This is a genomic window from Escherichia sp. KTE52 (assembly GCF_000408325.1).
GTDB lineage: Bacteria > Pseudomonadota > Gammaproteobacteria > Enterobacterales > Enterobacteriaceae > Escherichia > Escherichia marmotae.
This window is the reverse complement of sequence record NZ_KE138676.1, coordinates 632,962-731,838: the sequence shown is the minus strand read 5'-3', so window position 1 is coordinate 731,838 and position 98,877 is coordinate 632,962. Positions and strand designations below refer to the sequence as shown.

100 protein-coding genes, 2 tRNA genes, 1 other RNA gene, 6 pseudogenes and 1 other annotated feature (1 of these 110 only partly in view) are annotated in these 98,877 nt (G+C 49.9%); of the genes and pseudogenes, 49 read left to right on the top strand and 60 right to left on the bottom strand.

Features of this window, described 5'->3' with window-relative positions:
• From A1SC_RS25740 to gstA, 7 genes and pseudogenes are all read left to right on the top strand, one after another.
• Window positions 1-243 (top strand): annotated as a pseudogene (locus A1SC_RS25740) (electron transport complex subunit RsxC); the annotation flags it as partial.
• Window positions 244-1,302, top strand: a complete 1,059-nt coding sequence (rsxD, locus tag A1SC_RS17560; protein ID WP_001516335.1) for an electron transport complex subunit RsxD — start codon at window positions 244-246, stop codon at window positions 1,300-1,302.
• A gap of 3 nt (window positions 1,303-1,305) precedes the next feature.
• On the top strand, window positions 1,306-1,926 hold the full coding sequence (gene rsxG / locus A1SC_RS17565) for an electron transport complex subunit RsxG (protein ID WP_000920812.1): 621 nt from the start codon (window positions 1,306-1,308) through the stop codon (window positions 1,924-1,926).
• 3 nt (window positions 1,927-1,929) lie between these two features.
• Entirely contained in the window at window positions 1,930-2,625 is a 696-nt protein-coding gene (rsxE, locus tag A1SC_RS17570) for an electron transport complex subunit RsxE (protein ID WP_001289639.1), read from the top strand.
• On the top strand, window positions 2,625-3,260 hold the full coding sequence (gene nth, locus A1SC_RS17575; RefSeq protein WP_001030339.1) for an endonuclease III: 636 nt from the start codon (window positions 2,625-2,627) through the stop codon (window positions 3,258-3,260). Before rsxE ends, nth begins: the two co-directional genes overlap by 1 nt.
• Window positions 3,261-3,869: 609 nt before the next feature.
• Entirely contained in the window at window positions 3,870-5,372 is a 1,503-nt protein-coding gene (dtpA, locus tag A1SC_RS17580) for a dipeptide/tripeptide permease DtpA (RefSeq protein ID WP_000100948.1), read from the top strand.
• A gap of 105 nt (window positions 5,373-5,477) precedes the next feature.
• Window positions 5,478-6,083, top strand: coding sequence for a glutathione transferase GstA (gstA, locus tag A1SC_RS17585; RefSeq protein ID WP_000765734.1), 606 nt, complete (start codon window positions 5,478-5,480; stop codon window positions 6,081-6,083).
• Between the two features lie 43 nt (window positions 6,084-6,126).
• Here gstA and pdxY read toward each other — a convergent pair whose 3' ends face one another.
• The 5 genes from pdxY to anmK form a co-directional block, all read right to left on the bottom strand.
• A complete protein-coding gene (gene pdxY / locus A1SC_RS17590; protein WP_000789755.1) occupies window positions 6,127-6,987 on the bottom strand; it encodes a pyridoxal kinase PdxY in 861 nt (286 codons plus the stop codon).
• Between the two features lie 60 nt (window positions 6,988-7,047).
• Window positions 7,048-8,322 (bottom strand): tyrosine--tRNA ligase, encoded by a 1,275-nt coding sequence (tyrS, locus tag A1SC_RS17595; protein WP_001516333.1) that lies wholly within the window; start codon window positions 8,320-8,322, stop codon window positions 7,048-7,050.
• 128 nt (window positions 8,323-8,450) lie between these two features.
• Window positions 8,451-9,107 carry a pyridoxamine 5'-phosphate oxidase gene (pdxH, locus tag A1SC_RS17600; RefSeq protein ID WP_001282323.1) on the bottom strand — a complete coding sequence of 219 codons (657 nt, stop codon included), beginning with the start codon at window positions 9,105-9,107 and terminating at the stop codon, window positions 8,451-8,453.
• A gap of 58 nt (window positions 9,108-9,165) precedes the next feature.
• The gene (mliC, locus tag A1SC_RS17605) at window positions 9,166-9,495 is read right to left on the bottom strand and encodes a C-type lysozyme inhibitor (protein WP_000480882.1); all 330 of its coding nucleotides are present in this window, start codon (window positions 9,493-9,495) and stop codon (window positions 9,166-9,168) included.
• Between the two features lie 84 nt (window positions 9,496-9,579).
• Window positions 9,580-10,701, bottom strand: coding sequence for an anhydro-N-acetylmuramic acid kinase (gene anmK / locus A1SC_RS17610; RefSeq protein WP_016248675.1), 1,122 nt, complete (start codon window positions 10,699-10,701; stop codon window positions 9,580-9,582).
• 274 nt (window positions 10,702-10,975) lie between these two features.
• Here anmK and slyB point away from each other — a divergent pair, with 274 nt between their 5' ends.
• Window positions 10,976-11,443 carry an outer membrane lipoprotein SlyB gene (gene slyB, locus A1SC_RS17615; protein WP_016261992.1) on the top strand — a complete coding sequence of 156 codons (468 nt, stop codon included), beginning with the start codon at window positions 10,976-10,978 and terminating at the stop codon, window positions 11,441-11,443.
• Between the two features lie 46 nt (window positions 11,444-11,489).
• Here the strand turns inward: slyB and slyA are convergent, their stop codons facing one another.
• Window positions 11,490-11,924: a transcriptional regulator SlyA gene (gene slyA / locus A1SC_RS17620; protein ID WP_001516330.1), complete on the bottom strand. Its 435-nt coding sequence runs from the start codon at window positions 11,922-11,924 to the stop codon at window positions 11,490-11,492.
• Window positions 11,925-12,124: 200 nt separating this feature from the next.
• On the opposite strand from slyA, the gene A1SC_RS17625 reads away from it, so the two are divergent.
• The 3 genes from A1SC_RS17625 to A1SC_RS17635 are packed head-to-tail and all read left to right on the top strand — an operon-like array spanning window position 12,125 to window position 15,233.
• Window positions 12,125-12,361 (top strand): DUF1656 domain-containing protein, encoded by a 237-nt coding sequence (locus tag A1SC_RS17625; protein WP_000670973.1) that lies wholly within the window; start codon window positions 12,125-12,127, stop codon window positions 12,359-12,361.
• Between the two features lie 2 nt (window positions 12,362-12,363).
• Window positions 12,364-13,221 (top strand): efflux RND transporter periplasmic adaptor subunit, encoded by an 858-nt coding sequence (locus A1SC_RS17630; protein WP_000023825.1) that lies wholly within the window; start codon window positions 12,364-12,366, stop codon window positions 13,219-13,221.
• The gene (locus A1SC_RS17635; RefSeq protein WP_001516329.1) at window positions 13,221-15,233 is read left to right on the top strand and encodes an FUSC family protein; all 2,013 of its coding nucleotides are present in this window, start codon (window positions 13,221-13,223) and stop codon (window positions 15,231-15,233) included. Before A1SC_RS17630 ends, A1SC_RS17635 begins: the two co-directional genes overlap by 1 nt.
• On the opposite strand, the gene sodC is transcribed toward A1SC_RS17635, so the two are convergent.
• The 3 genes from sodC to A1SC_RS0121300 all read right to left on the bottom strand — a co-directional run bounded on the left by sodC (window position 15,230) and on the right by A1SC_RS0121300 (window position 17,015).
• A complete protein-coding gene (sodC, locus tag A1SC_RS17640; protein ID WP_000819798.1) occupies window positions 15,230-15,751 on the bottom strand; it encodes a superoxide dismutase [Cu-Zn] SodC in 522 nt (173 codons plus the stop codon). The genes A1SC_RS17635 and sodC overlap by 4 nt on opposite strands.
• A 79-nt stretch (window positions 15,752-15,830) precedes the next feature.
• Window positions 15,831-16,727, bottom strand: coding sequence for an aldo/keto reductase (locus A1SC_RS17645; RefSeq protein ID WP_000250649.1), 897 nt, complete (start codon window positions 16,725-16,727; stop codon window positions 15,831-15,833).
• A 48-nt stretch (window positions 16,728-16,775) separates the two neighbouring features.
• Window positions 16,776-17,015: a DUF1289 domain-containing protein gene (locus A1SC_RS0121300; protein ID WP_024191872.1), complete on the bottom strand. Its 240-nt coding sequence runs from the start codon at window positions 17,013-17,015 to the stop codon at window positions 16,776-16,778.
• Window positions 17,016-17,117: 102 nt separating this feature from the next.
• On the opposite strand from A1SC_RS0121300, the gene nemR reads away from it, so the two are divergent.
• From nemR to A1SC_RS25735, 5 genes and pseudogenes are all read left to right on the top strand, one after another.
• Complete coding sequence (nemR, locus tag A1SC_RS17650; RefSeq protein WP_016261991.1) at window positions 17,118-17,717, top strand: DNA-binding transcriptional regulator NemR; 600 nt, start codon at window positions 17,118-17,120, stop codon at window positions 17,715-17,717.
• Between the two features lie 41 nt (window positions 17,718-17,758).
• Entirely contained in the window at window positions 17,759-18,856 is a 1,098-nt protein-coding gene (gene nemA, locus A1SC_RS17655; RefSeq protein ID WP_000093624.1) for an N-ethylmaleimide reductase, read from the top strand.
• An 80-nt stretch (window positions 18,857-18,936) separates the two neighbouring features.
• Window positions 18,937-19,344 (top strand): lactoylglutathione lyase, encoded by a 408-nt coding sequence (gloA, locus tag A1SC_RS17660; RefSeq protein WP_001237802.1) that lies wholly within the window; start codon window positions 18,937-18,939, stop codon window positions 19,342-19,344.
• Between the two features lie 102 nt (window positions 19,345-19,446).
• Window positions 19,447-20,094, top strand: a complete 648-nt coding sequence (rnt, locus tag A1SC_RS17665; protein ID WP_001282288.1) for a ribonuclease T — start codon at window positions 19,447-19,449, stop codon at window positions 20,092-20,094.
• Window positions 20,095-20,189: 95 nt separating this feature from the next.
• Window positions 20,190-20,561 (top strand): annotated as a pseudogene (locus tag A1SC_RS25735) (hypothetical protein); the annotation flags it as partial.
• 48 nt (window positions 20,562-20,609) lie between these two features.
• On the opposite strand, the gene grxD reads toward A1SC_RS25735, so the two are convergent.
• Window positions 20,610-20,957 carry a monothiol glutaredoxin 4 gene (grxD, locus tag A1SC_RS17670; RefSeq protein WP_000108172.1) on the bottom strand — a complete coding sequence of 116 codons (348 nt, stop codon included), beginning with the start codon at window positions 20,955-20,957 and terminating at the stop codon, window positions 20,610-20,612.
• Between the two features lie 334 nt (window positions 20,958-21,291).
• Between grxD and mepH the strand changes: the two genes are divergently transcribed.
• Both mepH and sodB read left to right on the top strand, forming a co-directional pair.
• Window positions 21,292-22,119, top strand: a complete 828-nt coding sequence (gene mepH, locus A1SC_RS17675) for a peptidoglycan DD-endopeptidase MepH (RefSeq protein ID WP_001516328.1) — start codon at window positions 21,292-21,294, stop codon at window positions 22,117-22,119.
• A gap of 127 nt (window positions 22,120-22,246) precedes the next feature.
• On the top strand, window positions 22,247-22,828 hold the full coding sequence (gene sodB, locus A1SC_RS17680; RefSeq protein WP_000007276.1) for a superoxide dismutase [Fe]: 582 nt from the start codon (window positions 22,247-22,249) through the stop codon (window positions 22,826-22,828).
• Between the two features lie 146 nt (window positions 22,829-22,974).
• On the opposite strand, the gene A1SC_RS17685 is transcribed toward sodB, so the two are convergent.
• Window positions 22,975-24,144: an MFS transporter gene (locus tag A1SC_RS17685; RefSeq protein ID WP_000701022.1), complete on the bottom strand. Its 1,170-nt coding sequence runs from the start codon at window positions 24,142-24,144 to the stop codon at window positions 22,975-22,977.
• A 165-nt stretch (window positions 24,145-24,309) separates the two neighbouring features.
• Complete coding sequence (gene cydH, locus A1SC_RS17690) at window positions 24,310-24,399, bottom strand: cytochrome bd-I accessory subunit CydH (RefSeq protein WP_000102278.1); 90 nt, start codon at window positions 24,397-24,399, stop codon at window positions 24,310-24,312.
• Between the two features lie 298 nt (window positions 24,400-24,697).
• Here cydH and purR point away from each other — a divergent pair, with 298 nt between their 5' ends.
• Window positions 24,698-25,723: an HTH-type transcriptional repressor PurR gene (gene purR / locus A1SC_RS17695; RefSeq protein WP_000190977.1), complete on the top strand. Its 1,026-nt coding sequence runs from the start codon at window positions 24,698-24,700 to the stop codon at window positions 25,721-25,723.
• On the opposite strand, the gene punR is transcribed toward purR, so the two are convergent.
• Window positions 25,720-26,652 (bottom strand): DNA-binding transcriptional activator PunR, encoded by a 933-nt coding sequence (gene punR / locus A1SC_RS17700; protein ID WP_000269487.1) that lies wholly within the window; start codon window positions 26,650-26,652, stop codon window positions 25,720-25,722. The two genes, purR and punR, sit on opposite strands and share 4 nt — an antisense overlap.
• 112 nt (window positions 26,653-26,764) lie before the next feature.
• Between punR and punC the strand changes: the two genes are divergently transcribed.
• Entirely contained in the window at window positions 26,765-27,976 is a 1,212-nt protein-coding gene (gene punC / locus A1SC_RS17705) for a purine nucleoside transporter PunC (protein ID WP_016261990.1), read from the top strand.
• Window positions 27,977-28,266: 290 nt separating this feature from the next.
• Window positions 28,267-29,415, top strand: coding sequence for a cyclopropane fatty acyl phospholipid synthase (gene cfa, locus A1SC_RS17710; protein WP_000098885.1), 1,149 nt, complete (start codon window positions 28,267-28,269; stop codon window positions 29,413-29,415).
• 59 nt (window positions 29,416-29,474) lie between these two features.
• Here the strand turns inward: cfa and A1SC_RS17715 are convergent, their stop codons facing one another.
• Window positions 29,475-30,101, bottom strand: a complete 627-nt coding sequence (locus A1SC_RS17715; protein WP_016261989.1) for a riboflavin synthase — start codon at window positions 30,099-30,101, stop codon at window positions 29,475-29,477.
• Between the two features lie 215 nt (window positions 30,102-30,316).
• Here A1SC_RS17715 and mdtK point away from each other — a divergent pair, with 215 nt between their 5' ends.
• A complete protein-coding gene (mdtK, locus tag A1SC_RS17720) occupies window positions 30,317-31,690 on the top strand; it encodes a multidrug efflux MATE transporter MdtK (protein ID WP_001174974.1) in 1,374 nt (457 codons plus the stop codon).
• 40 nt (window positions 31,691-31,730) lie between these two features.
• Here the strand turns inward: mdtK and A1SC_RS17725 are convergent, their stop codons facing one another.
• Complete coding sequence (locus A1SC_RS17725) at window positions 31,731-32,987, bottom strand: AIDA repeat-containing protein (RefSeq protein WP_016261988.1); 1,257 nt, start codon at window positions 32,985-32,987, stop codon at window positions 31,731-31,733.
• A 307-nt stretch (window positions 32,988-33,294) separates the two neighbouring features.
• Here A1SC_RS17725 and A1SC_RS17730 point away from each other — a divergent pair.
• From A1SC_RS17730 to A1SC_RS17745, 4 genes are all read left to right on the top strand, one after another.
• A tRNA-Val gene (locus A1SC_RS17730) sits at window positions 33,295-33,371 on the top strand.
• 4 nt (window positions 33,372-33,375) lie between these two features.
• Window positions 33,376-33,452: transfer RNA gene (locus tag A1SC_RS17735), tRNA-Val, on the top strand.
• 109 nt (window positions 33,453-33,561) lie between these two features.
• Entirely contained in the window at window positions 33,562-33,867 is a 306-nt protein-coding gene (locus A1SC_RS17740; protein WP_016261987.1) for a monooxygenase, read from the top strand.
• Window positions 33,868-33,992: 125 nt separating this feature from the next.
• The gene (locus A1SC_RS17745) at window positions 33,993-35,597 is read left to right on the top strand and encodes an FAD-NAD(P)-binding protein (RefSeq protein WP_016261986.1); all 1,605 of its coding nucleotides are present in this window, start codon (window positions 33,993-33,995) and stop codon (window positions 35,595-35,597) included.
• Between the two features lie 11 nt (window positions 35,598-35,608).
• On the opposite strand, the pseudogene A1SC_RS25400 reads toward A1SC_RS17745, so the two are convergent.
• From A1SC_RS25400 to fumD, 3 genes and pseudogenes are all read right to left on the bottom strand, one after another.
• Window positions 35,609-35,755, bottom strand: a pseudogene (locus tag A1SC_RS25400) (hypothetical protein); the annotation flags it as partial.
• A gap of 54 nt (window positions 35,756-35,809) precedes the next feature.
• Window positions 35,810-35,878, bottom strand: a pseudogene (locus A1SC_RS25730) (hypothetical protein); the annotation flags it as partial.
• Window positions 35,879-36,000: 122 nt separating this feature from the next.
• Entirely contained in the window at window positions 36,001-36,210 is a 210-nt protein-coding gene (gene fumD, locus A1SC_RS17750; RefSeq protein ID WP_000528337.1) for a fumarate hydratase FumD, read from the bottom strand.
• Between the two features lie 338 nt (window positions 36,211-36,548).
• Here fumD and A1SC_RS25725 point away from each other — a divergent pair, with 338 nt between their 5' ends.
• From A1SC_RS25725 to lpp, 3 genes are all read left to right on the top strand, one after another.
• Window positions 36,549-36,743, top strand: a complete 195-nt coding sequence (locus A1SC_RS25725; protein WP_242664678.1) for a protein YnhH — start codon at window positions 36,549-36,551, stop codon at window positions 36,741-36,743.
• A 7-nt stretch (window positions 36,744-36,750) separates the two neighbouring features.
• Window positions 36,751-38,163, top strand: coding sequence for a pyruvate kinase PykF (gene pykF, locus A1SC_RS17755; RefSeq protein WP_000751442.1), 1,413 nt, complete (start codon window positions 36,751-36,753; stop codon window positions 38,161-38,163).
• A 310-nt stretch (window positions 38,164-38,473) separates the two neighbouring features.
• A complete protein-coding gene (gene lpp / locus A1SC_RS17760; RefSeq protein ID WP_000648420.1) occupies window positions 38,474-38,710 on the top strand; it encodes a murein lipoprotein Lpp in 237 nt (78 codons plus the stop codon).
• 63 nt (window positions 38,711-38,773) lie between these two features.
• Here lpp and ldtE read toward each other — a convergent pair whose 3' ends face one another.
• From ldtE to A1SC_RS17810, 10 genes are all read right to left on the bottom strand, one after another.
• Window positions 38,774-39,778 (bottom strand): L,D-transpeptidase LdtE, encoded by a 1,005-nt coding sequence (gene ldtE, locus A1SC_RS17765; protein WP_000817073.1) that lies wholly within the window; start codon window positions 39,776-39,778, stop codon window positions 38,774-38,776.
• Window positions 39,779-39,926: 148 nt separating this feature from the next.
• Entirely contained in the window at window positions 39,927-40,343 is a 417-nt protein-coding gene (gene sufE, locus A1SC_RS17770; protein ID WP_001516323.1) for a cysteine desulfuration protein SufE, read from the bottom strand.
• A 12-nt stretch (window positions 40,344-40,355) separates the two neighbouring features.
• Entirely contained in the window at window positions 40,356-41,576 is a 1,221-nt protein-coding gene (sufS, locus tag A1SC_RS17775; RefSeq protein WP_000144599.1) for a cysteine desulfurase SufS, read from the bottom strand.
• Window positions 41,573-42,844 carry a Fe-S cluster assembly protein SufD gene (gene sufD / locus A1SC_RS17780; RefSeq protein ID WP_016261985.1) on the bottom strand — a complete coding sequence of 424 codons (1,272 nt, stop codon included), beginning with the start codon at window positions 42,842-42,844 and terminating at the stop codon, window positions 41,573-41,575. Before sufD ends, sufS begins: the two co-directional genes overlap by 4 nt.
• Window positions 42,819-43,565 (bottom strand): Fe-S cluster assembly ATPase SufC, encoded by a 747-nt coding sequence (gene sufC / locus A1SC_RS17785; protein ID WP_000948879.1) that lies wholly within the window; start codon window positions 43,563-43,565, stop codon window positions 42,819-42,821. Before sufC ends, sufD begins: the two co-directional genes overlap by 26 nt.
• 9 nt (window positions 43,566-43,574) lie before the next feature.
• Complete coding sequence (sufB, locus tag A1SC_RS17790; RefSeq protein ID WP_016261984.1) at window positions 43,575-45,062, bottom strand: Fe-S cluster assembly protein SufB; 1,488 nt, start codon at window positions 45,060-45,062, stop codon at window positions 43,575-43,577.
• An 8-nt stretch (window positions 45,063-45,070) separates the two neighbouring features.
• On the bottom strand, window positions 45,071-45,439 hold the full coding sequence (gene sufA, locus A1SC_RS17795) for a Fe-S cluster assembly scaffold SufA (protein ID WP_000367150.1): 369 nt from the start codon (window positions 45,437-45,439) through the stop codon (window positions 45,071-45,073).
• A 550-nt stretch (window positions 45,440-45,989) separates the two neighbouring features.
• A complete protein-coding gene (locus A1SC_RS17800) occupies window positions 45,990-46,178 on the bottom strand; it encodes a YdiH family protein (RefSeq protein WP_001516321.1) in 189 nt (62 codons plus the stop codon).
• Between the two features lie 99 nt (window positions 46,179-46,277).
• Window positions 46,278-46,688 carry a 1,4-dihydroxy-2-naphthoyl-CoA hydrolase gene (gene menI, locus A1SC_RS17805; protein ID WP_000637992.1) on the bottom strand — a complete coding sequence of 137 codons (411 nt, stop codon included), beginning with the start codon at window positions 46,686-46,688 and terminating at the stop codon, window positions 46,278-46,280.
• The gene (locus A1SC_RS17810) at window positions 46,685-49,741 is read right to left on the bottom strand and encodes a D-2-hydroxyglutarate dehydrogenase YdiJ (protein ID WP_016261983.1); all 3,057 of its coding nucleotides are present in this window, start codon (window positions 49,739-49,741) and stop codon (window positions 46,685-46,687) included. The genes menI and A1SC_RS17810 overlap by 4 nt, the downstream gene beginning before the upstream one ends.
• A gap of 213 nt (window positions 49,742-49,954) precedes the next feature.
• Here A1SC_RS17810 and ydiK point away from each other — a divergent pair, with 213 nt between their 5' ends.
• The 7 genes and pseudogenes from ydiK to A1SC_RS17830 all read left to right on the top strand — a co-directional run.
• Complete coding sequence (gene ydiK, locus A1SC_RS17815; protein WP_001516319.1) at window positions 49,955-51,067, top strand: AI-2E family transporter YdiK; 1,113 nt, start codon at window positions 49,955-49,957, stop codon at window positions 51,065-51,067.
• A 184-nt stretch (window positions 51,068-51,251) separates the two neighbouring features.
• Window positions 51,252-51,357, top strand: an RNA gene (gene rprA, locus A1SC_RS22850) — antisense sRNA RprA.
• Between the two features lie 135 nt (window positions 51,358-51,492).
• Entirely contained in the window at window positions 51,493-51,849 is a 357-nt protein-coding gene (locus A1SC_RS17820) for a YdiL family protein (protein WP_000995294.1), read from the top strand.
• A gap of 96 nt (window positions 51,850-51,945) precedes the next feature.
• Window positions 51,946-52,852: pseudogene (locus A1SC_RS25395) on the top strand (MFS transporter); the annotation flags it as partial.
• Window positions 52,832-53,422 (top strand): hypothetical protein, encoded by a 591-nt coding sequence (locus A1SC_RS25390; RefSeq protein ID WP_024214563.1) that lies wholly within the window; start codon window positions 52,832-52,834, stop codon window positions 53,420-53,422. The pseudogene A1SC_RS25395 and the gene A1SC_RS25390, both read left to right, overlap by 21 nt.
• 30 nt (window positions 53,423-53,452) lie before the next feature.
• Window positions 53,453-54,211: a type I 3-dehydroquinate dehydratase gene (gene aroD, locus A1SC_RS17825; RefSeq protein WP_016261980.1), complete on the top strand. Its 759-nt coding sequence runs from the start codon at window positions 53,453-53,455 to the stop codon at window positions 54,209-54,211.
• A 183-nt stretch (window positions 54,212-54,394) separates the two neighbouring features.
• A pseudogene (locus A1SC_RS17830) lies at window positions 54,395-55,207 on the top strand (CoA-transferase); the annotation flags it as partial.
• Window positions 55,208-55,354: 147 nt separating this feature from the next.
• On the opposite strand, the gene ppsA reads toward A1SC_RS17830, so the two are convergent.
• The gene (gene ppsA / locus A1SC_RS17835; protein WP_000069391.1) at window positions 55,355-57,733 is read right to left on the bottom strand and encodes a phosphoenolpyruvate synthase; all 2,379 of its coding nucleotides are present in this window, start codon (window positions 57,731-57,733) and stop codon (window positions 55,355-55,357) included.
• 332 nt (window positions 57,734-58,065) lie between these two features.
• Between ppsA and ppsR the strand changes: the two genes are divergently transcribed.
• The 3 genes from ppsR (at window position 58,066) to hemP (ending at window position 60,425) form a co-directional block, all read left to right on the top strand.
• Window positions 58,066-58,899, top strand: a complete 834-nt coding sequence (gene ppsR / locus A1SC_RS17840; protein WP_000368060.1) for a posphoenolpyruvate synthetase regulatory kinase/phosphorylase PpsR — start codon at window positions 58,066-58,068, stop codon at window positions 58,897-58,899.
• A 156-nt stretch (window positions 58,900-59,055) separates the two neighbouring features.
• Entirely contained in the window at window positions 59,056-60,102 is a 1,047-nt protein-coding gene (gene aroH, locus A1SC_RS17845) for a 3-deoxy-7-phosphoheptulonate synthase AroH (RefSeq protein WP_001516314.1), read from the top strand.
• Between the two features lie 131 nt (window positions 60,103-60,233).
• Window positions 60,234-60,425 carry a hemin uptake protein HemP gene (hemP, locus tag A1SC_RS17850; RefSeq protein WP_001516313.1) on the top strand — a complete coding sequence of 64 codons (192 nt, stop codon included), beginning with the start codon at window positions 60,234-60,236 and terminating at the stop codon, window positions 60,423-60,425.
• A gap of 3 nt (window positions 60,426-60,428) precedes the next feature.
• Here the strand turns inward: hemP and selO are convergent, their stop codons facing one another.
• From selO to thrS, 14 genes are all read right to left on the bottom strand, one after another.
• Window positions 60,429-61,865 carry a protein adenylyltransferase SelO gene (gene selO / locus A1SC_RS17855; protein ID WP_016248661.1) on the bottom strand — a complete coding sequence of 479 codons (1,437 nt, stop codon included), beginning with the start codon at window positions 61,863-61,865 and terminating at the stop codon, window positions 60,429-60,431.
• A gap of 62 nt (window positions 61,866-61,927) precedes the next feature.
• Window positions 61,928-62,641, bottom strand: coding sequence for an EAL domain-containing protein (locus A1SC_RS17860; RefSeq protein WP_000866247.1), 714 nt, complete (start codon window positions 62,639-62,641; stop codon window positions 61,928-61,930).
• Window positions 62,642-62,884: 243 nt separating this feature from the next.
• Window positions 62,885-63,349 (bottom strand): C40 family peptidase, encoded by a 465-nt coding sequence (locus A1SC_RS17865; RefSeq protein WP_001209789.1) that lies wholly within the window; start codon window positions 63,347-63,349, stop codon window positions 62,885-62,887.
• A 77-nt stretch (window positions 63,350-63,426) separates the two neighbouring features.
• The gene (gene btuD, locus A1SC_RS17870; protein WP_016261978.1) at window positions 63,427-64,176 is read right to left on the bottom strand and encodes a vitamin B12 ABC transporter ATP-binding protein BtuD; all 750 of its coding nucleotides are present in this window, start codon (window positions 64,174-64,176) and stop codon (window positions 63,427-63,429) included.
• Window positions 64,176-64,727 carry a bifunctional thioredoxin/glutathione peroxidase gene (gene btuE, locus A1SC_RS17875; protein WP_016248660.1) on the bottom strand — a complete coding sequence of 184 codons (552 nt, stop codon included), beginning with the start codon at window positions 64,725-64,727 and terminating at the stop codon, window positions 64,176-64,178. Before btuE ends, btuD begins: the two co-directional genes overlap by 1 nt.
• 61 nt (window positions 64,728-64,788) lie before the next feature.
• Window positions 64,789-65,769 (bottom strand): vitamin B12 ABC transporter permease BtuC, encoded by a 981-nt coding sequence (gene btuC / locus A1SC_RS17880; RefSeq protein WP_016248659.1) that lies wholly within the window; start codon window positions 65,767-65,769, stop codon window positions 64,789-64,791.
• A gap of 100 nt (window positions 65,770-65,869) precedes the next feature.
• Window positions 65,870-66,169: an integration host factor subunit alpha gene (gene ihfA, locus A1SC_RS17885; RefSeq protein ID WP_001229265.1), complete on the bottom strand. Its 300-nt coding sequence runs from the start codon at window positions 66,167-66,169 to the stop codon at window positions 65,870-65,872.
• Between the two features lie 4 nt (window positions 66,170-66,173).
• Window positions 66,174-68,561 carry a phenylalanine--tRNA ligase subunit beta gene (gene pheT, locus A1SC_RS17890; protein WP_000672317.1) on the bottom strand — a complete coding sequence of 796 codons (2,388 nt, stop codon included), beginning with the start codon at window positions 68,559-68,561 and terminating at the stop codon, window positions 66,174-66,176.
• A 14-nt stretch (window positions 68,562-68,575) separates the two neighbouring features.
• Window positions 68,576-69,559: a phenylalanine--tRNA ligase subunit alpha gene (gene pheS / locus A1SC_RS17895; protein WP_016261977.1), complete on the bottom strand. Its 984-nt coding sequence runs from the start codon at window positions 69,557-69,559 to the stop codon at window positions 68,576-68,578.
• 208 nt (window positions 69,560-69,767) lie between these two features.
• Window positions 69,768-69,892: a sequence feature (Phe leader region), on the bottom strand.
• Complete coding sequence (pheM, locus tag A1SC_RS25385; protein ID WP_001386830.1) at window positions 69,842-69,886, bottom strand: pheST operon leader peptide PheM; 45 nt, start codon at window positions 69,884-69,886, stop codon at window positions 69,842-69,844. (Overlaps the previous feature by 45 nt.)
• A 116-nt stretch (window positions 69,893-70,008) precedes the next feature.
• The gene (gene rplT, locus A1SC_RS17900) at window positions 70,009-70,365 is read right to left on the bottom strand and encodes a 50S ribosomal protein L20 (RefSeq protein ID WP_000124850.1); all 357 of its coding nucleotides are present in this window, start codon (window positions 70,363-70,365) and stop codon (window positions 70,009-70,011) included.
• 51 nt (window positions 70,366-70,416) lie between these two features.
• The gene (gene rpmI / locus A1SC_RS17905; protein ID WP_001124225.1) at window positions 70,417-70,614 is read right to left on the bottom strand and encodes a 50S ribosomal protein L35; all 198 of its coding nucleotides are present in this window, start codon (window positions 70,612-70,614) and stop codon (window positions 70,417-70,419) included.
• A 92-nt stretch (window positions 70,615-70,706) separates the two neighbouring features.
• On the bottom strand, window positions 70,707-71,249 hold the full coding sequence (infC, locus tag A1SC_RS0121275; RefSeq protein ID WP_001700733.1) for a translation initiation factor IF-3: 543 nt from the start codon (window positions 71,247-71,249) through the stop codon (window positions 70,707-70,709).
• A gap of 3 nt (window positions 71,250-71,252) precedes the next feature.
• A complete protein-coding gene (thrS, locus tag A1SC_RS17910) occupies window positions 71,253-73,181 on the bottom strand; it encodes a threonine--tRNA ligase (protein WP_001144185.1) in 1,929 nt (642 codons plus the stop codon).
• Between the two features lie 301 nt (window positions 73,182-73,482).
• On the opposite strand from thrS, the gene yniD reads away from it, so the two are divergent.
• Complete coding sequence (gene yniD, locus A1SC_RS17915) at window positions 73,483-73,590, top strand: small membrane protein YniD (RefSeq protein ID WP_001142445.1); 108 nt, start codon at window positions 73,483-73,485, stop codon at window positions 73,588-73,590.
• A gap of 62 nt (window positions 73,591-73,652) precedes the next feature.
• Here the strand turns inward: yniD and A1SC_RS17920 are convergent, their stop codons facing one another.
• A complete protein-coding gene (locus A1SC_RS17920) occupies window positions 73,653-74,411 on the bottom strand; it encodes a DUF481 domain-containing protein (protein WP_016261976.1) in 759 nt (252 codons plus the stop codon).
• A 286-nt stretch (window positions 74,412-74,697) separates the two neighbouring features.
• On the opposite strand from A1SC_RS17920, the gene pfkB reads away from it, so the two are divergent.
• From pfkB to A1SC_RS17935, 3 genes are all read left to right on the top strand, one after another.
• Window positions 74,698-75,627: a 6-phosphofructokinase II gene (gene pfkB, locus A1SC_RS17925; RefSeq protein ID WP_016261975.1), complete on the top strand. Its 930-nt coding sequence runs from the start codon at window positions 74,698-74,700 to the stop codon at window positions 75,625-75,627.
• Between the two features lie 100 nt (window positions 75,628-75,727).
• Window positions 75,728-76,018 (top strand): type V toxin-antitoxin system endoribonuclease antitoxin GhoS, encoded by a 291-nt coding sequence (ghoS, locus tag A1SC_RS17930; RefSeq protein WP_000896961.1) that lies wholly within the window; start codon window positions 75,728-75,730, stop codon window positions 76,016-76,018.
• Between the two features lie 105 nt (window positions 76,019-76,123).
• Entirely contained in the window at window positions 76,124-76,984 is an 861-nt protein-coding gene (locus A1SC_RS17935) for a fructosamine kinase family protein (RefSeq protein ID WP_001516310.1), read from the top strand.
• 40 nt (window positions 76,985-77,024) lie between these two features.
• On the opposite strand, the gene A1SC_RS17940 is transcribed toward A1SC_RS17935, so the two are convergent.
• Complete coding sequence (locus A1SC_RS17940; RefSeq protein WP_016261974.1) at window positions 77,025-77,561, bottom strand: YniB family protein; 537 nt, start codon at window positions 77,559-77,561, stop codon at window positions 77,025-77,027.
• A gap of 146 nt (window positions 77,562-77,707) precedes the next feature.
• On the opposite strand from A1SC_RS17940, the gene hxpB reads away from it, so the two are divergent.
• The 3 genes from hxpB (at window position 77,708) to tcyP (ending at window position 80,654) form a co-directional block, all read left to right on the top strand.
• A complete protein-coding gene (gene hxpB / locus A1SC_RS17945) occupies window positions 77,708-78,376 on the top strand; it encodes a hexitol phosphatase HxpB (RefSeq protein ID WP_000106844.1) in 669 nt (222 codons plus the stop codon).
• A 163-nt stretch (window positions 78,377-78,539) separates the two neighbouring features.
• Complete coding sequence (locus A1SC_RS17950; RefSeq protein WP_001516308.1) at window positions 78,540-79,130, top strand: metal-dependent hydrolase; 591 nt, start codon at window positions 78,540-78,542, stop codon at window positions 79,128-79,130.
• A gap of 132 nt (window positions 79,131-79,262) precedes the next feature.
• Window positions 79,263-80,654, top strand: coding sequence for a cystine/sulfocysteine:cation symporter (gene tcyP / locus A1SC_RS17955; RefSeq protein WP_016261973.1), 1,392 nt, complete (start codon window positions 79,263-79,265; stop codon window positions 80,652-80,654).
• A gap of 45 nt (window positions 80,655-80,699) precedes the next feature.
• Here the strand turns inward: tcyP and cedA are convergent, their stop codons facing one another.
• On the bottom strand, window positions 80,700-80,963 hold the full coding sequence (gene cedA / locus A1SC_RS17960; protein ID WP_001241549.1) for a cell division activator CedA: 264 nt from the start codon (window positions 80,961-80,963) through the stop codon (window positions 80,700-80,702).
• A 182-nt stretch (window positions 80,964-81,145) separates the two neighbouring features.
• Here cedA and katE point away from each other — a divergent pair, with 182 nt between their 5' ends.
• Window positions 81,146-83,407 carry a catalase HPII gene (katE, locus tag A1SC_RS17965; RefSeq protein ID WP_016261972.1) on the top strand — a complete coding sequence of 754 codons (2,262 nt, stop codon included), beginning with the start codon at window positions 81,146-81,148 and terminating at the stop codon, window positions 83,405-83,407.
• Window positions 83,408-83,548: 141 nt separating this feature from the next.
• Here katE and chbG read toward each other — a convergent pair whose 3' ends face one another.
• The 7 genes from chbG to osmE form a co-directional block, all read right to left on the bottom strand.
• Window positions 83,549-84,307 carry a chitin disaccharide deacetylase gene (chbG, locus tag A1SC_RS17970; RefSeq protein ID WP_016261971.1) on the bottom strand — a complete coding sequence of 253 codons (759 nt, stop codon included), beginning with the start codon at window positions 84,305-84,307 and terminating at the stop codon, window positions 83,549-83,551.
• A 12-nt stretch (window positions 84,308-84,319) separates the two neighbouring features.
• Entirely contained in the window at window positions 84,320-85,672 is a 1,353-nt protein-coding gene (celF, locus tag A1SC_RS17975) for a 6-phospho-beta-glucosidase (RefSeq protein WP_001072165.1), read from the bottom strand.
• Between the two features lie 119 nt (window positions 85,673-85,791).
• Window positions 85,792-86,634: a transcriptional regulator ChbR gene (gene chbR, locus A1SC_RS17980; RefSeq protein ID WP_072274912.1), complete on the bottom strand. Its 843-nt coding sequence runs from the start codon at window positions 86,632-86,634 to the stop codon at window positions 85,792-85,794.
• Window positions 86,635-86,641: 7 nt separating this feature from the next.
• Complete coding sequence (chbA, locus tag A1SC_RS17985; protein ID WP_001516303.1) at window positions 86,642-86,992, bottom strand: PTS N,N'-diacetylchitobiose transporter subunit IIA; 351 nt, start codon at window positions 86,990-86,992, stop codon at window positions 86,642-86,644.
• 51 nt (window positions 86,993-87,043) lie between these two features.
• The gene (gene chbC, locus A1SC_RS17990; RefSeq protein ID WP_016248655.1) at window positions 87,044-88,402 is read right to left on the bottom strand and encodes a PTS N,N'-diacetylchitobiose transporter subunit IIC; all 1,359 of its coding nucleotides are present in this window, start codon (window positions 88,400-88,402) and stop codon (window positions 87,044-87,046) included.
• Window positions 88,403-88,482: 80 nt separating this feature from the next.
• Window positions 88,483-88,803, bottom strand: coding sequence for a PTS N,N'-diacetylchitobiose transporter subunit IIB (gene chbB / locus A1SC_RS17995; protein ID WP_000412169.1), 321 nt, complete (start codon window positions 88,801-88,803; stop codon window positions 88,483-88,485).
• Window positions 88,804-89,103: 300 nt separating this feature from the next.
• Window positions 89,104-89,442, bottom strand: coding sequence for an osmotically-inducible lipoprotein OsmE (gene osmE / locus A1SC_RS18000; RefSeq protein WP_001039038.1), 339 nt, complete (start codon window positions 89,440-89,442; stop codon window positions 89,104-89,106).
• A gap of 200 nt (window positions 89,443-89,642) precedes the next feature.
• Here osmE and nadE point away from each other — a divergent pair, with 200 nt between their 5' ends.
• Window positions 89,643-90,470: an ammonia-dependent NAD(+) synthetase gene (gene nadE / locus A1SC_RS18005; protein WP_016261970.1), complete on the top strand. Its 828-nt coding sequence runs from the start codon at window positions 89,643-89,645 to the stop codon at window positions 90,468-90,470.
• A gap of 59 nt (window positions 90,471-90,529) precedes the next feature.
• Here nadE and ves read toward each other — a convergent pair whose 3' ends face one another.
• From ves to astC, 7 genes are all read right to left on the bottom strand, one after another.
• The gene (gene ves / locus A1SC_RS18010) at window positions 90,530-91,105 is read right to left on the bottom strand and encodes an environmental stress-induced protein Ves (protein ID WP_016261969.1); all 576 of its coding nucleotides are present in this window, start codon (window positions 91,103-91,105) and stop codon (window positions 90,530-90,532) included.
• 202 nt (window positions 91,106-91,307) lie between these two features.
• A complete protein-coding gene (gene spy / locus A1SC_RS18015) occupies window positions 91,308-91,793 on the bottom strand; it encodes an ATP-independent periplasmic protein-refolding chaperone Spy (protein WP_001228965.1) in 486 nt (161 codons plus the stop codon).
• Between the two features lie 328 nt (window positions 91,794-92,121).
• Window positions 92,122-93,090, bottom strand: a complete 969-nt coding sequence (gene astE / locus A1SC_RS18020) for a succinylglutamate desuccinylase (protein WP_001516299.1) — start codon at window positions 93,088-93,090, stop codon at window positions 92,122-92,124.
• Window positions 93,083-94,426, bottom strand: coding sequence for an N-succinylarginine dihydrolase (gene astB, locus A1SC_RS18025; protein WP_016261968.1), 1,344 nt, complete (start codon window positions 94,424-94,426; stop codon window positions 93,083-93,085). Before astB ends, astE begins: the two co-directional genes overlap by 8 nt.
• Window positions 94,423-95,901 (bottom strand): succinylglutamate-semialdehyde dehydrogenase, encoded by a 1,479-nt coding sequence (astD, locus tag A1SC_RS18030; protein ID WP_016261967.1) that lies wholly within the window; start codon window positions 95,899-95,901, stop codon window positions 94,423-94,425. Before astD ends, astB begins: the two co-directional genes overlap by 4 nt.
• Window positions 95,898-96,932: an arginine N-succinyltransferase gene (gene astA, locus A1SC_RS18035; RefSeq protein WP_016261966.1), complete on the bottom strand. Its 1,035-nt coding sequence runs from the start codon at window positions 96,930-96,932 to the stop codon at window positions 95,898-95,900. Before astA ends, astD begins: the two co-directional genes overlap by 4 nt.
• The gene (gene astC, locus A1SC_RS18040; protein WP_016261965.1) at window positions 96,929-98,149 is read right to left on the bottom strand and encodes a succinylornithine/acetylornithine transaminase; all 1,221 of its coding nucleotides are present in this window, start codon (window positions 98,147-98,149) and stop codon (window positions 96,929-96,931) included. Before astC ends, astA begins: the two co-directional genes overlap by 4 nt.
• Before the next feature lie 444 nt (window positions 98,150-98,593).
• Here astC and xthA point away from each other — a divergent pair, with 444 nt between their 5' ends.
• Window positions 98,594-98,877, top strand: the 5' end (the start) of a protein-coding gene (gene xthA / locus A1SC_RS18045) for an exodeoxyribonuclease III (protein WP_000673938.1). Its footprint extends 523 nt past the window's final position; only the first 284 of its 807 coding nucleotides appear in the window; its start codon is at window positions 98,594-98,596; its stop codon lies off the right edge, out of view.

The following is a 98,877-nucleotide window of genomic DNA, read 5'->3' as shown; positions in this document are numbered from 1 at the left end:
CGTGCCAAAGCGCGTAAACTGGAACAGCAGCAGGCTAACGCCGAGCCGGAAGAACAGGTTGATCCGCGCAAAGCTGCCGTCGAGGCCGCTATTGCCCGCGCCAAAGCGCGTAAACTGGAACAACAGCAGGCTAACGCCGAGTCAGAAGAACAGGTTGATCCGCGCAAAGCGGCAGTTGCCGCGGCTATTGCCCGCGTTCAGGCAAAAAAAGCCGCCCAGCAAAAGGTTGTAAACGAGGACTAAATGGTATTCAGAATAGCTAGCTCCCCATATACCCATAACCAGCGCCAGACATCGCGCATTATGCTGCTGGTACTGCTCGCAGCCGTGCCTGGAATCGCGGCACAACTGTGGTTTTTTGGCTGGGGCACTCTCGTTCAGATCCTGCTGGCATCGGTCAGTGCATTGTTAGCCGAAGCGCTTGTGCTTAAGCTGCGCAAGCAGTCAGTAGCCGCAACGTTAAAAGATAACTCAGCATTACTAACAGGCTTATTGTTGGCGGTAAGTATTCCACCTCTCGCGCCGTGGTGGATGGTCGTGCTGGGTACGGTGTTTGCGGTGATCATCGCTAAACAGTTGTATGGCGGTCTGGGGCAAAACCCATTCAACCCGGCAATGATTGGTTATGTAGTATTACTGATCTCCTTCCCGGTACAGATGACCAGTTGGTTGCCGCCGCATGAGATTGCGGTCAACATCCCTGGATTTATCGACGCTGTGCAGGTTATCTTCAGCGGCCATACCGTCAGCGGCGGTGATATGAACACGCTACGCTTAGGCATTGATGGTATCAGCCAGGCGACGCCGCTGGATACGTTCAAAACCTCTGTCCGCGCCGGTCATTCAGTTGAGCAAATTATGCAGTATCCGATCTACAGCGGTATTCTGGCAGGCGCTGGCTGGCAATGGGTAAACCTCGCCTGGCTGGTTGGCGGCGTGTGGTTGCTATGGCAGAAAGCGATTCGCTGGCATATTCCCGTCAGCTTCTTAGTGACGCTGGCGCTATGCGCAACGCTGGGCTGGTTGTTCTCACCTGAGACGCTGGCATCACCGCAAATTCATCTGCTGTCTGGCGCGACCATGCTTGGCGCATTCTTTATTCTGACCGATCCGGTGACCGCTTCTACGACTAATCGTGGTCGTCTGATTTTTGGCGCACTGGCGGGCTTATTAGTCTGGTTGATCCGCAGTTTCGGCGGCTATCCTGACGGCGTGGCTTTTGCTGTCCTGCTGGCGAACATCACGGTTCCTCTGATCGATTACTATACGCGTCCGCGCGTTTACGGCCATCGCAAAGGATAAACCATGCTGAAAACTATCCGAAAACACGGTATTACGCTGGCACTGTTTGCCGCCGGTTCAACAGGTTTAACGGCGGCCATCAACCAGATGACCAAAACGACGATTGCTGAACAGGCCAGCCTGCAACAAAAGACGTTATTTGATCAGGTGTTGCCAGCCGAACGCTATAACAATGAGCTGGCACAAAGTTGCTATTTAGTGAATGCGCCTGAGCTGGGTAAAGGTGAACATCGGGTTTACATCGCTAAACAGGATGGCCAGCCGGTAGCTGCCGTTCTGGAAGCGACTGCGCCGGATGGCTATTCAGGCGCGATTCAGCTACTGGTCGGAGCCGATTTTAACGGCACTGTACTTGGCACACGCGTGACAGAACATCACGAAACGCCAGGGCTTGGCGATAAAATCGAACTACGCCTCTCTGACTGGATCACTCATTTTGCGGGTAAAAAAATCAGCACCGCAAATGACGCTCACTGGGCGGTAAAGAAAGATGGCGGTGATTTCGACCAGTTCACCGGCGCGACCATTACGCCTCGCGCGGTGGTGAATGCGGTAAAACGCGCCGGGTTGTACGCCCAAACGTTACCAGAACAACTTTCTCAACTTCCTGCCTGTGGAGAATAGACCGTGAGCGAAATTAAAGACGTTATTGTTCAGGGGTTATGGAAGAACAACTCCGCACTGGTTCAGTTGCTCGGTCTCTGCCCGCTGCTGGCAGTCACGTCAACTGCCACCAACGCACTGGGTTTAGGGCTTGCGACTACGCTGGTGTTGACTCTCACCAACCTGACTATCTCGACGCTGCGTCACTGGACGCCAGCCGAGATCCGTATCCCTATTTACGTGATGATCATCGCCTCGGTGGTCAGTGCCGTACAAATGCTGATCAACGCCTACGCCTTTGGTCTGTATCAATCGTTAGGAATTTTTATTCCGCTGATTGTCACTAACTGTATCGTTGTTGGTCGCGCTGAAGCCTTCGCTGCAAAAAAAGGTCCGGCGCTTTCGGCGCTGGACGGATTTTCGATTGGCATGGGTGCAACCTGCGCAATGTTCGTGCTGGGTTCACTGCGCGAAATTATCGGCAACGGAACGTTATTTGACGGTGCCGATGCGCTGTTGGGTAACTGGGCAAAAGTATTGCGCGTGGAGATCTTCCACACTGATTCCCCTTTCCTGCTCGCAATGTTACCACCAGGGGCATTTATTGGCCTGGGACTGATGCTGGCAGGAAAATACCTGATTGATGAAAAAATGAAAAAGCGCCGCACTGAAGCAGCCGCTGAACGCGAGTTGCAAAACGGTGAAACAGGGAATGTCTGATGAACAAAGCAAAACGACTGGAGATCCTCACCCGCCTGCGTGAGAACAATCCTCATCCCACAACCGAGCTTAATTTCAGTTCGCCTTTTGAATTGCTGATTGCTGTACTACTTTCTGCCCAGGCCACTGATGTCAGCGTTAATAAAGCAACAGCGAAGCTCTACCCGGTAGCCAATACGCCTGCCGCGATGCTCGAACTGGGTGTTGAAGGCGTGAAAACGTATATCAAAACCATTGGGTTATATAACAGCAAAGCGGAAAATATCATCAAGACCTGCCGTATCTTACTGGAGCAGCATAATGGCGAAGTTCCGGAAGATCGCGCTGCGCTGGAAGCATTGCCCGGCGTTGGACGCAAAACAGCTAACGTGGTGTTGAATACCGCTTTCGGCTGGCCGACCATTGCTGTAGATACCCACATTTTCCGTGTCTGCAACCGCACCCAATTTGCTCCCGGGAAAAACGTCGAACAAGTTGAGGAAAAACTGCTAAAAGTAGTTCCTGCAGAATTTAAAGTCGACTGCCATCACTGGTTAATCCTTCACGGGCGTTATACCTGCATTGCCCGCAAACCGCGCTGTGGCTCCTGCATTATTGAAGATCTTTGTGAATACAAAGAGAAAGTTGACATCTGACACAAACAGGTACTGCCGTTTCTTCATCCATTACCGCTACTCATCCTCTTCAAAAACAACTTTCTAACGTTAATGATGCCGCCTCGCTGCGGCATCATTAGGCAATCCGTTTGTGAATAACCAAAAATGCAGGTTAATTGTTTTTTTAATAGCGAAATTTTCTATTCATTTGTGATCGAAATCACACTGATACACAAATGTAAAAATAATGCACCTCAAAAGTTAAATTTGACAAAGCATTGATTCAATCCGACCTGAAACCTACAAAACATTACACTGGCTATTTTTCAGATAATGGACTATCCCACTACATGAAACACCTTATAGCAGAACATATCGCCAAAGAGGAATTATTACCCGGCTCCAGTAGTGAAAAAATCTGCCGTTACGTTTTTTGAAAAATTTAACGCTGGATAACATTTCCCAAAACCGATGAATTCTCCAGGCCAGTTATATGTAACAGATTATTACAAAGGACTTGTCTGAAAGTGCAAGATAGTGAACATTACCTGCCGTTTCCCCTCCCACTATAACAATTGCGCGTATGTTTTTTAGACATCACGCGAGAATGCACCCCCGTTAATATGGGATGTAAAAAAAGAGGTAAAAGTGTCCACTGCAAACCAAAAACCAACAGAAAGCGTTAGTTTGAACGCTTTCAAACAACCGAAGGCGTTCTATCTCATCTTCTCGATTGAGTTATGGGAACGTTTTGGTTATTACGGCCTACAAGGAATTATGGCTGTCTACCTGGTTAAACAACTGGGTATGTCTGAAGCGGATTCAATCACACTTTTCTCTTCCTTTAGTGCCCTGGTTTATGGTCTGGTCGCTATCGGCGGCTGGTTAGGTGACAAGGTACTGGGTACTAAACGCGTCATTATGCTTGGCGCTATCGTGCTGGCGATTGGCTATGCGCTGGTTGCGTGGTCTGGTCACGACGCAGGTATCGTCTATATGGGTATGGCGGCAATTGCTGTCGGTAACGGCCTGTTTAAAGCCAACCCGTCTTCGCTGCTCTCGACTTGCTATGAGAAAAACGACCCGCGTCTGGACGGTGCATTTACCATGTACTACATGTCCGTCAACATCGGTTCTTTCTTCTCTATGATTGCAACCCCGTGGCTGGCGGTTAAATACGGCTGGAGCGTCGCGTTTGCGCTTAGCGTAGTCGGTCTGTTGATCACCATTGTTAACTTTGCCTTCTGCCAGCGCTGGGTTAAACAGTACGGTTCGAAACCTGACTTTGAACCAGTCAACTACCGTAACCTGCTGCTGACCATTATTGGCGTTGTGGCACTGATCGCGGTTGCAACCTGGCTGCTGCACAACCAGGAAGTTGCGCGTATGGCGCTGGGCGTTGTTGCCTTCGGTATCGTTGTTATCTTCGGTAAAGAAGCGTTCGCCATGAAAGGTGCTGCGCGTCGTAAAATGATCGTTGCCTTCATTCTGATGCTTGAAGCAATCATCTTCTTCGTGCTGTACAGCCAGATGCCGACGTCGCTGAACTTCTTTGCGATTCGTAACGTTGAACACTCCATTCTGGGGATGGCGGTTGAACCTGAACAGTATCAGGCGCTGAACCCATTCTGGATCATCATTGGTAGCCCGATTCTGGCCGCTATCTATAACAAGATGGGCGACACTCTGCCGATGCCGACCAAATTTGCAATCGGTATGGTGATGTGTTCCGGCGCATTCCTGATCCTGCCAGTGGGCGCGAAATTCGCATCTGACGCCGGTATCGTTTCTGTAGGCTGGCTGGTAGCAAGCTATGGCCTGCAGAGTATCGGTGAACTGATGATCTCCGGTCTGGGTCTGGCAATGGTTGCTCAGCTCGTTCCTCAGCGTCTGATGGGCTTCATTATGGGTAGCTGGTTCCTGACCACTGCCGGTGCAAACCTGATTGGTGGTTATGTTGCGGGCATGATGGCTGTTCCGGATAACGTAACCGATCCGCTGATGTCGCTGGATGTGTATGGCCGCGTGTTCTTGCAGATTGGTGTCGCCACTGCCGTTATCGCAGTGCTGATGCTGCTGACCGCACCGAAACTGCATCGCATGACTCAGGACGATGCTGCAGACAAAGCAGCGAAAGCTGCCGTAGCATAAATTTCAGGGAAACTCTTTTACAAGCCGCTAACTTTTCGTTAGCGGCTTTTTTTTTATTCAACAACGCACTACCATTCTTTAAACCACAGCCAAAAGGAGTTACCGATGAAACTGTTCTATAAACCGGGCGCCTGCTCTCTTGCTTCCCATATCACCCTGCGTGAGAGCGGAAAGGATTTTACGCTCGTCAGTGTGGATTTGATGAAAAAACGCCTCGAAAATGGTGATGATTACTTTGCCATTAACCCTAAGGGACAGGTTCCTGCGTTACTGCTCGATGATGCCACGCTACTGACAGAAGGCGTGGCGATTATGCAATACCTTGCCGATAGCGTACCCGACCGTCAATTACTGGCTCCGGTAAATAGTATTTCGCGCTATAAAACCATCGAATGGCTGAACTATATTGCCACCGAACTACATAAAGGCTTTACCCCGCTGTTTCACCCGGCTACACCAGAAGAGTTCAAACCGATTGCGCGCGCACAACTGGAGAAAAAACTGCAGTATGTTAACGACGCGCTGAAAGATGAGCACTGGATCTGTGGGCAACGTTTTACTATTGCTGATGCCTACCTGTTTACGGTTCTGCGCTGGGCATACGCGGTGAAACTGAATCTGGAGGGTTTAGAGCACATTGCGGCATTTATGCAACGTATGGCTGAACGTCCGGCGGTGAAAGCTGCGTTGACGGCGGAAGGATTGCAGTAATAGTCATCGTCCCACAGGAAACTGTGGGCCGAAAAGAGGTATTTCAAAGTTTCGTTGCGCTGAAATAATGTTCCGGTTTGGCTATACGATCTTGTGCTGCAACCACCTGCAGCTCATATTCCTGCATTGCTTTGGTGGTCACCATAATTTCGTATACTGCGGCAGTCACATGTTCCAGCGCCTGTTGCAACGTTGCGCCCTGCAACAGTTTCACCAACAGTAAACCGCTCGTCACATCACCAACACCGACCGGCTGACGCATACCAAAATCTACCAGCGGACGGCTGATATGCCAGGCTTCATCGGCAGTAACCAGCAGCATTTCAAAACGATCGCGGCTGTAACCCGCACGCGCCAGGTGTTTAACCAACACAATTTGTGGCCCTTGCGTAATGAGTTCGCGCGCAGCTTTAACGGCTTCTTCGACGGTATGTACCGGATGCTCACAGAGGATTTCCAGCTCCACCAGATTCGGCGCGATGATATCGCTGGCAGGCAGACCGTGACGCACATGAAACTCCGCCACACCCGGCGCGACGATGCAACCTTTTTCAGGATGCCCCATTACCGGATCGCAAAAATATTTCGCCTGTGGATTCGCCGCTTTCACCTGACGGACAATACCGAGGATATGTTCCCCCTGTTCCGCCGACCCCAGATAACCACTGAGTACAGCATCACAGGTATGTAATTTATCGATGGCGGCAATGCCCTGAACAATTTCGGTTAAATGGCTGGGCGGCATTACGCAGCCAGTCCATTTGCCGTATTGGGTGTGATTAGAAAATTGAACGGTATTCAACGGCCAGACATTCGCGCCCAGGCGGCGCATCGGAAACTCTGCCGCACTGTTACCCGCATGACCATAGACAACGTGAGACTGGATAGCGAGAATATTTTTCATCGTGTTCCCTGTATAAAAACCAGGGGAGTGATTTCTCACTCCCCTTTTCCACTTAGTGCATTATTTCCAGCAAATCAGACAGTAATTCTTTTTGCCACGACGCAGTAAGGTATAACGACCAAACAGACGATCTTCTTCTTTAAAGAAGTATTCAGGATCGGACTGTTTTTCACCGTTAATGGTGATGGCATTGGACGCGATAGTTTTACGCGCCTGACCACGGGACGGTTGAAGCTCAGAATCGACCAGTGCCTGCATCAGATCAGCGCCTTTTTCCATCTCAACCATCGGTACGCCGTCCTGCGCTAGCTGTTCGAAGTCCGCTTCACTAAGCGCACTCAAAGAACCGCTGAACAGGCATTCGGTAATACGTTTCGCGGCTTGCAAACCCTCTTCACCGTGAACCAGACGCGTCACCTGCTCCGCCAGTACATACTGGGCGCGTGGTGCTTTACCACTGTTCTTATCTTCCTCTTCGAGGGCATTGATCTCTTCAATGCTCATGAAGGTGAAGAACTTCAGGAAGCGGTAAACGTCGGCATCAGCGGTATTGATCCAGAACTGGTAGAACTTGTACGGACTGGTTTTCTTCGGATCCAGCCATACGGCTCCGCCTTCAGTTTTACCAAACTTAGTGCCGTCAGCTTTGGTGATCAAAGGAACGGTCAGGCCAAACACCTGATTCTGATGCAGACGGCGAGTCAGATCGATACCAGAGGTGATGTTCCCCCACTGGTCAGAACCGCCAATCTGCAACGTCACACCATACTGTTTATTCAGGCAGGCGAAGTCATAGCCCTGCAACAGGTTATAAGAAAACTCGGTGAACGAAATACCTTGATCTTCACGGTTGAGACGCTGCTTAACCGCTTCTTTGTTGATCATCTGGTTAACGGAGAAGTGCTTACCGATATCGCGCAGGAAGGTCAGCACGTTCATATTGCCGAACCAGTCATAGTTGTTCGCGGCGATAGCAGAATTTTCTCCACAGTCGAAATCGAGGAACGGGGCAACCTGCTTGCGGATTTTGTCCACCCACTCCTGAACAGTTTCTTCGGTGTTCAGCTTACGCTCGGCAGCTTTGAAGCTCGGGTCGCCAATCAGACCCGTCGCGCCGCCTACCAGCGCAACCGGCTTGTGGCCCGCTTGCTGGAAGCGTTTCAGGCATAACAATGGAACAAGATGCCCCAAATGCAAGCTGTCAGCGGTAGGATCGAAGCCGCAATAGAGCGCGATCGGGCCTTGCGCCAGTCGCTCTGCTAACGCTTCTTCGTCCGTCACCTGGGCCACCAGCCCCCGCTCTTGCAATTGTTTAATCAAGTTACTGCTTGCCATCAAAATCTCCATGTATATAACGACTGCACCTTTGCCGGTACACGACTTTTCGCCAGATGCGAAAGAGACATAGAATAAAGTGCCGGAATCAGGAGTGCCAGCGATTAAAGCAAGATTTTTGCATCTTTTCAGGGTGCGAGACGATCGATTTTCCACACCTCATTTTCACGCTGGTACAAAAAGCGGTCATGCAGACGATGCTCACCACCCTGCCAGAACTCAACCTGCTCAAGACTGACGCGGAAACCGCCCCAGAAACTCGGTAAAGGGACTTCGCCCTGCTGAAACTTCTGCTTCAGCTCAAGGAATTTACTCTCAAGGATCCCGCGCGCGGAAATACGGCTGGACTGCTTCGATACCCACGCGCCAATCTGGCTGTCACGGGGACGGCTATGAAAATATTTCATCACTTCGAGAGTCGAAAGACGTTCCGCTTTACCGATAACCATCACCTGGCGCTCAAGAGTATGCCAGGGGAAAAGCAGGCTAACGCGCGGATTTTGTTCGATTTGATGCGCTTTGCGACTGCCAAGGTTAGTGTAAAACACCATACCTTTTTCGTCGTAATGTTTGAGTAAAACGATGCGCTGATAAGGCTGACCATGCTCATCAACGGTCGCGACGACCATCGCTGTAGGATCAGCCAACTTAGCTTCACACGCCTGGGAGAGCCAGCGTTCGAAAAGGGTTAATGGATCGGCGGGAAGATCGCGGCGGCGTAAACCGCCTTTGGTGTATTCACGCCGCAGATGCGCGATTTGCTGCAATTCGTCGTTATCAGACATGGTTTTCTTTACGGATTGTCAGTGGGTGACGCTATTGTGCGCCGCCCCTGGAAAAATCTCAACGCTGTGGATTTTGTAACTGACAGTTATTCAAGACAATGCGGTCACGCTTATAGACCGTCGCCTCATTGCCTTTCGACCAGAAAACGTAGATACCGTCGGTATAACGCGCGCCTGATGCTGAAATGCCCTGTTTAAGGTGCAGTAATTGATTGTCGTAGACAAAACTGACTTCCTGACGTGGATTATTCAGTTTTACCGTCAACGGTTTTTCATCACACTGGTATTCCAGCGTATCGGTTTGCATGCGCTCAACCAGTTGATTGAACGCGCTACAGCCGGTGAGAAGCACCGGTAAACAGATCAGTAACAGTTTTTTCATAAACATATCCCGAAGACTTTCCTGGTCCGGAGAGCAAAACGCTCTCCTCAACATCCAAGTGTAACGGCAGAAGCAGTAGGAAAAATTCAGTTAACTCTGATATCGCGGGTTTGCGGGAAAAATTGCGCCCAATACCGTCGCCTCGCTTGCGCCAGTGACCGAGGGCAGATTGCCAGGCAGCCCCGCCAGCGTCCGCCAGGCAAGCCAGGCGAAGGCCAATGCTTCCATGTCATCACCGCTAATGCCGACAGCATCAGTGGTGGTCACTTCCGTTCCTGGCAGCAAGGCAGCAAGTCGCGTCATCACTAATGGATTACGGCTTCCGCCACCACATACCATCAAACGATCACAACCACCACTCAATAACACCTGTTCAGAAATGGTCACTGCTGTCAGTTCCACCAGCGTCGCCTGGACATCGCGCGCATCAACGCCCGGGAATTGACGCAGGTGACGCTCCAGCCAACCGTAGTTAAAGTATTCACGCCCGGTGCTTTTTGGCGCAGACTGGGAAAAATACGCATCACTAAGCATATTTTGCAGCAGAGGGAGAATGACCTTGCCCGCGCGTGCCCACTCAGCGTCTTTATCGTAAGGTTTACCCGCCTGACGCCAGATCCACGCATCCATCAGCATGTTACCCGGTCCGGTATCGTAGCCACCCACCGGTTGCCCAGGAATGAGCAGTGACAAATTGGCAATACCACCAATGTTGAGCACCATACGCCGCTCAGTAGGATGAGCCAGCAATGCATGATGAAACGCTGGCACCAGCGGTGCGCCCTGTCCACCCAGGGCGATATCGCGACGGCGAAAATCCCCGACGACAGTAATTCCAGTGCGCGCCACAATTTGGTTGTTATCCCCAATCTGTAGAGTATGCGGCGCGACGCCCGTGGGTTCGTGCCATACAGTCTGACCGTGACAACCAATAGCAACGATATCTTTCGGCTGCAAATTTTCTTCTTTGAGCAATGCGTTAACGGCATCGGCAAACAGGCGACCAAGTTGAGTATCCAGTTGACCAAACTGCGAAAGTGTAAGCTGCTGTCCCTGGCAAATATCCAGCACCGCTTGTTTAAGTGATGGAGGGATCGGCCAACTCAAACTTGCCAACTGCGCCACCCTGTGTTCATCGATTGTCGCCAGCACAACATCGACACCATCCAGACTAGTGCCTGACATTACGCCAATAAAGCGGCCTGATTTCATAGTTCATCCTTTTTCAACCTGACGTTTGCGCTCCACTCAAACACAAACCTCTCGCGAATTCCATGCATGAGTGCCGATTTTTACCGTTGGTAGGAAAACATTATATTTATATCAATAACTACTATGAATGTTTTGTTTATACTTGGTTAACCGTATTCTAATTATGATTCCATCATGTTTTAGTGGAACATGTAATCATAGTTATACCAATGCCATTTACTTTGGCCATGAGGGATGCTTGTGAGGCGTTTCATGGTAATCAGGAGATTTTTCAATGATTAAGCGCGTACTGGTTGTATCAATGGTCGGTCTGTCTCTTGTCGGTTGTGTCAACAACGATACCCTTTCTGGTGATGTCTATACCGCCTCTGAAGCGAAGCAAGTGCAGAATGTCAGCTATGGCACAATCGTTAATGTACGACAGGTACAAATTCAGGGTGGTGATGATTCCAACGTTATCGGCGCAATTGGCGGTGCGGTTCTCGGTGGCTTCCTTGGAAATACCGTTGGCGGCGGAACCGGGCGTTCTCTGGCTACCGCGGCAGGTGCTATCGCAGGCGGTGTAGCCGGTCAGGGCGTGCAGAGCGCAATAAACAAAACCCAGGGTGTGGAGTTGGAAATTCGTAAAGATGATGGCAACACCATCATGGTGGTACAGAAACAGGGCAATACCCACTACTCTCCGGGACAACGTGTCATTCTGGCCAGCAACGGCAGCCAGGTGACTGTTTCCCCGCGCTAAACACGTTAACGTGTGGTCAGGTAACTGGCCACACGCCTCCTTCATTTCACCCTTTGGCCTGTAACTCTATGATGTTATGCTCAATTTTTACAATGAGCTTAATCAATTGTTCCAGCTCCTCTGCGGAAATCCCATGCAAAATTTCCGCCCGGGTTTTGTTAATCACAGCTTCCATTTCGCTAATCAGCGGCTCCGCCTTTTCCGTCAGTTTAATGCGTTTGGCCCGACGATCACTGGCACAAGTTTGACGCGAAATTAACCCTTTTTCTTCCAGTTGGTCCAACGTACGAACCAGTGAAGGCTGCTCAATGCCGATCGCTTTTGCCAGTTGAATTTGCGACTGGTCTGGAGGTAACTGATGGATATTGTGCAACGTTACCCAATGGGTTTGCGTTAACTCCAGCGGTTTCAGGCGATGGTCTATCAGAGCACGCCATATGCGCACCAACCGTGCCAGATCAGAACCTAGTGGCGATTCCAATTTCATCTCCTTATAATTAGCTTGCTAAGATATTATACAGCTTTTAGAATAGTGTGCAGCAATTGTATTGCTAAAACAAATGTATTGCTGCATTTGCTTACCATCAGACATGCTTTTCAGAAATAGCGAGTAACTTTCTCGCACATAAAGAATATTTATTAATCTAAAGCAATATATTCAGCCGTAAAGGAATCTATTTTGTGAAGTTTATGCATAGTGCAACAGGATTACCCTTACAAGATCTGGTGTTCGGTGCATCCATCTACTTTCCTCCGTTTTTCAAAGCGTTCGCGCTTGGATTTGTCATCTGGCTCGTTATACACCGCCTGCTTCGCGACAAAATCTACGCCGGAGACATCTGGCATCCCTTGTTAATGGATTTGTCGCTGTTTGCGATTTGCGTTTGCTTTGCCCTGGCAATACTGATTGCGTGGTAACTATGTCAATTAAAACCATTAAATATTTCTCAACAATTATTGTAGCGGTTTTTGCAGTTCTTGCCGGATGGTGGCTATGGAACTACTACATGCAGTCCCCCTGGACACGCGACGGAAAAATACGCGCAGAACAGGTTTCTATCACGCCACAGGTGTCTGGACGTATTGTTGAGCTGAATATAAAAGACAACCAGTTGGTTAACGCGGGTGATATTCTGTTCTCTATCGATAAAACGCCCTTTCAGATTGCTGTGCTTAATGCCCAGGCTCAGTTGGCAAAAGCGCAATCTGACCTCGCCAAAGCCAATAATGAAGCTAACCGTCGCCGCCATCTCTCACAAAACTTTATCTCTGCCGAAGAGCTGGATACCGCTAACCTCAATGTTAAAGCGATGCAGGCAAGTGTCGATGCCGCACAAGCAACGCTGAAACAGGCACAATGGCAACTGGCGCAAACGGAAATTCGCGCCCCGGTGAGTGGATGGGTCACTAATCTCACCACCCGCATCGGTGACTACGCCGACACCGGAAAACCACTGTTTGCTCTGGTGGACAGCCACTCGTTTTACGCCATTGGTTATTTTGAAGAAACCAAATTGCGCCATATCCGGGGCGGTGCGCCAGCACAAATTACACTCTACAGCGACAATAAAACGTTACAGGGTCACGTTTCCAGTATTGGTCGGGCGATTTATGATCAGAGTGTGGAAAATGATTCCAGCCTGATTCCCGACGTTAAACCTAACGTTCCCTGGGTTCGTCTCGCCCAACGTGTTCCTGTTCGTTTTGCTCTCGATAACGTCCCCGGCGATGTCACGCTGGTATCCGGCACCACCTGTAGTATCGCTGTAGGCCCGTAATGAACGTACCGCCATGGTCGCTGCACAATTTCCCCTGGTTCAGAGCCACGCTGGCGCAATGGCGTTATGCGTTACGCAACACCATTGCCATGTGTCTGGCGCTGACGGTTGCCTATTATTTAAATCTTGATGAACCTTACTGGGCAATGACCTCGGCGGCGGTGGTCAGCTTCCCCACCGTTGGCGGTGTCATCAGCAAAAGCATGGGACGTATTGCTGGCAGTTTGCTCGGAGCTATCGCGGCACTGATTCTTGCCGGACATACTCTCAACGAGCCGTGGTTTTTTCTGTTGAGCATGTCTGCGTGGCTTGGCTTTTGTACCTGGGCCTGCGCGCATTTCACGAATAACGTGGCCTATGCATTTCAACTGGCGGGCTATACTGCGGCCATTATCGCCTTTCCGATGGTCAATATTACTGAAGCCAGCCAGCTATGGGATATCGCTCAGGCACGTGTTTGTGAAGTGATTGTCGGTATTCTTTGCGGCGGCATGATGATGATGATCCTGCCGAGCAGTTCTGATGCCACCGCTCTTTTAACCGCACTGAAAAACATGCATGCTCGTTTACTGGAGCATGCCAGTTTGCTTTGGCAGCCCGAAACGACCGATGCCATTCGCACAGCACATGAATCGGTAATTGGGCAAATACTGACCATGAATTTGCTGCGTATTCAGGCGTTCTGGAGCCACTATCGTTTCCGCCAGCAAAATGCACGCCTGAATGCGCTACTCCACCAGCAATTACGTATGACCAGCGTCATCTCCAGCCTGCGACGTATGTTGCTCAACTGGCCCTCACCGCCCGGTGCCACACGGGAAATTATCGAACAGTTACTGACGGTGCTCGCCAACTCGCAAACAAATTTTTACACCGTTGCGCGCATTATTGCCCCGCTACGCCCAACCAACTTAGCCGACTACCGGCACGTCGCCTTCTGGCACCGATTACGTTATTTTTGCCACCTTTATCTGCAAAGTAGTCAGGAATTGCATCGCCTGGAAAGCAGCTCAGATGATCATACCAGGCTCCCTCGCGCATCTGGCCTGGCACGTCATACCGATAATGCCGAAGCTATGTGGAGCGGACTGCGTACATTTTGTACATTGATGATGATTGGCGCATGGAGTATTGCCTCGCAATGGGATGCTGGTGCCAATGCATTAACGCTGGCAGCAATTAGTTGCGTACTTTACTCCGCAGTCGCGGCACCGTTTAAGTCGTTGTCGCTACTGATGCGCACGCTGGTATTACTTTCGCTATTCAGTTTTGTGGTTAAGTTTGGCCTGATGGTTCAGATTAGCGATCTGTGGCAATTTTTGCTGTTTCTCTTCCCGCTACTGGCGACAATGCAGCTTCTCAAGTTGCAGATGCCAAAACTGGCCGCGCTGTGGGGACAACTGATTGTATTTATGGGGTCGTTTATCGCTGTCACTAATCCTCCGGTGTATGATTTTGCTGATTTTCTTAACGATAACCTGGCAAAAATCGTTGGCGTGGCGCTGGCATGGTTAGCATTCGCCATTTTGCGACCGGGGTCCGATGCCCGCAAAAGCCGCCGTCATATTCGCGCACTGCGACGGGATTTTGTCGATCAACTTAGCCGTCACCCAACCCTGAGTGAAAGCGAATTTGAATCGCTCACTTATCATCACGTCAGCCAGTTGAGTAACAGCCAGGACGCGCTGGCTCGCCGTTGGTTATTACGCTGGGGCGTGGTGCTGCTGAACTGTTCACATGTTGTCTGGCAATTGCGCGACTGGGAATCACGTTCCGATCCTTTATCGCAGGTGCGAGATAACTGTATTTCATTGTTGCGAGGAGTGATGAGCGAGCGTGGCGTTCAGCAAAAATCACTGGCGGCCACACTTGAAGAGTTACAGCGAATCTGCGACAGCCTTGCCCGCCATCATCAACCCGCTGCCCGTGAGCTGGCGGCGATTGTCTGGCGACTGTACTGCTCGCTTTCGCAACTTGAGCAGGCACCACCACAGGGTACGCTAGCCTCTTAATTAATAACACCACAGGCATAGCGTTCACCGCCGCCGCCCAGCGGTTTTGGTTGATCGGACATATTATCGCCGCCAACGTGGATCATCAGCGCCTTGTCTTTAACTTCGTCGAGTGATTTCAGACGAGGCGCAATGACGGCATCGGTTGCTTTACCGTCATTGTTGACCACCAGCGCAGGCAGATCGCCTAAATGCCCTGCACCTTCTGGCCCTTCATGTTTACCGGTATTTTTGGGATCAAGATGTCCGCCTGCAGATTGCGCCGCAGTAGCTTTGCCATCTTTCGTTGCTGGCTGGCAGCTTCCTTTGGCATGAACATGGAAGCCATGCTCACCGGGCGGTAATGCTTTCAGATCGGGCGAAAATTCCAGACCTTTATCGGTTTCAGTAATCGTTATGCTGCCAATTGACTGCCCAATCCCCTGTGATGTGACGAGGTTCATCTCGACTTTTTCACTGGCGGCTTGCGCGCCGGTCGCAACAACCAGCGTCAGAATAGCCAGACTAAAACGTTTCATAAGACCTCCGCTCAATGTGCATACCTGAATAAGTGTAAACCAGTGACACATATTTGAACGGAGGCGATTCCGAAAGTGCTTACGGGACGTCGTAACCTAATGCCGCTTTACGGATACGGAACCACTGCTGGCGTGTCATTTTCAGGGATTCCGCTTCAACGGCGGCACGCACACGCTCAATTTTACCGGAGCCAATAATCGGCAGCGGCTGCGATGGCAGACGCAATATCCAGGCATAAACCACCTGCTCGATAGAACCCGCGTTTAATTCTTCCGCCACCACAGCAAGTTCATCACGTAGCGGCCTGAAATAATCATCATTAAATAAACGGCCACCGCCAAGACAAGACCAGGCCATCGGGCGAATACGCAGTTGTTGTAGTTGATCGAGCGTACCATCCAGCAACAACGGCTGATGCACCGGAGAAATTTCCACCTGATTAGTGGCAAGAGTAAATGGCAAACGCGATTGCAGCAGGGCAAATTGCGCAGGCGTGAAGTTCGATACGCCAAAATGGCGCACTTTGCCGCTCTGATGCAAATGTTTAAACGCATCCGCCACTTCATCGGCATCCATTAACGGGTCGGGACGGTGGATTAACAGTAAATCCAGATGATCGGTCGCGAGATTAATTAGCGACTGTTCGGCACTTTTAATAATATGGTCGCGATCGGTGATGTAATGACCAATAACGTTTTCTTCACGCGCAGTCGTCGCGATGCCGCATTTGCTGACAATTTCCATCCGTTCACGCAAATGCGGTGCCAGTTTCAGCGCCTCGCCAAATGCCGCTTCGCACTGATAGCCGCCATAAATATCAGCGTGATCCACGGTGGTCACACCGAGATCCAGATGCTCTTCAATAAAACTAACTAACTGGCGTGCGGACATATTCCAGTCCATCAGTCGCCAGTAGCCCATCACAAAACGGGAAAACTCCGGGCCTTGCGGCGCAATAGTAATACGCTGAACCATAATCGCTTCCTCTTATCAGATATGAGAGGAGTATACGCAAGATTGCTCTCAAAAGAGTGATGGTTGCTCTGGTTCGTCTGATGACGTTGGCCTGTTCGCGCGTAATTTACGCATAAGTCGTTGTCGGCAAAGTCGCAGAACCTCCTGTTTTTCACCATCACTCATTTTATTCCAGTTAAAACGCTCATCCCGGCTACGAAAACAGCCACGGCAAAATCCGCGTTCGTCAGACTGGCAAATTCCCCGGCATGGGCTCTGGACGGGAAAGAACTCTAATTGCTCCGCCACCTCGCCCTCCTTATATAAGATTATTACCACTATTGAAGCTGTTAATGCCCAAAGTAGCAACTTTGCTTGCACTAGACCGACCGGTCTACTACACTCAAGCGCATGAACAAACATCCTGAACACGATACTCGCGAACACCTCCTGGCAACCGGAGAGCAACTCTGCCTGCAGCGTGGGTTTACCGGAATGGGGTTAAGCGAATTACTGAAGACCGCCGAAGTGCCAAAAGGGTCTTTCTACCACTACTTTCGTTCTAAAGAGGCGTTTGGTGTTGCCATGCTTGAACGCCATTACGCGGCATACCACCAACGACTGACGGAGTTGCTGCAATCTGGCGAGGGAAATAACCGCGACCGTATTCTGGCCTATTACCAGCAAACGCTGAACCAGTTCTGCCAGCATGGGACGATCAGCGGCTGTCTGACAGTAAAACTTTCTGCTGAAGTGTGCGACCTGTCAGAAGATATGCGCAGCGCGATGGATAAAGGTGCGCGCCAGGTAATCGCTCTGCTCGCCCAGGCGCTGGAAAATGGCCGCGATAGCCACTGTTTAACCTTTTGCGGAGATCCGCTGCAACAGGCGCAAGTTCTCTATGCGCTGTGGCTGGGGGCCAATCTGCAAGCCAAAATTTCGCGCAGCTCCGGGCCTCTGGAAAACGCGCTAACACATGTCAAAACCATTATTGCGACGCCTGCCGTTTAGCAGGCATTTTTTATTTTATCACCAGACGACCGGGAGTCTTTATGTCATCTGAAAAACTGTATTCCCCACTGAAAGTGGGCGCAATCACGGCGGCAAACCGTATCTTTATGGCTCCTCTGACGCGCCTGCGTAGCATTGAACCGGGTGATATCCCTACTCCGTTGATGGCGGAATATTATCGCCAACGCGCCAGTGCAGGTTTGATCATTAGCGAAGCCACCCAGGTTTCCGCCCAGGCAAAAGGGTATGCGGGCGCGCCAGGCATTCATAGTCCGGAGCAAATCGCCGCGTGGAAAAAAATTACCGCCGGTGTTCATGCTGAAAATGGTCATATCGCCGTGCAACTTTGGCACACGGGGCGCATTTCTCACGCCAGCCTGCAACCTGGTGGCCAGGCACCGGTAGCGCCTTCTGCACTTAGTGCGGGTACACGAACTTCTCTGCGCGATGAAAATGGTCAGGCGATCCGCGTCGAAACCACCATGCCGCGTGCGTTGGAGCTGGAAGAAATCCCGGGTATTGTCAACGATTTCCGCCAGGCTATCGCCAACGCCCGTGAAGCCGGTTTTGATCTGGTGGAACTCCACTCCGCTCACGGTTATTTACTGCATCAGTTCCTCTCTCCATCCTCCAACCATCGTACCGATCAGTACGGCGGCAGCGTGGAAAATCGCGCTCGTCTGGTGCTGGAAGTTGTTGATGCCGGGATTAAAGAATGGGGTGCCGATCGCATTGGTATTCGCGTTTCGCCAATTGGTACTTTCCAGAACACCGATAACGGCCCGAATGAAGAAGCCGATGCGCTGTATCTGATTGAACAACTGGGTAAACGCGGCATTGCTTATCTGCATATGTCCGAACCAGACTGGGCAGGCGGCAAACCATATACCGAGGCGTTCCGCGAAAAAGTACGCGCCCGTTTCCACGGCCCGATTATCGGGGCTGGTGCATATACGGTAGAAAAAGCAGAAACGCTGATCGGCAAAGGGTTAATTGATGCGGTGGCGTTTGGTCGTGACTGGATTGCAAACCCGGATCTGGTCGCTCGATTGCAGCGCAAAGCTGAGCTTAACCCACAGCGTGCCGAAAGTTTTTACGGCGGCGGTGCGGAAGGTTATACCGACTACCCTACGCTGTAATCCAACATTGCGAGCGGCGCAAAACCGCCGCTATACTAAAACAACATTTTGAATCTGTTAGCCATTTTGAGGATATAAAGATGCGTCTTCTTCACACCATGCTGCGCGTTGGCGATCTGCAACGCTCCATCGATTTTTATACCAACGTGCTGGGCATGAAACTGCTGCGTACCAGCGAAAATCCGGAATACAAATACTCGCTGGCGTTTGTTGGCTACGGCCCGGAAACAGAAGAAGCGGTAATTGAACTGACCTATAACTGGGGCGTGGATAAATACGAACTTGGCACCGCTTATGGTCACATCGCCCTTAGCGTCGATAACGCCGCAGAAGCTTGCGAAAAAATCCGTCAGAACGGCGGTAACGTTACCCGTGAAGCGGGTCCGGTAAAAGGCGGTACTACGGTTATCGCTTTTGTGGAAGATCCAGACGGTTACAAAATTGAATTGATTGAAGAGAAAGACGCCGGTCGCGGTCTGGGCAACTAATCTCCTGCCGGGCGTGAACTCATCGCGCCCGCATCTTTACTGCATCAGCGGGTAATATTTGTCATAATGCACGCTGCAATTTTTCCGTATTAAGAGAATCAGATGTCCGATAACGCTCAACTTACCGGTCTGTGCGACCGTTTTCGTGGTTTTTATCCTGTTGTGATCGATGTCGAAACTGCCGGATTTAACGCCAAAACCGATGCACTGCTTGAGATCGCCGCCATCACCCTGAAAATGGATGAACAAGGCTGGCTGATGCCGGACACCACATTACATTTTCACGTCGAGCCGTTTGTCGGCGCTAATTTGCAACCAGAAGCCCTCGCCTTCAATGGTATTGACCCGAACGATCCCGATCGCGGTGCAGTCAGCGAATATGAGGCGTTGCATGAGATTTTCAAAGTTGTCCGTAAAGGCATTAAAGCGAGCGGCTGTAACCGCGCCATTATGGTGGCGCACAATGCCAATTTCGACCACAGTTTTATGATGGCTGCCGCAGAACGCGCCTCACTGAAACGTAACCCGTTCCACCCTTTTGTCACTTTCGACACCGCGGCACTGGCCGGGCTGGCTCTCGGACAAACCGTATTATCAAAAGCCTGCCAGACCGCTGGCATGGATTTTGACAGCACCCAGGCGCATTCCGCGCTGTACGACACTGAACGCACCGCCGTGCTGTTTTGTGAAATCGTCAACCGCTGGAAACGACTGGGCGGCTGGCCGCTCCCTGCCGCTGAAGAGGTGTAATCGAGTCGATGCCTGATGACATGTAATGACTCAGGCATCTATAGTGAGGCTATTCCACGAATCATGCATGATATTCACGGGGAATAGCGTTAATTGTTGTTCCGGGAAGTCGCCACCTGGCTCTCGAACGCTGTCACGATGAAATTGGCGACTGCCGTATTATTTTACACTCCCCTTATGGGCGACGAGTGCATGAACCGTGGGCGGGGGCGCTGATAGTCATTGCTGGCGGAAAATTGTTGCTCTACCTGGCACAAGGCGGCAAGAAGATGCTGGTATGGTAAGAAAAAGATGAACTGCTCCCCCTAGAAGTATTCCACGCACTGGCAACCGCACTACGCCGCGAACCACGGCTACGCTTTACATTGACAGAAGTGAATGATCAACCGGTACGGCAAACGCCGATGTTTACGCTGCTGCGTGAGGCGGGATTTTCCAGTTCGCCACAAGGGCTGGATTGGGGATAAAAAACACTGACGGATGCCCGTTAGCCTCCGTCAGTATTGCGGGACGGATTATTCCGCGTCCGGCTCTTCAGACTTGTATTTAGCGGCGGTTTCTTTGATTAGCTGCTGCAGTTCGCCACGCTGATACATTTCGATCACGATATCACAGCCACCTACCAGCTCGCCGTCCACCCACAACTGTGGGAAAGTCGGCCAGTTAGCGTATTTCGGCAGTTCCGCGCGAATGTCCGGATTCTGCAGGATATCAACGTAGGCAAAACGTTCGCCACATGCGGCAAGCGCCTGAACTGCCTGGGCAGAAAAACCGCAGCTTGGCAGTTTCGGTGAACCTTTCATGTACAGCAGGATCGGATTTTCAGCAATCTGGCGTTGGATTTTTTCGATAGTGGTGCTCATTGTCTTGCTTCCTCAAACTTCTTTACGGCAGTAATCTGACATTGTAGCGGGTCAGTGCGGCAACGGAAAATAACATTTTCATCACGCTTTTGCTATTTTATCCCTTTGCTCTATTTGTTGCATTTCAAATATTCGTTTCTTCGCTGTTGCGCTGCAAACTGGCGTATTTATGACCATTTCCAGCTTTCACTGCTGCATTTTTTTGCGCTCACCGACGAAATATATTTTTTAACAATAAAAGCTATTAACTTTCTCTTCTTCTATGCATTAGAATCATCAAGTTTTGTAAATCAGACGCAGGCATGATAGACCTGCCTTAACAGAGGGACGCTCAGTGGCGCGGATAAACCGTATTTCGATCACGCTCTGTGCTTTACTTTTTACCACCCTGCCTTTAACGCCTATGGCCCATGCTTCAAAGCAAGCCAGGGAGAGTTCTGCTACTACTCACATCACCAAAAAAGCAGATAAAAAGAAAAGCACGGCAACCACCAAAAAGACCAATAAAGCCAGCCAGAAAACAGCGAAAAAAGCCGCCAGTAAAAGTACCACTAAAAGTAAAACTGCTTCTTCCGTAAAAAAATCCTCCATTACCGCTTCTAAAAACGCCAAAAACCGCAGCAAACAAGTTGTGAATAAAACAGCGGCAGCCAGCTTTACGGAAAAGTGCACTAAACGTAAGGGTTATAAAACACATTGCGTGAAAGTTAAAAATGCCGCACCAGGAACCCTCGCTGACGCACATAAAGCCAAAGTACAGAAAGCCACTACCGTGGCAATGAATAAACTGATGCAACAAATTGGCAAGCCATATCGCTGGGGCGGCAGCTCACCGCGTACCGGTTTCGATTGTAGCGGGCTGGTTTATTACGCCTATAAAGATCTGGTGAAGATCCGTATTCCACGTACAGCTAACGAAATGTATCACCTGCGTGACGCCGCACCGATCGATCGCAGTGAATTGAAAAATGGCGACCTGGTCTTCTTCCGCACTCAGGGTCGCGGAACCGCCGATCACGTTGGCGTGTATGTTGGCAACGGCAAATTTATTCAGTCTCCGCGCAGTGGACAGGAAATTAAAATCACTTCTTTAAGCGAAGATTACTGGCAGCGCCACTATGTAGGTGCTCGTCGGGTAATGACCCCAAAAACACTTCGCTAAAACTTTACCCTGTTGTTACAGCAACAGGGTAAGTTCATCTTTTGTCTCACCTTTTATTTTGCTACCCTATCCTCACGCACAATAAGGCTATTGTACGTATGCCAATTAATAATAAAGGAGAGTAGCAATGTCATTTGAATTACCTGCACTACCATATGCTAAAGATGCTCTGGCACCGCACATTTCTGCGGAAACTATCGAGTATCACTACGGCAAACATCATCAAACTTATGTCACTAACCTGAACAACCTGATCAAAGGTACTGCGTTTGAAGGTAAATCACTGGAAGAGATTATTCGTAGCTCTGAAGGTGGCGTATTCAACAACGCTGCTCAGGTCTGGAACCATACTTTCTACTGGAACTGCCTGGCACCGAACGCCGGTGGCGAACCGACTGGTGAACTGGCTGACGCTATCGCCGCTTCTTTTGGTAGCTTTGCCGATTTTAAAGCGCAGTTTACTGATGCTGCGATCAAAAACTTTGGTTCTGGCTGGACCTGGCTGGTGAAAAACAGCGATGGCAAACTGGCTATCGTTTCTACTTCTAATGCCGGTACTCCGCTGACCACCGATGCGACCCCGCTGCTGACCGTTGATGTCTGGGAACACGCTTACTACATCGACTATCGCAATGCGCGTCCTGGCTACCTGGAACACTTCTGGGCGCTGGTGAACTGGGAGTTCGTGGCGAAAAATCTCGCTGCATAATAACTGATGGCAAATGCAACATTGCCTGATGCGTTACGCTTATCAGACCTACGCGGATGAGGCGTTAACACCACATCTGGCAAGATAAATCGCACTTTGCCTGCAAACTGTAACGCAGAAGGTTATCCTTCTGCGTTTTTGTTTTATTAGCTGTTGGCAACGCAAACTGCTTCAGGTTGTTTTCTGGCTGACATAAACACCAACAATAATGCCAGTCCCGCGACAATCGCCCCCATCACCGGCACAAAACTGTACCCCAGACCACCGGAAATCACCGCACCACCAGCAGCCGCTCCCAATGCATTTCCAAGGTTAAAGGCACCAATATTCACCGATGATGACAGACCCGGCGCTTCGCTGGCGACTCGCATCACTCGCATCTGCAAGGGCGGTACGACCGCAAAGGTTGCCGCGCCCCACACTACCATGCTGATTGCCGCACCGAACTCATTACGGGCCAGGAACGGGATTGCCAGCATAATCACCATCAGCAACAACAAAAATCCCTTCAGCGTGCCGTTGACCGAACGATCTGCCAGTTTACCGCCGAGATAGTTACCGATAGAGAATCCGACACCAATCAGCACCAGCATGGCTGTAACAAACACCGGCGTCGCGTGGGTGATACTTTGCAGCACCGGAGAAATATAAGTGTAGAGCGTAAACATTGCGCCAGCCCCCAACACCGTCGTCAGTAAAGCCGATAACACCTGCGGACGCAGCAGCACCGCCAGCTCTTTTTTCACTTCTGGTCGCGCCCCTGCGCCACCTTTCGGTAAAGAGAAGTACAGGCTAATCATCGAAATCACGCCCAACCCCGCCGTTGCCAGGAACGACATTCGCCAGCCAATAGTTTCACCCAGCCAGGTCGCCGCCGGAACACCGCCGATATTCGCCAAAGTTAAGCCCATAAACATGGTCGCAACTGCGCTGGCCTGTTTATGTTTTGGCACAACGCTTGCGGCCACAACTGACCCCAGGCCAAAAAATGCACCGTGATTCAGACTGGTCAAAATACGTGAAAGCAGCAGTGTCATGTAATCCGGGGCAATGGCAGAAAGTACATTACCAAGGGTAAAAATCGCCATCAGGAAAATCAGCGCGCTGCGGCGGGCACGATGAGAAAGTAATAATGTCATCAGCGGCGCGCCAACCATCACACCAACCGCGTAGGCACTGATTAACATTCCGGCAGCAGGGATCGAGACATCCACACCGCGCGCAATGACGGGCAACAGGCCCATTGGCGAGAACTCCGTTGTCCCGATACCAAACGCGCCAATCGCCAGCGCCAGCAACGGATAGTTAATTTTCATGCCTAATCTCCACCTCTTCGCGTCATCACGCGATGTTCATCAAAGTGGCGAAAGCATGACATCAATCACAAAAGAATGAAAATAACAAAAAGAGAAAACACTTTTGCCATTTTGCTAACAAAGAGGAGAGAGATGCGAGGGAGAACGCGCTCCCTCGAGGGGAAATCAGTGCAGCGCGGCAGTCAAACCCACTGCCACGATCAAACCAAGAACGATAATGGTTGTTACCAATGAAAATTTAAGGTCGGTGCTCATCAAGTTTTCTCCTTTTTTATTACCACACAAAAAATGATATTACTCATTTTTACACAGTGTGATGAAAAAATCTCCCGGCATTTATAATGATAAGTGTTTTTACTACTTCCCCTTTTCATCAAGATCGGCCAAAATTCCACGCTTACACTATTTGCGTACTGGCCATTGACCCCTTCCTGACGCTCCGTGTCATTTTTCCGGCGTACCGCAACACTTTCGTTGTGCGTAAGGTGTGTAAAGGCAAACGTTTACCTTGCGATTTTGCAGGAGCTGAAGTTAGGGTCTGGAGTGAAATGGAATGGCAACAATAAAAGATGTAGCGAAACGAGCAAACGTTTCCACTACAACTGTGTCACACGTTATAAACAAAACGCGTTTTGTCGCGGAAGAGACTCGTAACGCTGTGTGGGCAGCGATTAAAGAATTACACTACTCTCCTAGCGCGGTGGCGCGTAGCCTGAAGGTTAACCACACCAAGTCTATCGGTTTGCTGGCGACCAGCAGCGAAGCGGCCTATTTTGCCGAGATCATTGAAGCGGTAGAAAAAAATTGCTTCCAGAAAGGCTACACACTGATTCTGGGCAATGCGTGGAACAATCTTGAGAAACAGCGGGCCTATCTGTCGATGATGGCGCAAAAACGCGTCGATGGCCTGCTGGTCATGTGTTCTGAGTATCCGGAACCATTGCTGGCGATGCTGGAAGAGTATCGCCATATCCCGATGGTGGTGATGGACTGGGGCGAAGCAAAAGCGGACTTTACCGATGCAGTTATCGATAACGCTTTTGAAGGCGGCTACATGGCCGGGCGCTATCTGATTGAACGCGGTCATCGCGAAATTGGCGTTATTCCTGGTCCGCTGGAGCGCAACACCGGCGCTGGCCGTCTGGCGGGTTTTATGAAAGCGATGGAAGAAGCCATGATCAAGGTGCCGGAAAACTGGATTGTGCAGGGTGACTTTGAGCCTGAATCGGGTTATCGCGCCATGCAGCAAATCCTGTCGCAACCGCACCGCCCTACTGCTGTCTTCTGTGGCGGCGATATCATGGCTATGGGCGCACTTTGCGCCGCTGATGAAATGGGTCTGCGCGTACCGCAAGATATTTCGCTGATCGGTTATGATAACGTGCGCAACGCCCGTTATTTTACTCCGGCGCTGACGACTATCCATCAGCCAAAAGATTCGCTGGGCGAAACGGCGTTCAACATGCTGTTGGATCGTATCGTCAACAAACGCGAAGAACCGCAGTCAATTGAAGTTCATCCGCGGCTTATTGAACGCCGCTCCGTGGCTGACGGCCCGTTCCGCGACTATCGTCGTTAATCATCCGTTGCGGGAGTCTCTTCCGGCTCCCGCAGCCATTCCTTATTCAGCGTCTCGCTATCACCGAGATACTCCAGCAGCCAGGTTAACGCAGGCGACATATCATTCTGCTGCCAGGTCAGACAACATGCCGAATCAGGGAATGGATTTTCCAGTTCTAATGCTACCCACTTCCCCTCGTTCAGCCACGGTTTAGCGAAATGGGTCGGCACCATGCCAATGCATAACCCGGCCGAGATACAGGTTGCCGATGATTCCCAGTCCGGGACAACCAGGCGCTTTTGGTTATCGAGCAGCCAGGTAATACGTTTGGGCAGCGTCCGTGACGTGTCTTCGCGCACCAGTGACGGCCAGTTGCGCAACGTATCATCGCTGAACGGCCCATTCATCGACGCAAGCGGATGGTGGCGGGCAACAACACAACTCCAGCTCAACATTCCCATATCACGGAAGGCGTAACGCCCACCTACCGGAATCGCCCGTGTCGCACCAATCGCCAGTTCCACACGTCCGTCGGAAAGCGCATCCCAGACACCGTTAAACACCTCCTGAAAAACCAGAAGTTCGACGTCATCAAAATGGCGATAGAAATCAACAATCATCTGCCGCGTGCGTTCTGGCCTGACAATATTATCTACCGCGATGGCTAACTGACCGCGCCAACCGTTCGCTATCTGCTGACATTGCTGGCGAGTGATCTGCATTTTTTTGACAACAGAGCGCCCTTCTTTGAGAAACCACGCCCCGGCAGCGGTCAGTTCCACGTCACGATGACGCCTTTCAAAAAGCGGCACTGCCAGCCACTCTTCCAACTGACGAACGGTATAGCTGACCGCAGAAGGAACGCGATGCAACTCCTGGGCCGCGGCGCTAAAACTACCATTACGCGCCACCGCATCAACCACTTCGAGAGAATACTCAGACCACATAGTTTGCCTGCAAAATTTTTGAAACCAGTCATCAAATATTACCGTTTCACAACACGAATTTCACTCCCTACACTTTGCGACGGTGTTTAATTGAGAAATTTAGAGAATATACATGCAACCTGGGAAAAGATTTTTAGTCTGGCTGGCGGGTTTGAGCGTACTCGGTTTTCTGGCAACCGATATGTATCTGCCTGCTTTCGCCGCCATTCAGGCCGATCTGCAAACGCCTGCGTCTGCTGTCAGTGCCAGCCTTAGTCTGTTCCTTGCCGGTTTTGCCGCAGCCCAGCTCTTGTGGGGGCCGCTCTCCGACCGATATGGTCGTAAACCGGTGTTATTGATCGGCCTGACAATTTTTGCTCTGGGTAGTCTGGGGATGTTATGGGTGGAAAACGCCGTCACTCTGCTGGTATTGCGGTTCGTGCAAGCTGTGGGGGTCTGCGCCGCGGCAGTTATCTGGCAGGCGTTGGTGACGGACTACTACCCTTCACAAAAAGTGAATCGTATTTTCGCCACTATCATGCCGTTAGTGGGACTGTCTCCGGCGCTTGCTCCTCTTTTAGGTAGCTGGCTGCTGGTCCATTTTTCCTGGCAGGCGATTTTCGCCACCCTGTTTGCCATTACCGTAGTACTGATTCTGCCCATTTTCTGGCTTAAACCCACGACTAAAGCACGTAATGATAGCCAGGATGGTCTGACCTTTACCGATCTGCTGCGTTCAAAAATCTATCGCGGAAACGTACTGATTTATGCTGCCTGTTCAGCCAGTTTCTTTGCCTGGCTGACCGGTTCTCCGTTCATCCTTAGCGAAATGGGTTACAGCCCGGCCGTCATTGGTTTAAGTTATGTCCCGCAAACTATTGCGTTTCTGATTGGTGGTTATGGCTGTCGCGCCGCGTTGCAGAAATGGCAAGGTAAGCAGTTGTTGCCGTGGCTACTGATGCTGTTTGCTGTCAGCGTCGTGGCAACCTGGGCGGCAGGATTCATTAGCCATGTTTCACTGGTCGAAATTCTGGTCCCATTCTGTGTGATGGCGATTGCCAACGGCGCAATCTACCCGATTGTTGTCGCACAGGCGTTGCGGCCCTTCCCACATGCAACCGGACGCGCCGCAGCCTTGCAGAACACTCTGCAACTGGGACTGTGCTTCCTCGCAAGCCTGGTGGTTTCCTGGCTTATCAGCGTTAGCACACCTCTGTTCACCACCACTAGCGTGATGTTATCAACTGTGGTGCTGGCCGCTCTGGGTTACATGATGCAACGTTGTAAAGAACGAGACTGCCAGAATCAAAGCAATGCCGAAGTCGCTCATAGTGAATCGCATTGATATATATCGATATCTTTATACTTAGGCCGCTAACAAAATTTTGTTGTATGATTGAAATTAGCGGCCTATACTAATTTTCAGTTGTTAAGATTACGATAAATATTATGTTTCTACGGGGACAGGAGTGTTCCCGGTTTACTATGGATGGTCATTTCGGCAAGGGTTCCTCCTTTCCCTCTGTTCTACGTCGGATTATAGACTCGCGGTTTTTTCTGCGAGATTTCTCACAAAGCCCAAAAAGCGTCTACGCTGTTTTAAGGTTCTGATCACCGACCAGTGATGGAGAAACTATGAGTTCATCGTGTATAGAAGAAGTCAGTGTACCGGATGACAACTGGTATCGTATCGCCAACGAATTACTTAGCCGTGCTGGCATTGCTATTAATGGCCCTGCTCCGGCAGATATTCGTGTTAAAAACCCCGATTTTTTTAAACGCGTCCTGCAAGAAGGATCGTTAGGGTTAGGCGAAAGTTATATGGATGGTTGGTGGGAATGTGACCGACTGGATATGTTTTTTAGCAAGGTCTTGCGCGCAGGTCTCGAAAACCAACTCCCCCATCATTTCAAAGACACACTGCGCATTGCTGGTGCACGCCTTTTCAATCTACAAAGTAAAAAACGTGCCTGGATAGTTGGCAAAGAGCATTACGATCTCGGTAATGACTTGTTTAGCCGCATGCTTGATCCCTTCATGCAATACTCCTGCGCTTACTGGAAAGATGCCGATAATCTGGAATCAGCCCAGCAAGCGAAGCTCAAAATGATCTGTGAAAAATTGCAGTTAAAACCGGGTATGCGCGTACTGGATATTGGCTGTGGTTGGGGCGGTCTGGCACATTACATGGCGTCTAATTATGACGTAAGTGTGGTGGGTGTCACGATTTCTGCCGAACAGCAAAAAATGGCTCAGGAGCGCTGCGCAGGTCTGGATGTCACCATCTTGCTGCAAGATTACCGGGACCTGAACGACCAGTTTGACCGTATTGTTTCGGTTGGAATGTTCGAACATGTCGGGCCGAAAAATTACGATACCTATTTCGAAGTGGTGGATCGTAATCTGAAACCGGAAGGTATTTTCCTGTTGCATACTATCGGCTCGAAAAAAACCGACCTGAATGTTGACCCGTGGATAAATAAATATATTTTTCCGAACGGTTGTCTGCCCTCTGTTCGGCAAATTGCTCGCTCCAGCGAACCGCATTTCGTGATGGAAGACTGGCATAACTTTGGTGCCGATTACGACACCACGTTAATGGCCTGGTATGAGCGATTCCTCGCCGCATGGCCAGAAATTGCTGATAACTACAGTGAGCGCTTTAAACGGATGTTTACCTATTATCTGAATGCTTGCGCTGGTGCTTTCCGCGCCCGCGATATTCAGCTCTGGCAAGTGGTGTTCTCACGTGGGATCGAAAGCGGTCTTCGGGTTGCACGCTAAATGTCATTCCATCGCCCCCGTTTTGGGGGCGATGTCATTTCAAATCAGGCTTCAGTATCTTATTGACTCAAGGCCTGCTCACGCATTGCCAGCACACGTTCTACCGTATCTACCACTGCCTGAGTTTGTGGATCGATTTCGATATTGACACGCGCGCCGAGTTTTTTCTTACCGAGGGTGGTACGTTCCAGCGTTTCCGGAATTAAATGCACACAGAAACGGGTCGACGTTACTTCGCCTACGGTCAGGCTAATACCGTCGATTCCGATAAATCCTTTATACAGGATATATTTCATCAACTGACTATCCTGCACTTTAAACCAGATCTGGCGATTATTTTCAGAGGTTAATATTTTCGCGACTTCGGCGGTGGTCATAATATGACCCGACATTAAATGCCCACCTATTTCATCACTGAATTTCGCCGCACGTTCTACATTTACCCAATCCCCAACCTGTAAATCGCCAAGATTGGTAATGCGTAACGTCTCTTTCATCAGGTCAAAACTGATATGGTTACCGTTGATTTCCGTCACGGTCAGGCAACAACCGTTGTGTGCTACAGACGCACCGGTCTCCAGACCATCAAGCATGTAGTCAGGTAACTCAACCACATGAGTACGAAAATTTGGTTTCTCGTCAATCGACACCAGTTTTGCAGTGCCCTGCACTATCCCCGTAAACATACTTACAACTCCTGAAATCAGTTAAGGCATTCTGTTCAGCACAATAGCAGGTGGGAAACACCCTTGCCAGTAAAGGGGGCTGAATGGTTATTTTTTCACTGGAGAATTAATAAATCCTCGCTACAATAGACTGAATTTCCCCTGCTTCTTCTTTTTGCTGCCCATTCAGGCGGCTTTTTAGTCTCTCATATAACAACAATATAAAAGGTGTTCACGTGCAGAAGTATATCAGTGAAGCGCGTCTGTTATTAGCATTAGCAATCCCGGTGATTCTCGCGCAAATCGCCCAAACCGCAATGGGTTTTGTCGATACCGTGATGGCGGGCGGCTATAGTGCCACCGACATGGCAGCGGTGGCTATCGGTACGTCAATCTGGCTTCCGGCCATCCTCTTTGGCCACGGACTGCTACTGGCATTAACGCCGGTTATCGCGCAATTAAATGGTTCTGGTCGCCGTGAGCGCATTGCGCACCAGGTGCGACAAGGTTTCTGGCTTGCCGGTTTCGTTTCAGTGCTCATTATGGTGGTACTGTGGAATGCGGGTTATATCATCCGCTCCATGCAAAATATCGATCCGGCGCTCGCTGATAAAGCGGTAGGTTATCTGCGAGCACTGTTGTGGGGCGCACCGGGCTATCTATTCTTCCAGGTCGCACGTAACCAGTGTGAAGGTCTGGCAAAAACCAAACCTGGGATGGTGATGGGTTTTATTGGCCTGTTGGTGAACATTCCAGTGAACTATATCTTTATTTATGGTCATTTTGGGATGCCAGAACTCGGTGGCGTCGGCTGTGGTGTGGCGACTGCGGCTGTGTATTGGGTGATGTTCCTCGCTATGGTTTCTTATATTAAACGTGCCCGCTCCATGCGCGATATCCGCAACGAAAAAGGCACCGCTAAACCGGATCCAGCCGCCATGAAACGCCTGGTGCAACTTGGTCTTCCTATCGCGCTGGCGCTGTTCTTTGAAGTGACGCTGTTTGCTGTGGTGGCGCTGTTGGTATCCCCACTCGGTATTGTCGATGTGGCAGGCCACCAGATTGCACTGAACTTCAGTTCGTTGATGTTCGTTCTTCCAATGTCACTGGCTGCAGCGGTAACCATCCGCGTAGGTTATCGTCTGGGCCAGGGTTCGACGCTGGATGCACAAACAGCCGCACGGACAGGGCTTATGGTTGGCGTTTGTATGGCGACTCTGACCGCAATTTTCACGATTTCACTGCGGGAGCAAATCGCCCTGTTGTATAACGATAACCCAGAGGTTGTGACGCTGGCGGCTCACTTAATGTTACTGGCAGCGGTGTATCAGATTTCTGACTCCATACAGGTGATCGGCAGTGGGATTTTGCGTGGTTATAAAGATACGCGTTCCATTTTCTATATCACCTTTACGGCTTACTGGGTGCTGGGTTTGCCGAGCGGCTACATTCTGGCTCTGACCGATCTGGTGGTTGAACCAATGGGGCCAGCAGGCTTCTGGATCGGTTTTATTATCGGCCTGACTTCTGCTGCCATTATGATGATGCTGCGTATGCGTTTTCTGCAACGTTTACCGTCAGCCATTATTCTGCAACGAGCCGCTCGTTAATAAAGACAAGGCGCAACCTTCGCGGGTTGCGCCTTTGTTTTCATGCAGGCCGGAGCGTTGCGCCAATCCCGTCTTCGTCTGGCTGAAGTTTAAGCGCGCTACAGACAGGTTGCCGACTGGCATCCGTTATCTCAACGTGAATATCACCGCTAACTTCCCCTTTCACACTGATAGAGTCAGGCGAAATCTCTTTCGCACTGGTTTGCAGGCAGATCGTTCCTTCTCCGCGCAGGCTTTTCGCTTTCAGTTGTACATGCGTTGCTGCCGCCGTGATCAGCCACACTTTTCCACCGTCAAACTTTAACTCTCCAATACGAAAAGTGATACCGTCACCTTTCACCGTGCTACCATCGAGGATTAACACGCCCCCCTGCTGTACCGTAACCGTTGACTGCTGTAAATCGGCACCATAACCAATAATCAAAGAGCTACTTTCTTGTACGGCGACGTTACCCATCAGTTCAACTGGCGCACAATCCTCTTCCACTACAAATTTATCGTCCGCGCTGGTGGGAGACATGACAATCATCGTGCCACCTTTCACCACCACATTTTCCACCGTCCCCGCATGAATTTCAGCCCGTCCTCCCGTATTCACCGCCAAATCTTTGGCCTTACCGGAACTGTAGAGCTGTAGACCGTCCGTCCCCAGGCGATAAACGGCGCTATTCTCAACCAGGGTGTGGATGTCTTCTCCACCAAGATTATTCATGGCACCGCCCACAAGTGTCGTATCGCTGGCTTTCCCCGCCAGCATAAAGACACCGCCCTGGTTAATCATACTGTTGGAAGCTTCTCCACCTGGGTAAACCAACAATTCACCGCCTTCATCCACTATTACAGATGAAGTTGTTCCGTTAACCAACAAACCACCAGCCTGATCGAGAATGATTTTTTCTGCCCGATGACCTTCCAGTACGCGCAAGTTACCGCCGTTCTCCAGCAACAAACCGCAGGCATAGCCCTGATCAACGCTAAATTCACCTTCAGGATGGCGGCCATTAACAGTAGCGAACGTTGAAAGGCTAATTGCTCCACCGTCGGACTGAACAATATCTGTGGCAATGGCCCCGTCACTGACTGATAACGTGCCATTGTTGCCGTACTGTGCCCCCCTGGCGATCCCGCCTGCTTCCACTTTCAGCCAGCCCGCACCAGTCACTATGGTGTTTTCTGCCCTTCCGCCAGCCTCAATAATCAACTCACCATCCGTAAGTTGAGTCGCACCGACGACCTCGCCTGTCTTAACAATTTGCACGTTCCCGTCGCTCATCAAATTTTTTTCATCAGATCCCATGATTTATTCCTTTGCTGCATCTGTGTGCCCTTATCACCACCTAAGTGTAAAGGCTACGAAGGATTTATCCACGCCAGAATTGATATGGAGGCAAACGGCACGGTTTACATCCTGATGCGCGAGGCCATTGACTGTGTCAGATGTAAATATGACTCTGAACAAAAACCGCCCTTTAAAATCAACAAAATATAGACAATTTGCTTAAAAGCTCTGCAAACGGTCGAAATGGTGCAGAAAATTACGTTTTACCTCTTGCCACCTTTCCACTCTGCCGCTAATATTCGTCCCCGTTGTCACCTACAACGTTGCGTTCATAGCTCAGTTGGTTAGAGCACCACCTTGACATGGTGGGGGTCGTTGGTTCGAGTCCAATTGAACGCACCATCCTGCGTCCGTAGCTCAGTTGGTTAGAGCACCACCTTGACATGGTGGGGGTCGGTGGTTCGAGTCCACTCGGACGCACCAGATTTTCTTAGTCTGGTCTCCTCATTTTTATTCCCTTATTTATTCTCTGTATCCAATACGTTAAAAGATTTACACTATTTTCGTATGTGTTATCAGAAGGAGAATAACGATGGCGACTTTGTTACAGCTTCACTTTTCATTTAATGGTCCCTTTGGCAATGATATGGCCGAACAGCTTAAACCGCTTGCCGAGTCGATTAATCAGGAACCCGGTTTTCTGTGGAAGGTGTGGACGGAAAGTGAAAAGAACCACGAAGCCGGTGGCATCTATCTCTTTGCTGATGAAAAAAGCGCTCTTGCCTATCTGGACAAACATACAGCTCGCCTGAAAAATCTCGGTGTCGATGAAGTTATTGCCAAAGTTTTCGATGTCAATGAGCCACTGAGTCACATCAATCAGGCAAAACTCGCCTGACAGATCTTAATGAAGGGCGGTTAGCGCCCTTTTCATCCCTGTCTGAAATTTCTCATTTTATATAGATTTCAACCAAACTTATCTGATAACGCTAAATTAGAAAGAATGCACACAGGTAAGTAACAATGAAAAAAATCGCCATTGTGGGTGCCGGACCAACAGGGATTTATACTTTCTTCTCACTTTTACAACAACAAACGCCGCTTTCTATTTCCATCTTCGAGCAGGCCGACGAAGCCGGTGTCGGTATGCCGTACAGCGATGAAGAAAATTCTAAAATTATGCTGGCAAATATTGCCAGTATTGAAATACCACCGATTTATTGTACTTATCTGGAATGGTTACAAAGGCAAGAGGCCAGTCACCTGCAACGTTACGGCGTTAAAAAAGATACCTTGCACGATCGCCAGTTTTTACCGCGTATTCTGCTGGGTGAGTATTTTCGCAATTGCTTTTTACAATTAGTTGAACAAGCCCGACAGTTGAATTTTGAGATAAACGTGTATGAATCATGTCAGGTGACCGATCTGCAGGTCACAGACTCCGGTGTCATTCTTGCCACAAATCAGGAGCTACTCACAGAGACGTTTGATTTAGCGCTGATAGCTACCGGTCACGTCTGGCCTGATGAAGAAGAAGTCACCCGAACGTATTTCCCCAGCCCGTGGTCAGGATTACTGGAAGCGAAAATTGATGCCTGTAACGTCGGAATTATAGGCACATCCTTGAGCGGACTGGATGCAGCAATGGCGGTTGCCATTCAGCACGGTTCGTTTATTGAAGAAGATAATCAACACGTTCGCTTTCAACGCGATAGTAACAGTGAAAATCTGCATATTACGTTGATGTCCCGTACAGGTATTTTGCCGGAAGCCGATTTCTATTGCCCTATCCCCTACAAACCATTACGCATCGTCACAGAACAGGCTTTAAATAGAGAAATAGAAAAAGGTGCAGACGGTCTGTTGGATCGGGTATTCAAATTGATACAACAAGAAATTAGTTCTGCCGATCCTGACTGGAGTCAACGTATAGCGTTAGAGAGCCTCAATGTAGATACCTTTGCTCAAGCCTGGTTTGCCGAGCGTAAACAACATGATCCTTTCGGCTGGGCGGAAGAGAACTTAGCCGAAGTCGAGCAAAATAAACGGGAAAAACATACTGTCCCCTGGCGTTATGCCATTCTGCGTTTGCATGAAGCCGTACAGGAAATTGTGCCGCATCTGAATGAACACGACCATAAACGATTCAGTAAAGGACTTGCCAGAGTCTTTATCGATAATTATGCGGCAATCCCTTCAGAATCTATTCGTCGCCTGCTGGCCTTGCGCGAGGCGGGGATCATTCATATTCTCGCCCTTGGTGAGGACTACGAGATGGAAACCAACGAAACGCACACCGTTCTGAAAACAGCAGACAACAGCTACTCGTTTGATGTTTTTATTGATGCCCGGGGTCAACGTCCACTCAAAGTACAAGATATTCCTTTCCCTGGGCTGCGCGAACAGTTGCAGAAAACAGGCGAGGAAATCCCTGATGTTGGTGAAGATTATTCGTTACAGCAGCCTGAAGAATTACGGGGGCGCGTGGCATTCGGCGCGTTACCCTGGCTGATGCACGACCAGCCTTTCGTTCAGGGGCTTACGGCTTGTGCAGAAATTGGCAAGGCTATGGCACAGGCCATCGCAAAGCCTGCTTCCCGTTCACGCCGGCGTCTTACGTTTGATTAAAGGTAAAGTTATCAGCACTCAACAAACTGATGTTGCTCATTGAGACGATAGCGAACTCCGGCACAAATATTATTTTCGCCTTCAACGGCGACGGCAAAGCGCACTCTTTCGCCGTCATGATATGCCAGCACGGCGCTGCAACCTGGACCGAGAATATTAGCCATGATTTTTCCTTTGCAAGACTCACACAGTAATATCTTTCCACTCGGTTATTTTTTACTTTTGGTATTTACGGTGGCCATCATCCACGGACATGCCGTAGTACAGGCACTACAGCCAATACGCTATAAATTAAAATACATATCGAAATTATGATAATTCCCTTTTATACCTTTCTTAAAACAAATCCTCATAGAGCAATAAAATAATAGAGGATGAAGTATTGCACTCCATCCCCGAACAATTATTTCACCAGTGCGTTAATAACTGTTTCCATCGCTTGCTTTTCTAATTCGCTACGCTGAATACGTTTATTTGCTAATGCTGTACGCAACACACCAGCGATGACTATGTGCTTTGGCTCCTGACCCAAATCGCGCATCTCCAGAACCACCTTCCCTACCACTCTGCACATTTCGCGGTACAGCTCGTCATCTTTTGTCCGGTTGCCCATTATTCATACCCATTTATCATGCCAGTCATCAGCATATATCAATCTCATCAATTAAACAAAAAACAAACAAAATCAAACAAATAACCCGATAAATTATTTTAATTGTATCAGTTGAATGGTATGACTTTACGCCAACAGACCTTCTCTCTCCAGCTATCGTTTTCACGTTGCGCAAACAGTGATGTTTTTGCGTAATCTCTTTCTGAGGACGTTAAATCTTTGATAACAATTTATTGTGAATATGGATGATTGTTTTTTGAAACGCTGTTTTTGTTTTCCTTTTGGATTAAATTCAGCGTATAATGCGCGCCAATTGACTCTTGAATGGTTTCAGCACTTTGGACTGTAGAACTCAACGACTCAAAAACAGGCACTCACGTTGGGCTGAGACACAAGCACACATTCCTCTGCACGCTTTTTCGATGTCACCTATCCTTAGAGCGAGGCATCATCACTTTCGTAATACCGGATTCGCTTTCCGGCAGTGCGCCCAGAAAGCAAGTTTCTCCTATCCTTCTCAACTTAAAGACTAAGACTGTCATGAAAAAGACCAAAATTGTTTGCACCATCGGACCAAAAACCGAATCTGAAGAGATGTTAGCTAAAATGCTGGACGCAGGCATGAACGTCATGCGTCTGAACTTCTCTCATGGTGACTATGCAGAACACGGTCAGCGCATTCAGAATCTGCGCAACGTGATGAGCAAAACCGGCAAAACTGCCGCTATCCTGCTCGATACCAAAGGTCCGGAAATCCGCACCATGAAACTGGAAGGCGGTAATGACGTTTCTCTGAAAGCAGGCCAGACCTTTACTTTCACCACTGACAAATCTGTTATCGGCAACAGCGAAATGGTTGCGGTAACTTATGAAGGTTTCACTACCGACCTGTCCGTCGGCAACACCGTGCTGGTTGACGATGGTCTGATCGGTATGGAAGTTACCGCTATCGAAGGTAACAAAGTTATCTGTAAAGTACTGAACAACGGTGACCTCGGCGAAAACAAAGGTGTGAACCTGCCGGGCGTTTCTATTGCCCTGCCGGCACTGGCTGAAAAAGACAAACAGGATCTGATCTTCGGTTGCGAACAAGGTGTAGACTTTGTTGCAGCTTCCTTTATCCGTAAGCGTTCTGACGTTATCGAAATCCGTGAACATCTGAAAGCGCACGGTGGCGAAAACATCCAAATCATCTCCAAAATCGAAAACCAGGAAGGCCTCAACAACTTCGACGAAATTCTCGAAGCCTCTGACGGCATCATGGTTGCACGTGGTGACCTGGGCGTAGAAATCCCGGTTGAAGAAGTTATCTTCGCCCAGAAGATGATGATCGAAAAATGTATCCGTGCACGTAAAGTCGTTATTACTGCGACCCAGATGCTGGATTCTATGATCAAAAACCCGCGTCCTACCCGTGCAGAAGCCGGTGACGTCGCGAACGCCATCCTTGACGGTACTGACGCAGTCATGCTGTCTGGTGAATCCGCAAAAGGTAAATACCCGCTGGAAGCTGTTTCTATCATGGCAACCATTTGCGAACGTACTGACCGCGTGATGAACAGCCGTCTCGAGTTCAACAACGATAACCGTAAACTACGCATTACCGAAGCAGTTTGCCGTGGCGCGGTTGAAACGGCTGAAAAACTGGATGCTCCGCTGATCGTCGTCGCAACCCAGGGCGGTAAATCTGCTCGTGCAGTGCGTAAATACTTCCCGGATGCAACTATCCTGGCCCTGACCACTAATGAAAAAACTGCACATCAATTAGTGTTGAGCAAAGGCGTTGTACCGCAACTGGTTAAAGAAATCACCTCTACTGATGATTTCTATCGTCTGGGTAAAGAACTGGCTCTGCAGAGCGGTCTGGCGCACAAAGGCGACGTTGTAGTAATGGTTTCTGGCGCACTTGTCCCGAGCGGCACTACCAACACTGCATCTGTTCACGTCCTGTAATATTGCTTTTGTGAATTAATTTGTATATCGAAGCGCCCTGATGGGCGCTTTTTTTATTTAATCGATAATCAGAAACAATAAAAAATCAAATCGGATTTCACTATATAATCTCACTTTATCTAAGATGAATCCGATGGAAGCATCCTGTTTTCTCTCAATTTTTTTATCTAAAACCCAGCGTTCGATGCTTCTTTGAGCGAACGATCAAAAATAAGTGCCTTCCCATCAAAAAAATATTCTCAACATAAAAAAGTTTGTGTAATACTTGTAACGCTACATGGAGATTAACTCAATCTAGAGGGTATTAATAATGAAAGCTACTAAACTGGTACTGGGCGCGGTAATCCTGGGTTCTACTCTGCTGGCAGGTTGCTCCAGCAACGCTAAAATCGATCAGCTGTCTTCTGACGTTCAGACTCTGAACGCTAAAGTTGACCAGCTGAGCAACGACGTGAACGCAATGCGTTCCGACGTTCAGGCTGCTAAAGATGACGCAGCTCGTGCTAACCAGCGTCTGGACAACATGGCTACTAAATACCGCAAGTAATAGTACCTGTGAAGTGAAAAATGGCGCACATTGTGCGCCATTTTTTTTGCCTGCTAATGACTGCTATTGCGTCGCGCGTAACATATTTCCCTGCTCAGGCTCGCCATTCTGCGCTGACTCAACTGCGGACGCATTGCTGGCTGCGGGCGTCGCTCCGTTGCTCACCGCAACCGGATACCCTGCCCGACGATATAATGCTTTATCAACTAGCGTCTGATCTACCGCCTTATTATCTTTGAATTGTGTAAAACCAACGGGCAGTTTATACGGCATCGTCTGAACGTTCTGCTGTTCCTCTGCCGATAGCGGTCGATGCACTTCCACATAACGCATTCCGTTCGGTTCTACGGAGTATTTCACCGGCTCATTGATCACTTTAACCGGCGTTCCCGTTCTCACGCTGGAGAACAACGCTTTAATATCCGGCGCATTCATACGAATACAGCCCGAACTGACGCGCAAACCAACGCTGTCCGGCGCGCTGGTGCCATGAATGAGATACTCGCCATTACCATGCGCCAGGCGCAGTGCGTAGCGTCCTAGTGGGTTATTTGGCCCGGCGGGTACAACTGGCGGTAATTTGATGCCTCGCTCCAGTGAGCGTTGACGAATACCTGCAGTTGGCGTCCAGGTAGGATTCGGGATTTTTTGCCCTACCCGTGTTTCCATCACCGGCGTTTCCAGTCCCTGCAAACCAATTCCTATCGGGTAGACCTGTACGATATTTTCTCCCGGCGGATAATAATAAAGTCGCAGCTCAGCAAGGTTAACAATAATTCCCTGACGCGGCGCATCAGGTAATAACAATTGCGAAGGGATGGTTATCATCGTGCCAGGTTTTGGTACTGGTGCAATGGTGTTATTGGCTTCAAGGATCAACATTGCCGCAGTATCAAAACGTCGTGCGATAGCCTGAAGGTTTTTATCCCCCTCTTGAACCGTATAGGTTTGATTCTGCCCAACCAGTCGGCTTCCGGTTGGTGGAAGCGGATAATCTACCGCCCAGGCCGCGTGGATGGCGCTAAAAGCACCGATAAGAGTCAGTGTAAGCAGAGACGCGCGTTTCATTGTAAACCTCCTGTATTTGCCGGAGACTCACGCTGAGACGTCGGATGGTGCTTTTGCTTACCTGAAGCCAAAACACTCCTGTGCTGGCCAGAGTAAACATCGACCATCCGGCAATGTGAGTCATCCGGATGAAAGCTGTTCTTTTAGTTTAGCTAAGTGCAGCGGCTTTGGCGCGAATTGCACGAATCATCGCTTCCAGACCTTGTGAGCGAGACGGGGTGAGATGTTGGGTGAGCGCCATTTTTTCAAACCACGGACGCACGTCAAAATTAATAATATCCTGCGGCGTCATCTGGTCGTAGAGAATAAAGACGACCGCGATAAGCCCTTTCACAATGGCGGCATCGCTGTCGCCCTGTAATTCAATAATTCCCTGCGCATTCTGACGCATCACAATCCACACCTGACTCTGGCAGCCCTGAATGCTATTTTGCGGGCTTCTGTCTTCGTCACGTAATTCAGGCAGACGCTGGCCCAGCTCAATAATGTAGAGGTATTTTTCTTCCCAGTTGGTGCAACGTAAAAAATTACGCAGCAATTTTTCTTTATCTGGCAACACAGCCATAGAGCCTCCCTGTTATCCCAGCAGACGGTGAATACGTTGTAATCCTGTTACCAGACGATCCACTTCTTCATGGGTGTTATACATAGCCAACGATGCCCGACACATAGCGGGTACGTTGTAATACGCCATTAATGGCATCGCGCAGTGATGACCGGTACGCACAGCAATGCCATAGTTATCAAGAAAACTGCCGACGTCATAGGCATGATGTTTACCGAGATTAAAGGCAATAACGCCAAGTCTGTTCTGTGGGCCATAGAGAGTAAGATCCGGCACTGCTGCCAGTTGTGACAGCGCGTAATGCATCAGATTCTGTTCATACTCAGCAATGTGCTTAAGCCCCAGCGCCGAAACATATTCCAGCGCCGCGCCAAGTCCAATAATGCCGCCGGTATTGGGCGTACCTGCTTCAAACCGCCACGGCGCTTTGGCCCAGGTGGTGCCTTCGCTAAGACTAACGGTGGCGATCATTGATCCGCCCCCTTCCCACGGCGGCATCTCCTGCAACAAGGCTTCTTTAACATAAAGAATGCCAATCCCGGTGGGACCATACAGTTTATGCCCGGAGAAAACGTAGAAATCGCAATCCAGCGCCTGCATATCCACCGGATGATGCATCACTGCCTGAGCGCCATCCACCAGCACTTTTGCGCCATGCTGATGCGCAAGAGCAATCATTTCCGGTAGCGGATTTTCCGTCCCCAGCACATTAGACACGTGAGTAATCGCCAGCAGGCGGGTTTTCTCATCGAACAGATTAGGCAGCGTCTCCAGTTGCAGCGTGCCATCAGGGTTGAGGGGGATCACCCGCAACTCTGCACCAACGCGCGCACAAAGCATTTGCCAGGGAACGATGTTAGCGTGGTGCTCCATCTGACTGATAATGATGTTATCGCCCGCCCGCACGTTGCTGTTGCCCCAGCTATTGGCCACCAGATTGATGCCTTCCGTTGTACCGCGAACGAACACCAGTTCTTCCGCCGAGCGGGCATTGATAAACAGCGACGCCCGCTTGCGCACGTTCTCCATTTTCTCGGTCGCCTGGGCGCTCAACGTATGAATACCGCGATGCACCGCCGCATAGCCGTGACGATAGAACCCGGCTTCAGCGTCAATCACCTGGCTCGGTTTCTGCGCGCTGGCGGCGCTGTCGAGATAAGCCAGCGGCAGACCGTTCACCTCACGCGAAAGCACCGGAAAGTCGGCCCGCACTTTGTCGACGGAAAAAGTCATCTTGCACCTCCCGGCAGCCGTTGACCGATACGGGCCAGCACCTGCTGTTTAAGCCCCTCATCACGCAATGCTTCTGTCAGTTCAGCAGCAAAGGCGTAGATAATCATCTGCAGGGCATCCTGCTGATTGATCCCGCGCGAACGCAGATAGAACATCTGTTCGTCATTGATGCGCCCGACCGTTGCGCCGTGGCTACATTTCACATCATCAGCATAGATTTCCAGTTGCGGTTTGGTATCCACTTCCGCCAGCTTGCCCATCAACAGATTATTGTTGGTCATCTGGCCGTCAGTTTTAATGGCGTGCTGCGCGACGTTAATCAAACCATTAAATACCGCGCGCCCTTTGTCGCTGACGATGGTTTTGTGCAACTGACGGCTGTTACAAAACCCTTTATTATGTTCAAGCCAGGTGCGGGTATCACATACCTCGTTTTTCACCGGCATCGCCAGGCTATTAATACGTAACGTGCTGTTTTCGCCATTGAGTTGCGTACTGGTGTTATGGCGTAAAACAGCGCCACCAAGCAGGAAGCTGTGGCTAAATACGGAGGCATCGCCCGCCAGCAGCAAATCGTTATGTGCAAAGTGGTGGCTTACAGGATTTTCAAACGCGAGCTTGATATGCTGCAAGTGGGCGTTCGCGGCAACGTTGATAGTGAACCGCGCTCCGGTAAAATGACGAGCGTCATTCAGGCTGACAAAATGTTCAATCACCGTGGCTTCGGCACCTTCCGCCAGATCCAGATGATGCCGATAGTGGGCGGTGTTCACTTCTTCACCTGCCACGCCCTGGGTAATATGCATTAACAGCAATGGCTTCGCGGGCCGTTGACCGCGCTTCACGGCAATATGTGTCACGCTTTGTGCCAGGCTTTCCGTCAGATGCAGAAACACTTCCGGCTGTATGGCATCAGGCAGTCCCTGACGTTCGTCGTTAATACTCACCTCATAGCCGCTGCCTTCGGTCGTATCGCTAAGTGATGGCACGTAGCGTCCATCGACAAACACCAGCCGCACGGCGTCTAAAGTGAGTGCTAAAGCATCTCGCTGTTGCGGGGATATCTCACCCGCAATGCTGACAAACTGGCTATTGGTCAGCCCTTCCAGTGGCGTATATTTCCAGTGCTCATGTTTACGTGTCGGCAGTCCGGTACGCAGCAGTTGTTGTAAATGCTGCTGTGCTTGCGGGGAGCGTTTCGCCCCTCCGACCTCAAACAAGTGATGCCACTGTTGCAGCATGTTACTGCTGTTCGCTAAGCCAGCCATAACCCTGCTCCTCCAGTTGTTTGACCAACGTGAAATCACCGGATTTCACAATTCGCCCCTGATACAAAACATGGACATAATCAGGTTTGATGTAATCAAGAATGCGCTGGTAATGCGTAACAATGATGAACGAGCGTTTGCCATCACGCAGCGAGTTCACACCATCAGCAACCACTTTTAATGCGTCAATATCCAGCCCGGAGTCCGACTCATCAAGAATACACAGTTCCGGCTCCAGCACGGCCATTTGCAAAATATCGTTGCGCTTTTTCTCGCCCCCGGAAAACCCAACGTTAACCGAACGGGTTAATAAATCTTCCGGCATTTTCAGCAGGGCGATTTTCTCTTCCATCAAATCCTGAAAATCGAAGCGGTCGAGTGTTTCCTGGCCGCGATAGCTGCGCACCGCATTGAGTGCCGTTTGCAGGAAAAACTGGTTACTGACGCCAGGGATTTCCACCGGATACTGGAAGGCCATAAAGATACCTTCACCTGCACGATCTTCCGGCGACAACTCAAGCAAATCTTTGCCTTTAAACTCAACCGTCCCCCCCGTCACTTCATAATCTTCGCGTCCGGCAAGCGTTGCCGATAAGGTACTTTTCCCCGAACCGTTTGGCCCCATAATGGCGTGAACTTCACCTGGACGAACGTCGAGGCTTAATCCGCGCAGGATAGCTTTATCTTCCACGCTGACGTGTAAATCTTTAATACTTAACATATTTATTCCTTATCCGACGCTATGTTCAAGACTGATGGCGAGGAGTTTTTGTGCTTCAGCGGCAAATTCCAGCGGCAGTTCAGAGAACACATCTTTGCAGAAACCGTTAACAATCATCGAGATGGCGTCCTCTTCACTGATCCCGCGTTGCAGGCAATAAAACAACTGATCTTCGCCAATGCGCGACGTAGTCGCCTCGTGCTCCAGTTGCGCGCTGTTATTGCGACACTCGACATACGGGAAAGTATGCGCCCCGCAGTTAGCGCCAATCAGCATTGAGTCGCACTGAGTGAAATTGCGCGCATTGGTTGCCGTTGGCATGATTTTCACCAGGCCGCGATAACTGTTCTGGCTGTGCCCTGCGGAGATCCCTTTCGAGATAATGGTCGATTTGGTGTTCTTACCGATGTGGATCATCTTGGTGCCGGTATCAGCCTGCTGATGGCCACTGGTCAGCGCCACCGAGTAGAACTCACCGATTGAGTTATCGCCGCGCAGAATGCAGCTTGGGTATTTCCAGGTAATCGCTGAACCGGTTTCCGATTGCGTCCACGACATTTTACTGTTTTCTCCTTCACACAAGGCGCGCTTGGTGACGAAGTTGAGAATACCGCCAGTATTGTTATCGCCTGGGAACCAGTTTTGCACCGTGGAATATTTCACCTCGGCGTTTTTATGGATGATGACTTCCACCACCGCCGCGTGTAGCTGATAGCTATCTCGCACTGGTGCGGAGCAGCCTTCGATGTAGCTGACATAACTGTCTTCGTCGGCTATCAGAATAGTGCGCTCAAACTGCCCGGTTTTTTCTGCGTTAATACGGAAATAGGTCGAAAGTTCCATTGGGCAGCGCACACCTTTAGGTACATAAATAAACGTACCGTCGGAAGCTACTGCCGCATTGAGTGCGGCAAAGAAATTGTCATTACCTGGCACCACAGTGCCGAGATATTTCCTCACCAGTTCCGGGTGTTCATGAATCGCTTCGCCAAAGGAGCAGAAGATGATCCCTTGCTCTGCCAGTTTTTCACGGTAGGTGGTGGCAACCGAAACAGAATCGAAAATGGCATCCACCGCCACCTCTTTGCCTTCACGCACCGGTACGCCCAACTGCTCAAATGCCGCTTCCACCTCTTTACTTAAAAAAGCGTTCGCACCCGTTTGTTGCACGGCACCAGGTTCCGACGCACAAGTATCATCACAGTTACCGCACGATGGTGCCGAGTAATAGCTGTAATCCTGATAATTCAGCTTGTCATAGTGGCCTTTCAGCCAGTGCGGTTCTTCCATCTCCAGCCATGCGCGGTAGGCATTGAGCCGAAATTCCAGCATCCATTCTGGCTCATTACGCTTAGCCGAAATTGCGCGCACCACTTCTTCGTTTATGCCCTTAGCCAGCTCATCAGTGGCTAACTGGGTGAAGAATCCTTCTTTATAATTCAGTGGGCCGCCGGTCCAGGTTTTGACATCGTCAGTTGCTTCAGTATTACGAGACATAGTACCGCCTATACCCCAAAGCTTTCGCCACAGCCACATTCATTCTGGGCTTTCGGGTTGTGAAATTTGAATATCTGATTAAGTCCTTCGTGAACGAAATCGACTTCCGTGCCATCAATAAACGGCATCGCTTGCAGCGGGACGAACAACTTCGCGCCGTCGTGTTCAAACAGCAGATCGTCTTTGTCCGGCTCGCTGACGCTGTCGAGTACATAGCCAAAGCCCGCACAGCCCGTTTGTTTAACACCTAATCGCACGCCGACCATGCCCGACTGCTTCGCCACCAACTCACGGATGTGTGCTGCCGCTGCCGGTGTTAGCGTTAAGCCTTGCCAGGCGAAATCCTCTGGATTAAACGTTCCTGAATGCATGTCCATCGATTTACCTCACTTAAATCGCTTACCGCGGATAACAGCATGTTAGTGATAATGATTATCAGTTCAACCCAGCAAACGCAGGGGCTTTCCCGTAAAACATGCTTTTTGCCTGCATTTAATAAGCATAGACCCTGATTTGTGGGTTAACAGATACGCTAAGAATTAGGTATCTCATTGTTAGATAATGATTATTATAGAAATAGAGTTAAGGCGGTGATGGAAAAGGAAAAGTTGTATCGAAAATGACTATTTAAGGGATAGGTAAAAAAGTAGCGAGTTCAGAAATAAGAAAACCCTTAAGTCTGTTCGACACAGACTTAAGGGTTTCTACCCCATCCGGCGCTTATCTCCGGCACTCACAGTGGCTTAGCTCTTGAAGGGGCGATAAGAATAATCTCATAAGACCAGGCCACCGTTTTAACACAAACTGCGATTTGTATTCTTTTTAAGCGAGATCAAGCGGGTAAAATAAGCAGCATTAAGGAAGCCGTCGAGCCTGGACGGAGGTTAATCCAGGTCGATTTGGCGAGCTTTCGGCATTACACCACAATCAATGCACGCCCAGACGCCAGGCGAAGTAGATTTCTTCTTTTAATTCAGCAGAAGAGAGTGTGAGCAGGTCAGCGAATTCAAGTTCTAATTGTTTCAGTCGTTTGAGATATTGGGCAGGAGAAAGATTGCTCTGGTCACGGCGTAAAAATTCCATAGCCAGTTGGGTGGGATCAAGTTGAGTAGACATAGCATCCTCGTTTGTAGACAAGACCTGCACAGTATACCACCGTTTACTGCGCAGATAATAACCAAAAACAATATGCGTCACATTTTTCTGGTGACAACGTCACAAAATGGCGGTCGTCAATCGTGACGAGCAGCACAAACGCTCTTTCTCATCGAAGATTTCAATCTGCCAGACCTGGTGCCTTGAACCGAGATGCAGCGGTTTGCAAACGCCGCGAACCCGCCCTTCTCGCGCCGACCGGACATGGTTGGCATTGATTTCCAGACCAACGACTTTTTGCTCGCCTTCGGTACATAAATAACCGGCAACGGAACCGATACTCTCAGCCAGAACCACAGACGCCCCGCCATGCAGCAACCCAAAAGGCTGCTTCGTCCGCTGATCTACTGGCATTGTCGCTTCCAGCGTGTCATCACCAATATGTTCAAAGCGAATATCCAGTAACCCCACCATGTTTCCTTCACCCATGACATTCAGCGCCTCAAGGGTGATTTTACGTTTCCATATCATTTAATAATCTCCAGTAATGCCTGCACAGGATGGCGTACCCCCGTGCCTTCAACCCGTTTTACCTGGCTTCGGCAGGAATATCCGGTTGCCAGGCAGCGATTACGCGGCAGTCGCTGCATCGCCTGATGCCAGGATAACTCATAGATCCCGAGCGAATTTTTATGATTTTTCGCTTCATGTCCGTAAGTCCCCGCCATGCCGCAGCACCCCACACTGACATTTTCCAGCTTCGCGCCAAAACGGGCAAATATCGTGGCCCACTGCGCTGGCGCACCCGGCAAGGCGGTGACTTCGGTACAGTGACCAAAGAAATACCACGGCTCGCCACTAACCGCTGCCACCGGCTGTGGCTGAAGTGCGTTTGCCAGCCATTCATTTGCCAGTAAGACCTGAAAATCACCGCGCTCCTCGCCCAGCGTCAGCTTATATTCGTCGCGATAACAAAGCACCAGAGCTGGATCGACGCCCACCATTGGCATTCCCAGCTTCGCCATGCGGTTGAGGAAATCCGCCGTCTTTTTCGCTGTCTTTGCAAAACGATTGAGAAAGCCTTTGATATGCTGCGCTTTACCATTTGGTGAGAACGGCAGTAACACGGGCTGGAAACCTAATTTCTCGACCAGACGGACAAAATCCGCTACCACCTGTGCATCGTAATAACTGGTGAAAGGGTCTTGCACCACCAGCACCGTGCGTGCTTTCTGCTCAGCATTAATCACTTCAAGCTGTTCCAGCGTCATGTTTGCCGAGCGATGCCCCACCATTTGTTGTTGCAACGACGGCACCGAAAGCAGCGGCAAGTCGACCATGCCGATATGTTTTTTCGACAGTTTGCGCACCAGCGGTTGGTTAATGAAGAAGTTAAACGTCTTCGGCGCTCGCGCCATCAGCGGCGCATAACTCTCGACCGTCGCCACCAGATGGTCACGCAGCGGGCGTAAATAACGGGTGTGATAAAGTTGCAGGAAACGAGAGCGGAACTCCGGCACATCAATTTTGATAGGGCACTGGGTTGAACAGGCTTTACAGGCCAGGCAGCCAGACATCGCCTCTTTGACTTCGTGGGAGAAGTCATACTCACCTTTATTGGCATGCCAGCTATTACGAGTGCGGGCAATCAACGTGCGCAAACTGGCTCGCGTTTCAGGCAGTTCTTGTTCCAGTTTTAATGGGTCAACACCACGGTCAGCCAGCAAACGCAACCATTCGCGCACCAGCGTCGCGCGCCCTTTCGGTGAATGGATACGATTCTGGGTTATCTTCATCGACGGGCACATTGGGCTACGAGCATCAAAGTTGAAGCATAAACCGTTGCCGTTACATTCCATTGCCCCGCGCCACTGCTGACGAACTGCGATAGGGATCTGCCGGTCAAACGTACCGCGTTTCACCGCGTCCACTTTCATCATCGGCGCGTCGATACCTTCTGGCGGACAAATTTTCCCCGGATTAAGCCGATTATGCGGATCAAACGCCGCTTTAACTTTGCGCAGTTCAGCGAAAAGTTCCTCACCGAAAAACGCCGGGCTGTATTCGGCACGAAAACCTTTACCGTGCTCCCCCCACAACAAACCACCGTATTTCGCGGTAAGCGCCACCACGTCATCAGAGATTTGTTTCATCAAAATCTCTTGTTGCGGATCGCACATATCCAGCGCCGGACGGACGTGCAAGACCCCCGCATCGACGTGGCCAAACATGCCATAGCTTAAACCGTGACTGTCGAGCAGTGCGCGAAATTCAGCAATATAATCCGCCAGATGTTCCGGCGGTACGCAGGTATCTTCGGCAAATGGGATCGGTTTGGCTGCCCCTTTAGCATTGCCAAGCAGGCCAACAGCTTTTTTACGCATCGCATAAATGCGCTCGACTCCAGCCAGCTCACGACACACCTGCCAGCCGATCACGCCCGCTTGCTGGCTGGCGATCAGCTCATCCAGCCGCGCACAGAGTGCGTCTACCCGCTCGTCGATCAACGCCTCATCGTCCCCGGCAAATTCAACAATGTTCAGCCCGAGCATCTCTTTGTCGGGCACATCGGTAATCAGCTCGCTAACGGAATGCCAGACGATATCTTCCCGCGCCAGATTCAGCACTTTAGAGTCCACCGTCTCTACTGAAAGCGCGCGCGCCTCAACCATAAACGGCGCATTACGCAGCGCGGAGTCAAAAGAGTCATATTTGACATTCACCAGACGGCGCACTTTAGGCAAACGAGTAATATCCAGTCGCGCTTCGGTAATAAAGGCCAGCGTCCCTTCTGAACCCGTCAGAATACGAGTCAGGTCGAACTCGGTCATCTCATCGTTAAAGACATGGCGCAGATCGTAACCGGTAAGAAAACGGTTAAGTTTGGGGAACTTGTCGATAATTAACTGCCGCTGCTGGCGGCAGCGTTGATAAACCGTTTTATAGATACGCCCGATAGCGGTGTTGGTTTTACCCAGCGTTTCAGCCAGTTCTACGGGTAAAGGTTGCGTATCGAGAATATCGCCCCCCAACAACACCGCCCGCACGCCCAGCACGTGATCTGACGTTTTGCCATAGACCAGCGATCCCTGACCGGAAGCATCGGTATTAATCATCCCGCCGAGCGTTGCCCGGTTGCTGGTCGAAAGTTCCGGTGCAAAGAAATATCCGAACGGTTTCAGATACTGGTTAAGTTGATCTTTAATCACCCCAGCTTCAACGCGCACCCAGCCCTCTTCAGGATTAATTTCGATGATGCGGTTCATATGGCGAGACATATCAACAATAATCCCCTGGTTGAGCGCCTGACCGTTAGTGCCGGTGCCACCGCCGCGTGGGGTGAAGATCAGCGATGAATAGCGTTCCTGCGCAGCCAGACGGGCGATTAACGCCACATCTGCGGTTGAACGTGGAAATACCACCGCATCGGGGAGAAGTTGGTAAATGCTGTTGTCGGTCGACATTGTCAGACGATCGGCATAACTTGTCGCCGTATCGCCAGTAAAACCCTGTTGCTCCAGCTCTTGCAAAAAATTAAGCACCAGTTGAACGACGCCGGGTGCCTGGGAAATCTGTGGAATCATTATATTGACCCTTTCCTGCGGTCTGTGATGAGAGATTAATCGTTTGCGTGTTATGTCACTTGTTGTACCACATTTTTTTCTTACACGCCCATCAGAATTAAGGGCAGAATCGGCCTGTTAAAAACCGCTGAAATTGCTCATCATTATGCAGGTGAGTTTCACGTGTTCACGTCGCGTCGACGATTTGACGCACAAAAAAGGTGAAAAGTAGTTATGGTAAATGTTCGTCAGCCCAGGGATGTCGCACAAATTCTGCTTTCGGTGCTGTTTTTAGCCATCATGATTGTGGCATGTCTGTGGATTGTTCAACCCTTTATTCTCGGCTTTGCATGGGCCGGTACGGTGGTTATCGCCACCTGGCCGGTATTGTTACGTTTGCAAAAAATCATGTTTGGCCGCCGCTCTCTCGCCGTTCTGGTAATGACGCTGTTGTTGGTGATGGTGTTTATCATCCCTATTGCCTTACTGGTTAACAGTATTGTCGATGGCAGCGGTCCGGTAATTAAAGCCATTTCCAGCGGTGACATGACGTTACCCGATTTAGCGTGGCTTAATACCATTCCGGTGATTGGCGCGAAGCTGTATGCAGGCTGGCACAATTTGCTGGATATGGGGGGGACGGCGATCATGGCGAAAGTCCGTCCTTATATTGGCACCACCACCACCTGGTTCGTCGGACAAGCGGCACATATTGGTCGCTTTATGGTGCATTGTGCGCTGATGCTGTTATTCAGCGCCCTGTTGTACTGGCGCGGTGAACAGGTAGCGCAAGGTATTCGCCATTTTGCGACTCGTCTGGCAGGCGCTCGCGGTGATGCCGCTGTACTGCTGGCGGCGCAGGCTATCCGCGCAGTAGCGCTGGGCGTTGTGGTGACTGCGTTAGTACAAGCCGTTCTTGGTGGGATCGGTCTGGCCGTTTCCGGCGTTCCTTACGCCACGCTGCTGACGGTATTAATGATCCTCTCCTGCCTTGTCCAGCTTGGTCCGTTGCCGGTGTTGATTCCGGCGATCATCTGGCTTTACTGGACCGGCGATACCACCTGGGGCACGGTATTGTTAGTGTGGAGTGGCGTGGTCGGCACACTGGATAACGTTATTCGCCCGATGTTAATTCGCATGGGAGCAGATTTACCGCTCATCCTCATCCTCTCCGGGGTCATCGGTGGTTTGATTGCCTTCGGTATGATCGGCTTGTTTATTGGTCCGGTACTTCTGGCTGTTTCCTGGCGTCTGTTTGCCGCGTGGGTGGAAGAAGTCCCGCCGCCGACTGACCAGCCGGAGGAAATTATCGAAGAACTGGGCGAAATTGAAAAAACGAATAAGTAAATCTCTCATCAGGCGGCTTTGCCGCCTGATTGTTAATCAGGGCTAATTAATATTTCCTTTTTTTCATTCACCCTCTTGCTTACTGCCATTCAGCAACGCTTACCTGTCGCAAATCCTTTACAGTTTTTAAACTAATGAGACGAATCTGATCGACGCAAAAAGTCCGTATGCCTACTATTAGCTCACGGTTATAAATCAACATATTGATTTATAAGCATGGAATCCCCTGAGTGAAAAACGAATTGCTGTGTGTAGTCTTTGCCCATCTCCCATGATGGGCTTTTTTTTAACACTTTTTCGCCCCAACAACTCGCCTCTCGATATCTCCAGGAATATTGCACAAGATACTGTGATTCTCTTCAAGCCGTTAGCTGGCTGATAGTGTTATTTATATTTTATCCTTTTATTCATGCAGCCATTACACAATGAACGCTTATGAACTCCAGGCACTACGCCATATTTTTGCCATGACTATTGATGAATGCGCGACCTGGATTGCCCTGACGGGTGACAGTGAAAGCTGGAAACAGTGGGAAGACGGCAAACGTGCCATTCCTGATCGCGTTGTTGAACAACTGCTGGCTATGCGTCAGCAAAGAAAAAAACATCTTCACGCTATCATAAAGAAAATAAATAACCGCATCGGCAATAATACCATGCGTTCCTTCCCTGACTTAACTGCGTTTCAACGTGTCTACCCTGATGGCAATTTTATTGACTGGAAGATTTATCAATCGGTAGCCGCTGAATTATATGCGCACGACCTTGAGCGTCTTTGTTGATATTTTAACGGGAATCAATAGCCATTATTACAAGAATAATGACCGGATATTGACGCAACATCGCCACACTTTTTAAAGCAAAATTGCTAAGTGGAACTTATGAAAATGCTGTTTTTATTTGGTATTCCTGCCTGCCCGAATTTAACCCTCGCTTACTGTCTGGCTGTGTGCGTCGGTATCGCCAACTCAGCACTGGATACTGGTGGCTACCCCGCGCTGATGGAATGTTTCCCGAAAGCCTCCGGTTCAGCGGTAATTCTGGTTAAAGCGATGATCTCATTCGGGCAAATGTTCTATCCAATGCTGGTGAGTTATATGCCGCTGAATAACATCTGGTACGGCTATGGGTTAATTATCCCAGGCATATTATTTGTACTTATTACATTGATGCTATTGAAAAGAAAATTCCCCAGCCAACGGGTTGATGCTGGCGTTGCCGGAGAATTATCGCAAATGAACAGCAAACCGTTAGTCTGGCTGGAAGGTGTTTCATCGGTAGTGTTCGGTGTCGCGGCATTCTCGACCTTTTATGTGATAGTGGTGTGGATGCCCAAATATGCGATGGCATTTGCCGGTATGTCGGAGGCCGAGGCTTTAAAAACCGTATGGGTTCGCTGGTCTGTGTCTTTATCTTTGCTGCGCTACTGAAAAAATGGTACGCCCCATCTGGGCTAATGTTTTTAGCTTTGCGCTGGCAACGATCACTGCCGCCATTATCTATCTCTACCCTTCTCCGCTGGTGTGTAATGCCGGAGCCTTTGTTATCGGTTTCTCTGCTGCTGGCGGTATTTTACAGCTCGGTATTTCGGTCATGTCAGAGTTCTTCCCAAAAAGCAAAGCCAAAGTCACCAGTATTTATATGATGATGGGGGGATTGGCTAACTTTGTTATTCCACTGATTACCGGTTATCTGTCGAATATCGGCCTGCAATATATCATCGTTCTCAATTTCACTTTTGCTCTGCTGGCTCTGGTGTTAATTATGGATGTTACGGCTAAATATGAATTAATTGGGCTGATGGCTTATCCTATCCGCCATAGCTTATCGCCTGAAATGCAGAATAAAGCCTTAGAAAAAGCGGGATTGCCATTTACCTATATGGCCTTTGAGGTGGATAACGACAGCTTTGCCGGTGCAATTGAAGGTTTAAAAGAAATTAAACTCTTTAACCGTCGGGATGAGTTTTTCGATAAAGCCCTCGCCTTCGCGCAACAGGTTAATGAAAACACCGATTGTGTCGTAACCGTCACCGATCTTGCCGACCAGCAAGCCTTTGCTGAAGCGCTGGCTTCTGCCGACATTTTAACCAACGGCACAAAAGTAGGAATGAAACCCCTTAAGAATGAGTCTTTAGTTAATGATATCAGTTTGTTACATCCAGGACTTCTGGTCACTGAATGCGTGTATAACCCGCATATGACGAAGTTATTACAGCAGGCGCAACAAGCAGGTTGCAAAACGATTGATGGATACGGCATGTTGTTGTGGCAAGGGGCTGAACAGTTCACGTTATGGACTGGCAAAGATTTCCCTCTGGAATACGTTAAACAGGTCATGGGGTTCGACGCCTGACAGGCTGACCGCGTGCAGAAAGGGTAAAAAATGAAAACCGTAACCGTAAAAGATCTCGTCATTGGCACGGGCGCACCAAAAATCATCGTCTCGCTGATGGCGAAAGATATCGCCAGCGTGAAATCTGAAGCTCTCATCTATCGTGAAGCGGACTTTGATATTCTGGAATGGCGCGTGGATCACTTTTCCGACCTCTCCTGTGTAGAGTCGGTCATGGCAGCGGCAAAAGCTATCCGTGAGATAATGCCGGAAAAACCACTGCTGTTTACCTTCCGCAGCGCCAAAGAAGGCGGTGAGCAGGCACTTTCGACAGAAGCGTATATTGCGCTCAATCGCGCAGCCATCGACAGTGGTCTGGTCGATATGATCGATCTGGAGTTATTTACCGGCGATGATCAGGTTAAAGAAACCATCGCCTACGCTCACGCGCATGATGTGAAGGTTGTCATGTCCAATCATGATTTCCATAAAACGCCAGAGGCCAAAGAAATCATCGCCCGTCTGCGCAAAATGCAGTCCTTCGACGCCGATATTCCCAAAATTGCACTGATGCCACAAAGCACCAGCGATGTGCTGACATTACTTGCCGCGACCCTGGAGATGCAGGAACAGTATGCCGATCGTCCAATCATTACGATGTCGATGGCAAAAACTGGCGTAATTTCTCGTCTGGCCGGTGAAGTATTTGGTTCGGCGGCAACCTTTGGCGCAGTAAAAAAAGCCTCTGCGCCGGGGCAAATATCGGTGAATGATTTACGCACAGTATTAACTATTTTGCATCAGGCATAATAAATAACGCTCCGGCGGGAACTTCCTTACCCGCCGAAATAAAAGTAAGTATTTTAAGAGTGTTTAATAAAAATATTCCGTGAATATCTGCGCGCTATTTTTCTGGCTGACGCAGGGAAATTCACACCTGAATCAGGAAAAAAAATAATGAAACCTGTAAAACCATCTCGTATTAATGGATGAGTGCCGATCCTGTCGGCACAGGAAGCAGTAAATTATATCCCCGACGAAGCAAGGCTTTGTATATTAGGCGCTAGCGGCGATATTCTGGAGGCCACCACATTAATTACCATTCTTGCTGATAAATATAAGCAGACCCAGACACCGCGTAATTTATCAATTATTAGCCCTACAGGGCTTGGCGATCGCGGTATTAGTCCGCTGGCGCAAGAAGGTCTTGTGAAATGGGCATTATGCGGACACTGGGGACAATCGCCGCGTATTCCTGACCTTGCAGAACAAAATAAAATTGTTGCCTATAACTATCCACAAGGTGTGCTCACCCAAACATTGCGCGCCGCCGCTACCCACCAGCCGGGGATTATTAGCGATATTGGTATCGGCACATTTGTCGACCCTCGCCAACAAGGCGGAAAACTTAATGAAGTGACCAACGAAGACCTGATTAAAATGGTCGAGTTTGATAATAAAGAATATCTCTATTACAAAGCGATTGCGCCGAATATCGCCTTTATTCGCGCCACCACCTGCGACAGCGAAGGCTATGCCACCTTTGAAGATGAAGTGATGTATCTCGACGCATTGGTTATTACCCAGGCGGTGCACAATAACGGCGGTATCGTGATGATGCAGGTGCAGAAGATGGTTAAGAAAGCCACGCTGCATCCCAAATCTGTCCGTATTCCGGGCTATCTGGTGGATATCGTTGTTGTCGATCCCGATCAAACTCAGCTTTATGGCGGCGCACCGGTTAATCGCTTTATTTCTGGTGACTTCACGCTTGATGACAGCACCAAACTTAGCCTGCCCCTTAACTAACGTACACCATCCGGTAAATACAAAAGTTTTTGTTAAGGAAAGATATTATTCAGCGATTAACCCAGCGTTATTGCGAAATCATGGGATAAGTTTCGTATGCGGAAATAGCGTAAACCCGGCGACTGAACGCCGCCGGGCTTTTATTTACTTTTTCAGTTCAGCCAGACTTAACCATGTTTGCACCACGGTATCCGGGTTCAGGGACAAGCTATCGATCCCTTCCTCCATCAACCATGCAGCAAAGTCCTCGTGGTCAGACGGGCCCTGACCGCAAATCCCGACATATTTGCCCTGTTTCTTCGCGGCACGGATCGCCATTGATAACAGTGCTTTCACGGCGTCATTGCGCTCATCGAACAGTTCAGAAACTACGCCGGAGTCACGATCCAGACCGAGCGCCAACTGTGTCATATCGTTTGAGCCGATAGAAAAACCATCGAAATATTCGAGGAACTGTTCAGCGAGCAAGGCGTTGGACGGAATTTCACACATCATGATGATCTTCAGCCCGTTCTCACCACGTTTCAGCCCCTGACGCGCCAGTTCTTCAACCACCGCTTTCGCCTGCTCAACGGTACGCACGAACGGGATCATGATCTCAACGTTGGTTAACCCCATGTCGTTGCGCACACGTTTCACCGCTTCACACTCCAGCGCGAAGCAGTCGCGGAAACTTTCGGAAACGTAGCGCCCCGCGCCACGGAAGCCAAGCATCGGGTTCTCTTCATGCGGCTCGTAACGCTCGCCGCCCACCAGGTTGGCGTATTCGTTAGATTTAAAGTCCGAGAGACGAACAATGACGCGCTTCGGATAAAACGCAGCGCCCAGCGTCGCGATCCCTTCGGTCAGACGACCAACATAAAATTCACGCGGAGAATCAAAACCTTTCATCATCTCGCGGATTTCGTTTTGCAACTGCGGTTCCTGGTCGTCAAACTCGAGCAGTGCGCGCGGGTGAACGCCAATCATGCGGTTGATGATAAATTCCAGACGCGCCAGACCCACGCCTTCGTTTGGCAGGCAGGCGAAGTCAAACGCACGATCCGGGTTACCGACGTTCATCATCACTTTCAGCGGCAGATCCGGCATGGTTTCCACGCTGGAACTTTTCACGCTGAATTCCAGCAGTTCGGCATACACGTAACCGGTGTCACCTTCGGCACAGGAAACGGTAACCTTCTCACCGTCTTTCATCCGTTCGGTTGCATCACCACAGCCGACTACCGCCGGAATACCCAGTTCACGAGCGATGATCGCCGCGTGACAGGTACGCCCACCACGGTTAGTGACGATGGCCGACGCTTTCTTCATGATCGGTTCCCAGTCCGGGTCGGTCATGTCGGTGACCAGCACATCACCTGGTTCGATGCGGTTCATTTCGCTGATGTCATGAATGACTTTCACCGGGCCTGCGCCAATGCGATGGCCGATAGCACGGCCTTCTGCGATAATCTTGCCCTGTGAATGCAGGGTATAACGTTCCGTGACCTGGCCGCGTGAACGCACGGTTTCTGGACGCGCCTGCACAATGAACAATTTGCCGGTGTGACCATCTTTTGCCCACTCAATGTCCATCGGGCGACCGTAGTGTTTCTCAATTTGTACGGCCTGTTTTGCCAGTTCCTGCACTTCTTCGTTGGTCAGCGAGAAGATGTCACGCTGTTCCTGTGGCACATCTTCAATTTTAACCTGTTTGCCATGTTCCTGAGTCGGCGCGTAGACCATGCGGATTTTTTTCGATCCCATCGTGCGGCGCACGATAGCCGGACGATTCGCCGCCAGCGTCGGTTTATGCACGTAAAATTCATCCGGATTAACCGCGCCCTGCACCACCATTTCACCGAGGCCCCATGCGGAAGTGATAAACACCACCTGGTCGAAACCGGATTCGGTATCAATGGAGAACATCACGCCAGAGGATGCGAGGTCGGAACGCACCATCCGCTGAACACCGGCGGAGAGCGCCACGCCACGGTGATCGTACCCCTGGTGAACGCGATAAGAGATAGCGCGATCATTAAACAGGGACGCAAAGACATGTTTCACAGCTACGAGGACGGCGTCAAACCCCTGAACGTTAAGGAAAGTTTCCTGCTGACCGGCAAAGGAGGCATCCGGCATGTCTTCTGCGGTGGCGGAGGAACGCACTGCAAAAGAGGCGTTTTCGTCATCGGCAGAAAGCTGGGCATAGGCTTCGCGGATGGCATTTTCCAGCTCAGGCTGGAAGGGAGTGTCGATAATCCACTGGCGGATTTGCGCGCCCGCTTTCGCAAGCTGGGTAACATCGTCAATATCCGTTTTATCCAGCAGTTCATAAATGCGCTGGTTTACGCCGCTTTGATCCAGAAACTGGTTAAACGCATCGGCGGTTGTGGCAAAACCATTCGGAACGGAAACACCCATTCCGGAAAGGTTAGTAATCATTTCACCCAGGGAGGCATTTTTGCCCCCAACCCTGTCTACATCATTCATGCCGAGTTGGTTATACCAAAGCACCAGCGGTGACGAGCCATTGTTGGACATCGAACAATCCTTTTGTGATAAATGAACGGTTTGAGAAACACATTTCTGCGCATTTATCTTTGCATATTTAACCGGATGAAAAAAACGGTGAATCGTTCAAGCAAATATATTTTTTTGCTTTTTAAGACTGCTCCCAGCGTTGCGCAAATCCACTATCTTCGATAATTCCCACATAAACCATCGGTATAAACGAAACCATAAAAATGAAATGCTATTTTCATAAAAAATAAAATTGAAGGTTCATTTTATAAACCAGTCATAACGTTCTACGCTTCTGTGCATTTTTAATTTATGCTTTCATAGAATTATGTCTGCATCTCGGGAAGAACAAAATGGATAATGCTGTTGATCGCCACGTTTTTTATATTTCTGATGGTACGGCAATTACTGCGGAGGTATTAGGTCACGCAGTCATGTCGCAATTTCCCGTTACTATCAGCAGCATTACGCTGCCGTTTGTCGAAAATGAGAGCCGTGCACGGGCGGTGAAAGATCAGATCGACGCGATTTACCAGCAGACGGGCGTGCGCCCGCTGGTCTTTTACTCCATTGTGTTACCGGAGATTCGCAACATCATTTTGCAAAGCGAAGGGTTTTGTCAGGATATTGTTCAGGCGCTGGTTGCTCCGCTACAACAAGAGATGAAGCTGGACCCGACACCAATTGCTCACCGTACCCACGGCCTGAACCCTAATAATCTTAATAAATATGATGCGCGCATTGCGGCGATTGATTACACCCTCGCCCATGATGACGGCATTTCGTTGCGCAATCTGGATCAGGCGCAAGTGATCCTGCTCGGCGTCTCTCGCTGTGGTAAAACACCTACCAGCCTTTACCTCGCGATGCAGTTTGGCATTCGCGCAGCAAACTACCCCTTTATTGCCGATGATATGGACAACCTGGTCCTGCCTGCGTCGCTCAAACCACTTCAGCATAAGTTGTTCGGCCTGACTATTGACCCGGAGCGGCTGGCAGCCATTCGCGAAGAACGTAGAGAGAACAGCCGCTATGCCTCGTTGCGTCAGTGCCGGATGGAAGTCGCAGAAGTGGAAGCGTTGTACCGTAAAAATCAGATCCCGTGGATCAACAGTACCAATTATTCGGTAGAAGAGATTGCCACCAAAATCCTTGATATCATGGGACTTAGTCGGAGAATGTACTAGAAAACTAGTATAGAAGTTCGTTTTTTTGTTACTATGCCGTCAATTGCGCGAGGTGTTGCCTGCCTCGCACTTGAAATCAGCAGGGATTGGTTTATCGTGATGCGCATCACTTCCTGGCAACCCTGCCGTTGAAGCAACAAATTTCTGAGACTTGTAATGAACAGAACTGACGAACTCCGTACTGCGCGTATCGAGAGTCTGGTAACGCCCGCTGAACTCGCGCTGCGGTATCCCGTAACGCCTGGCGTTGCCAGCCATGTAATTGATTCCCGGCGCAGAATTGAAAAAATATTGAATGGTGAAGACAAGCGACTGTTGGTCGTTATTGGTCCCTGTTCGATCCACGATCTTACCGCTGCAATGGAGTACGCCACCCGTCTGCAGGCGCTGCGTAATCAGTACCAGTCACGGCTGGAAATCGTAATGCGCACTTATTTTGAAAAACCGCGCACCGTTGTCGGCTGGAAAGGATTAATTTCCGACCCGGATTTAAACGGCAGCTATCGCGTAAATCACGGCCTCGAACTGGCGCGCAAGTTACTGTTGCAGGTGAATGAACTGGGTGTGCCCACTGCCACTGAGTTTCTCGATATGGTGACCGGTCAGTTTATTGCCGATCTGATTAGCTGGGGGGCGATTGGCGCACGCACAACCGAAAGCCAGATCCACCGTGAAATGGCTTCAGCTCTCTCCTGCCCGGTAGGTTTTAAAAATGGCACTGATGGCAACACGCGGATTGCCGTAGATGCAATCCGTGCTGCCCGCGCCAGCCATATGTTCCTCTCGCCAGACAAAAACGGCCAGATGACCATTTACCAGACCAGCGGCAACCCGTATGGCCACATTATTATGCGTGGCGGCAAAAAACCGAATTACCATGCCGATGATATCGCCGCCGCCTGCGATACATTGCACGAGTTTGATTTACCAGAACATCTGGTGGTGGATTTCAGCCACGGCAATTGCCAGAAGCAGCATCGTCGCCAGTTAGAAGTCTGTGAAGATATTTGTCAGCAAATCCGCAATGGCTCTACGGCGATTGCCGGCATTATGGCGGAAAGTTTCCTGCGCGAAGGTACGCAAAAAATTGTCGGCGGTCAGCCGCTCACCTATGGCCAATCCATTACCGACCCGTGTTTAGGCTGGGAAGATACCGAACACCTGATCGAAAAACTCGCCTCTGCGGTAGATACCCGCTTCTGAATGCGTGCCCATTCCGTCGGGAATGGGCATTTCTGCTCAACCTGTTGTCTTCTCAACGAATTATTACTTGCCCTGACGCAATATTATATTGATAATAAGAATCATTGTTATATCAATTATTATTAATTTTTATGAGCTATACGGATAGCAGCAGACTCACGCCTAAAACGGATGCAAATCAGAAGGCTCCTTCCCCACAGCCCATTCGGCGGATTGCCAGCCAGACACTGCTAGGTCCGGATGGCAAGCTCATCATTGATCATGACGGACAAGAATATCTGCTACGTAAAACACAGGCAGGCAAACTGTTGCTGACCAAGTAGCGTTTAACTTGAACAACTGACTTCCAGCCGTTTGCCCCAGTCCGGTGGACGGCTGACATAATCATCATCTCTGTCGCTGAAAGGATTTCGCAACGCCTCATGCAGGCGATGTAACTCCGTCATATCGCCTTGTTCTGCCGCCTCGATGGCCCGTTGTGCCAGCCAGTTACGCAACACCAGCGCCGGATTGACGCTCTGCATAAGTTGCTGACGTTCGCTGTCGGTGACTTCATCTTGCTGCAAACGCGCCCGATAACGCGCAAACCAGTTATCAAACGCCGCACGATCAATAAATTCATCACGCAGTGGTGATGCCGCGCTGTGCTGCCCGGTCAGACTCAACATGCGGAATGTGCGGGTATAATCGCTGCGCTCTCGCGCCATCAGGCTGAATAATTCACTCAGCAAAACGTTATCCTCTTTTTGCTCCGTCATGAAGCCCAGTTTTCGGCGCATCCGTTGCCCATATTCGCTCAACAAAACCTGCTGATAGCTGTCCAGTGCCTCATTCAACGCATCCACAGAAATAAATGGCGATAATGTCTGTGCCAGACGCTGTAAATTCCACAACGCGACGGCAGGTTGATTATCAAAACTGTAACGCCCTTGATGATCCGAGTGATTACAGATAAAGCCCGGTTCGTAATCATCAAGAAAACCAAACGGTCCGTAATCGAGCGTCAATCCGAGAATTGACATATTGTCAGTGTTCATCACGCCATGTGCAAAGCCGACTGTCTGCCAGTTAGCAATTAACGACGCGGTACGTGCAACAACATCGGTAAACCAGAGACGGTATTTGTTCTCATCATCCTGAAGGTGCGGCCAGTAATGACGAATGGCAAAATCAGCCAACTGGCGAACTTTTTCCGGCTCGCGGCGATAATAAAAGTGCTCGAAGTGGCCAAATCGTAAGTGACTGCGCGCCACACGCATCAGCATCGCGCCCGATTCCACCGTTTCCCGATAAACCGGCGTATCGCTGGTGACAATACTTAAAGCGCGCGTCGTTGAAATGCCCAGGTAATGCATCGCCTCGCTGGCGAGGCTTTCGCGAATCGTAGAGCGTAATACCGCCCGTCCATCGCCCATTCGCGAATAAGGCGTCAGCCCCGCACCTTTCAAATGCCAGTCCATTGTGGTGCCATCGGCAAGCTGTTGCTCACCAAGTAGAATGCCGCGCCCGTCACCCAACTGGCCCGCCCAGACGCCAAACTGATGACCACTGTAGACCTGCGCCAGTGGTGACATGCCCGGTAGTAATGTTTCTCCTCCCCAGACGCCCGCGCCACTTTCAAACAGCGACGATGGAATACCCAGCGTATTAGCCAGTTCGGCGTTATACCAGATCAGCCGGGCATTATTTAAAGGCGTGGGGGAAAGTGATGTATAAGTTGCAGGTAATTCATCACGCCAGCGAGTAATAAAAGACAGGGTCATAGATCCTCCTGTCTGATAGTGTAGACGGTAACCCTCGTCTTAAACACCAGCAAACAAAGGGGTTATCGCTGAACCAGAGTTGTTACCTTGCTTACGGGAACGGCTGGCCATAAGCTTCCTTGTAGGGCATGGAAACCATACGGCGTTATTTTCGCCAACATTCCTGAGGTATCAATACCCGCCGCAATGATATAGTTGCAACAGGGTGATATTTGCGCATGAATAGCACGAATAAATGGCGCGAAGGATGTATTAGCTATTTGTTGCTGAACAAAGCCTTTATCCAACATAACTCGGGTGAAAAGACCATCAAATATCGCTTTCATGGTACTGTTTCCCGCACCTAAATTTCCCAATACCAATGGAAAAATTTGCGATAAGTGCAAAAGGTTGTAATTATCTTTCCCCTCATTAAGCTGTGGATAATTTTCATTAATCCGCAATTCAACAAAGGGGATTTTTAATAGTTGGGCTGCGTAATTATTATCAATTAATAATAACCTTGCCACTTGCGGTGTCAAATTAACCCATGCAAAGAGTTTGTGTCGAATAAAAAAATGTTGGCATGATTTAAGTAATTCCAACTGCTCGACAAATAACTGCCAATGCTGCTCCTCGGAAAGTTGCGCCATAACCCGCGTCGTCGGGATGCGAACCGTACCGTCTTCACTGGAGAAATGGGTTATTAATTCAATCCCAACAAGATTTTGCTGACTATCTCTTATCGGCAGAAAATAGCAATCAGAATGATAAACATTCTCCAGTAGAACCTTCATGGTAACCACCCTTCTCCAGGAATGTTTTTGCAATTCCGGCTAAAAAAGATGAGACCATAAGGCATAAAAAATACAGATCGGATAACTTTCATTTTTTCCTTGTTAACCACTTTTTCAGGGGTCCCTTTTAAGATTATCCTAATTATAAACGAATATTCCATTTACGGAATTTTTGTCTGAAAAATACTACTTTATTCAGAAGTAAAAGGACGGCGATGTATCATCACCGTCCTTTTTGACATACTAGATCCGTCTTGCTTGCCAGAAATTTTTCTGCCAGTAGACATTATCAAGGGAAGAGCGCATCACCCCTTTGCTGGTAGAAGCATGAATAAATTGGTTGTTGGTATCATAAATACCCACATGTAAACCATTTTGCCCGGAGCCAGTTTTGAAAAAAACCAGATCGCCTGGCAGCAACTCTTCTTTATCAATTTGAGTACCGATAGAGGCCTGCTGCTTTGTTTCACGCGGCAACTGCAAATCGAAACGATCGCGCATCGTTACGACCACAAAGCCTGAGCAGTCCACCCCACGACGACTCATGCCGCCATAACGATAAGGTGTGCCATGCCAGCTTTGTAGTTGATCGTTCAAACCGGCAATGACGGTAATAGAGTCAGAAAGTCTGGCATTTGGCGGCGGCGCTTTGTGATGGCTACACCCAACCAGAAACAGTGCTGTGATTAAAATAAGGCAGAAACGCATTCCGTACGAATCCTCTGTTTTTTATTCTTGCATTAATTTAGCGTCGAAATTACCCGATTTTCAAGATGCTATTGCTATCAGGCAGTCGAAATCAGCATTCTGTGTCCTTCAATGTCCAGACGGCGGAAATTCATCCCGTAAGCCTGGGCCAGGTTCGGCGGCGTCAAAACTTCATCCCGGCGTCCACTGGCTAACAGTTTCCCTTGTTTAAGTAACCAGGCCCGATGCGCGTGACGCAATGTGTGATTGAGATCGTGACTGCTCATCACTATCGCCAGTCCTTGCTGGCACAGCGCGCTCAGAATTTTGTCTAACGCACTTTGCTGGGCAACATCAAGGCTGTTCATGGGTTCATCGAGAAGCAGCAATTGACCATCAGGATTGGCTTGCGGCGTGATTTGCAGTACCACCGCAGCAAGACGCACTCGTTGCCATTCACCGCCGGAAAGTTGATTAGTGTTACGTCCGAGCTTGTCATCAAGGGCCAGCGCCCCGGCAACATCATTTAGCAGGTCAGTACGCGTTTTATCATGCTGATGCATGGTCAGGTAATGCCATACCGGCATAGCAAATGGCGGCGTTTGTTGCTGCGAAAGGTAAGCACGATGCAGCGCGAGCTTCGCCGCGGACCATGCTTCCAGTGGCTGGCCAGCAAACTGAATGTTTCCCATACCGCTGGTCATTCCGGCCATCCGCGCCAGCAACGTACTCTTGCCTGCGCCGTTCGGCCCCACCAGATGCAGGATCTCCCCTGCCCGGACTTCGCCAGAAAGCGGCCCCAGGCGGGTTGATTCCGCAATATCCTGTAACTGCATCACAATAGACATTATTTCGCCAACGCCTGTTTAATGCTTTCCATCACAATAGGATCTTCCGGCGTCATATCCGGGGAAAAACGCTGGATAACCTTACCATCCCTGCCCACTAAGAATTTTTCAAAATTCCATAAAATATCATCAGGATACAGTGGTGCCCGCCCCTTACTGGCCAGGCGCGTATAGAATCCGCTTTCTTCCGGCGCAACGGCGGTCGGCGCTGCGGCAATCAATTTTTGGTACAGCGGATGACGACCTTCGCCATTAACTTCAACCTTACTGAACATCGGGAACGTCACACCCCAGGTCGTTGTACAGTAAGTTTTAATTTCTTCATCGCTGCCCGGCTCTTGCTCAAGAAACTGGTTGCACGGAAATCCCAATACTATAAAACCACGATCGGCCCAAGCTTTCTGAATGTTCTCTAACTGTTCATATTGCGGCGTTAAGCCACACTTTGAGGCGACATTGACAATCAGTAGCACATTACCGGCATATTTCTCCAGCGTGGTCACTTCACCGTCAATCGTCTTCACTACGGTGGTCAGTATGGAATCTTGCATCGTGTCTCCTGGATGAGGTCAGTAAAAATCTTAGCTTTTAATCATAGACCGTCTTTTGCGGCTAACGCCCTGCTTTTAACAATAACCAGATAAACACCGGCGCTCCCAGGGTTGCGGTGACCACACCAATGGGCAACTCGGCGGAAACCAGCGCCAGGCGAGCGACAATATCAGCGAGAAGCAATGCGGTAGCTCCCGCCAACGCACAGCCGGGAAGCAATACACGATGATCGGTTAACCCGCACAGCCGCAGAATATGCGGGATCACCAACCCAATAAATCCGATAGCACCAGCAAGCGCCACACTGACGCCGACCATCCAGCCGGTCGCGGCCACCAGCACATTGCGCCAGAACCACAGAGGCAAACCTAACTGTCGCGCCGGGATCTCACCAAGCGCTAACATATTCATCGGTCTGGACTGGCAGCAGACCCACAGCAGCACGGGAATCAACGCCAGCATCAACCAACTTTGCCGCCACTCAACGCCGCCAAAGCCGCCCATCATCCAATACATCAACTGCCGTAAATCAACAGAAGTGGAAAAGTAGATGGCCCACGTCATTAATGCACTACAGATAATCCCTAATGCAACCCCCGCCAGCAATAATCGGCTGGTCGAAAGATGACGACGAGCAAAACGTAAGAGAATTAAAGTGATAATGAGCGCACCAGCAATAGCACAAAGTCCCAGCGCCCACTCAGGTAATTGCCCTTGCCCCAGCAATACAGCAGCAATAAGCCCCACACCTGCACCGTTAGAGACGCCGAGTAGCCCGGGTTCTGCCAATGGGTTTTCAAATAACGCCTGCATCACTGCACCGGACAATGCCAGCGCCGCTCCAACCAATAGCACAGCCAGCGTGCGCGGAAGACGTATTTGCCAGATAAAAAGCTCGCCTCGGGGGGTAAGCCAGTCATCTGGCGAGATCCATTGTTCACCAGCACAAAGGCTTAAAAGAAGCGCCAGCAGCATTAATGCTGACAAGGTAAATAACCAGCGTACATTTTGTCGCTGTTGTTGGCGGGCAAGTGTCAGCATGATATCCGTTCAGCTTCAGAATAATGCTGTTGATTTTACGGTGACTCAGCGGGAGTGAAAAGAAAAAAGGCCGCAGAGCGGCCTTTTTAGTTAGATCAGATTACTCGTCTTTGGGCGAAGCGTTTTCGACCCGGCTTTTTAACTTCTGCCCTGGTCTGAAGGTCACCACGCGCCGTGCTGTAATGGGAATATCTTCGCCCGTTTTCGGGTTACGTCCCGGACGTTGATTCTTATCACGCAGATCGAAGTTACCAAAGCCAGAGAGTTTTACCTGCTCGCCGTTTTCCAGAGCGCGACGGATCTCTTCGAAAAACAGTTCAACCAGTTCTTTGGCATCCCGCTTGCTAAGCCCAAGCTTATCAAACAGATATTCTGACATTTCAGCTTTTGTAAGCGCCATAGGTTCAATCCCTCAATGATGCCTGGAATCGCTCTTTTAATGCCTCTACACATTTGGCGACGGTAGCGGCAATCTCCTCTTCTTCGAGTGTACGGCTGGTATCTTGCAGGATCAGGCTTATGGCGAGGCTCTTATACCCCTCCGCAACACCCTTACCGCGGTACACGTCAAATAAGTTTACGCCAACTACCTGATTTACGCCAACTTTCTTACATTCGGATAAAATATCCGCAGCGGGAACGTTTTCTGCGACCACAACCGCGATGTCGCGACGGTTCGCCGGGAAGCGAGAAATCTCGCGCGCTTGAGGCACCACGCGGTCTGCGAGCTTGCTCCACTCCAGTTCGAACACCAGAGTGCGACCGTTGAGATCCAGTTTACGTTCCAGTTCAGGATGAACAACCCCAACAAAACCAATGCGTTCACCTTTCAGATAAATCGCTGCGGATTGTCCAGGATGCAGCGCCGGATTCGCTTCTGCACGGAACTCAACCTCATTCAGTTTACCAGTCAGGTCGAGAACGGATTCCAGATCACCTTTCAAATCATAGAAATCAACGGTCTCTTTTGCCAGGTTCCAGTGCTCTTCATAACGGTTACCGCAAATAACACCAGCTAACATCAGATCCTGACGAATGCCCAATGGTGCCTGAGTGTCCGGAACAAAACGCAGACCACTTTCGAAAATACGCACACGGTTTTGCTGACGGTTCTGGTTGTACACTACCGTTGCCAGCAGGCCAGTCCACAAAGAAAGGCGCATTGCTGACATTTCAACCGAGATCGGACTTGGCAGCAGTAACGCTTCTGCACCCGGGTGGATCATCTGCTGAACTTTCGGATCCACGAAGCTGTAGGTGATCACTTCCTGATAGCCTTTGTCGTTGAGAAGCGTTTTCACACGCTTGAGCGACAGGTCAGCTTCGCGGTGAGTGCCCATAATCAGGCTCGCCTGCACCGGCTCGTCCGGAATGTTGTTGTAGCCATAAACACGAGCGACCTCTTCGACCAGATCCTCTTCAATCTCCATGTCGAAACGCCAGCTCGGCGCAACTGCCTGCCACTCGTCCTTACCTTCGGTCACTTTGCAGCCGAGGCGGCGCAGAATGTCGGTAACCTGCTCATCGGCAATATGATGGCCGATCAGGCGATCCAGTTTGCTGCGACGTAAAGTGATAGTCGCACGCTTCGGCAGCGTTGCTTCGTTGGTGATATCGATAACCGGACCTGCTTCACCGCCGCAAATGTCAATCAGCAGACGAGTCGCACGTTCCATTGCTTTATGCTGCAGTGCCGGATCAACACCACGCTCGTAACGGTGAGACGCATCGGTATGCAGGCCATGACGACGAGCACGACCGGTGATAGACAGCGGGCTGAAGAAAGCGCATTCCAGCAAAACGTTTTGCGTTTCTTCATTTACGCCAGAATGTTCGCCGCCGAAGATGCCACCCATTGCCAGTGCCTTGTTGTGGTCAGCAATAACCAGAGTGTCAGCATTCAGCTTCGCTTCAGTGCCATCGAGCAACACCAGCGTTTCACCCTCTTTCGCCATCCGCACCACAATACCGCCTTCAATGCGATCTTTATCGAAAGCGTGCATCGGTTGACCCAGTTCAAGGAGCACGTAGTTGGTCACGTCAACGACCGCATCGATAGAACGAATGCCGCAGCGACGCAGTTTTTCTTTCATCCACAGTGGAGTTGGGGCTTTAACGTTAATGCCTTTTACGACGCGACCAAGATAACGTGGGCAGGCTTCAGGCGCTTCTACTGCAATCGGCAACGTATCGTCAATGGTTGCACCAACCGGAATGATTTCCGGTTCAACCAGCGGCAACTGGTTCAGCACAGCAACGTCGCGCGCAACACCAATGATGCCTAAGCAGTCGGCACGGTTTGGCGTAACGCTGATTTCGATAGTGTTATCATCGAGTTTCAGGTATTCACGAATGTCAGTACCAATCGGCGCATCCGCTGGCAGTTCAATAATGCCGTTATGATCGTCAGAAATGCCCAGCTCGGAGAAAGAGCACAGCATCCCTTCAGACGGTTCGCCACGCAGTTTCGCCGCTTTAATTTTAAAATCACCCGGCAGAACAGCACCAATGGTCGCTACCGCCACACGCAGGCCCTGACGGCAGTTTGGTGCGCCACAGACAATATCCAGCAGGCGATCACCACCAACGTTGACTTTCGTCACTCGCAGTTTGTCAGCGTTTGGATGCTGTGCGCACTCAACTACTTCACCAACAACCACGCCATGGAAGCTACCGGCAACCGGTTCTACACCGTCAACTTCCAGACCCGCCATAGTGATTTGATTCGCCAGCGCATCGCTATCAATCGCTGGGTTCACCCATTCGCGTAACCACAGTTCACTGAATTTCATAATCTATTCCTGCCTTATTTAAACTGTTTGAGGAAACGCAGATCGTTTTCGAAGAATGAACGCAGGTCGGTGACGCCGTAACGCAACATAGTCAGGCGCTCCATCCCCATCCCAAAGGCAAAACCGGAGTAAACTTCCGGGTCGATACCGACGTTACGCAGCACATTTGGATGCACCATGCCGCAACCCAGCACTTCCAACCATTTGCCATTTTTACCCATAACGTCCACTTCTGCAGACGGTTCGGTGAACGGGAAGTAGGAAGGACGGAAGCGGATCTGCAAATCTTCTTCAAAGAAGTTACGCAGGAAGTCGTGCAGTGTGCCTTTCAGGTTGGTAAAGCTGATGTTGGTGTCAACAATCAGGCCTTCCATCTGATGGAACATCGGTGTGTGAGTCTGGTCGTAGTCGTTACGATAAACACGGCCAGGTGCGATGATACGAATCGGTGGCTGCTGGGCTTTCATGGTGCGGATCTGTACGCCAGACGTCTGGGTACGCAGCAGGCGAGTAGCATCAAACCAGAAAGTGTCGTGGTCAGCGCGCGCCGGGTGGTGACCTGGAATGTTCAGAGCATCAAAGTTATGATAATCGTCTTCGATTTCCGGCCCGGTAGCCACGGTAAAGCCAAGCTCACCGAAGAAACTTTCGATACGGTCGATAGTACGGGTCACCGGATGCAGACCGCCGTTTTCAATACGACGCCCCGGCAAGGAGACATCAATAGTTTCTGCTGCCAGACGCGCATTCAACGCCGCGCTTTCCAGCGCGGCTTTACGCGCATTCAGCGCCTGCTGCACCTGCTCTTTTGCTTCGTTGATAACCGCACCGGCTGCCGGACGCTCTTCTGGCGGCAGCTCACGCAGGGTCGTCATCTGAAGGGTCAAGTGCCCTTTTTTACCCAAATATTCGACGCGCACATTGTCTAACGCGGCAACATCTGACGCCTGGCTAATGGCCGCCTTCGCACTGGCAACCAGTTCTGCGAGATGTGACATGGTTTTCCTCATTGTGTCGGTGGTGACACTGGTTCGTTGGACTTAGAGCCTATCCCATCAGGTTATTTTACTTGCCATTTTGTCCCGGGCAGTGCTCGAAATCCTCACGTACTTAAGTACGCTCCGGTTTCTCCGCGCTGGCCGTGTCCAAACTGACTGCGACAATTACGCCTGATGAGACAGGCTTTTTATTTTTCAGAACGCGCATACAAAAAAAGCCTCCACTGGGAGGCTTTCAGGCGCTGTTTTCCGTTTCTCTTCTCACGCGCTAGCCTCCTGGAGTCAGGTGCTAAAGTAAAAAAAGAAGCGGAAAATAGCAGCATTCATTGCTTGCGTTACCTTTTGGAACTTTTCAAAAGACCTTTATTGAAAAGGCTACGACGATAAAAGTCAATGTTCTGATAGTGTTGAAACGAAAAGAGGGAGACAAGCTCCCTCTTTCAACTGGCTTATGCCAGAGCTGCTTTCGCTTTTTCAACCAGAGCGGTGAACGCTACTTTGTCGAATACTGCGATGTCAGCCAGGATCTTACGGTCGATTTCAACAGAGGCTTTTTTCAGGCCATTGATGAATTTGCTGTAAGAAATACCGTTCTGACGTGCTGCTGCGTTGATACGCGCAATCCACAGTTGACGGAACTGACGCTTACGTTGACGACGGTCACGGTAAGCATACTGACCAGCCTTGATAACAGCCTGGAAGGCAACGCGGTATACGCGAGAACGCGCACCGTAGTAGCCTTTAGCTTGTTTCAAAATTTTCTTGTGACGTGCGCGTGCAATAACACCACGTTTTACGCGAGCCATATGTGCTCTCCTGTATCTATTCTAATTAAAAAGTTAAAAAACGTTAACGGCTTATGCGTACGGCAGGCACGCGATTACCAGGCCCAGATCGCCTTTAGAAACCATGGCTTTCGGACGCAGGTGACGTTTACGTTTGGTCGCTTTTTTGGTCAGAATGTGACGCAGGTTAGCGTGCTTGTGCTTAAAACCACCTTTACCGGTTTTTTTGAAGCGCTTAGCAGCACCGCGTACGGTCTTAATTTTTGGCATTTTAATAACTTCCACTTCGCATTGTTGATAAACAGAAACAAAGGCGAATCACCCTGTGAGCCGAGGCCCACAGGAATGATTACTTGATGGCCTTACTGTTTCTTCTTAGGAGCGAGCACCATGATCATCTGGCGGCCTTCGATCTTCGTTGGGAAGGATTCGACCACTGCCAGTTCTTGCAAATCGTCTTTCACGCGATTAAGCACTTCCATACCGATTTGCTGGTGCGCCATCTCACGACCGCGGAAACGCAGTGTGATTTTGGCTTTATCACCCTCTTCCAGAAAGCGAATCAGGCTGCGGAGTTTTACCTGATAGTCGCCTTCATCTGTACCAGGACGGAATTTAATTTCCTTAACCTGGATAACTTTTTGCTTTTTCTTCTGTTCCTTAGAAGACTTGCTCTTTTCATAGAGGAATTTGCCGTAATCCATGATACGACAAACCGGCGGCTCGGCGTTAGGGCTGATCTCGACTAAGTCTACTCCGGCTTCTTCAGCTTTCTCCAGAGCTTCTCTCAGACTCACAATACCAAGCTGCTCGCCTTCCAGACCTGTTAAGCGAACTTCCTGGGCGCGAATTTCGCCATTAATACGGTTAGGGCGCGCCGTTTGAACTCGTTTTCCGCCTTTAATACCTTATTCCTCCAATTGTTTAAGACTGCGGCTGCGAATCTCTTGTTGCAGCTTCTCGATCACTTCATTTACGTCCATGCTTCCCAGGTCTTTACCACGGCGGGTGCGAACGGCAACTTTGCCAGATTCCACCTCTTTATCACCACAGACCAACATATACGGGACGCGACGCAAAGTGTGCTCGCGGATTTTAAAGCCAATCTTCTCATTTCTCAAGTCTGCTTTAACACGAATGCCCGCATTTGATAGTTTTTGCGTCAATTCGTTAACGTATTCAGACTGCGAATCAGTAATGTTCATGATAACAACCTGAACCGGCGCAAGCCAGGTCGGGAAGAAACCAGCGAACTCTTCGGTCAGGATACCGATGAAACGTTCCATAGACCCCAGAATTGCGCGGTGAATCATTACCGGAACCTTACGCTCGTTGTCTTCGCCCACATAGGAGGCGCTCAGACGAGACGGCAAGGAGAAGTCCAGCTGTACCGTACCGCACTGCCATGCACGATCGAGGCAGTCATACAGGGTAAATTCAATTTTCGGACCGTAGAAAGCGCCTTCACCCAGTTGATATTCAAACGGGATGTTGTTTTCTTCCAGCGCAACTGCCAGGTCCGCCTCAGCACGATCCCACATTTCGTCGCTGCCAATACGTTTTTCAGGACGAGTGGAAAGTTTGACCACGATTTTCTCGAAGCCAAAAGTGCTGTACATATCATAGACTAAACGGATACATCCGTTAACTTCATCGCGAATTTGTTCTTCAGTACAGAAGATATGCGCGTCATCCTGGGTGAAACCACGTACACGCATCAGTCCATGCAGAGAACCTGACGGCTCGTTACGGTGGCAGCTACCGAACTCGGCCATACGCAGCGGCAGATCGCGATACGACTTCAGCCCCTGGTTGAAAATTTGTACGTGACCCGGGCAGTTCATCGGCTTAATGCAGTATTCACGGTTCTCTGAAGACGTGGTGAACATCGCATCTTTGTAGTTTTCCCAGTGTCCGGTTTTTTCCCACAGGACGCGGTCCATCATGAACGGACCTTTTACTTCCTGATACTGGTACTCTTTCAGTTTAGAACGTACGAACACTTCCAGTTCACGGAAGATTGTCCAGCCGTCGTTGTGCCAGAACACCATACCCGGCGCTTCTTCCTGCATATGGTACAGGTCAAGCTGCTTACCGATTTTACGGTGGTCGCGTTTAGCGGCTTCTTCCAGGCGCTGCAGGTAAGCGTTGAGGGCTTTTTTGTCTGCCCACGCAGTACCGTAAATACGCTGCAACATTTTGTTGTTGCTATCGCCGCGCCAGTAAGCCCCTGCCGTTTTCATCAGTTTGAAGTGATGGCAGAAACGCATGTTCGGTACGTGCGGACCGCGGCACATATCGACATATTCTTCATGAAAATAGAGACCCGGCAGGTCATCATGGGCAATATTTTCGTCCAGGATGGAGACTTTATAGCTCTCGCCGCGTTTAACAAACGTTTCACGCGCTTCGTGCCAGCTAACTTTCTTCTTAATGACGTCGTAGTTTTTCTCAGCAAGCTCATGCATCCGCTTCTCGAGTGCTTCGACATCTTCCTGGGTTAACGTGCGGTCAAGATCAACGTCATAATAGAAACCGTTGTCAATAACCGGGCCGATTGCCATTTTGGTATGCGGCCAAAGTTGTTTAATTGCGTGCCCTAACAGGTGCGCGCAAGAGTGACGAATGATCTCCAGACCTTCTTCGTCTTTAGCGGTAATGATCGCCAGTTTAGCGTCGTTTTCAATCAAATCGCACGCATCTACCAGTTCGCCATTAACGCGCCCTGCGATACAGGCTTTCGCCAGACCTGGACCAATGTCCAGCGCAACATCCATGGGGCTTACAGCGTGGTCGTAATGGCGTTGGCTGCCATCAGGAAGAGTAATAACAGGCATGTTATATCCTTATTTGCAGTGGTGACCCACACGAAAGATCACATACAAAGATTCATATGAAATTTACCAAAAAGGTTTGGGTTGATTCCCGCTTCACTCTGCGAAATATGTCACAGCATACCGGTTGGTGATGCCAGACCTACACCCACTTTCTGATAATACCGCCTGGCAGTTTACACGGTATTTGTTGTCGGGCAAAGCGACAATCACCATGATCGATATGATATAAATCAACACAGGCAACACCTGCCCATTTTGTTACACTCGATTATCGACTACTCGAAATACGCAGGAAAATCGCATGCCGACAAAACGTTTTGACAAAAAACACTGGAAGATGGTGGTGGTACTACTGGCTATCTGTGGCGCGATGCTGTTACTGCGTTGGGCAGCAATGATTTGGGGCTGAATGGTAAGACTCTATCCGCTAACGTAAAAGCCAGACCGCACGTCGCAGTCCGGCAGTAATAGTTACATTTTATATCCCAGCGATAACGTTGTTCGGCGGTCAGTATGTTCTGGAGCCGATTCAGGCGGTTCAGAGTTCCACGTGACGTTGTAAGCCACTTTAAGACCGAAATGCTCATTGATGGCAACATTCAGCGCACTTTCCGAGTTTAACGTCGTGTCTTCCGCGCCAAAGACGGAAACACCTTGGGTAAATTTAGCGTTGTCGGTCAACTGCCACGCATAAGCCCCGGAAGCATAACCCAGCGGCTGAGTTTCACTGGCATTGTCGGTATATTTGTCGTAACGCACGCCAGGACCGAATTCAAAGCGGAAACTATGTACCGGACCATTCAAAAACTGGCGACCATAACCCGCAGTCAGCACATCGCGTTCGCGATAACCGTTATAACGGTCTGTCAGCCAACTAGCCTGACCAAATAAATAGTCATAGTCAGTTAAATTAAAACGGCTACGCCCGCCCACCGCATATTTTTCCGAAGAACGTTCATCATTAGAAGACGTATTGCTGGCGTTCCCCCACAGCGACCAGGCAGTAGTATACCCATACCAGGTCATAGTGGTATCAGCCGTTAGTGAAGAACTTTTCGTGTTACCTGATTGTGCAAGGTAACCTGCATTCAGATTACCTTCGAAAGGTTTTTTGGCGCTGGCAGGGTCGTCCATGACAGTAAAAACGGAATCATCGGCAGTTGCATTCAGAGACGCAAACATACCCCCCGCCAACATAACGATGGCAGGAACTGTCTTCAAAAGCTTCATTTATTAAAAGTCCGTACAACAAAAAAAGAGACCATCGCGGTCCCGGAAACTTTCTTGAGGATCAAAGAGTAGCGTCCCTGGAAAGGTAACAAATTATAAAAAGGAGTGAAAAACTTAGCAATGACTTCTTATTTCATTTTTTGAATAAGCACATTGCGAAAACAGATATTTATTTATATATCTTTACCCGATTAATTTTATATAAATATCCAATAAATCATATTGTTAATTTCTTCACTTTCCACTGATTCAGTGCCAGACTGAAATCAGCCTATAGGAGGAAATGATGGTACGTATCTATACGTTGACACTTGCGCCTTCTCTCGATAGCGCAACAATTACCCCGCAAATTTATCCCGAAGGAAAACTGCGCTGTACCGCCCCGGTGTTTGAGCCTGGTGGCGGCGGTATTAACGTCGCCCGCGCCATTGCTCACCTTGGGGGTAGCGCCACGGCAATCTTCCCGGCTGGCGGCGCAACCGGCGAACATCTGGTTTCACTGCTGGCTAATGAAAATGTCCCGGTCGCCACTGTCGAAGCAAAAGACTGGACCCGCCAGAATCTGCACGTACATGTAGAATCTACGGGTGAGCAGTACCGATTTGTCATGCCTGGCGCGACGTTAAGTGAAGATGAATTTCGTCAACTTGAAGAACAGGTTCTGGAAATTGAATCTGGGGCTATCCTGGTCATAAGCGGCAGTCTGCCTCCAGGTGTGAAGCTGGAAAAATTAACTCAACTTATCTCCGCTGCACAAAAACAAGGGATTCGTTGCATTGTCGACAGTTCCGGCGATGCACTAAGCGCGGCACTGGCCATTGGCAATATCGAACTGGTGAAACCTAACCAGAAAGAGCTCAGCGCACTGGTCAATCGCGAACTCACCCAGCCAGATGATGTGCGCAAAGCCGCGCAGGAAATCGTAAATAGTGGTAAGGCCAAACGGGTTGTTGTTTCTCTTGGCCCGCAAGGGGCGTTGGGAGTGGACAGCGAAAACTGCATTCAGGTAGTGCCGCCACCGGTGAAAAGCCAGAGTACCGTCGGTGCAGGTGACAGCATGGTCGGCGCGATGACGCTGAAGCTGGCGGAAAATGCCCCTCTTGAAGAAATGGTTCGTTTTGGCGTAGCCGCAGGTAGTGCCGCCACGCTCAATCAAGGAACTCGCCTGTGCTCCCATGACGATACGCAAAAAATTTACGCTTACCTTTCCCACTAATAGAGATATTCCCCCAACATTGGGGGAATCACCACAAACCTGTCGGCAACGCGTTTCTCCGACTATGCTAAAAAATCACGTGATAACAAAGAGGTGAATTATGGCCGGTGGCGACCTTGTCCGTTATGTCATTACCGTCATGTTGCATGAAGACACATTAACTGAAATTAATGAGTTAAATAACTTTCTAACACGCGACGGTTTTTTACTGACCATGACGGATGATGACGGAAATATCCATGAGCTGGGAACGAACACCTTTGGGCTTATCAGTACTCAAAATGAAGATGAAATAAGAGAGCTGGTTGCCGGGCTTACCCAAAGTGCAACCGGCAAATCCCCGGAAATCACAATCACCACCTGGGAGAAATGGTATAGCGACAGAAAATAAATGGTTTTTGGGCAATAATCAGTCTGTGGTGTGCGTTAGCTCGTGTTTTTTCACCGCATTCTTGCGCTAACTTTATGATCTGGCAGACAACATGGGAGAGACATCATGTGGCAGGCAATCAGTCGTCTTTTGAGCGAGCAGTTAGGTGAAGGCGAAATCGAACTGCGTAATGAACTGCCTGGCGGGGAAGTCCATGCCGCATGGCATTTGCGCTATGCTGGACGTGATTTTTTCGTCAAATGTGATGAAAGGGACCTGCTTTCCGGTTTTACCGCCGAAGCCGATCAACTGGAATTATTATCACGCAGTAAAACCGTTACTGTGCCCAGAGTCTGGGCTGTTGGCGCTGACCGGGACTACAGTTTTTTGGTGATGGACTATCTCCCGCCTCGCCCGTTGGATGCACATAACGCATTTATTTTAGGGCAGCAAGTTGCGCGCCTGCATCAATGGAGTGATCAGCCACAATTTGGCCTCGATTTCGATAACGCACTTTCGACTACTCCACAACCCAACACCTGGCAACGTCGCTGGGCAACGTTTTTTGCTGAACAACGTATTGGCTGGCAACTGGAACTGGCGGCAGAAAAAGGGATCGCCTTCGGCAATATCGACGCCATCGTCGAACACATTCAGCAACGTCTGGCCTCACATCAGCCGCAGCCGTCACTGTTACACGGTGATTTATGGTCCGGAAACTGTGCGCTGGGTCCGAATGGCCCGTACATCTTCGATCCCGCTTGTTACTGGGGTGACAGAGAGTGCGATCTGGCGATGTTGCCGCTGCACACTGAACAACCGCCGCAAATCTATGACGGCTATCAGTCAGTTTCACCGCTACCGGCAGATTTCCTCGAACGTCAACCAATTTACCAGCTCTACACGTTACTTAATCGTGCAAGGTTGTTTGGCGGGCAGCATTTGGTTATTGCTCAGCAGTCACTGGATAGATTATTAGCGGCGTGATGTGAGTTGATGATAATGGCCGCTTCGCGCGGCCTTTTGATTAAATAAACCCAAGCAGAGAAAAAAACACATACCCAGCAGCAATACAAATGACCGGCAGGATATAGAGTGAAAAAAACTGCAAGAAAATGGTATGGTGCGGAACAACAATGCGTGACTCAATCTGTTCACGCGTTAACCCCTCGTCTCCTTTAGCCTTCTCCAGAATGAGTTGATCCTCAACACCTTCACGTAAGAAACGCGCCTGGCGGCTCATACGGACACCGGAGTCTTGCAACGCAAGTCCAACAAATATCAGGATGAAAATCACCCAGAACATAATATTCACACCGCCATTAAAATTGGGCGTCGGTGAGTTGTACCAGAACAGATTCAAAAAAGGCGTATTCGCCTGCATCATATCGATCATGACATGGGTAAAGTCGAGCATGACCGCATTAATGCCTTCCTGATTTTCCTGCCGGGTATTCATAAATTTCAGCAAAGAAATCAGCGTAGAGATCAGTGCGGGTATAAAAATCACCCAACCGAAAATCCTTTTCAAAACAGCAATGCGTCCAGCTTGTTGATACGTCATGAGTTCTCCTTGATTAAGACGCGTCGATTCACTTAGTTTACCTGTAGATATCTGTTTTCGCCCATTCTTTAAAGGCGATATGATAGGCGCTTAATCATAAGCACTGCTTAATACCTTACACTTAATGCTCTAAAGGAGAGGTTGTAATGTCAACCCCGCGACAGATTCTTGCTGCAATTTTCGATATGGATGGATTACTTATCGACTCTGAACCTTTATGGGATCGAGCCGAACTGGATGTGATGGCAAGCCTGGGGGTGGACATCTCCCGTCGTAACGAGCTACCGGACACCTTAGGTTTACGCATCGATATGGTGGTTGATCTGTGGTACGCCCGGCAACCGTGGCGTGGGCCGGGTCGTCAGGAAGTGGTAGAACGGGTTATTGCTCGTGCCATTTCACTGGTTGAAGAGACTCGGCCATTACTGCCTGGTGTGCGTGAGGCCGTTGCGCTGTGCAAAGAACACGGTTTATTGGTTGGCCTGGCCTCTGCGTCGCCGTTACATATGCTGGAAAAAGTGCTGACCATGTTTGACTTACGTGACAGTTTCGATGCCCTCGCCTCCGCAGAAAAACTGCCTTACAGCAAACCGCACCCGCAAGTGTATCTCGACTGCGCAGCAAAGCTGGGTATTGATCCGCTGGCCTGCGTGGCGCTGGAAGATTCTGTAAACGGTATGATCGCCTCTAAAGCAGCCCGTATGCGTTCCATCGTCGTTCCTGCGCCAGAAGCGCAAAATGATCCACGTTTTGTGTTGGCAAACGTGAAGCTTTCATCTCTCACCGAACTCACCGCGGAAGACCTCCTCGGCTAATAAAAATCGGGCAGTGTCATCACTGCCCCTGGTTTTTTATCTGAATTTTTATTCAACTGGCGGATTTATCATCATTTTGTGATAAAGAGTTACACCGTCACCACTTCCGCGCACTGTATAAAAATCCTATACTGTACGTATCGACAGTTTAGTGAGTTTTATCATGACGGCGGAAGGTCACCTTCTTTTTTCTATTGCTTGCGCGGTATTTGCCAAAAATGCCGAACTAACGCCCGTGCTGGCACAGGGTGACTGGTGGCATATTGTCCCTTCCGCAATCTTAACGTGTCTGTTACCGGACATCGACCACCCAAAATCGTTTCTTGGGCAGCGATTAAAGTGGATATCAAAACCCATTGCCAGGGCATTTGGACACCGTGGATTTACCCACAGTCTGCTGGCGGTCTTTGCGTTGCTGGCGACCTTTTATCTTAAAGTTCCGGAAAGCTGGTTTATTCCGGCTGATGCTTTGCAAGGTATGGTGCTGGGTTATTTGAGCCATATCCTTGCCGATATGCTGACACCGGCTGGCGTTCCCCTCCTCTGGCCATGTCGCTGGCGCTTCCGCCTGCCAATTCTGGTGCCACAAAAGGGCAATCAACTGGAACGTTTTCTCTGCATGGCATTATTTGTCTGGTCGGTGTGGATGCCCCATTCATTGCCCGAAAACAGTGCCGTGCGTTGGTCATCGGAAATGATCAATACCTTGCAGATCCAGTTTCATCGCCTTATTAAGCATCAGGTTGAATATTAAAGCGGCAAAAACCGTCTTTCTGGAATAAGCAATTCCATTTGAATATAAGAGCCAGCTCACAGTTCTGTTAATCTTGCGACAACACTATGACTGTTACACAGTGATAGAAATAATAAGATCAGGAGAACGGGGATGAACTTTCCATTAATTGCGAACATCGTGGTGTTCGTTGTGCTGCTGTTTGCGTTGGCCCAGACTCGCCACAAACAGTGGAGTCTGGCAAAAAAAGTGCTGGTGGGTCTGGTGATGGGCGTGGTCTTTGGCCTTGCTCTGCACACCATTTATGGCTCTGACAGCCAGGTACTTAAAGATTCTGTACAGTGGTTTAACATTGTCGGTAACGGCTATGTTCAGCTACTGCAAATGATCGTCATGCCATTAGTATTCGCCTCTATTCTGAGCGCGGTTGCTCGCCTGCATAACGCATCTCAGTTAGGCAAAATCAGTTTTCTGACCATCGGTACGCTGCTGTTTACCACGCTGATTGCGGCGCTGGTCGGTGTGCTGGTGACCAACCTGTTTGGTCTGACTGCTGAAGGTCTGGTTCAGGGTGGCGCAGAGACGGCGCGTCTGAACGCTATCGAAAGCAACTATGTTGGTAAAGTTGCAGACTTAAGTGTTCCGCAACTCATTCTGTCCTTTATCCCGAAAAACCCGTTTGCCGATTTGACTGGTGCCAATCCGACGTCAATTATCAGCGTGGTAATTTTTGCCGCCTTCCTTGGTGTCGCCGCGCTAAAACTGCTGAAAGATGATGCGCCGAAAGGTGAACGCGTCTTAACCGCTATCGACACGCTGCAAAGCTGGGTGATGAAACTGGTTCGCCTGGTCATGCAATTGACCCCTTACGGCGTGCTTGCGCTGATGACCAAAGTCGTTGCCGGTTCCAATCTGCAAGACATCATTAAGCTGGGTAGCTTCGTTGTCGCGTCCTACCTGGGTCTTATCATTATGTTTGCGGTACATGGCATTCTGCTGGGTATTAACGGCGTAAGCCCGCTGAAATACTTCCGTAAAGTATGGCCAGTACTGACGTTTGCCTTCACCAGTCGCTCCAGCGCCGCGTCTATTCCGCTGAACGTAGAAGCGCAAACGCGTCGTCTGGGTGTTCCTGAATCCATTGCCAGTTTCGCCGCTTCTTTCGGTGCGACCATTGGTCAGAACGGCTGTGCTGGTTTGTATCCGGCAATGCTGGCGGTGATGGTTGCGCCTACAGTTGGCATTAACCCACTGGATCCAGTGTGGATTGCGACACTCGTCGGTATCGTCACGGTGAGTTCAGCAGGTGTTGCAGGTGTTGGTGGTGGTGCGACATTCGCCGCGTTGATTGTTCTGCCAGCAATGGGCTTACCGGTAACGCTGGTGGCTCTGCTAATCTCCGTTGAACCGCTTATCGATATGGGCCGAACTGCATTGAACGTTAGCGGCTCAATGACCGCAGGTACGCTGACCAGCCAGTGGCTGAAGCAAACCGATAAGTCCATTCTGGACAGCGAAGACGACGCCGAGCTGGCACACCGTTAATCCTGGTTTATAACGCAAAACGCCTGTCATCCGACAGGCGTTTATTTATTCTTCGATCTCATTTTCTTGCCGCACCTGATTTGCCCAACGCTGGGCCGACTCCGGTACGCTAAACGCCGGTGAGCGCAGGAATGATTCCCCCACCAGGACAAACGCCACATACTTGCCGCGCAGTATCCAGACATCACGAAACGAATCCATTTTAACCGCATGTTCTGGCGGCGCGGGTTCTGTGCGCGGAACATAGCTAATAATCGGGCGGTTTTGCTGACGTAGCGGTTTCTTCATTACTGGCTTCACTAAACGCATATTAAAAATCAGAAAAACTGTAGTTTAGCCGATTTAGCCCCCGTCCGTCCTGCTTTGCGTACATTCCCAAAAACCTTCTCTGGCACCACTTCCAGAGCGAGATCCCCCTGGTGGTCTATAGTTAGAAGGTTTTTTGACCAAAACAGCGGCCCTTTCAGCAATGAAATAAGGAGACGAGTTCAATGTCGCAACATAACGAAAAGAACCCACATCAGCACCAGTCCCCCCTGCACGATTCGAGCGAAGCGAAACCCGGGATGGACTCACTGGCACCTGAGGACGGCTCTCATCGTCCAGCGGCTGAACCGACCCCGCCTGGTGCGCAACCTACTGCGCCAGGTAGCCTGAAAGCGCCGGATACGCGTAATGAAAAAATAAATTCCCTGGAAGATGTGCGTAAAGGCAGCGAGAATTATGCACTGACCACCAATCAGGGCGTACGCATAGCCGACGATCAAAACTCCCTGCGTGCCGGTAGCCGTGGGCCTACGCTGCTGGAAGATTTTATTCTGCGTGAGAAAATCACTCACTTTGACCACGAACGCATCCCGGAGCGCATTGTTCACGCACGCGGTTCTGCTGCTCACGGCTATTTCCAGCCGTATAAAAACTTGAGCGACATCACCAAAGCCGATTTTCTGTCTGATCCGAACAAAATCACTCCGGTATTTGTGCGCTTCTCTACCGTTCAGGGAGGCGCTGGCTCGGCAGATACCGTGCGTGATATCCGTGGTTTCGCCACCAAGTTCTATACCGAAGAAGGTATTTTTGATCTCGTTGGCAACAACACGCCGATCTTCTTTATTCAGGATGCACACAAATTCCCCGATTTTGTTCATGCGGTAAAACCGGAGCCGCACTGGGCGATCCCACAGGGAGGCAGCGCCCACGACACTTTCTGGGATTATGTTTCCCTGCAACCTGAAACCCTGCATAACGTAATGTGGGCGATGTCAGACCGTGGGCTCCCCCGCAGTTATCGCACAATGGAAGGCTTCGGCATTCACACCTTCCGCCTGATTAACGCCGAAGGTAAAGCAACCTTTGTGCGTTTCCACTGGAAACCACTGGCAGGTAAAGCCTCGCTGGTATGGGATGAGGCGCAGAAACTGACGGGGCGAGACCCGGACTTCCACCGTCGCGAACTGTGGGAAGCGATTGAAGCGGGCGACTTCCCGGAATATGAACTTGGCTTCCAGTTGATTGCGGAAGAGGATGAATTCAAATTCGACTTCGACCTGCTTGACCCAACAAAACTTATCCCGGAAGAGTTAGTCCCCGTTCAGCGCGTCGGTAAAATGGTGCTCAATCGTAACCCGGATAACTTTTTTGCCGAAAATGAACAAGTGGCTTTCCATCCTGGACACATTGTCCCCGGTCTGGATTTCACCAACGATCCGCTGTTGCAGGGGCGTTTGTTCTCCTACACCGACACACAAATCAGCCGTCTTGGCGGGCCGAATTTCCATGAAATTCCAATTAACCGCCCAACCTGCCCGTACCACAATTACCAGCGTGACGGCATGCATCGGATGGGAATCGACACTAACCCAGCAAACTACGAACCGAATTCGATCAACGATAACTGGCCGCGAGAAACACCGCCGGGGCCGAAACGCGGAGGTTTTGAATCCTATCAGGAGCGCGTAGAAGGCAATAAGGTGCGCGAGCGTAGCCCATCGTTTGGCGAATATTATTCCCATCCGCGCCTGTTCTGGTTAAGCCAGACACCATTCGAACAGCGCCATATTATCGATGCTTTCAGCTTTGAGTTGAGTAAAGTTGTACGCCCATATATTCGTGAGCGCGTTGTTGACCAGCTAGCGCATATCGATCTCAACCTGGCGCAAGCGGTAGCAAAAAATCTCGGTATCGCACTGACAGACGACCAACTGAACATTACGCCACCACCGGATGTGAACGGGCTGAAAAAAGATCCTGCGTTAAGTCTGTATGCCATTCCGGATGGGGATGTGAAAGGCCGTGTGGTCGCGATTTTGCTTAATGATGAGGTGAGATCGGCAGACCTTCTGGAAATGCTCAAGGCACTGAAAGCTAAAGGCGTTCATGCCAAACTGCTTTATTCACGGATGGGAGAAGTGACAGCAGATGACGGTACACTATTGCCAATAGCCGCTACCTTTGCTGGAGCCCCCTCACTGACGGTTGATGCGGTTATTGTCCCATGCGGCAATATCGCGGATATCGCAGACAACGGCGACGCAAACTACTACCTGATGGAAGCCTATAAACACCTTAAACCGATAGCCCTGACGGGAGATGCACGCAAGTTCAAGGCAACAATCAAGGTCGATGACCAGGGTGAAGAAGGGATTGTTGAAGCCGACAGAGCTGACGGCAATTTTATGAATGAGTTACTGACTCTGATAGCGGCGCACCGCGTCTGGTCACGTATCCCTAAGATTGACAAAATCCCTGCCTGAATATAGGCGGCGCAGTTGCGCCGCCTTTGCCTGATGCACTGCGCTTATCAGGTCTAGCGTAATAATTCATAATATATTGAAATTGCGACACTTTGCTGGCCGGATAAGGTATTTACGCTACATCCGGCAAAACAACATTACCTACACATCAAGATAACTACCCAACCGATAACCTCGCTCGGCAATGGCATACTTCAACGATGCTGATGTCAACACTTCCAGCTCCGTTAATCGTGGAAAACAGTAAGCACTCTGGCGAATCGTATTATCAATAAACGCCGGATGGCACATCACTTCCAGCGAGCGCTCATCGCGATGACTGGAATCATCCACCGCTTGCAGGAACAGGGACTCGCAGATCTCTTCACCATAGAATGCGCTACTGAAGCCCTGCGAACTGCGCAATTTAGCCGGTAAATCACTATCGTTAAATACTGGCTGACGATCGATGCGCAACGCAATCCCCTCTTCAGCGGCAAACCTGGCCACAATCGGGAAAATCTGCGGAAACATATGCACATGATGATGACTATCAAGATGGGTAGGTTTGCGCCCAAACAGCTCAATGAAACGCAGATACTGGCTGGCAAGTTCCTGAGCAATTTCCTCCAGTGGTAAAGCATCTTCTTTTGCCAGTTGCCAGATCCATTTCCCCAACACGCCTTCGCGGGTTAAACCGGGCATTGCAGTTAGCGGCTTGCCCAGGGTGAGGACAAAATGCATCCCGACGGCCAGGCTCGGCTCATCACGACTCAACTGCACCGCATGGTCGATGGCTTCACCATTTACCAGCGCCGTCGTCGACGTGACAATCCCGTTGCGACAGGCCTCGATAATGCCGTAGTTCTGACCTTTACTTAAGCCAAAATCATCTGCATTAACAATCAGTAAGCGTTCCATAATCAGCCCCGGTTAATGTGCTTTTTTGAGATCTACAATACAGTCAGCAAAGTTTGGTAGCCACTTCTCGTGCGCCAGAATCATCTCACGTGCCAGCAACTCTGCGTCATGATCGGAATGCACCAACGGGCTAAGGTTTAGCGCCAGTAACACATCGTTAAATTCACCGCTAAGTGCTGCGTTGCTGGCGGCAATTTCAAAGCCTTTAATGGTGTGGATCAGCCCCATGACTTTGTCATCAAAATGGGTAATTCGCGGATGTGGCGTCGCGCCATTGCGACCCAGCGTACAGGTCATTTCTACCGCCCAGTCAGTCGGAATATTATCAATATGCCCATGATGCGGGATATTAATGTAATGTTCCGTTTGCTTGTCGTTGTAGATAGCGTTAATCACCTCGCACGCCGCGTCTGAGTAATAAGCCCCACCGCGCTGCTCCAGCTCTTTCGGTTTAACTTTCAGCTCCGGGTTTTTATACAGCTCAAAGAGTTGTTTCTCGACTTTCTGCACTATCTGCGCACGCGCACCGCCTTTGTAGTATTCACCCATTTCAATCGCCAGCATCTCTTTTTGCTTGAAGTAATAAAGCAGATAAGAACATGGCAACAGATTCAGCGAACGAATTAAGCCTTCGCTAAACGGCAGATCGAAAATGTTTTTTACGCCAGACGCTTTTAACTGCCCGGATGCCACGCCGTCGAGCAATTCGGCAAAGCGCGATTTGCCATTTACCAGCACATCCTTAATAAACACCATATGGTTCAGGCCGAACAGATCGATAGATAAATCATCGCTCTCATTCAACGCTAAAACATCGCTGATAAACATTTTCATACCCACAGGAATATTACACACGCCGATAAAGCGTTTAAATCCAGTGTGACGATAAACCGCTTCAGTGACCATTCCCGCCGGGTTAGTAAAGTTGATAACCCACGCATTCGGACATAGTTCTTCAACATCGTTCACAATATCGAAAATCACCGGAATGGTGCGCAGACCTTTAAACAGGCCTCCCGCACCGTTGGTTTCCTGGCCAAGATAGCCATGACTTAACGGAATGCGTTCATCCAGTTCACGTGCCGGTAATTGACCTACGCGCAGTTGGGTAGTGACAAAATCAGCCCCTTTCAGCGCCTCTCGACGATCAAGCGTTTTATAAAGCTTTATCGGTACGCCAGCGTTATCAATCATGCGCTGGCAGAGTTCAAAAATAATATCCAGTTTCGCTTTACCACCTTCGACATCCACCAGCCATAATTCAGTAACCGGCAATTCGTGATAACGCTTAATAAACCCTTCCAGTAACTCCGGGGTATAACTACTCCCGCCACCAATAGTGACGATTTTTAATTTCTGGTTCATAATTTCTCCCTTCATCAGGAAATACTGATATTCTTCATGCCTGCCTCTGTGTCAGGAATATCCCGGTTTCCCCAGGATAAACAAGGCACGCATGTAAATTTAATGATCAGCGATAACAGCTACTGATTAAATTCAGTCAATTTCTTACGATAGCTATTTGGCGTAAAAGACGTTAGTTTCTTAAACGTTTTAATGAACAGACTTGGGCTACTATAACCAGCTTCAAATGCAATATCCGTCACAGAATAGTTGGTCATTTCCAGTTGTTTTTTGGCAAAGTTAATGCGGATTTCATTAATAATCTGCATCGGCGTTTTGCCATAGTATCGCTGAGTCGCACGCGTCAAATACTCCTGCGATTTAGCCGATAACGTCACCATGTTTTCCAACGCATTTTCACTGAACTGCACTTTATCATGCATCTTTTCAACCGTATTTTTTAGCCACTGTGGCACATCATCAATCACCTGTTCTTCGCGGTAATGGCGTAAACGGTTAATGACATAAAAAGTGACTATCTCAACAAATTCTTCCAGCCCGGTTTCACTGAAATTCAATGAAGAAATTACCGTTTCCACATAAGTGAGAAAAGCATTATTAGTGCGGTAAACCTGTGAAGCAACAAAGCAATAAGGTAACAACGGTAAATAATGCTGTTCAAAAAAATGTTTACTGATCCCAACGTTCAATATGCGCGTGGCACCAAACTCATAAAAACTTTGATGGTGTGATCCTAACGGAATAAAAACAAAATCGCCCCGTTCCAGCAACACACGCTTGCCGTTAATCTCCTGGAAATAACGACCGGTTAAAACCAGGGTAAATTCATAATAGTCATGCTGATGCAACCCAGTAATACTTTCGGTTTTATTGTAGATAAACACATGGAAATTTTTGCCATTAAATAATTGCTGCTCACGGGCAGTGGCAATTTCCGGCGCGTTAATCACTGGCTGCATCATTGACTCCTTATGCTTTCAGTTTTTCATGAAGCTCAATTAATTCACTAATCAGTTCACGCGCGAGCATTGAAGTCATTAAATGATCCTGCGCGTGGACCAGCACCAGGCTAACTTTCATCTTTCCTTCGCCCTGATCGCCTTCAATCAGCTTTGTCTGTACCAGATGCGCTTCATTCAAGGCCATCCGCGATTGATCCATCATCGTTCTGGCGGCTGCAAAATCGCCCTGCTTCGCCTGCTTCAGCGCGGCATACGCCAGACTACGTGCCTGTCCGGAGTTGATGATAAGCCCCATCACCACTTCTTCCAGTTCTTCGGCTTCGGTTTGCGTGTCAGGAATGTTTTCGAGATCCATCATACATCGTTCCTCTCTATTCTTACCGGCACGAGTTGCCCGCGCCGGTGTCGATTAAAATTTCAGAGCGTTAGCAATATCTTCTTCACTCTCTTCTTTATCAATCACGTTCTGCGCTTTGTTCGCCACCACAACAAATGGCAGATAAATCAGCGTTGCGATACCAAGGTTGAAGAGTGCGACCAGCAATGCGGCGACGCTACCGTTAGTATTAAAGAAGGCTCCCAGACCGGTTGGCATGGTCCACGGCGCAATGTTGGTCACCGGCGGGATAATGCCCATGTAGTACGTCGCCAGGGTAATTGCCGCCAGAATTGGTTGCACCAGCACGAACGGGATAAACATTACCGGATTCATGATAATCGGCAGACCAAACAGAATCGGTTCGTTAATCTGGAAGATGCCTGACGGCAGTGCCAGTTTTGCCACCTGACGATAATCAGCACGACGAGAAGCGATAAAAATGGCCAGAATAAGCCCCAGGGTCGCGCCGCTGCCGCCGAGGAAAATAAAGGAGTCCAGCATCGGCTTGGCCCAGATATGGAAAGTCTTACCGGCTGCCAGCGCCGCTTCGACGGAACCATATTGCTGGTAGGTGGCGATGTTTTCCAGCGCCCACGGCGTCATAATGCCGTTGTCCAGGGCGGTCAACGCCAGCGCGCCATGAATACCGAAGAACCAGAGCAGCGGAACAAAGATCACATAGGCCCAGCCAACCACGCTACCCAACGATGCCAGCGGCGTCGAAATGGTATCCATAATAATCTGGTGGAAGTTAGTGCCCCAGGTAGTCAGCGCCCAGGCAATAATCCCCATCACGGAAAGAATAATAAAGCCGGGAATTAATGCAGAGAAAGAACGCGATACCGATGTCGGTACGCTGTCGGGTAATTTAATGACCCAGTTGCGGCGGACAATAAAGGTAAACATTTCTGCTACCACCAGGCCGATAATAATCCCGGAGATAATATTCGCGCCGCCTAACCAGTTTGCGCCGACCGCATAGGCTTCACCGACGCTATAAGGAGTGACGGTCATAAATGCCGCAACGGATAACAATCCTGCCGCCAGTGCATCGACTTTACGCTCTTCTGCCAGCGCCATGCCGATAAAGAACGGTGTCATTAAAGACATAATCCCTAACGTTCCGTTATAAACGTTGCCGCCAATACCCTTCAGCCCATTGAGTGTTTCAATAGTTGAGGCATCAAGGCGAATACCTAACGAGTAAAAAAACGACCCCTCCCCAAAGCTCAGAAAAACGTTATTGATTAATACAAACATGGCCCCTGCGAGGGTTAACGGCATTAAGCGAATAAAGCCGTTTTTGATTGCATTAACGTGTGGCTGCTTTCCTATTTTGACTGCAAAAGGGAGGAGTACCTTTTCAAGCGATGCAATAACATTACTCATAGAAAAATACCCTTAAAAACCGCAATTAAAATATTGCGGTATAGATTTATGAAATAACTCTTTGACGGAAAATTTAAAAATTAATTTGCTGCGGCTTTTTTAATTGCTGCAACTGCAGCCTTAAGCACGCCTAAACCATCGACTTTGCCATATAACAGTGAGTCAATTACTTCAACCGGTTTGTTGGGTAACAAACGCTGGATTTCGGGCAACATATAAGCAATCTGCGGCCCCAATAACACGACATCGGCATTCTGACCTTTTTCACCAGCCAGTGTTTCCGGAAATGCTTCAATAATGACCGGAACTTCATATTTTTCTGCCTGAGCGCGCATTTTTGATACCAGTAAAGAGGTAGACATGCCCGCAGAACAAAACAGATAAATGTGTTTCTTTTCCATAAAACTGCCCTCATCAACGACTATCTGTCAGCCAGACACTCCGCAAGTCTTAACCTGCTTCCATGCTCTGGGTAACTTGCGAAACCAACATGACTTTTTTTGGTGGCTGAAAAGAGTATACGGTATTGACCTGAACGATAGTATTTCCTTGACCTCATAAATTGTCTCTCCTTGACCTGCCGTTATGACCTTCTTCACATTTCAGTTAAATAATTCGCGACAATAAATAAGAACAAGGGTCAAAAAAAAACCGGCGCAATGGCCGGTTTCTGTTGTAACTCAAGCTTTCTGGCGAAGAAATTACTTCGCTGCTTGTGGATCGGTGTCGTATTCGGCACAGGTCTGATAGCCGGAGTTGATGACATGTCCGGTATCATCTAACGCGACAAAATAGGTTTCTGCTTTACCATCACGTTGACCCAGGATATAGGTCTGGCAAGTACCACGAGCATGGATCATGCTCACTTCAGACGAAGGTTTACCCGCAATTTGTGCAACCTGCGCCCGGCTCATGCCTTTTTTGACGTCTTTCACCACAGGCTGTACAAACTGGTCTTTGGTACGATCATACGCCGTACAACCTGCCAGCATGGTTAATACCGCCGCTGCACCCAGAATTCCTGCCATATTCTTGTTCATATTTCGTCCTCTTGTTTATCAGCGTGTTAGATAAGCCTGGAATACATCGGGGGCTTTTTCAAGCCCGTGAACGAAACGGCTCCGCTTTCAGAGGATTCCTGTATGACGTTTTAACCGCCATTCAACTTGCTGTCGCTTGTCGTTTCTGTAGCAACGGGTTAGCTTTAAGGAAGTTTTATTTTTTTGTCTGGAGGGGGTCAATGACATTGCAACAACAAATAATAAAGGCGCTGGGCGCAAAACCGCAGATTAATGCCGAAGAGGAAATTCGCCGCAGTATCGATTTTCTGAAAAGCTATCTGCAAACCTATCCGTTCATTACATCACTGGTACTTGGTATTAGTGGCGGTCAGGACTCCACGCTTGCCGGGAAACTGTGTCAGATGGCGATTAACGAACTTCGTCAGGAAACGGGCAACGAGGCACTGCAATTTATTGCAGTACGCCTGCCCTACGGTGTTCAGGCCGATGAACAGGATTGTCAGGATGCCATTGCCTTTATTCAACCGGATCGCGTATTAACCGTTAATATCAAGGGCGCGGTATTGGCCAGCGAACAGGCACTGCGCGAAGCGGGTATTGAATTAAGTGATTTCGTTCGTGGCAATGAAAAAGCACGTGAGCGGATGAAAGCACAATACAGCATTGCAGGCATGACCCACGGCGTCGTGGTGGGCACCGATCATGCGGCAGAAGCCATTACCGGATTCTTCACTAAATACGGTGACGGAGGCACTGACATTAACCCGCTATACCGTTTGAACAAGCGTCAGGGTAAACAATTACTGGCAGCGTTAGGTTGCCCGGAGCATCTCTATAAGAAAGCACCAACCGCCGATCTGGAAGATGATCGTCCATCACTGCCGGATGAAGTCGCGCTTGGCGTCACTTATGACAACATTGATGACTATCTGGAAGGGAAAACCGTACCGGAACAGGTCGCCAGAACCATTGAGAATTGGTATCTGAAAACCGAGCATAAACGCCGCCCGCCCATTACCGTTTTTGATGATTTCTGGAAAAAATAACGCAGACATGCTGTGTCAGATATCACCAGTGTTATCGGGCGCAGCATTCTAATAATGAATCACTGAACTTGATCCGGTGAATAGCCTGCAAGCCAGCTAATTTCACTGAACAGCAGTTTGCCTTGCGGTTGTAAAAGCCGCAGGGTGTGCCTGCCATCGTACCAGCATGCGCCCTGGTCGGTAGTCAACAGCTTGTCGCCCAGTTGCCACGCTCCGCTAATAACAAACACCACCCCACCACGTGAGCCAAAAGTGGTGAACGTGCGATCGGCAATTCTGACTTTCGCCTTACAGGCATCAAGGCGCGTCATAATGTTGAAATCCATCGACATCTGCCCTTCGGTCAGTTTTGCTTTTACCACCTGGTCCGCCGCGAAGGCAAAAGGCTGTAACGGTTTTAAGGTATGGCTAAAATGGCCTGCGCTTTCAAGGAGCATCTCGCCACCTTCCAACAGCGTCACACTCCTTTCCATGCCCGGAAACAAAGAAAACTCACCATTTACGGCAATGGAAGCAATGCTGGCGCGCCAGTAAAAATCACGTTTTGCCGGGGGAAAGCTACAGATTTCGCGAGTTTCACCGGCAGCGTTTCGCCACAGGTTCACCGACATTTTACGCATATCAAAGTATTCCATACTCGCTCCCGGCATGCTCTTTTCATTGTTATCGTTCAGGCAACCGGGGATTGTTATCGGCAACTCGGGTGATTTACCTTAGTGGTGATTAGGCTTTTTTTGCAAAAGTTGAGCAGCAGAAAAGAAAACCGCCGATCCTGTCCACCGCATTACAGCAAGGTAGTGGACAAGACCGGCGGTCTTAAGTTGTCAGGCTGAAAGATTATTCAGCAGTTGCAGGCATTTTACCCTTTGCCGCAGGGCGTTCTGTCAGACGCTTCTCAAAATTGGCATTAAATTGCTTTTTCTGCTCCGGCGTCAGGATGTTGTAAATCTTGTTCTGGGTTTCCAGGTGCGCCAGCATGTTAGCTTTGCGCTGCTCTTCCATTTTTGCGATCTGCGCTTCAGCTTTTGCTTTGTCGAAGGTATCGCTGGCAATAATGTCATGCATTGCGCGGCGTTCTTCCAGCGGCGGACGTTTCATCTGATCACGCTGACCTTTCATGATTTCGCGGATCTGCTGTTTCTGCGCGTCGGTCAGGTTCAGGTCTTTAAACATCATGTCGTGATGTGGACCAAATTTACCTTTATGGTGCATCATCGGCTTGGCGTCAGCCGGTGCTGCGGTAGTGGTATCAGCGGCATGGGCCAGGTTAGCCGCGCCAAAAGCCAGGGTAGAGGCAACAAACAGTGCAGTTAATTTACGCATATTCAATATCCTTCCTTTCAGTTATTTATTACGGCTTTCTTAAGTAACGTGCCGTGTTGACGAGATTAACTTTACTGACTTTAGCGTCAATTAATCAGAGCAACGGTAAATCAATGAAAGTGTAAAAAACACTTTTGCGCCAATTATGGAGAAAAAAAGAAAATTTGATGGAGAGTGATGAATAAATATTACAACACGCTGATTTTGCAGGAATTATGAAGAACTATACCTGATAGCCGGTGATAATTAAAGCAAATAACCAGGATTAATCCGTATTATTTCATTAAAAACCCAGTAAATACCCGCAGATGATTTCTGCAGGTAAGCATCAGATTATTTGCTCCAGCATTAACCCTGCACGCAATCCCAGCGCCACCAATGGATTAGGGAATAACACATATTCAACATCATGAGTCACCGTAAAGCGTTCTTCGCCATCCTGCGCTAACAACGTCCCCTTCTTAAACGCCGTGAAGTTCAATGTCTCGCTCGCCATATGCAGTTCAAAATCAGTGGAGTGGCGGGTAATTTGCGAAACCACCCGGTAACGTAATGGCGGCTTTTTATCAAAACCGACGCTCATCCCGGATAACAGCGCGGCAATCGCGCTGGACGTTGGCGCAAACTGGCAAAGATCGTTTTGCCCAAACGGCAACGCTTTGCCAAGTTCCAGCGTACACGCCTGGGTGCCAAAATGTTCGGCGCTAAAATGGGTAAACGTGCCGCCAGGCGTCTGGTGAAACACCAGTGCCTCCAGCCCCGCTGCGCCCAGCCACGTCAGAAACTTCTCATCCCAGGGAATATCACGTTGCGGTAAAACACCAAAACGCGGATGGTATGAACCACGAATTGCGGTATGCAAATCAAGGTGCCAACGAACGGACTCTTTACCCTGTTGATAAAAATCTTCCAGACTCTGTTCCAGTTCGCGGGCGCGACAGGTTTCGCCGCTTTCGGCAAATAGCTGCCAGCGTCCGCCAAACATTCGATTCATATCGCTATGACAATAACGCTTACCTTGCTTCAGGGCAGGAGGATTTCCGAGGATCGCCAGCAGCCGCCAGCGCAACTGAATCTCACCGTGATAAATTGCCCCAAGCAACGCCTCCAGCATCTCAACAGGTGCTGTTTCATTACCGTGGATCCCCGCTGATATCACCAGCGCACCTTGCGGTGGGGTGACTGGCGTCAGTTCCAGCAGCCCGTCCCCCAGCCAGCGCCAGTGGACACCGTTGCTTTCTCTCGCTGTTACGGCTGGTTTTTTACCCGTTAACGTCAGGGCAAGAAAATTATCCATTGCCACTCCCCTCCCGTTGGAACGGGTAAACCGAACCGAGATTCAGCAAACGAGTCAGTGCATCCAGAGCTTCCCTTCCTTCGCGCAGCAATTGCGGATCGGCAAGATCGGCAGCGGTAAGACGATCGCGGTAGTGACGATCCACCCAGTCATTGAGCGCATTAAACTGTGTTTCGTTCATCATCACCGCCGGATTCACCGCCTGACGTTCTTCTGCCGTCAGCACCACGCGCAAACGCAGGCACGCAGGGCCGCCACCGTTTGCCATACTTTCGCGTAAATCAAAAACTTTCAGTTCACTGATCGGGTTATCGGCAACAAGTAATTCATTGAGATAACGCCATACCCCGGCATGTTCCCGACACTCCTGCGGCAGCACCAACACCATCGAACCGTCATCACGGCTCAACAACTGGCTGTTAAACAGATAGGTCGAGACAGCATCCGCTACGGAAACCTGTGCCGACGGAACTTCTATTGCCATAAAACCGCTCACCCGCGCACACAGATTTGCCAGTAATTGCGCCTGACGGGCGAATGCCTGCTGATGGCAAAACAGCACCTGGCGGTTGCTCACGGCAATCACATCATTATGAAAAACCCCCTGATCGATAACTTCCGGGTTTTGTTGAGCGAAAATTACCTGTTGTGGATTAACCTGATTCAGCCTTGCTACCGCCTCGCTGGCTTCGCGGGTTTGCCGCGCCGGATAACGGGAAGGTCGCGTGCCAGTGCCCTCTTCCCGGCCATAGACGAAAACCTGTATACCCGGATCACCATAGTTACCACTGAGCCGATTGTGGTTTGCCGCCCCTTCATCACCGAGCAGCGCCACTTGAGGCAGTGCCGAATGCACGGTGAATTTCTCTTCATCAATAAAAATGGCTTTTAACAGCAATTCGGTGGTCGGTGCTTCCAGCGAACGGTGAAATTTGTTGTTCAGATTGGCAACCGTCAGGTGCACTTTGCCATCCAGCGTGTCGGCAGAAGGTGCCACCGTCGCCGCATTCGCGACCCACATTGGCGAAGCGGAACTGACACTGGAAAGCCAGTGCGGCGCCTGACGGGCAACTTTTTCCAGCACTTGCTCATCGCTGCCGCTGAATCCCAGTTGACGCAAAACCGGAATAAACGGGCGCTCGTGAGGCGGGATCACCGCCTGCGGGAATCCCGCATCGGCAAGGGCTTTCATTTTCAGCAAGCCCTGTTTTGCCGCCAGTCGCGGGTTAGATACCTGAAAACGGTGGCGGGTAGAAGCTTCATTACCAAACGACAGGCCAGCGTAATGATGCGTCAGCCCCACCAGCCCGTCGAAATTAACTTCCCGGGCGTTCATGGCACCACCTCATCGGAAAAATCCAGCCCGGGGTTAAGCGTAGTGGGCAGCGTTAACGAGTCCGATTCCAGGCTTGCCATCGGCCAGGCACAATAATCAGCGGCATACCATGCACTGGGGCGATGATTGCCGGAAGCGCCTACGCCACCAAATGGTGCAGTACTGGCCGCACCGGTCAGCGGTTTGTTCCAGTTAACGATCCCCGCTCGTGCCTCCAGTAACAGTTGTTCGAATTTTTCCCGCACTGGTGAAACCAGCCCACAAGAGAGGCCAAAGCGAGTGTTGTTCGCCATCTTAATCGCCTCATCGAAGGTGTCATAACGCCAGACACGCAGTAACGGCCCGAACACTTCTTCATCCGGCACACCAGAAATACCCGTCATGTCAATGATTCCAGGTGAAAGCAGTGAAGTACCTGGTTGCAGTAAGCGTGGCGTAAGCAACGTCCGCCCGCCCATGTTTTCCAGCTCCTGCCAAGCGGTAACAACATGCTGCGCGGCCTGTTCAGAAATCAGCCCGCCGATAAACGGCTGTGGTTCGTCATCCCAGTTGCCCGGTGTTAATCGCTGGCTGACGGCAACCAGGCGAGCAAGAAACGCATCGCCCTGCGCTCCACTTTTCAACAATATACGACGGGCGCAGGTGCAGCGTTGTCCGGCAGTAACAAATGCCGACTGGATAGTCAGATGCACTGCGGCGTCGATATCCGCCACTTCATCAATAATCAGCGGGTTATTGCCGCCCATTTCGAGGGCGAGGATTTTTTCTGGCTGACCGGAAAGCTGACGATGCAACTGGTAGCCAGTGTTGGCGCTACCGGTAAACAGCAAACCATCGAGATCTTCCAGCGCACTCAGCGCCTGACCGGTTTCGCGCCCACCCTGCACCAGATTCAGCACCCCTGGCGGCAATCCAGCCTGCTGCCATAAGCGCATTACCGCTTCGCTGCTCCACGGTGTCAGCTCACTGGGTTTAAAGATAATTGTGTTGCCTGCCAGCAACGCCGGAACAATATGCCCGTTAGGTAAATGCCCAGGAAAATTGTACGGACCAAACACCGCCAGCACGCCGTGTGGGCGATGGCGTAAGCTTGCCGCCCCATCTGGCATTTCACTGCGCTGATCACCCGTGCGCACGTGATATGCCTTGATTGAAATAGCAATTTTATTAATCATCGCCGTCACTTCGGTTGCCGCCTCCCAACGCGGCTTACCCGTTTCTCTGGCAATAATCGTCGTTAATTCAGCTTTATTGCTTTCCAGCAGTCCGGCAAATCGTTCAACTCTTACCTGACGATCGCCAAAGGAGAGCCGCGCCCAACGCGGAAACGCTGCGCGAGCAGCACGACATGCCAGCGCCACCTGAGCAGCATCGGCATCATTGCCTTGCCATAAAACGTCGCCAAATACCGGATTACGCTTCACGCGCAGCGCACCCAGGCCCGTCACCCAGTCGCCGTTGATCCATAAAGTCATACTGTTTTCTCCTCTGCGCACAGGCGTACCAGACGAACGTGATCCCCGGCATGACACTTGAGAGCGTCCAGTTGTGCGGCGGTTAAAATCAAACGCTCGGTAGCCGGATCGCTACGCACCAGCACCACGCGGAAATGATTATAATTTTCATTGGCGACCAGACAGGCCGGAAAATCGCCCTGTGCGGGTTGCCCTTCTGCCACTTCCACCAGCCGGCTTTTGCGAATGGCGCGAACGCGGTCGATGTCACACTCCAGCGTCGGCCCACCGTCGAAAATGTCGATATAGTTGCGGTAGCGAAAGCCCTCTTTTTCCAGCACCGCCCGCGCGGGTGCCGTTTGCGGATGTACCTGACCGATAACGTCTTGCGCTTCCTGGGATAAAAAGTCCGTATAGATCGGATGTTTTGGCATCAACTCAGCAATAAATGCCTTTTGACCAGTACCGCAGAGAAAATCGGCTCGGCTAAAATCCATCGAAAAGAAGCGTTTACCGAGGCTTTGCCAGAACGGCGAATAGCCGTGTTCGTCAATCACCCCACGCATTTCGGCAACCACTTTGTCGTTAAACTTGTCGCGAAAGGCTGCCATAAACATGAAGCGAGATTTCGACAACAAATAGCCGTTGCCCTCTTTGCGCCAGTCCGGATCGAGAAACAGCGTGCACAATTCGCTACTTCCGGTGTGATCATTACTGAGAAAAAGCGTCGGTAGCGCGTTATAAACATTCAGCTCTTTCGAAGCATGAACCAGCGTGCCGACGCGATAGTTGTACCAGGGATCGTTTAGCCCAACAGCCACCTCAATGGCGCAAATGCCCGCCACCGTACCTGTTTCACTCTCTTCCAGCACGAACACATAACCCTGCTCACTTTTGGGTAATTCGCCTTGCCATGTTTTGATGGCTCTATCGATACGCGCCAAAAGTGTGGCTTCATTGGCAGGAAGCGACGTTAAACCGCCGCCCGTTTTACTGGCAAGTTGCATTAACGCCGCGACATCGCTGCGCTCAACGGGACGGATGACCATCATGATGAACCTCGGCTAACAACGCGTTCACAGGCCAGCGCAAAGCGATCCAGCCCGGTAGCCATATCTTCTTCGCTGACATTCAGCGCCGGAGCAAAACGCACCACGCTGCCGCCCGCAATCAGCACCATCACGCCTGCTTTTGCCGCTTCCTGAGAAATCTGTTTCGCTTGTCCGGCATAGTCGGCATTCAGAACACAGCCAATCAGCAGACCCAGGCCACGAATTTCACTGAACAAACCGCAGCGATGATTAATAGCGTTAAGCCGCTCAACAAACCCGTCGTGGCGCTGTTTGACGCCATTACGCATTTCCGGCGTATTGATAAGATCCAGCACTTTGCCCGCCACTGCTGATGCCAGCGGATTACCGCCATAGGTGGTGCCGTGGGTGCCAACGGTCATCACGCTGGCACACTCCTCCGTTGCCAGCAGCGCACCAACGGGGAAACCGCCGCCCAGCGCTTTGGCGGTGGTCAGCAGATCGGGGGTTACGCCGTAGTGCATATAGGCATACAGTTCACCGGTACGCCCGACGCCGGTTTGTACCTCATCAAAAATCAGCAATGCATTGTGGCGGTCACACAATTCTCGCAGCCCCTGTAAAAACGCTTTGCTGGCTGGCACCACGCCGCCTTCACCCTGCACTGGCTCGACAATTACCGCGCAGGTGGCGTCGTCAATCAGCGCACTGGCAGAATTGAGATCGTTATACGCGGCATGACGGATGTCCGGCGGCAGTGGCGCAAAATCCTGAGAATAGGCTGGCTGGCCGCCTGCGCTAACGGTAAACAGCGTGCGCCCGTGGAACGCATTGTTAAACGCCACGATGCCGCTCTTATGGCTGCCGTAGCGGTCATGGGCGAATTTGCGCGCCAGTTTCAACGCTGCTTCGTTGGCCTCCGCACCGGAGTTACAAAAGAACACGCGATCGGCAAACGTCGCGTCGATAAGTTTTTTCGCCAGTCGCAGCACTGGTTCGTTGGTATAGCCGTTACCGGTATGCCAGAACTTACTCGCTTGCTCGTTTAGCGCCTCGCGCAATTCCGGATGCGCATGGCCCAGCGCGTTCACTGCAATGCCACCCGCGAAATCGATATACTCTTTCCCCTGCTGATCCCACAAGTGCGAACCTTCACCGCGTACCGGAATAAACGGTGCCGGAGCGTAAACAGGTATCATCCATTCATCAAAGTTTTCACGCGTAATTGACTGAGACATAGCGACCCCACAGTAAATAAATAGTTGTTTATATGTTAATTATAAGTAATGTTTTCGCTGTAAATGTAGATTGCAGGGTTCGTGCCAGCCAGGGGTAAAATTGCATAAGCGACGGCGGCCAACTGAAAATCAACGAGTTATAACCAACTGATATGCATTTAAAGTGCATATAAAGTGAATACGTTTGCGATACGGATGAATAAAAAGAATAAAAAACGCAATGTTATGCAGAAGTAAAATATAATTCTGGAATTGTGATCATTGACGAAATTTACTGGAAATTACTGCGCCATTCTGACGCAGACCGCACCAAAAGCGGGCATTTTTTGCGCCATCGTTGACATCATTAACAACCATCGATCAAATCACTTAACAACGGGCGGTAAGTACAGCGAATTTCTGCTACCATCCACGCACTCTTAATATGAATAAACGGCAGCGACTATGAAATTTGTCTCTTTTAATATCAACGGTCTGCGCGCCAGACCTCACCAACTTGAAGCCATCGTCGAAAAGCACCAACCGGATGTGATTGGTCTGCAGGAGACAAAAGTTCATGACGATATGTTTCCGCTCGAAGAGGTGGCAAAGCTCGGCTACAACGTGTTTTATCACGGGCAGAAAGGCCATTATGGCGTGGCGCTGCTGACCAAAGAGACGCCGATTGCTGTGCGTCGCGGCTTCCCGGGCGACGGCGAAGAGGCTCAACGGCGGATTATTATGGCAGA

Excerpts from the sequence above, each read along its gene's own strand:
- rsxD (WP_001516335.1), top strand. The coding sequence starts at position 244 with ATGGTATTCAGAATAGCTAGCTCCCCATATACCCATAACCAGCGCCAG.
- rsxG (WP_000920812.1), top strand. The coding sequence starts at position 1,306 with ATGCTGAAAACTATCCGAAAACACGGTATTACGCTGGCACTGTTTGCC.
- nth (WP_001030339.1), top strand. The coding sequence starts at position 2,625 with ATGAACAAAGCAAAACGACTGGAGATCCTCACCCGCCTGCGTGAGAAC.
- gstA (WP_000765734.1), top strand. The coding sequence starts at position 5,478 with ATGAAACTGTTCTATAAACCGGGCGCCTGCTCTCTTGCTTCCCATATC.
- pdxY (WP_000789755.1), bottom strand. The coding sequence starts at position 6,987 with ATGAAAAATATTCTCGCTATCCAGTCTCACGTTGTCTATGGTCATGCG.
- tyrS (WP_001516333.1), bottom strand. The coding sequence starts at position 8,322 with ATGGCAAGCAGTAACTTGATTAAACAATTGCAAGAGCGGGGGCTGGTG.
- pdxH (WP_001282323.1), bottom strand. The coding sequence starts at position 9,107 with ATGTCTGATAACGACGAATTGCAGCAAATCGCGCATCTGCGGCGTGAA.
- mliC (WP_000480882.1), bottom strand. The coding sequence starts at position 9,495 with ATGTTTATGAAAAAACTGTTACTGATCTGTTTACCGGTGCTTCTCACC.
- anmK (WP_016248675.1), bottom strand. The coding sequence starts at position 10,701 with ATGAAATCAGGCCGCTTTATTGGCGTAATGTCAGGCACTAGTCTGGAT.
- slyB (WP_016261992.1), top strand. The coding sequence starts at position 10,976 with ATGATTAAGCGCGTACTGGTTGTATCAATGGTCGGTCTGTCTCTTGTC.
- A1SC_RS17630 (WP_000023825.1), top strand. The coding sequence starts at position 12,364 with ATGTCAATTAAAACCATTAAATATTTCTCAACAATTATTGTAGCGGTT.
- A1SC_RS17635 (WP_001516329.1), top strand. The coding sequence starts at position 13,221 with ATGAACGTACCGCCATGGTCGCTGCACAATTTCCCCTGGTTCAGAGCC.
- sodC (WP_000819798.1), bottom strand. The coding sequence starts at position 15,751 with ATGAAACGTTTTAGTCTGGCTATTCTGACGCTGGTTGTTGCGACCGGC.
- A1SC_RS17645 (WP_000250649.1), bottom strand. The coding sequence starts at position 16,727 with ATGGTTCAGCGTATTACTATTGCGCCGCAAGGCCCGGAGTTTTCCCGT.
- nemR (WP_016261991.1), top strand. The coding sequence starts at position 17,118 with ATGAACAAACATCCTGAACACGATACTCGCGAACACCTCCTGGCAACC.
- nemA (WP_000093624.1), top strand. The coding sequence starts at position 17,759 with ATGTCATCTGAAAAACTGTATTCCCCACTGAAAGTGGGCGCAATCACG.
- gloA (WP_001237802.1), top strand. The coding sequence starts at position 18,937 with ATGCGTCTTCTTCACACCATGCTGCGCGTTGGCGATCTGCAACGCTCC.
- rnt (WP_001282288.1), top strand. The coding sequence starts at position 19,447 with ATGTCCGATAACGCTCAACTTACCGGTCTGTGCGACCGTTTTCGTGGT.
- grxD (WP_000108172.1), bottom strand. The coding sequence starts at position 20,957 with ATGAGCACCACTATCGAAAAAATCCAACGCCAGATTGCTGAAAATCCG.
- sodB (WP_000007276.1), top strand. The coding sequence starts at position 22,247 with ATGTCATTTGAATTACCTGCACTACCATATGCTAAAGATGCTCTGGCA.
- A1SC_RS17685 (WP_000701022.1), bottom strand. The coding sequence starts at position 24,144 with ATGAAAATTAACTATCCGTTGCTGGCGCTGGCGATTGGCGCGTTTGGT.
- cydH (WP_000102278.1), bottom strand. The coding sequence starts at position 24,399 with ATGAGCACCGACCTTAAATTTTCATTGGTAACAACCATTATCGTTCTT.
- purR (WP_000190977.1), top strand. The coding sequence starts at position 24,698 with ATGGCAACAATAAAAGATGTAGCGAAACGAGCAAACGTTTCCACTACA.
- punR (WP_000269487.1), bottom strand. The coding sequence starts at position 26,652 with ATGTGGTCTGAGTATTCTCTCGAAGTGGTTGATGCGGTGGCGCGTAAT.
- punC (WP_016261990.1), top strand. The coding sequence starts at position 26,765 with ATGCAACCTGGGAAAAGATTTTTAGTCTGGCTGGCGGGTTTGAGCGTA.
- cfa (WP_000098885.1), top strand. The coding sequence starts at position 28,267 with ATGAGTTCATCGTGTATAGAAGAAGTCAGTGTACCGGATGACAACTGG.
- A1SC_RS17715 (WP_016261989.1), bottom strand. The coding sequence starts at position 30,101 with ATGTTTACGGGGATAGTGCAGGGCACTGCAAAACTGGTGTCGATTGAC.
- A1SC_RS17725 (WP_016261988.1), bottom strand. The coding sequence starts at position 32,987 with ATGGGATCTGATGAAAAAAATTTGATGAGCGACGGGAACGTGCAAATT.
- A1SC_RS17740 (WP_016261987.1), top strand. The coding sequence starts at position 33,562 with ATGGCGACTTTGTTACAGCTTCACTTTTCATTTAATGGTCCCTTTGGC.
- A1SC_RS17745 (WP_016261986.1), top strand. The coding sequence starts at position 33,993 with ATGAAAAAAATCGCCATTGTGGGTGCCGGACCAACAGGGATTTATACT.
- fumD (WP_000528337.1), bottom strand. The coding sequence starts at position 36,210 with ATGGGCAACCGGACAAAAGATGACGAGCTGTACCGCGAAATGTGCAGA.
- pykF (WP_000751442.1), top strand. The coding sequence starts at position 36,751 with ATGAAAAAGACCAAAATTGTTTGCACCATCGGACCAAAAACCGAATCT.
- lpp (WP_000648420.1), top strand. The coding sequence starts at position 38,474 with ATGAAAGCTACTAAACTGGTACTGGGCGCGGTAATCCTGGGTTCTACT.
- ldtE (WP_000817073.1), bottom strand. The coding sequence starts at position 39,778 with ATGAAACGCGCGTCTCTGCTTACACTGACTCTTATCGGTGCTTTTAGC.
- sufE (WP_001516323.1), bottom strand. The coding sequence starts at position 40,343 with ATGGCTGTGTTGCCAGATAAAGAAAAATTGCTGCGTAATTTTTTACGT.
- sufS (WP_000144599.1), bottom strand. The coding sequence starts at position 41,576 with ATGACTTTTTCCGTCGACAAAGTGCGGGCCGACTTTCCGGTGCTTTCG.
- sufD (WP_016261985.1), bottom strand. The coding sequence starts at position 42,844 with ATGGCTGGCTTAGCGAACAGCAGTAACATGCTGCAACAGTGGCATCAC.
- sufC (WP_000948879.1), bottom strand. The coding sequence starts at position 43,565 with ATGTTAAGTATTAAAGATTTACACGTCAGCGTGGAAGATAAAGCTATC.
- sufB (WP_016261984.1), bottom strand. The coding sequence starts at position 45,062 with ATGTCTCGTAATACTGAAGCAACTGACGATGTCAAAACCTGGACCGGC.
- sufA (WP_000367150.1), bottom strand. The coding sequence starts at position 45,439 with ATGGACATGCATTCAGGAACGTTTAATCCAGAGGATTTCGCCTGGCAA.
- A1SC_RS17800 (WP_001516321.1), bottom strand. The coding sequence starts at position 46,178 with ATGTCTACTCAACTTGATCCCACCCAACTGGCTATGGAATTTTTACGC.
- menI (WP_000637992.1), bottom strand. The coding sequence starts at position 46,688 with ATGATATGGAAACGTAAAATCACCCTTGAGGCGCTGAATGTCATGGGT.
- A1SC_RS17810 (WP_016261983.1), bottom strand. The coding sequence starts at position 49,741 with ATGATTCCACAGATTTCCCAGGCACCCGGCGTCGTTCAACTGGTGCTT.
- ydiK (WP_001516319.1), top strand. The coding sequence starts at position 49,955 with ATGGTAAATGTTCGTCAGCCCAGGGATGTCGCACAAATTCTGCTTTCG.
- A1SC_RS17820 (WP_000995294.1), top strand. The coding sequence starts at position 51,493 with ATGAACGCTTATGAACTCCAGGCACTACGCCATATTTTTGCCATGACT.
- A1SC_RS25390 (WP_024214563.1), top strand. The coding sequence starts at position 52,832 with ATGGATGTTACGGCTAAATATGAATTAATTGGGCTGATGGCTTATCCT.
- aroD (WP_016261980.1), top strand. The coding sequence starts at position 53,453 with ATGAAAACCGTAACCGTAAAAGATCTCGTCATTGGCACGGGCGCACCA.
- ppsA (WP_000069391.1), bottom strand. The coding sequence starts at position 57,733 with ATGTCCAACAATGGCTCGTCACCGCTGGTGCTTTGGTATAACCAACTC.
- ppsR (WP_000368060.1), top strand. The coding sequence starts at position 58,066 with ATGGATAATGCTGTTGATCGCCACGTTTTTTATATTTCTGATGGTACG.
- aroH (WP_001516314.1), top strand. The coding sequence starts at position 59,056 with ATGAACAGAACTGACGAACTCCGTACTGCGCGTATCGAGAGTCTGGTA.
- hemP (WP_001516313.1), top strand. The coding sequence starts at position 60,234 with ATGAGCTATACGGATAGCAGCAGACTCACGCCTAAAACGGATGCAAAT.
- selO (WP_016248661.1), bottom strand. The coding sequence starts at position 61,865 with ATGACCCTGTCTTTTATTACTCGCTGGCGTGATGAATTACCTGCAACT.
- A1SC_RS17860 (WP_000866247.1), bottom strand. The coding sequence starts at position 62,641 with ATGAAGGTTCTACTGGAGAATGTTTATCATTCTGATTGCTATTTTCTG.
- A1SC_RS17865 (WP_001209789.1), bottom strand. The coding sequence starts at position 63,349 with ATGCGTTTCTGCCTTATTTTAATCACAGCACTGTTTCTGGTTGGGTGT.
- btuD (WP_016261978.1), bottom strand. The coding sequence starts at position 64,176 with ATGTCTATTGTGATGCAGTTACAGGATATTGCGGAATCAACCCGCCTG.
- btuE (WP_016248660.1), bottom strand. The coding sequence starts at position 64,727 with ATGCAAGATTCCATACTGACCACCGTAGTGAAGACGATTGACGGTGAA.
- btuC (WP_016248659.1), bottom strand. The coding sequence starts at position 65,769 with ATGCTGACACTTGCCCGCCAACAACAGCGACAAAATGTACGCTGGTTA.
- ihfA (WP_001229265.1), bottom strand. The coding sequence starts at position 66,169 with ATGGCGCTTACAAAAGCTGAAATGTCAGAATATCTGTTTGATAAGCTT.
- pheT (WP_000672317.1), bottom strand. The coding sequence starts at position 68,561 with ATGAAATTCAGTGAACTGTGGTTACGCGAATGGGTGAACCCAGCGATT.
- pheS (WP_016261977.1), bottom strand. The coding sequence starts at position 69,559 with ATGTCACATCTCGCAGAACTGGTTGCCAGTGCGAAGGCGGCCATTAGC.
- rplT (WP_000124850.1), bottom strand. The coding sequence starts at position 70,365 with ATGGCTCGCGTAAAACGTGGTGTTATTGCACGCGCACGTCACAAGAAA.
- rpmI (WP_001124225.1), bottom strand. The coding sequence starts at position 70,614 with ATGCCAAAAATTAAGACCGTACGCGGTGCTGCTAAGCGCTTCAAAAAA.
- thrS (WP_001144185.1), bottom strand. The coding sequence starts at position 73,181 with ATGCCTGTTATTACTCTTCCTGATGGCAGCCAACGCCATTACGACCAC.
- yniD (WP_001142445.1), top strand. The coding sequence starts at position 73,483 with ATGCCGACAAAACGTTTTGACAAAAAACACTGGAAGATGGTGGTGGTA.
- A1SC_RS17920 (WP_016261976.1), bottom strand. The coding sequence starts at position 74,411 with ATGAAGCTTTTGAAGACAGTTCCTGCCATCGTTATGTTGGCGGGGGGT.
- pfkB (WP_016261975.1), top strand. The coding sequence starts at position 74,698 with ATGGTACGTATCTATACGTTGACACTTGCGCCTTCTCTCGATAGCGCA.
- ghoS (WP_000896961.1), top strand. The coding sequence starts at position 75,728 with ATGGCCGGTGGCGACCTTGTCCGTTATGTCATTACCGTCATGTTGCAT.
- A1SC_RS17935 (WP_001516310.1), top strand. The coding sequence starts at position 76,124 with ATGTGGCAGGCAATCAGTCGTCTTTTGAGCGAGCAGTTAGGTGAAGGC.
- A1SC_RS17940 (WP_016261974.1), bottom strand. The coding sequence starts at position 77,561 with ATGACGTATCAACAAGCTGGACGCATTGCTGTTTTGAAAAGGATTTTC.
- hxpB (WP_000106844.1), top strand. The coding sequence starts at position 77,708 with ATGTCAACCCCGCGACAGATTCTTGCTGCAATTTTCGATATGGATGGA.
- A1SC_RS17950 (WP_001516308.1), top strand. The coding sequence starts at position 78,540 with ATGACGGCGGAAGGTCACCTTCTTTTTTCTATTGCTTGCGCGGTATTT.
- tcyP (WP_016261973.1), top strand. The coding sequence starts at position 79,263 with ATGAACTTTCCATTAATTGCGAACATCGTGGTGTTCGTTGTGCTGCTG.
- cedA (WP_001241549.1), bottom strand. The coding sequence starts at position 80,963 with ATGCGTTTAGTGAAGCCAGTAATGAAGAAACCGCTACGTCAGCAAAAC.
- katE (WP_016261972.1), top strand. The coding sequence starts at position 81,146 with ATGTCGCAACATAACGAAAAGAACCCACATCAGCACCAGTCCCCCCTG.
- chbG (WP_016261971.1), bottom strand. The coding sequence starts at position 84,307 with ATGGAACGCTTACTGATTGTTAATGCAGATGATTTTGGCTTAAGTAAA.
- celF (WP_001072165.1), bottom strand. The coding sequence starts at position 85,672 with ATGAACCAGAAATTAAAAATCGTCACTATTGGTGGCGGGAGTAGTTAT.
- chbR (WP_072274912.1), bottom strand. The coding sequence starts at position 86,634 with ATGATGCAGCCAGTGATTAACGCGCCGGAAATTGCCACTGCCCGTGAG.
- chbA (WP_001516303.1), bottom strand. The coding sequence starts at position 86,992 with ATGATGGATCTCGAAAACATTCCTGACACGCAAACCGAAGCCGAAGAA.
- chbC (WP_016248655.1), bottom strand. The coding sequence starts at position 88,402 with ATGAGTAATGTTATTGCATCGCTTGAAAAGGTACTCCTCCCTTTTGCA.
- chbB (WP_000412169.1), bottom strand. The coding sequence starts at position 88,803 with ATGGAAAAGAAACACATTTATCTGTTTTGTTCTGCGGGCATGTCTACC.
- osmE (WP_001039038.1), bottom strand. The coding sequence starts at position 89,442 with ATGAACAAGAATATGGCAGGAATTCTGGGTGCAGCGGCGGTATTAACC.
- nadE (WP_016261970.1), top strand. The coding sequence starts at position 89,643 with ATGACATTGCAACAACAAATAATAAAGGCGCTGGGCGCAAAACCGCAG.
- ves (WP_016261969.1), bottom strand. The coding sequence starts at position 91,105 with ATGGAATACTTTGATATGCGTAAAATGTCGGTGAACCTGTGGCGAAAC.
- spy (WP_001228965.1), bottom strand. The coding sequence starts at position 91,793 with ATGCGTAAATTAACTGCACTGTTTGTTGCCTCTACCCTGGCTTTTGGC.
- astE (WP_001516299.1), bottom strand. The coding sequence starts at position 93,090 with ATGGATAATTTTCTTGCCCTGACGTTAACGGGTAAAAAACCAGCCGTA.
- astB (WP_016261968.1), bottom strand. The coding sequence starts at position 94,426 with ATGAACGCCCGGGAAGTTAATTTCGACGGGCTGGTGGGGCTGACGCAT.
- astD (WP_016261967.1), bottom strand. The coding sequence starts at position 95,901 with ATGACTTTATGGATCAACGGCGACTGGGTGACGGGCCTGGGTGCGCTG.
- astA (WP_016261966.1), bottom strand. The coding sequence starts at position 96,932 with ATGATGGTCATCCGTCCCGTTGAGCGCAGCGATGTCGCGGCGTTAATG.
- astC (WP_016261965.1), bottom strand. The coding sequence starts at position 98,149 with ATGTCTCAGTCAATTACGCGTGAAAACTTTGATGAATGGATGATACCT.